General features: G+C 61.5%; 100 protein-coding genes and 2 pseudogenes (2 of these 102 running past the window's edge). 46 read left to right on the top strand and 56 right to left on the bottom strand.

Annotation, left to right across the window (positions count from 1 at the left end):
- The 10 genes and pseudogenes from apnL to K6N12_RS03155 all read left to right on the top strand — a co-directional run.
- Window positions 1–990, top strand: the 3' portion of a protein-coding gene (apnL, locus tag K6N12_RS03200; protein WP_097624241.1) for a D-apionate lactonase. Its footprint begins 855 nt before the window's first position; 990 of the gene's 1845 nt are visible here — the last part of the coding sequence; the start codon falls outside the window, past its left edge; it ends in the stop codon at window positions 988–990.
- 55 nt (window positions 991–1045) lie between these two features.
- Window positions 1046–2050, top strand: a complete 1005-nt coding sequence (locus tag K6N12_RS03195) for a dihydroxyacetone kinase subunit DhaK (protein ID WP_097624242.1) — start codon at window positions 1046–1048, stop codon at window positions 2048–2050.
- Between the two features lie 2 nt (window positions 2051–2052).
- Entirely contained in the window at window positions 2053–2700 is a 648-nt protein-coding gene (gene dhaL / locus K6N12_RS03190; protein ID WP_097624243.1) for a dihydroxyacetone kinase subunit DhaL, read from the top strand.
- A 70-nt stretch (window positions 2701–2770) separates the two neighbouring features.
- Window positions 2771–4024: an ABC transporter substrate-binding protein gene (locus tag K6N12_RS03185; RefSeq protein ID WP_222148730.1), complete on the top strand. Its 1254-nt coding sequence runs from the start codon at window positions 2771–2773 to the stop codon at window positions 4022–4024.
- A gap of 90 nt (window positions 4025–4114) precedes the next feature.
- Entirely contained in the window at window positions 4115–5014 is a 900-nt protein-coding gene (locus tag K6N12_RS03180; RefSeq protein WP_088686090.1) for a carbohydrate ABC transporter permease, read from the top strand.
- Window positions 5015–5067: 53 nt separating this feature from the next.
- Window positions 5068–5895 carry a carbohydrate ABC transporter permease gene (locus K6N12_RS03175; RefSeq protein ID WP_097624492.1) on the top strand — a complete coding sequence of 276 codons (828 nt, stop codon included), beginning with the start codon at window positions 5068–5070 and terminating at the stop codon, window positions 5893–5895.
- 30 nt (window positions 5896–5925) lie between these two features.
- The gene (locus tag K6N12_RS03170) at window positions 5926–7446 is read left to right on the top strand and encodes a DUF5060 domain-containing protein (RefSeq protein ID WP_097624245.1); all 1521 of its coding nucleotides are present in this window, start codon (window positions 5926–5928) and stop codon (window positions 7444–7446) included.
- Between the two features lie 14 nt (window positions 7447–7460).
- Window positions 7461–8531 carry an ABC transporter ATP-binding protein gene (locus tag K6N12_RS03165; RefSeq protein WP_097624246.1) on the top strand — a complete coding sequence of 357 codons (1071 nt, stop codon included), beginning with the start codon at window positions 7461–7463 and terminating at the stop codon, window positions 8529–8531.
- Between the two features lie 137 nt (window positions 8532–8668).
- Complete coding sequence (locus K6N12_RS03160) at window positions 8669–9178, top strand: GNAT family N-acetyltransferase (protein WP_131710585.1); 510 nt, start codon at window positions 8669–8671, stop codon at window positions 9176–9178.
- An 83-nt stretch (window positions 9179–9261) separates the two neighbouring features.
- A pseudogene (locus K6N12_RS03155) lies at window positions 9262–9492 on the top strand (IS66 family transposase); the annotation flags it as partial.
- Window positions 9493–9533: 41 nt separating this feature from the next.
- On the opposite strand, the gene K6N12_RS03150 reads toward K6N12_RS03155, so the two are convergent.
- Complete coding sequence (locus tag K6N12_RS03150; protein WP_246645381.1) at window positions 9534–10220, bottom strand: IMP cyclohydrolase; 687 nt, start codon at window positions 10218–10220, stop codon at window positions 9534–9536.
- A gap of 327 nt (window positions 10221–10547) precedes the next feature.
- On the opposite strand from K6N12_RS03150, the gene K6N12_RS03145 reads away from it, so the two are divergent.
- A complete protein-coding gene (locus tag K6N12_RS03145) occupies window positions 10548–11441 on the top strand; it encodes a protein-L-isoaspartate O-methyltransferase family protein (protein WP_222148729.1) in 894 nt (297 codons plus the stop codon).
- A gap of 878 nt (window positions 11442–12319) precedes the next feature.
- Here the strand turns inward: K6N12_RS03145 and K6N12_RS03140 are convergent.
- Entirely contained in the window at window positions 12320–13090 is a 771-nt protein-coding gene (locus K6N12_RS03140) for a hypothetical protein (RefSeq protein ID WP_222148728.1), read from the bottom strand.
- Between the two features lie 507 nt (window positions 13091–13597).
- On the opposite strand from K6N12_RS03140, the gene K6N12_RS03135 reads away from it, so the two are divergent.
- The 3 genes from K6N12_RS03135 to K6N12_RS03125 all read left to right on the top strand — a co-directional run bounded on the left by K6N12_RS03135 (window position 13598) and on the right by K6N12_RS03125 (window position 17098).
- Window positions 13598–13948, top strand: a complete 351-nt coding sequence (locus tag K6N12_RS03135) for a hypothetical protein (RefSeq protein WP_246645379.1) — start codon at window positions 13598–13600, stop codon at window positions 13946–13948.
- A 700-nt stretch (window positions 13949–14648) separates the two neighbouring features.
- On the top strand, window positions 14649–15728 hold the full coding sequence (locus tag K6N12_RS03130) for a YihY/virulence factor BrkB family protein (RefSeq protein WP_097624250.1): 1080 nt from the start codon (window positions 14649–14651) through the stop codon (window positions 15726–15728).
- Window positions 15729–15814: 86 nt separating this feature from the next.
- A complete protein-coding gene (locus tag K6N12_RS03125) occupies window positions 15815–17098 on the top strand; it encodes a cystathionine gamma-synthase family protein (RefSeq protein WP_097624251.1) in 1284 nt (427 codons plus the stop codon).
- A 47-nt stretch (window positions 17099–17145) separates the two neighbouring features.
- Here K6N12_RS03125 and K6N12_RS03120 read toward each other — a convergent pair whose 3' ends face one another.
- From K6N12_RS03120 to K6N12_RS03100, 5 genes are all read right to left on the bottom strand, one after another.
- A complete protein-coding gene (locus K6N12_RS03120; RefSeq protein ID WP_097624252.1) occupies window positions 17146–17559 on the bottom strand; it encodes a cupin domain-containing protein in 414 nt (137 codons plus the stop codon).
- A gap of 63 nt (window positions 17560–17622) precedes the next feature.
- Window positions 17623–18387, bottom strand: a complete 765-nt coding sequence (locus K6N12_RS03115; protein ID WP_097624253.1) for an SDR family oxidoreductase — start codon at window positions 18385–18387, stop codon at window positions 17623–17625.
- A 498-nt stretch (window positions 18388–18885) separates the two neighbouring features.
- Entirely contained in the window at window positions 18886–20079 is a 1194-nt protein-coding gene (locus tag K6N12_RS03110; protein WP_097624254.1) for a thiolase family protein, read from the bottom strand.
- Window positions 20057–21580, bottom strand: coding sequence for a class I adenylate-forming enzyme family protein (locus tag K6N12_RS03105; protein WP_097624255.1), 1524 nt, complete (start codon window positions 21578–21580; stop codon window positions 20057–20059). The genes K6N12_RS03110 and K6N12_RS03105 overlap by 23 nt, the downstream gene beginning before the upstream one ends.
- A 28-nt stretch (window positions 21581–21608) precedes the next feature.
- On the bottom strand, window positions 21609–22019 hold the full coding sequence (locus K6N12_RS03100; protein ID WP_097624256.1) for an acyl-CoA thioesterase: 411 nt from the start codon (window positions 22017–22019) through the stop codon (window positions 21609–21611).
- A 53-nt stretch (window positions 22020–22072) separates the two neighbouring features.
- On the opposite strand from K6N12_RS03100, the gene K6N12_RS03095 reads away from it, so the two are divergent.
- Window positions 22073–23041, top strand: coding sequence for a zinc-dependent alcohol dehydrogenase family protein (locus K6N12_RS03095; protein ID WP_222148726.1), 969 nt, complete (start codon window positions 22073–22075; stop codon window positions 23039–23041).
- Between the two features lie 212 nt (window positions 23042–23253).
- Here K6N12_RS03095 and katG read toward each other — a convergent pair whose 3' ends face one another.
- Window positions 23254–25440: a catalase/peroxidase HPI gene (gene katG / locus K6N12_RS03090; RefSeq protein WP_222148725.1), complete on the bottom strand. Its 2187-nt coding sequence runs from the start codon at window positions 25438–25440 to the stop codon at window positions 23254–23256.
- A 139-nt stretch (window positions 25441–25579) separates the two neighbouring features.
- Between katG and K6N12_RS03085 the strand changes: the two genes are divergently transcribed.
- Window positions 25580–26494, top strand: coding sequence for a hydrogen peroxide-inducible genes activator (locus tag K6N12_RS03085; RefSeq protein ID WP_097624259.1), 915 nt, complete (start codon window positions 25580–25582; stop codon window positions 26492–26494).
- 21 nt (window positions 26495–26515) lie between these two features.
- Here K6N12_RS03085 and panB read toward each other — a convergent pair whose 3' ends face one another.
- On the bottom strand, window positions 26516–27337 hold the full coding sequence (gene panB, locus K6N12_RS03080; RefSeq protein ID WP_222148724.1) for a 3-methyl-2-oxobutanoate hydroxymethyltransferase: 822 nt from the start codon (window positions 27335–27337) through the stop codon (window positions 26516–26518).
- Window positions 27334–28236 carry a pantoate--beta-alanine ligase gene (gene panC / locus K6N12_RS03075; protein ID WP_183854218.1) on the bottom strand — a complete coding sequence of 301 codons (903 nt, stop codon included), beginning with the start codon at window positions 28234–28236 and terminating at the stop codon, window positions 27334–27336. The genes panB and panC overlap by 4 nt, the downstream gene beginning before the upstream one ends.
- A 233-nt stretch (window positions 28237–28469) precedes the next feature.
- On the opposite strand from panC, the gene K6N12_RS03070 reads away from it, so the two are divergent.
- The 3 genes from K6N12_RS03070 to K6N12_RS03060 all read left to right on the top strand — a co-directional run bounded on the left by K6N12_RS03070 (window position 28470) and on the right by K6N12_RS03060 (window position 31950).
- Window positions 28470–28949 (top strand): ProQ/FINO family protein, encoded by a 480-nt coding sequence (locus tag K6N12_RS03070; protein ID WP_131710675.1) that lies wholly within the window; start codon window positions 28470–28472, stop codon window positions 28947–28949.
- 198 nt (window positions 28950–29147) lie between these two features.
- Entirely contained in the window at window positions 29148–30134 is a 987-nt protein-coding gene (locus tag K6N12_RS03065; protein WP_097624263.1) for a cytochrome-c peroxidase, read from the top strand.
- Between the two features lie 10 nt (window positions 30135–30144).
- On the top strand, window positions 30145–31950 hold the full coding sequence (locus tag K6N12_RS03060) for a methyl-accepting chemotaxis protein (RefSeq protein ID WP_222148723.1): 1806 nt from the start codon (window positions 30145–30147) through the stop codon (window positions 31948–31950).
- Here K6N12_RS03060 and repC read toward each other — a convergent pair.
- From repC to K6N12_RS03015, 9 genes are all read right to left on the bottom strand, one after another.
- Window positions 31932–33260 (bottom strand): plasmid replication protein RepC, encoded by a 1329-nt coding sequence (gene repC / locus K6N12_RS03055; protein WP_222148722.1) that lies wholly within the window; start codon window positions 33258–33260, stop codon window positions 31932–31934. The two genes, K6N12_RS03060 and repC, sit on opposite strands and share 19 nt — an antisense overlap.
- Window positions 33261–33472: 212 nt before the next feature.
- Entirely contained in the window at window positions 33473–34447 is a 975-nt protein-coding gene (gene repB / locus K6N12_RS03050) for a plasmid partitioning protein RepB (protein ID WP_222148721.1), read from the bottom strand.
- A 69-nt stretch (window positions 34448–34516) separates the two neighbouring features.
- Entirely contained in the window at window positions 34517–35725 is a 1209-nt protein-coding gene (gene repA / locus K6N12_RS03045; RefSeq protein ID WP_222148720.1) for a plasmid partitioning protein RepA, read from the bottom strand.
- 241 nt (window positions 35726–35966) lie between these two features.
- Window positions 35967–37028, bottom strand: a complete 1062-nt coding sequence (locus tag K6N12_RS03040) for an ABC transporter ATP-binding protein (RefSeq protein ID WP_131710596.1) — start codon at window positions 37026–37028, stop codon at window positions 35967–35969.
- A 22-nt stretch (window positions 37029–37050) separates the two neighbouring features.
- On the bottom strand, window positions 37051–37905 hold the full coding sequence (locus K6N12_RS03035; protein WP_222148719.1) for a sugar phosphate isomerase/epimerase family protein: 855 nt from the start codon (window positions 37903–37905) through the stop codon (window positions 37051–37053).
- A 47-nt stretch (window positions 37906–37952) separates the two neighbouring features.
- Window positions 37953–39191, bottom strand: coding sequence for an ROK family transcriptional regulator (locus K6N12_RS03030; protein ID WP_097624493.1), 1239 nt, complete (start codon window positions 39189–39191; stop codon window positions 37953–37955).
- 41 nt (window positions 39192–39232) lie between these two features.
- Complete coding sequence (locus tag K6N12_RS03025) at window positions 39233–40075, bottom strand: carbohydrate ABC transporter permease (RefSeq protein WP_054184376.1); 843 nt, start codon at window positions 40073–40075, stop codon at window positions 39233–39235.
- Window positions 40072–41001 carry a carbohydrate ABC transporter permease gene (locus K6N12_RS03020; RefSeq protein WP_012555709.1) on the bottom strand — a complete coding sequence of 310 codons (930 nt, stop codon included), beginning with the start codon at window positions 40999–41001 and terminating at the stop codon, window positions 40072–40074. Before K6N12_RS03020 ends, K6N12_RS03025 begins: the two co-directional genes overlap by 4 nt.
- 243 nt (window positions 41002–41244) lie before the next feature.
- Window positions 41245–42543 carry a type 2 periplasmic-binding domain-containing protein gene (locus tag K6N12_RS03015; RefSeq protein ID WP_183781571.1) on the bottom strand — a complete coding sequence of 433 codons (1299 nt, stop codon included), beginning with the start codon at window positions 42541–42543 and terminating at the stop codon, window positions 41245–41247.
- A 365-nt stretch (window positions 42544–42908) separates the two neighbouring features.
- Between K6N12_RS03015 and K6N12_RS03010 the strand changes: the two genes are divergently transcribed.
- Window positions 42909–43955 carry a Gfo/Idh/MocA family protein gene (locus tag K6N12_RS03010; RefSeq protein ID WP_131710598.1) on the top strand — a complete coding sequence of 349 codons (1047 nt, stop codon included), beginning with the start codon at window positions 42909–42911 and terminating at the stop codon, window positions 43953–43955.
- Between the two features lie 3 nt (window positions 43956–43958).
- On the opposite strand, the gene K6N12_RS03005 is transcribed toward K6N12_RS03010, so the two are convergent.
- Window positions 43959–45098 (bottom strand): ROK family transcriptional regulator, encoded by a 1140-nt coding sequence (locus K6N12_RS03005; protein WP_097624272.1) that lies wholly within the window; start codon window positions 45096–45098, stop codon window positions 43959–43961.
- A gap of 240 nt (window positions 45099–45338) precedes the next feature.
- Between K6N12_RS03005 and K6N12_RS03000 the strand changes: the two genes are divergently transcribed.
- Window positions 45339–45878, top strand: a complete 540-nt coding sequence (locus tag K6N12_RS03000) for a P-loop NTPase family protein (protein WP_222148718.1) — start codon at window positions 45339–45341, stop codon at window positions 45876–45878.
- Between the two features lie 80 nt (window positions 45879–45958).
- Here K6N12_RS03000 and K6N12_RS33975 read toward each other — a convergent pair whose 3' ends face one another.
- Complete coding sequence (locus K6N12_RS33975) at window positions 45959–46144, bottom strand: hypothetical protein (RefSeq protein ID WP_097624274.1); 186 nt, start codon at window positions 46142–46144, stop codon at window positions 45959–45961.
- A gap of 329 nt (window positions 46145–46473) precedes the next feature.
- Here K6N12_RS33975 and K6N12_RS02995 point away from each other — a divergent pair, with 329 nt between their 5' ends.
- Window positions 46474–49500, top strand: coding sequence for an alpha-mannosidase (locus K6N12_RS02995; protein WP_097624275.1), 3027 nt, complete (start codon window positions 46474–46476; stop codon window positions 49498–49500).
- Between the two features lie 90 nt (window positions 49501–49590).
- Here the strand turns inward: K6N12_RS02995 and K6N12_RS02990 are convergent, their stop codons facing one another.
- On the bottom strand, window positions 49591–50532 hold the full coding sequence (locus tag K6N12_RS02990; protein WP_097624276.1) for a LysR family transcriptional regulator: 942 nt from the start codon (window positions 50530–50532) through the stop codon (window positions 49591–49593).
- Between the two features lie 123 nt (window positions 50533–50655).
- Here K6N12_RS02990 and K6N12_RS02985 point away from each other — a divergent pair, with 123 nt between their 5' ends.
- The gene (locus K6N12_RS02985) at window positions 50656–51540 is read left to right on the top strand and encodes an alpha/beta hydrolase (RefSeq protein ID WP_097624277.1); all 885 of its coding nucleotides are present in this window, start codon (window positions 50656–50658) and stop codon (window positions 51538–51540) included.
- On the opposite strand, the gene K6N12_RS02980 is transcribed toward K6N12_RS02985, so the two are convergent.
- The gene (locus tag K6N12_RS02980; RefSeq protein WP_097624278.1) at window positions 51498–52133 is read right to left on the bottom strand and encodes a TetR/AcrR family transcriptional regulator; all 636 of its coding nucleotides are present in this window, start codon (window positions 52131–52133) and stop codon (window positions 51498–51500) included. The two genes, K6N12_RS02985 and K6N12_RS02980, sit on opposite strands and share 43 nt — an antisense overlap.
- A 147-nt stretch (window positions 52134–52280) precedes the next feature.
- On the opposite strand from K6N12_RS02980, the gene K6N12_RS02975 reads away from it, so the two are divergent.
- A complete protein-coding gene (locus tag K6N12_RS02975) occupies window positions 52281–54743 on the top strand; it encodes a beta-glucosidase (RefSeq protein ID WP_131710600.1) in 2463 nt (820 codons plus the stop codon).
- 32 nt (window positions 54744–54775) lie between these two features.
- Here the strand turns inward: K6N12_RS02975 and K6N12_RS02970 are convergent, their stop codons facing one another.
- The 9 genes from K6N12_RS02970 to K6N12_RS02930 form a co-directional block, all read right to left on the bottom strand.
- Window positions 54776–55312 (bottom strand): OmpA family protein, encoded by a 537-nt coding sequence (locus K6N12_RS02970; protein ID WP_097624280.1) that lies wholly within the window; start codon window positions 55310–55312, stop codon window positions 54776–54778.
- A gap of 13 nt (window positions 55313–55325) precedes the next feature.
- The gene (locus K6N12_RS02965; RefSeq protein ID WP_222148717.1) at window positions 55326–56000 is read right to left on the bottom strand and encodes a L,D-transpeptidase; all 675 of its coding nucleotides are present in this window, start codon (window positions 55998–56000) and stop codon (window positions 55326–55328) included.
- Between the two features lie 262 nt (window positions 56001–56262).
- Window positions 56263–57267, bottom strand: a complete 1005-nt coding sequence (locus K6N12_RS02960; RefSeq protein ID WP_222148774.1) for an ABC transporter ATP-binding protein — start codon at window positions 57265–57267, stop codon at window positions 56263–56265.
- Window positions 57267–58244 carry an ABC transporter ATP-binding protein gene (locus K6N12_RS02955; RefSeq protein WP_222148716.1) on the bottom strand — a complete coding sequence of 326 codons (978 nt, stop codon included), beginning with the start codon at window positions 58242–58244 and terminating at the stop codon, window positions 57267–57269. The genes K6N12_RS02960 and K6N12_RS02955 overlap by 1 nt, the downstream gene beginning before the upstream one ends.
- A complete protein-coding gene (locus K6N12_RS02950; protein WP_222148715.1) occupies window positions 58241–59155 on the bottom strand; it encodes an ABC transporter permease in 915 nt (304 codons plus the stop codon). Before K6N12_RS02950 ends, K6N12_RS02955 begins: the two co-directional genes overlap by 4 nt.
- 4 nt (window positions 59156–59159) lie before the next feature.
- The gene (locus tag K6N12_RS02945) at window positions 59160–60134 is read right to left on the bottom strand and encodes an ABC transporter permease (protein ID WP_222148714.1); all 975 of its coding nucleotides are present in this window, start codon (window positions 60132–60134) and stop codon (window positions 59160–59162) included.
- Between the two features lie 128 nt (window positions 60135–60262).
- Window positions 60263–61873: a gamma-glutamyltransferase gene (gene ggt / locus K6N12_RS02940; RefSeq protein ID WP_222148713.1), complete on the bottom strand. Its 1611-nt coding sequence runs from the start codon at window positions 61871–61873 to the stop codon at window positions 60263–60265.
- Window positions 61870–62724: an alpha/beta hydrolase gene (locus K6N12_RS02935; protein ID WP_222148712.1), complete on the bottom strand. Its 855-nt coding sequence runs from the start codon at window positions 62722–62724 to the stop codon at window positions 61870–61872. The genes ggt and K6N12_RS02935 overlap by 4 nt, the downstream gene beginning before the upstream one ends.
- A 147-nt stretch (window positions 62725–62871) precedes the next feature.
- Window positions 62872–64446: an ABC transporter substrate-binding protein gene (locus K6N12_RS02930; protein WP_222148711.1), complete on the bottom strand. Its 1575-nt coding sequence runs from the start codon at window positions 64444–64446 to the stop codon at window positions 62872–62874.
- A gap of 193 nt (window positions 64447–64639) precedes the next feature.
- Here K6N12_RS02930 and K6N12_RS02925 point away from each other — a divergent pair, with 193 nt between their 5' ends.
- The gene (locus tag K6N12_RS02925; RefSeq protein ID WP_222148710.1) at window positions 64640–65404 is read left to right on the top strand and encodes an IclR family transcriptional regulator; all 765 of its coding nucleotides are present in this window, start codon (window positions 64640–64642) and stop codon (window positions 65402–65404) included.
- Between the two features lie 47 nt (window positions 65405–65451).
- Here the strand turns inward: K6N12_RS02925 and K6N12_RS02920 are convergent, their stop codons facing one another.
- From K6N12_RS02920 to K6N12_RS02885, 8 genes are all read right to left on the bottom strand, one after another.
- Window positions 65452–66387 (bottom strand): dihydrodipicolinate synthase family protein, encoded by a 936-nt coding sequence (locus tag K6N12_RS02920; RefSeq protein ID WP_222148709.1) that lies wholly within the window; start codon window positions 66385–66387, stop codon window positions 65452–65454.
- Between the two features lie 135 nt (window positions 66388–66522).
- Window positions 66523–67476, bottom strand: coding sequence for an ABC transporter ATP-binding protein (locus K6N12_RS02915; RefSeq protein ID WP_222148708.1), 954 nt, complete (start codon window positions 67474–67476; stop codon window positions 66523–66525).
- Entirely contained in the window at window positions 67477–68493 is a 1017-nt protein-coding gene (locus K6N12_RS02910; RefSeq protein ID WP_222148707.1) for an ABC transporter ATP-binding protein, read from the bottom strand. It abuts the gene before it with no gap.
- Between the two features lie 8 nt (window positions 68494–68501).
- A complete protein-coding gene (locus K6N12_RS02905) occupies window positions 68502–69419 on the bottom strand; it encodes a dihydrodipicolinate synthase family protein (protein ID WP_222148706.1) in 918 nt (305 codons plus the stop codon).
- 23 nt (window positions 69420–69442) lie between these two features.
- The gene (locus K6N12_RS02900) at window positions 69443–70321 is read right to left on the bottom strand and encodes an ABC transporter permease (RefSeq protein ID WP_222148705.1); all 879 of its coding nucleotides are present in this window, start codon (window positions 70319–70321) and stop codon (window positions 69443–69445) included.
- A 2-nt stretch (window positions 70322–70323) separates the two neighbouring features.
- On the bottom strand, window positions 70324–71283 hold the full coding sequence (locus K6N12_RS02895; protein ID WP_222148704.1) for an ABC transporter permease: 960 nt from the start codon (window positions 71281–71283) through the stop codon (window positions 70324–70326).
- A 72-nt stretch (window positions 71284–71355) separates the two neighbouring features.
- Window positions 71356–72954 (bottom strand): ABC transporter substrate-binding protein, encoded by a 1599-nt coding sequence (locus K6N12_RS02890; protein ID WP_222148703.1) that lies wholly within the window; start codon window positions 72952–72954, stop codon window positions 71356–71358.
- Window positions 72938–73681: a FadR/GntR family transcriptional regulator gene (locus tag K6N12_RS02885; protein WP_222148702.1), complete on the bottom strand. Its 744-nt coding sequence runs from the start codon at window positions 73679–73681 to the stop codon at window positions 72938–72940. The genes K6N12_RS02890 and K6N12_RS02885 overlap by 17 nt, the downstream gene beginning before the upstream one ends.
- Before the next feature lie 346 nt (window positions 73682–74027).
- On the opposite strand from K6N12_RS02885, the gene K6N12_RS02880 reads away from it, so the two are divergent.
- The gene (locus K6N12_RS02880) at window positions 74028–76202 is read left to right on the top strand and encodes a TonB-dependent siderophore receptor (RefSeq protein WP_222148701.1); all 2175 of its coding nucleotides are present in this window, start codon (window positions 74028–74030) and stop codon (window positions 76200–76202) included.
- Window positions 76203–76383: 181 nt separating this feature from the next.
- On the opposite strand, the gene K6N12_RS02875 is transcribed toward K6N12_RS02880, so the two are convergent.
- A complete protein-coding gene (locus tag K6N12_RS02875) occupies window positions 76384–77301 on the bottom strand; it encodes a helix-turn-helix transcriptional regulator (RefSeq protein ID WP_222148700.1) in 918 nt (305 codons plus the stop codon).
- Between the two features lie 95 nt (window positions 77302–77396).
- Between K6N12_RS02875 and K6N12_RS02870 the strand changes: the two genes are divergently transcribed.
- Complete coding sequence (locus K6N12_RS02870) at window positions 77397–78146, top strand: SDR family oxidoreductase (RefSeq protein WP_222148699.1); 750 nt, start codon at window positions 77397–77399, stop codon at window positions 78144–78146.
- Between the two features lie 66 nt (window positions 78147–78212).
- Here K6N12_RS02870 and fhuB read toward each other — a convergent pair whose 3' ends face one another.
- From fhuB to K6N12_RS02855, 3 genes are read right to left on the bottom strand one after another with little or no spacing between them, the layout of a single operon-like run.
- A complete protein-coding gene (gene fhuB, locus K6N12_RS02865; protein ID WP_222148698.1) occupies window positions 78213–80180 on the bottom strand; it encodes a Fe(3+)-hydroxamate ABC transporter permease FhuB in 1968 nt (655 codons plus the stop codon).
- Window positions 80177–81010, bottom strand: a complete 834-nt coding sequence (locus tag K6N12_RS02860; RefSeq protein WP_222148697.1) for an iron-siderophore ABC transporter substrate-binding protein — start codon at window positions 81008–81010, stop codon at window positions 80177–80179. The genes fhuB and K6N12_RS02860 overlap by 4 nt, the downstream gene beginning before the upstream one ends.
- 32 nt (window positions 81011–81042) lie before the next feature.
- Window positions 81043–81534, bottom strand: coding sequence for a GNAT family N-acetyltransferase (locus K6N12_RS02855; RefSeq protein ID WP_097624295.1), 492 nt, complete (start codon window positions 81532–81534; stop codon window positions 81043–81045).
- 161 nt (window positions 81535–81695) lie between these two features.
- Between K6N12_RS02855 and K6N12_RS02850 the strand changes: the two genes are divergently transcribed.
- On the top strand, window positions 81696–82355 hold the full coding sequence (locus K6N12_RS02850; protein ID WP_222135124.1) for a sigma-70 family RNA polymerase sigma factor: 660 nt from the start codon (window positions 81696–81698) through the stop codon (window positions 82353–82355).
- Here K6N12_RS02850 and K6N12_RS33970 read toward each other — a convergent pair.
- The 3 genes and pseudogenes from K6N12_RS33970 to K6N12_RS02840 form a co-directional block, all read right to left on the bottom strand.
- Window positions 82246–83433, bottom strand: a complete 1188-nt coding sequence (locus K6N12_RS33970) for a PLP-dependent transferase (RefSeq protein ID WP_245426755.1) — start codon at window positions 83431–83433, stop codon at window positions 82246–82248. The two genes, K6N12_RS02850 and K6N12_RS33970, sit on opposite strands and share 110 nt — an antisense overlap.
- A gap of 18 nt (window positions 83434–83451) precedes the next feature.
- A pseudogene (locus tag K6N12_RS33965) lies at window positions 83452–84861 on the bottom strand (MATE family efflux transporter); the annotation flags it as partial.
- Window positions 84858–85847 carry a GNAT family N-acetyltransferase gene (locus tag K6N12_RS02840; RefSeq protein ID WP_222148773.1) on the bottom strand — a complete coding sequence of 330 codons (990 nt, stop codon included), beginning with the start codon at window positions 85845–85847 and terminating at the stop codon, window positions 84858–84860. The gene K6N12_RS02840 and the pseudogene K6N12_RS33965, both read right to left, overlap by 4 nt.
- A 194-nt stretch (window positions 85848–86041) precedes the next feature.
- Here K6N12_RS02840 and K6N12_RS02835 point away from each other — a divergent pair, with 194 nt between their 5' ends.
- From K6N12_RS02835 to K6N12_RS02825, 3 genes are read left to right on the top strand one after another with little or no spacing between them, the layout of a single operon-like run.
- Window positions 86042–86260 carry an MbtH family protein gene (locus tag K6N12_RS02835; protein ID WP_222135122.1) on the top strand — a complete coding sequence of 73 codons (219 nt, stop codon included), beginning with the start codon at window positions 86042–86044 and terminating at the stop codon, window positions 86258–86260.
- 20 nt (window positions 86261–86280) lie between these two features.
- A complete protein-coding gene (locus tag K6N12_RS02830; protein ID WP_222148695.1) occupies window positions 86281–90270 on the top strand; it encodes a non-ribosomal peptide synthetase in 3990 nt (1329 codons plus the stop codon).
- A complete protein-coding gene (locus tag K6N12_RS02825; RefSeq protein ID WP_222148694.1) occupies window positions 90267–91625 on the top strand; it encodes a lysine N(6)-hydroxylase/L-ornithine N(5)-oxygenase family protein in 1359 nt (452 codons plus the stop codon). The genes K6N12_RS02830 and K6N12_RS02825 overlap by 4 nt, the downstream gene beginning before the upstream one ends.
- Here K6N12_RS02825 and K6N12_RS02820 read toward each other — a convergent pair.
- The gene (locus tag K6N12_RS02820; RefSeq protein WP_222148693.1) at window positions 91598–92314 is read right to left on the bottom strand and encodes a 4'-phosphopantetheinyl transferase family protein; all 717 of its coding nucleotides are present in this window, start codon (window positions 92312–92314) and stop codon (window positions 91598–91600) included. The genes K6N12_RS02825 and K6N12_RS02820 overlap by 28 nt on opposite strands.
- A 278-nt stretch (window positions 92315–92592) precedes the next feature.
- Here K6N12_RS02820 and K6N12_RS02815 point away from each other — a divergent pair, with 278 nt between their 5' ends.
- Window positions 92593–94470 (top strand): HAMP domain-containing methyl-accepting chemotaxis protein, encoded by a 1878-nt coding sequence (locus K6N12_RS02815; RefSeq protein ID WP_183854281.1) that lies wholly within the window; start codon window positions 92593–92595, stop codon window positions 94468–94470.
- Between the two features lie 139 nt (window positions 94471–94609).
- On the opposite strand, the gene K6N12_RS02810 is transcribed toward K6N12_RS02815, so the two are convergent.
- The gene (locus K6N12_RS02810; protein WP_097624304.1) at window positions 94610–95254 is read right to left on the bottom strand and encodes an NrsF family protein; all 645 of its coding nucleotides are present in this window, start codon (window positions 95252–95254) and stop codon (window positions 94610–94612) included.
- On the bottom strand, window positions 95251–95799 hold the full coding sequence (locus K6N12_RS02805; protein ID WP_222148692.1) for a sigma-70 family RNA polymerase sigma factor: 549 nt from the start codon (window positions 95797–95799) through the stop codon (window positions 95251–95253). Before K6N12_RS02805 ends, K6N12_RS02810 begins: the two co-directional genes overlap by 4 nt.
- 185 nt (window positions 95800–95984) lie before the next feature.
- Here K6N12_RS02805 and K6N12_RS02800 point away from each other — a divergent pair, with 185 nt between their 5' ends.
- The 6 genes from K6N12_RS02800 to K6N12_RS02775 all read left to right on the top strand — a co-directional run bounded on the left by K6N12_RS02800 (window position 95985) and on the right by K6N12_RS02775 (window position 99603).
- On the top strand, window positions 95985–96248 hold the full coding sequence (locus tag K6N12_RS02800) for a pentapeptide MXKDX repeat protein (protein WP_131710622.1): 264 nt from the start codon (window positions 95985–95987) through the stop codon (window positions 96246–96248).
- Window positions 96249–96385: 137 nt separating this feature from the next.
- A complete protein-coding gene (locus K6N12_RS02795) occupies window positions 96386–97225 on the top strand; it encodes a cytochrome b/b6 domain-containing protein (RefSeq protein WP_097624307.1) in 840 nt (279 codons plus the stop codon).
- Window positions 97225–98001 (top strand): molybdopterin-binding protein, encoded by a 777-nt coding sequence (locus tag K6N12_RS02790; RefSeq protein WP_183781536.1) that lies wholly within the window; start codon window positions 97225–97227, stop codon window positions 97999–98001. The genes K6N12_RS02795 and K6N12_RS02790 overlap by 1 nt, the downstream gene beginning before the upstream one ends.
- Before the next feature lie 268 nt (window positions 98002–98269).
- Complete coding sequence (locus tag K6N12_RS02785) at window positions 98270–98527, top strand: cyclic nucleotide-binding domain-containing protein (protein WP_246645377.1); 258 nt, start codon at window positions 98270–98272, stop codon at window positions 98525–98527.
- Between the two features lie 172 nt (window positions 98528–98699).
- Window positions 98700–98972 carry a hypothetical protein gene (locus K6N12_RS02780; protein WP_183781533.1) on the top strand — a complete coding sequence of 91 codons (273 nt, stop codon included), beginning with the start codon at window positions 98700–98702 and terminating at the stop codon, window positions 98970–98972.
- Between the two features lie 379 nt (window positions 98973–99351).
- Entirely contained in the window at window positions 99352–99603 is a 252-nt protein-coding gene (locus tag K6N12_RS02775) for a DUF6894 family protein (protein ID WP_239620864.1), read from the top strand.
- A gap of 83 nt (window positions 99604–99686) precedes the next feature.
- Here the strand turns inward: K6N12_RS02775 and K6N12_RS02770 are convergent, their stop codons facing one another.
- The gene (locus K6N12_RS02770) at window positions 99687–100424 is read right to left on the bottom strand and encodes a Crp/Fnr family transcriptional regulator (protein WP_097624311.1); all 738 of its coding nucleotides are present in this window, start codon (window positions 100422–100424) and stop codon (window positions 99687–99689) included.
- Between the two features lie 649 nt (window positions 100425–101073).
- Here K6N12_RS02770 and K6N12_RS02765 point away from each other — a divergent pair.
- From K6N12_RS02765 to K6N12_RS02740, 6 genes are all read left to right on the top strand, one after another.
- Window positions 101074–101811, top strand: a complete 738-nt coding sequence (locus K6N12_RS02765) for a Crp/Fnr family transcriptional regulator (protein ID WP_097624313.1) — start codon at window positions 101074–101076, stop codon at window positions 101809–101811.
- Window positions 101812–102101: 290 nt separating this feature from the next.
- Complete coding sequence (locus K6N12_RS02760) at window positions 102102–102860, top strand: FadR/GntR family transcriptional regulator (RefSeq protein ID WP_183781530.1); 759 nt, start codon at window positions 102102–102104, stop codon at window positions 102858–102860.
- 23 nt (window positions 102861–102883) lie between these two features.
- Window positions 102884–103858, top strand: a complete 975-nt coding sequence (locus K6N12_RS02755) for a sialic acid TRAP transporter substrate-binding protein SiaP (RefSeq protein WP_097624315.1) — start codon at window positions 102884–102886, stop codon at window positions 103856–103858.
- Window positions 103859–104151: 293 nt separating this feature from the next.
- Entirely contained in the window at window positions 104152–104724 is a 573-nt protein-coding gene (locus K6N12_RS02750) for a TRAP transporter small permease (protein WP_003592221.1), read from the top strand.
- Window positions 104725–104728: 4 nt separating this feature from the next.
- Window positions 104729–106135 carry a TRAP transporter large permease gene (locus K6N12_RS02745; protein WP_222148691.1) on the top strand — a complete coding sequence of 469 codons (1407 nt, stop codon included), beginning with the start codon at window positions 104729–104731 and terminating at the stop codon, window positions 106133–106135.
- A gap of 9 nt (window positions 106136–106144) precedes the next feature.
- Complete coding sequence (locus K6N12_RS02740; protein ID WP_222148772.1) at window positions 106145–107179, top strand: L-idonate 5-dehydrogenase; 1035 nt, start codon at window positions 106145–106147, stop codon at window positions 107177–107179.
- Window positions 107180–107198: 19 nt separating this feature from the next.
- Here K6N12_RS02740 and K6N12_RS02735 read toward each other — a convergent pair whose 3' ends face one another.
- From K6N12_RS02735 to K6N12_RS02725, 3 genes are all read right to left on the bottom strand, one after another.
- On the bottom strand, window positions 107199–108545 hold the full coding sequence (locus tag K6N12_RS02735; protein ID WP_222148690.1) for an NAD(P)/FAD-dependent oxidoreductase: 1347 nt from the start codon (window positions 108543–108545) through the stop codon (window positions 107199–107201).
- Window position 108546: 1 nt separating this feature from the next.
- Complete coding sequence (locus K6N12_RS02730; RefSeq protein ID WP_222148689.1) at window positions 108547–109434, bottom strand: dihydrodipicolinate synthase family protein; 888 nt, start codon at window positions 109432–109434, stop codon at window positions 108547–108549.
- Between the two features lie 72 nt (window positions 109435–109506).
- Window positions 109507–110202, bottom strand: a complete 696-nt coding sequence (locus K6N12_RS02725; protein ID WP_097624319.1) for a GntR family transcriptional regulator — start codon at window positions 110200–110202, stop codon at window positions 109507–109509.
- A gap of 212 nt (window positions 110203–110414) precedes the next feature.
- Here K6N12_RS02725 and K6N12_RS02720 point away from each other — a divergent pair, with 212 nt between their 5' ends.
- Window positions 110415–110612, top strand: a complete 198-nt coding sequence (locus tag K6N12_RS02720; protein WP_222148688.1) for a hypothetical protein — start codon at window positions 110415–110417, stop codon at window positions 110610–110612.
- A gap of 47 nt (window positions 110613–110659) precedes the next feature.
- Here the strand turns inward: K6N12_RS02720 and K6N12_RS02715 are convergent, their stop codons facing one another.
- A complete protein-coding gene (locus tag K6N12_RS02715) occupies window positions 110660–111967 on the bottom strand; it encodes a GGDEF domain-containing protein (RefSeq protein ID WP_222148687.1) in 1308 nt (435 codons plus the stop codon).
- Window positions 111968–112119: 152 nt separating this feature from the next.
- On the opposite strand from K6N12_RS02715, the gene K6N12_RS02710 reads away from it, so the two are divergent.
- Complete coding sequence (locus K6N12_RS02710) at window positions 112120–113790, top strand: sensor histidine kinase (RefSeq protein ID WP_222148686.1); 1671 nt, start codon at window positions 112120–112122, stop codon at window positions 113788–113790.
- A gap of 87 nt (window positions 113791–113877) precedes the next feature.
- Here the strand turns inward: K6N12_RS02710 and K6N12_RS02705 are convergent, their stop codons facing one another.
- Window positions 113878–114362 carry the 3' portion of a hypothetical protein gene (locus K6N12_RS02705; protein WP_003592237.1) on the bottom strand. The gene runs 34 nt beyond the window's last position, so the window shows 485 of its 519 coding nt (coding positions 35–519); its start codon lies off the right edge, out of view; its stop codon occupies window positions 113878–113880.

Genomic DNA, 114362 nt, shown 5'->3' with positions numbered 1-114362 from the left:
CCTCGCGAGCTTCTCTTCCATTTCGATCCGGACGCCGGACATGGCGCCGAAGCGCTGCAGAAATTTGCCGCGATCACCGCCGCTCATCGCGGCCGCACGACCCTGGAGATCGCGCTTGCCTGCAAGGTGTCGCCAGCAAGCGAGGCGGCCGAGATTGCCCGCCAGATGCGGAGCGCGGACTTCCGGCCGGATACAATCCTGGTCTCACCTTCCGTCGATCGGCAGTCGACGCCGCCCGGCAGCAAATGGCCGGACTGCCCTCCCCTCGAAGAGATCTATGCCGCGGCTCGCGCCGCCTTCCCGGGCATTCGCATCGGCGGCGGCATGCTGAGCTATTTCACCGAGCTCAACCGCAAACGCGTGCCGGCTGGCGAGATCGACTTCGTCAGCCATTGCACCAACCCGATCGTGCATGCGGCCGACGATCTCAGCGTCATGCAGACATTGGAAGCGCTGCCCTTCATCACGCGATCCGTCCGCGCGATCTACGGCGACAAGCCCTATCGCATTGGCCCGTCGACGATCCCCATGCGACAGAACCCTTATGGCAGCCGGACCATGGACAATCCGGCCGGCGGGCGCATTCCGATGGCCAATCGCGACCCGCGTCATAACGGGCGTTTCGCCGAGGCCTTTGCGCTCGGCTACGCGATCCGGGTGCTGGATGCCGGTCTCGAAGGCCTGACGCTTTCGGCACTGACCGGCCCGTTCGGCCTGATTGCCGGCCCTGATGAACCGACCGAACGAGGCGGGCGGCGGCCGCTCTTCAATACCGTGCAGACTTTGTCGGCACTCGCCGGCGCGTCCTGGCAGGAATGCGTTTCGTCTTCGCCCTCCCAGGTGTTGTCTTTCGTGGCGCGGGATGCTGGCGGCGCCAAGATCTACGTGGTCAATCTGACCGGCGAAGAGCGACGGGTCGACGGCGACGCATTGGGCAAAGAGGTGCGGCTCGCACCATTCGCCACTGCGGTCTTGCCACTCGCGGATTGACGTCCAGCGCGCCAGCCGCATCTATGCAGTCGGAGCTCGTTCTGGGAGGATCGGCGTGAAGACGAAAAAGCTTATCAATGCAGGCGCAGATGCCGTCGATGAAATGCTGCAAGGCGTGCTCGCGGTCCATCCCCGGCATCTCTATGCGGTGGAGGATATGCCGCGTGCGATCATTGCCAGAAACGGGCCACGCAAGGGCAAGGTCGCGCTGGTGATCGGCGGTGGATCCGGGCACGAACCGACATTTCTCGGTTATGTCGGCAAGGGGCTGGCGGATGCCGCGGCGATCGGCAATGTCTTCGCCTCGCCGCCGCCCGATCCGATTATCGCCTGCGCCAAAGCTGTCGACGGCGGCGCCGGCGTGCTCTTCATGTACGGCAATTACGCCGGCGACGTGATGAATTTCGACATGGCGGCGGAAATGCTGGCGCTCGACGAGATCGAGGTGCGCACCGTGCTGACCACCGACGATGTCGCCTCCGCCCCTGCCGATCAGAGGGAGAAGCGGCGCGGCGTTGCCGGCAACGTCTTCATCTTTAAGGCCGCCGGTGCTGCCTGCGATCTTCTCAATTCCTTCGACGAGGTCGAGCGCGTCGCGCGCCACGCGAATGCGCGCACCTATACGATGGGCGTGGCGCTTGCGCCCTGCTCGCTGCCGCAGACTTTGAAGCCGAACTTCCTGATCGGCGAGGAGGAGATGGAGATCGGCATGGGCATTCACGGCGAACCCGGTGTTGCCCGCGAGCCGTTGAAGACGGCCGACGCGGTGACCGACGAACTGATGGACAATATTTTCCGTGAGATGAAGGCCGAGCGGGGCGATCGTGTCGCCGTGCTCGTCAACTCGCTAGGATCGACGCCGATGATGGAGCTCTACATCATGATGCGGCGGGTCAAGGCGCGGCTCGATCAAGCTGGGCTTGTCATTCATACGTCGCTCGTCGGCAATTATTGCACCTCGCTCGAAATGGCCGGCGCGTCGATCACCGTCATGCATCTCGACGACGAGCTGCAGCGGCTGATCGATCATCCCTGCGATTGCGCCATGTTTGCGAGGTGACCATGGCAATTGCGACGAAAGACCTGCAGCACCTCTTTGCCTTAATCGCCGAGGACATCGGGGCGCAGCGCGATCATCTCTGCGAGCTGGATGGCGCCATCGGCGACGGAGATCATGGCCTTGCCATGGATGCCGGCTGTGAGGCCGCGACCAAGGCCGTCGGTGCACTCGACCCCGCGCAGACTGCGCCGACGGCCGTCTTCAACGCGGCGGCAAAGGCATTTTTGAATGCGGTCGGTGCGTCATCGGGCCCGCTCTATGCGACGGCTTTCATGCGGGCCGGAGCCGCCGTCAAGGACAGACCGGAGCTGAGCGACGAGGAGTTCGTGCGCGTTTTCGCGGCGATGGCGCAGGGCATTCAGGAACGCGGCAAGGCCGAGCCCGGCGAAAAGACTATGGTCGATGCCTGGAAGCCAGCGGCCGATGCGGCGCTCAAGGCCAGGGCGTCGGGAGCGGCCCTTGCTGAATGCTTCGACATAGCGGAGCGGGCAGCGCGCCAAGGCTGCGAAGCGACCCGGGATATGACGGCGGCCAGGGGGCGGGCATCACGGCTCGGGGATCGGGTGATCGGCCATATCGACCCCGGCGCGGCATCGGCCGCTATCATCATAGCCTCCATCGCAAAATTCACACAGCATCGTGATGGTTAGCTCATCATACCAGTTGACATGTAAATGATCATCTGCGACAAGGGGCCGGCTTATCAAGAGGAGGACGGTAATGCTGACCCTATCCGCGAAATTGAAGACTGCGAGCATCGTCGCGATCGCCATGGCGTCTTTCGCCGCGACGCCAGTTCTTGCCGAAGACATCACGCTCTGGACGCTCAACTTCGACAACAACGCCGCCAACGGCGCGCTGAAGAAGGTCGCGACGGATTTCGAAGCGGCGAACCCGGGAACGCATGTCGAGATCGTTCAGCGCGCCGTCGACGAGCACAAGACGGCGCTGCGCGTCGCAGCCGGCTCAGACAAGGGCCCAGACATTTATTTCAGCTGGGCGGGCCTTGGCCTCGGCGGCGAATATGTGAAGGCCGGCCTCTCCCTGCCGCTCGACAAATATTACACCGAATATAAATGGACCGACGAACTGCTGCCCTCGGCTGCGGCTTTTGCCGACCTCTATCCCGGCGGCAAGCACGGTGTTCCCTTCACCTTCAAGGGCGAGGCCGTCTATTACAACAAGAAGCTTTTCGAACAGGCCGGCATCAAGGAAGAGCCGAAGACCTATGAGGAACTTCTGGCCGCGGCCGACAAGCTGAAAGCCGCCGGCATCCCCGCCTTCACCTTCGGCGGCACGGTCAACTGGCACGTCATGCGCCTGATGGATGTCATCCTCGAGACCAAGTGCGGCGCCGAAAAGCACGACGCGTTGAAGGCGATGACGCTGGATTGGACCAAGGAGCCTTGCGCGACGGACGGTTTCGCGGAATTCGCCAAGTGGACGAAGGACTATACGCTGCAGCCCTTCATGGGCATCGACAACAAGCAGTCCTACAGCCTCTTCACCGCAGGCCGCGCGGCGATGATGCTCGAAGGCGACTGGCTGGTCAGCCAGCTCAACGGCTCGGGCGCCAATCTCGACCATTACGGCATCTTCCCCTTCCCGACCAATACCGAGCGTCTCTATGGTTTCGCCGAGTACAATTACATCAGCACCAAGAGCAAGAATCCCGACACAGCCGCGAAATTCCTCGACTATTTCCTGTCGACCAAGGTGCAGCAGGATCTGCTCGGCCAGCTGAGCTCGACCTCTGTCAATAAGAATGTCCAATACGCCAACCAGAAGCCGCTTGAGGCGGAATGGCTGGGGATCTTCCAGAAATACGGCAAGGTCTACATGAACGGCGACCAGGCCTTCCCGCTCGATGTGACGACGGAATATTTCCGCGTCATCAACGACGTCGCCTCCGGCAACACAGAGCCGGCCGAGGCGGCCAAGCAGCTGCAAACCTTCATCGCAAGCAGAACCTGATTCCTCCCAAGCGCCGGTCGATCGACCTCCGCATTGATCGGCTGGCACATTCTTTCGTGAGCTGCGCAAGCGCCCCGCCAGGAGGAAAGCATGTCACTTCGACAATCGACACATGACCCGCGTATGCAAGCCGCAATCCTGCTGGTGCCGGCGCTGGCGATCTATGCGGTCTTCGCGCTCTACCCGATGCTCAATGTCGTCATCCTGAGCTTCCAGAAGTGGAACGGGCTGGATGCCAACCGGCAGTTCGTGGGCATGGCCAATTATTCGGCGATCTTCACCCGCGATCCTGTCTTCTGGGTTGCCTTCCGCAACACGGTGATCTGGACCCTGATGAGCCTGATCTTCCCGCCGCTGGTTGGGCTGTTGCTGGCGCTCAGTCTCAACCAGAAGATCTTCGGCCGCAACGGGCTGCGGGCGATCTTCTACCTGCCCGTCATCATCGCCCCGATCGCCGTCGCCACCATGTGGAAGTGGATGTACGATCCCTTCTTCGGCCTGTTCGCCCAGCTGCTGACCTCCTGGGGCATGCAGGGCTGGATCAAGGACTGGCTGGGAAACAAGGATATCGCGCTTTACTCCGTCTTCGTCGCCTATCTCTGGCAGACGGTCGGCTTCTCCATGGTGCTGTTCCTGGCCGGCCTGCAGAATGTCTCGCAGACGCTGGTCGAGGCCGCGCGGATCGATGGCGCCGGCCGCTGGGCGGTGTTCAAACATGTAACGCTGCCGGCATTGCGCCCGACGATCACCATTGTTCTCGTTCTCTCCGTCATCTCGTCGCTGAAGGCCTTCGATATCGTCTACGGCCTGACCGGCGGCGGGCCTGCACAGTCCACCCAGATGCTGGCGCTCTGGGCCTTCACCCAGGCCATGCAGATCTTCGATTTCGGTCGGGGTGCGGCGATCTCCGTCGTGCTGCTGTTGATCACCATGGCCGTCGTCATTCCCTATTTGAGATGGACCCAGAAGCACGAGGAGGTCGAATCGTGACAGCAGTGCCGAGCGAAACCGCCGCCGTGCATCTCGACGTCCAGCCATCGTCGATGAAGCGTGATCCCATCCTGATCGGCCTCTGGATCACGCTTGTCATCGTCGCCCTCGTCTGGGTCGCGCCGTTTGTGTTCATCGTCTTCACCTCGCTGAAGACGCCGGCGGCGGTGACGAGCACCGGCGCCTTCATGCCGCCGACCGAGCTCGCCTATGACAATTACAGCGCTGCCTGGAGCCGCGGCAATTTCGCCAACTCCTTCTTCAACAGCGTCATCATCACGGTCATCAAGGTGCCGCTCGGCCTGTTTCTGTCGGCGATGGCCGCCTATGCGCTTGCCAAGATCAAGCTGAAGATCAGCAAGGCGCTGCTGCTCATCGTCGTCTTCGGCACGATGATCCCCTTCCAGGTGATGCTGGCGCCGCTCTTCACCCTGGTCAATTCCTTCGGTCTGATCGACACCTATCCCGGCGTCATCCTTCCCTATATCGCCTTCGGCGTTCCCTATCAGGTCTTCATCCTGCATGGCTTCTTCAAGGGCATTCCCAAGGAGTTGTCGGAAGCCGCGCTGATCGACGGCGCAACCCACTTCACTATCTTCCGGCGGATCTTCCTGCCGGTCTGCCTGCCCGTGCTTGCCGCGCTGCTCATCCTCGATTTCGTTTCTACCTGGAACGAATTCGCCATGGCGCTGGTGCTGCTGCAGGACCAGCACATGTGGACGCTGCCGCTCGGTCTGATGTCGTTCCAGGGGCAGTTCTCCAGCAATTACGGCCAGCTTAACGCCGCGATCGTCGTGACCGTCCTGCCGGCGACGATCGTCTATCTCATGTTCCAGCGCTACTTCGTCTCCGGCCTCACCTCCGGCGCCGTCAAGGGCTGATCGCGAAATCTTTCTACGAGGAGAGACAGAATGTCCGATGCAACAGTCGAAAAATGGGGTGTGTTCGAGGCCGCCTTCGAAGGGCCTGCGGCCGGAAATCCCTATCTCGACGTGGCATTCGATGCCGTGTTCACCCAGAAGAGCCGCGACGTGCGCGTGCCGGGCTTCTATGACGGCAACGGCACCTACCGCATCCGTTTCATGCCCGACAGCAAGGGTGAGTGGTCGTTTAAGACGCGCTCCAAGACCGCGGCGCTTGACGGCAGGACCGGCGTTTTGACCGCGGTGGCACCTTCGGCCGGCAATCACGGCCCGGTGCGCGTGCGCAACAAATTCCACTTCGCGTATGCCGACGGCACGCCGTTCCTCTCCTTCGGAACGACCTGCTACGCCTGGACGCATCAGCCGCTCGACATGCAGAAGCAGACGTTGGAGACGCTGAAGACCGCGCGTTTCAATAAGATGCGTATGGGCGTATTCCCGAAGGACTATCCCTATAATGTCAACGAGCCGCTGCATGCCTGCTTCGAAAGCGGCGCGGAAGGCAGGCAGGATTTCGACCGGCCCAACCCCGCGGCCTTCCAGCATTTCGAAAAACAGGTCTCGGCTCTCTGCGAGCTCGGCATCGAAGCCGATATCATCATCTTCCATCCCTATGACCGCTGGGGTTATGCCGACATGTCGGCGGCGCAGGATTTCCGCTATGTCGAATATCTGGCCGCCCGTCTTTCTGCCTACCGGAACGTCTGGTGGTCGCTCGCCAACGAATATGACTTCCTCATCGACACCAAGCCCATGGCGCAGTGGGATCGCTACTTCCACATTCTGGAGGAAAACGATCCCTACCAGCACCTGCGCTCCATTCATAATGGCGACGTGACCGCGAATTTCGATCATCGCAAGCCGTGGGTCACCCACACCTGCATTCAGAACCCCGACGTCAAGCGGACCCAGGAATGGCGCGATGCCTATGGCAAGCCTGTCGTCAATGACGAGCCGGAATATGAGGGCGACATCCTGCAGTCCTGGGGCAATCTTCATGCGGGAGAACTCGTGCATCGCTTCTGGATCACCATGGCGCGCGGCGGCTATGCCGGCCATGGCGAGACCTATTCCCATCCCGAAGATCTGATCTGGTGGGCCAAGGGCGGCGAACTGCGGGGCGAGGCCTGGAAGCGCATCGGCTTCCTTCGCGATCTCCTGGAAGCCGACGTCAAACATGGACTTGAGCCGCTCGGCATCATCGGCGAATGGCCTTGGTCGCGCGTGTCGGGCGCGCGTGACGGCGACGGCGATTTCCGGCTGATCTATTTCGGCGAGCATCAGCCGGTCGTCTGGTCCACCGGCCTGCCGGTAGATGGCGACGATTACGATGTCGATATCATCGACACCTGGGAGATGACGATCACGCCGGCCGAGAAGGTGGCGGCACCCGTTCCGCATCCGACCCGTCATGGCTCGGTCGTGCGCGGCGGCAAGCCGGACGCCTCCTTCGGCGTCAAAATCCCGCGCAAGCCGTTCCAGGCGCTGCGCGTGCGCAGGAAGCGATAGAGGATAGGTCCTACATGTCTGGCTTGAGCATCAGAAACGTCAAGAAATCCTTCGGCCCGGTCGATATCATCCACGGTGTCGACGTCGAGATCGCCGATGGCGAATTCACCATTCTCGTGGGCCCATCCGGTTGCGGCAAGTCGACCTTGCTGCGGATGATCGCCGGGCTCGAGGATATCACCGGCGGCCAGATCAGCATCGACGGCCGGGTGGTGAACAATCTGCAGCCGAAGGATCGCGATATCGCGATGGTCTTCCAGAACTACGCGCTGTACCCGCAGATGACCGTCTCCCAGAATATGGGCTTCGCGCTGGAACTTGCCGGCGCCAAGCGGCCGGAGATCGAGAAGAAGGTCGGCGAGGCCGCCGCCATTCTCGGCCTGCAGCCGCTTCTCCACCGCAAGCCGGCCCAGCTTTCCGGCGGGCAGCGCCAGCGCGTCGCCATGGGCCGCGCCATCGTTCGCGATCCCAAAGTCTTCCTCTTCGATGAGCCGCTTTCCAATCTCGATGCGAAACTGCGGGTGAAGATGCGCGCCGAGATCAAGGCGCTGCACCAGCGGCTGAAGACCACCATCGTCTACGTCACTCATGACCAGATCGAAGCCATGACCATGGCCGACAAGATCGTCGTGCTGCATGGCGGCCGCGTCGAGCAGATCGGCAGTCCGCTCGAACTCTACGACAGGCCGCGCAACATCTTCGTCGCCGGTTTCCTCGGCTCCCCCGCCATGAACTTTCTCGAAGGGACGATCGATGAGGCGGGAAAGCCGGCATTGGCGCTCTCCAGCGGGTCGCGCGTGGCGCTCTCGCGGGCGCCGGCCAATTCCGCCAACCGGCCGCTGACGCTCGGCATCCGCCCCGAAGACATCGCCTTCGGCGGCGAGAACGGGGTTGATGCCGTGGTCAAGGTAGTCGAACCGACGGGATCGGAAACCCATGTCGCCGTGGAAGTCGATGGCCGCGAGCTGACATGGGTGGTGCGCGAACGTGTCGAACTCGCCCCGGAACAGCCGGTGAAGCTTTCCTTCGAGACCTCCAAGGTTCATTTCTTCGACCGGCAGACGCAGCAGCGTTTGAACGCCTGAAGACAGTTTACGCGCAATCGGGGCTGCGAAAATCGCTGTCGGATGGGCTGGATGATGCGTCATTTCGGCAGACAAATGGTGACTTGTCATCTCAAAATCTCGCCGATAGGTTGTCGGGATAACGAGGTAGCCAAGACATGCACATCCGAAAAGCCGTCTCCTCCGACGCCGAGGAACTGAGCGCTCTCCTGAACGAGATCATCCGGGCCGGCGGAACGACAGCGCTCGAGACCCCGCTTTCGGCTGCCGAATTCGCCGACTGGTTCATCGATGGCGAGTTTCCGCTTGCCTGCCATGTAGCCGAGCACAATCAGTCGCTGGTCGGTTTTCAATCGCTGAGCTTATATGGCGATCCACCGAAAGGCGTCGCCGACATTGCGACCTTTGCCCGTTTGAACCCGAAGACCGCAGGCGTCGGCAGCGCGCTTTTTCCCGCGACCCTTGCGGCAGCGGAAGCGTTCGGACTCGAATTCATCAATGCGACCATCCGCGCCGACAATATCAGCGGCCTTGGCTATTACGCCAAGATGGGCTTTGAGACCTATGACAGGGTGGCCCAGGTTCCCCTTCAGGACGGGATGCCCGTCGACAGGATCAAGAAGCGGTACAGCGTAAACGCCATGGGTGGCACGACGCCGCGCGCCTGATCGTGCGAACGGCGCTCCTGGGAAGTGTCGAGACCCGGAGGTCGGGCGGGCTCAGGCTGATGCTCCCTGCTTGCAGTTCAGTGCTGCCGCGCGGCCTAAGTGCGGCAGAAGGATCTCGCGGCTTCGTCACCAGGCGAAAGATATCTGGTAGCACCATGAACAGAGACGGCCATGTTGCGCGCGACACTATGCTCGGCCTGATGAAGACCTGCCAGAAGCTCGGACTGTCCTTTTACCATTATCTCGGTGACCGGCTCGGCGTCAGTTGCCAGGCCACCCCGCAACTGGCAGGCCTTGTTGCCGCGAAAGCCTAAGCGGCTGTCGGGCTTGAAGCGAACCATCCCCTTATATGAAATCAGCGGATGGAGTTCAGCGTCGCGCTTTGATGTCCTGTTGCAGACGCGATCCAGGATGTGGCGCAAATAGGTTTCTCGAATTCAGAGAAGACTGATGCATCGGTTATATGGCGACAAATTGCAATCGGCTCAGCGGCGCCAAAGTCACTATCAATCTGTTCGACGCGGGGAAGAGGAAACGCATAAGTCGTGATATAGGCGAGCTGCCCCGGCTCAATCTCCATAGGCATAACTGATAAGCTGGTGGCGGTTACGCTACCGAGCCATAGCCTGCTCTCGGCAAGGTCAACCAAACCGCAAATTCGCGGCGTGTCATGCTGATCGAACTCACGGTCAAGGCCAACGAGAACGCTGGCAATTGCATCTCGGGGGGCATTACCTGCCTTAAGCCGCTCATAAATCGGTCTGGTATGCGTGCCGTTGCTGACAACCGCAAAATGATCGTTCCAAATTAGACATTCATAAGCAATGTAAGGACTGTCTGATGCTGCGTCGGCGCTTTCCGGTTGGGCAATAATCTGCACAGAGTTGCCCAGCTTTTCCGCGTTCCTGTTGGGAAACGATCGGCTCGAAACCCTGTAAGCAGCGACCAAATCCCCTTTTCGGGTGCGACCCACGCCAACAATTCGACCAACATACATGTCTAAAATACTCCGGGCTAACACAGCGGCAATCGTAACAACCAATTATCAACCTGCCCAGATTGTAAGGTTTGGATACACAACGGAGTTTTATGTCGCATGTCTGGCGATTGCGTCAATCGCCTCTTGATGGTTGTGATCGTGCCCCGCATCCAATTGCGTTAGTGTCGCCTTGCGGCTGCGATCGATGATAAAATCCGTACTGCCGCCAAATCTAGCCCAGTTACCCTCGGTGCCGCAAAGAGAGGGGTCCCCATCCAGGCATTAACAGTATGACATAACAACGGAGTTTTTTACAATGGAAGCAAAATAGCGCGTAACTTCCGTCACGAATGTTGTCGCTTCAGATCAAGTCATGTTTGGAGATGAGCCATGCCCATTGCGATGTTCACGGCCGACGAACTTGCGGTGGTCCGTCGGGCCTACGCCCATCAGGTGGCGGCAGCCGCCGGAACGACGAACCCGCGGATCGAGGCCGCCTTTGCCGTAGTGCCGCGCGAAAAATTCCTCGGTGCGCCGCCATGGCAGGTCGCCAATCTGGGTGGCGGATATCGCCCGCTGCTTTCCTCCGATTTGGTTCTGGCCTATCAGGACGCGTTGTTCGCCTTGCAACCCGACAAGGGCGTCAACAATGGCAGCCCGTCGCTGCATGCGCGGCTGCTGGATGAACTGGACGTCCAAATCGGCGATCGCATCGCCCATATCGGAGCCGGCACCGGTTATTACAGCGCGGTTCTTTCCGAGTTGGTCGGCGCCACTGGTCATGTCTATGCCATCGAGATGGATCGTGATCTGGCCGGCCACGCTCGGTCAGCCCTTGCCGACCGGGCCAATGTCAGCGTCATCATCGCGGACGACAATCAATGGCCGCAGCAAGAGATGGACGCGATCTACGTGAACTTTGCCGTCGGGCGTCCCGCCGAGCGCTGGATCGAAAGTCTGCGGCCGGGAGGGCGCCTGGTGTTGCCGCTCGGCGTACCGCGCCAGAGTCGCCCATCGAGTAGTGGTCGTCATGCCTGCCATGGTGCCGCACTTCGTATCGGGCGCGGCGCGCGTGGATTTGCGGCACGCTGGATCGGTACAGCCTATTTCGTCTGCGCCGATGGTGGGTTGACGGTCGATGAGAATGAGATTGAGGCGCTGACGGCCGCGTTCAAGCGCGGCGGCATCGAGTTCGTCAAGAGCCTGATTTGGAAGACGGAGCCGCGGATAGGACGCTGCTGGTATATCGGCGACGAATGGGCGCTTTGTTACGATGAGCCCTGACATAGTCTTTTCGGCAGTGGAAAGCTGGTCGGCGGCGACGGCGGCTCGCCGAGATAACGAAAGTCCGGCGCGGGAGAGGGCGCCGGGCTTCGACAGGGACCGGCAGCCTGGGAGGAGGAATGCTGCCCGTCGAACCGCCGCGGCTCGGAGGGGGGCGCTTCGGTCGATCAAGAGGTAGTGCCGCAATCCCGCAAATTCAAGCGTGGCGGTCGGGCCATCGCGGATGATGCGGTGGAGGAAGGTTAAGCGGGCGTAGCTCTGATGACGGCGGGCGGATTCTGTGTGACGTTGTCCGCGGACAACTTGCGCCGCGCCGCCGCTCTGAAATGGTTGCCTGTTGTCCGCGGACAATGCATTCGCAATTGATAGCGGATTCTCGCCGCCCGTCCTTTGCAGGGTCGATCCCCGCTCGCCTCAGCGCGGCGATGCAGAATGCCAGCGCCTGCGATTAAGGGCGCGACCCTCCAGTTCCATCCTGACGTGCGCAGGCCGATGGCTAAACTCTCGGAGGGCCGCTCCAAGCTCCTTCTCGCATTTCTTTGGCGTGAGTGCGCCCGCCTCGTCCTTCGAAGCCCCTGCGGCGCGCCTCAGGATAGGGCTTCTCACGGGGCGGAATCTTCAGTGCCCGTTGCTGAGATGCGCTTGCTCGATCGGTCCGTGGATGTGCCTCAATGCAATAGCACTGCGTGAACGAGGCTCGTCACGCGGCCTTGTATCAGCCCATTAATCGAGCGTATCCGCTTCGGATCGCGAGCCGCTGATTTCAATTCGCGTCGCTCCGACCGCGTCGAGCCATTGCAGGATCTCCCAATAGGTGTTGGGAGGAGCATGTCGAAGTCGATACTGATGCAGCCTAGATCGAAGCACTCTCAGCGCCGCTAGGAAGGGCAACAGAGACGTTTTTTCATCTTGTCATCGACATCCGTTCCCCAAGCCTCCATAACGTAATTTCGCCAGGGGCATCTATTCGATTTTAGTGCCGTCGAGGACGGGCCAATGGTTTGATGTGACAAGTGGCTCTTTCCGCTCGGCCGAAACTCATATGCACATAGCCAGGGAAGAGCGGCGTCGACTCGTCCGTCGGTCGTCGGCTCTGGCGTCACCGACAAGGTAATAGAATTCAATGAAACTCCAGGTCCAAAGAATTCCTCCAGCTCGGATGGCTTCACATCTCGGACGGTGGTCGGATCATTGACGTCAGTAAATGTGACCAGGCGAGGATATTGTTTCGGTGTCAGCCTTTTCGCCTCTGTGATGAGTTGAATTCGATCAAGGGAACTTGCGTACTCGTCTCGACCAGCTGATCGAAATGGCGGGCTGGCGAAGAGCGTGATCGCCAGTTCTGTCGCGGCATCGTCAACCAGCGCAAACAGATACTTATTCGGTGCCACCTCCAATGTAACAGCTTCTCCGGTGAGTTTGAGCGGGCCGCCGTGCCCGCCTCCCGAATCGCCAATTCTGAACCATTCAGGTGGCATATCCCAACCTGCGGCAGTCACCGAACTGCCGATTACCATCCCATTAGGCGTCTCAACCGAAACCGTAAGCTTCTGCCGCCAACTCCAGTGGCGGAAGCCAAATAGGTTTCCCTCCCAATAGTAGCTGGCCATCGCGCCGAGAATGAGCACGCCAATGATGCCAAACGGCATGAACCCCCGCACTGTGTGCTCCTCTGCAGTCACATTTGAGTTTGGCGCCAATCTACGATCGAAATCTGAATAGAACCGAAATGTAGTAGAGGATGGTATCTGCCGCGACGGCTGGTCGTCAGGTCCATAGCTGACGATGACGTAACCAGCGCGCCGATGACCCCGTGAATCTCGATTTACTCCTCTCCAATCTGCTGCAACCTCTCGGGCGACGTGGCGCGCTTCCATGAGCCGGCACCATCCAGCTGACCTTGAAAGCCATCGCTCCGTCGTCCGCGGACAACGAACTGGGGGACTATGGCAGTTGGGGTTGGCGACCTACCCTTTCAGTCGATGCATATCCTGAGGAGAAGGCATCTACAGGTTAATGTCTCAGCATCGAGGCCCACACCTTGCTGCCGGGTTGAAGGGTGCTTGGAACCTATCGACGGCCATGTTCACCAAGGTCTAAGCGTAATCGGCTGACCTCGACCAAGAACATTGGGTCGTCCTATGCTCCATCCATCGATGAGATTCTGGCCTTCGAATATCGCCGCTCCGAAGAAGGTTCTGCGCCGGCAGTATCCATACATCAAGTCATCGCACCTCGATGAGGCCATCGCCGCATCCTTTGGCTTCAACTCATATGCCGCCATGTGTCCGACGCTGCATCAGGTCAGCGCCTATGCAAGGCTGGTCGTCGTGACCGACCATCTGCTGATGCTGCTTCGGCTGGAGGAGCTCGGTTATCGGAATATCGCTCCGGAGCCGTTGCGTCGCCTCATCTGGAATATAACCTTCCCCGATGATCGGTATGACAAGGATGTCGGGCAGATCATCCGGGCGCGCAGGAGGCCCGCGGCCGCCAATGCCGGGTAGTTCATTGGCTGCAGGCTGGAATCGTTCTGCCGTGAAGATTAGCGAGGGGCCGGCGTCATTGTCTGCCGAGATCCGAATGGCGTGGCATGAGCGATATCCAGGTACATAATTCACAGGCCGAAGCATCGAGGGGCACGTTCCGGCGCGGCTCCTTGCATTCATTCGGCGTTCGCGCACCCGCCTCGTCCTTCGAGGCCCCTGCGGGGCACCTCAGGATGAGGCTCTCGTGGATGCTGGCGCGGCGTCGTCGACAGCCCAAGGGCGATGTTTGCCGTGGACAACGCCAGCGGCTTTCGCCGGTTATTTCTGGCGGCGCTATTGATGAGGGGATGCATCGTTTGTCGCGTTTGATATCCAACGTTCGAGCTGATGGCGGTGGACGGAATTCGGGTCCAAGCCGCGCTTTCCAAGATGCGTGGCGGCGAATTTCCCGTTCCAGGGGCCCCTAAATCGCGGCGACGGCGGCCGGGTGCAGATATAGTCTAAACCGCAGTGATGAAACTAAACTCCTGTTTCATTTCCGTATTGAATAACTTATTGAGTAAAATCAGTATATTATGATAATGGGTTTCTGCCCTAAACGGCCCTTGTTGCCGCGGCCTCCCCTCCCCTGCGCTTCGAATCTCCACAAGAAAGCAACGGCTTGCATCCTTTTGCGGCACGCGGCGTTATCCACGCAGCAAATCAGAGGATTAGGGTAATGGCAGATGCGCTCCCGCTCAAGAGGTTGTCCATCGCCGCTGCGATGATGGCAGCGGCGATCGGGGCGTTTGTGTTGTTGCAGGCAAAGCAGGGTGGTGCGCCGGCTCCGTCGGCGGAGCCCGGCCGCGCGGTGGACGATCATGGCCGCAGCGCCGCCACGCCCGAGGCTATTCCGCTCAGCGGTCTTCGCGATGTGTTCTGGCGGGTTTACCGTGAAGTCCTGAACGACCGGGTGACACTCATTGCCGCGGGTGTGACCTTCTATCTGCTGCTGGCGCTGTTTCCCGCCATGGCGGCTCTGGTGTCTCTTTACGGGCTGGTCGCCGATCCGGTCACCATATCGGAGCATCTACGCGAACTGGCCGGTCTGTTGCCGCCGGGGGCCTTCGACCTTCTGGCCGATCAGATCAAGGAGCTCGTCAGCAAGCGCGACAGTGCGCTCGGCATCACCTTTTTCGTCGGTCTCGGCATTGCGCTGTGGAGCACGCATAGCGGCACGCTGGCGATCTTCGATGCGATGAATGTGGCCTATGAGGAGAATGAAAAGCGCGGTCTTATCCGTCTGAACCTCGTCGGCCTCTGCTTCACCTTGAGCGCAATGCTTCTGACGGTGGTCATGGTGGTGCTTGTCGGCGTCATGCCGGTCGTGCTTTCCTATCTCTGGCTCGATCAGTTCAAGGAGCACATGGCGCTTCTCCTGCGGTGGCCGCTGCTTCTGCTTGTTGTGGCGGTGGCGGTGACCTCGGTCTACCGCTTCGGCCCCAGCCGGGAGCCTGCCAAGCTTCGGTGGATGACGTGGGGGGCGGCTCTGACGACGGTTGCCTGGGCGGCGATGTCGCTCGGCTTCTCCTTCTATCTCGATCATTTCGCCAATTATAACGCGACCTACGGCACGCTCGGTGCGCTGATCGGCTTCCTCATCTGGATCTGGCTTTCCGTCGTCATTCTCGTCATCGGCGCAGAACTCAACGCCGAACTGGAGCATCAGACCGCGAGAGACACGACGACGGGCCCGCCGCTGCCGATGGGCGCGCGCGGCGCCTATGTTGCAGACACTTTGGGCGAGGCCATCAACTGATCGTTGAGGAGCATCATCGATGACTGCGCCTCAGACGCGGTTTTGATGTAATTTGTTCTTGGGCAATCCCGACAGAGGAGACGATCATGACGGCCCCGCATCCTTCCAAAACCCATATCGGCAATCATGCACTGCATCCCGAAACGCAGATGCTGAACTACGGCTACGATCCCGAACTCTCGGAAGGGGCGGTCAAGCCGCCGGTATTCCTCACCTCCACCTTCGTCTTCAATTCGGCCGAGGATGGCCGCGACTTCTTCGATTACGTCTCGGGCCGCCGCGAGCCGCCGGCGGGCAAAGGCGCCGGTCTCGTCTATTCGCGCTTCAACCATCCCAATAGCGAGATCGTCGAGGACAGGCTTGCCGTCTACGAGCGGACGGAAAGCGGCGCGCTGTTTTCCTCCGGCATGTCGGCGATCGCCACGACCTTGTTCGCCTTCGTCCGGCCGGGCGATGCAATCCTGCATTCGCAGCCGCTTTATGGCGGCACGGAAACCCTGCTGGCAAAGACCTTCCTCAATTTCGGCGTCGCCGCGGTCGGCTTTGCCGATGGCGTCAGCGAGGGATCGGTGCAGAAGGCGGCTGAGGAGGCGATGGCCAAGGGCCGCGTTTCCGTCATCCTGATCGAAACGCCGGCCAATCCGACCAACAGCCTGGTCGATGTCGCGATGATCCGGCGCGTCGCCGACGCGATCGGCGCAAAGCAGGGGCATGTGCCGATCATCGTCTGCGACAACACCCTGCTCGGCCCGGTTTTCCAGCGGCCGATCGAACACGGCGCCGATATCTCGCTCTATTCGCTGACCAAATATGTCGGCGGCCATTCCGACCTGATCGCCGGCGCCGTTCTCGGCCGCAAGGCAGTCATCAAGCAGGTCAAGGCGTTGCGCGGCGCGATCGGCACCCAGCTCGATCCGCATTCCTGCTGGATGCTCGGCCGCTCGCTGGAAACGCTGCAGCTGCGCATGGAGCGGGCAAACAGCAATGCGCGCGCCGTCGCCGATTTTCTGCGCGATCACCCGAAGGTCGAGAAGGTTCACTACCTGCCTTACCACAATCCGGATTCACCGGCTGGCCGGACCTTCGCCGCGCAATGCACCGGCGCCGGTTCCACCTTTTCCTTCGACATTCGCGGCGGCCAGCCGGCCTCCTTCAAATTCCTGAACGCGCTGCAGGTGTTCAAGCTTGCGGTCAGTCTCGGGGGAACGGAATCGCTGGCGAGCCACCCGGCGACCATGACGCATTCCGGCGTGCCGGCCGATGTCCGCCAGCGCATCGGCGTGCTGGAATCGACCATCCGCCTGTCGATCGGCATCGAACATCCGGACGATCTGATCGCCGACCTGGAGATGGCGCTGCAATCTGCTTGACCGAGAGCAAGGAACGATGCCCGGCGGGGCCGGGCATCGAGGGCAGCTTACTTGTCGTCGGTCGTCAGTTCCGTCTCGTCCGAGTTCACCACGAAGACCGCAAGCAGTTTCGCGGGCGCGGTCTTGCTGCCGTTGGCGCTGACGCTGTGGTGATCGCCGGGGAATTCGGGAAAGCTTTCGCCGGCCTTGTAAATCTTCACCGGGCCGTCATTGACCTGGCTTTTTATCGAGCCCTCCAGAACGGTGGCATAGATGAAGGCGGATTTCGGGTGGGTGTGGCCTGGCGATGTGCCGCCGGGCCTATATTCGACGAGCACGGCCTTGATGCTCTTGCCGGGAACGTTGGGAAGCGCGTGGTCGTAGACGAGGGTTACCTTCGCCTTGTCGCCTGCGGCATGCGCGGCGGTGCCGGTGACAATGGCAACGGCGAATGCCCCTGCCGAGATCATTTTTCCTAACATGTCTGGTCTCCTTGCGTTGATGGAAACGGTTGCGGCAAGGGCCGCGAAGAGCGGCCCCGGCCGTCAGGCGCTCTTCTTCTGCTGTGGCTGCCGGCTGAGCCAATCGTCGAAGCGAATGCGGCCGAGCCGCGCCTTGGCGCCGGTTACCAGCGAATTATCCTCGAGCTCGACGCCGAAGTAACGGGCGTGAGGATCGGTAATCACCTGGCGCGGATCGTTCGTCGCTTTCAGCAGGCGCGTCACGATATCGGTGAGGCGAATTTTCTCCGGTCCGCCGATCTCGATCGTGCCGTTGACGGGCGCGCCCAGCGCCACCTCGGCCATGACGTCGGCGACATCGTCCGATGCGATCGGCTGCACATAGGCCGGCGACAGATGAACCATCTGGCCTGATGTGCCCGACTGGGCGATACCGGCCATGAATTCGTGGAATTGTGTGGAATGGACGATGGTGTAGGGGATGCCGGAAGCCTTGATCAGCTGTTCCTGGGCCATCTTGGCGCGCATATAGCCGCTGCCCTGCAGCCGCTCCATGCCGACGATGGACAGGGCGATATGATGCTTCACGCCGGCGGCGGCTGCTGCCTTCAGCAGATTGCGGCCCGATGTCTGGAAGAATTCCAGGACGGCCTTGTCCTCGAAGGAGGGCGAGTTGGCAAGATCGAGCACCACCTCGGCGCCGGCCAGCGCTTCCGCGAGCCCCTTGCCGGTGATCGTGTCGACGCCCGAATTCGGCGATGCCGCCAGCACCTCGTGCCCCTTGCTGCGCAATCTTTCCACGGTCTTCGAGCCGATAAGCCCGGTGCCGCCGATAATGACGATCTTCATGGGTAGTCTCCTTGTCCTAGCGAGGATTTCCTCTGTTGACCTGAGATGGCTGCCGAAATCGCCGCCTCGGCGAGGCAGGCGACTTCATCGGTATGGGGACGCCACGCGAAATTTCCGGCGCGGCCGGCCGCAGCCGATGGACGGGAGAATGCGCCGGATCGTCAGGCCGAACCATTCTCCCTCGGTCGCTGTCGTCCTATGCCAAGGCAGTAGGGCGGCTCGCCCTAGGATCGGGCCGTTCGGCCGGGATGGAAGGAGACCTGCGTCGTCAGGTGTTGCAAGGGACGGAGGTGGGGCGGCTGGATGGTTCCGGCGGAGTTTGGCGAGAAGCCAACCCCACTCTCCGTCATCCCAGGCCTTGCGCCGAGGACCCATGCCACGGCTGCCGGTGGATGCGGTGTGGATGCTCGGCTCAAGGCCGAGCAGGACGGAGGGTGGGGCTAACGTCGCCCATCCCTCTCTCCGTCTTTTACTGCCAGCCGATGCAGGCGGTCCTTCTCAGGAAAGCGCGACAGACTCGAACAGTGCCGTCAGTCCGATGCCGCCGCCGATGCCGATCATGGCGAGGCCGGTGGCGCCGGGAACGCCGGCGCGGACCAACTGACTGTACAGTCTCGTAACCAGGATCGCGCCGGATGCGCCGAAGGGGTGGCCCAAAGCAATGGCGCCGCCCTCCCTGTTGACCGTGTCGGCAGGGATGTCGAGCTGATCCAGCGATGCCAGAACCTGGGCGGCGAAGGCCTCGTTGAATTCGATGGCATCGATGCTGGCGAGCGAGAGCCCGGGCTGACGCCGCAGCAGCTTTTTGGTCGAGGCGACGGGGCCGATGCCGAGCAGATTGGGATCGACGCCGGCCGCAGCACTGTCGATGAGGGCGAGGCCCTTGCCGATGCCGAGGCTTTTGGCCATTCCACGGCTCATGACCAGCACCAGGCAGGCGCCGTCATTCAGCGGGCAGGCATTGCCTGCTGTCACCGAACCGTCGCGGAGAAAGACCGGCCGGAGATTTGCGAGCGCCTCAAGCGATGTGGAGGGGCGCAGGCATTCGTCGCGTTCCACCAGTCCGTGGGTGGTGGAGATGTCGACGATCTCCGGCTGAAAGAGGCCTGCCTCGGCGGCCGCGACAGCGAGCCAGTGGCTGCGGAGCGCGAATTCGTCCTGCCTCTGGCGTGCGATGGCGAATTGGCGGGCGACGTTTTCAGCGGCAATGCCCATCTCGGGGTCGCCGACCGTTTCGGGGGAAAAGCGGGCGCGGCCATAAAAGCGCGGCAGCGCCCCATTGGCTTTCGGCCGTTCGACGCGCCACGGCGCGGTGCTGACGCTCTCAACGCCGCCGGCGAGAAAACAGGCGCCGGCTTTCGCCTGGATCAGGCGGGCGGCCATGATGATCGCTTCCAGGCCCGAGCCGCATTGCCGGTCGACGGCGACACCGGGAACGGACAACGGCAGGCCGGCGGTGAGGGCGGCCAGCCGGCCGATATTGCCGCCGCCGCCGGCGGCATTGCCGACCAGCACGTCGTCTATATCGTCCGGCGCGATGCCGGTTTCGGCAACGATCCGGCGGATGATCGCCGCAAGCAGGTCTTCGGCGGCGACCGTCGCAAGCGAACCGAAGGCCCGGCCGATCGGCGTGCGGTAGGCGGCAACCACGACCGGCTGCCAATCCTCGTCAGGCTGATAGGCGTAGGACAAGGCCGTCTCCCGAAATGACCGCTGCTTCCACCTGGCCCCTGGAAATCTTGCCGCTGCTCGTCATCGGCCAGGAGGCGATATGGTAGAATTGCCTGGGGATCTTGAACCTGGCAAGCTTGCTGGCGCAATCCTCGGCCAGCATTTTCGCATCGATCGCCTCGCCGGAGACGACGGCGACGATCCGTTGGCCGTAATAGTCATCCGGCAGGCCGAAGACGACGGCTTCTTCGACGCCGGGGCAGGTTTTCAGCGCGCTCTCGACTTCGGCGGGATAGACGTTGTTGCCGCCTGAAATCATCATGCCGCCTGCCCGGCCGATCACCCGCAGCATGCCATTGGCGTCGATTTCACCGAGATCGCCGACGGTGGCGCCAACCGGTGTGACCCGGAACGCCTGACCGTCGTCGCCCCAGAGATAGCCGTCGGCGATCAGGTCGCTCCTGACGAAGATGGTGCCCGGCACATCGGTGCCGACGTCGTTTTCATCAGGGTCGCGAATGGAAATCTCGACGCCGGGATAGGCCTGGCCCACGCGGTCGATCGGAAAATCGACCGCGCCGCCGACAAGGGTGGAGACGGTCATGAAACCAATCTCGGATGCGCCGTAATATTCGCGGATGCGCGCCTTCGGGAAAAGGCGACGCATGGCTTCGACGCCGTTCACGTCCAGTTTCGCGCCGGCAGTCAGAACGTCGCGCAGGGAGGTGAGAGGCTGTTCGCCAGCCCAGGCTCTCGCAATGCCCGCTATATGGGTGGGCACGGCGACCAGCCGTTCGATCGCTTCGGCAGAGAGAATGCGCGCAACGGCAGCGGCATCCCATTTCCTCACTGAATGGAAGGTGCCGCCGGCATCCAAGGCTTCGACCATGGCGTAAAGCGCGAGGCCATGCGCCAAGGCGCCGGGGCACATTGTGGACGGCGCGCCTTCCAGTTCGAAAACCATGCGGCCACGATCGAGGCTCCGGCGCCACTGCTCGCGCGAGCGATAATAGGCTTTCGGCTCGGCGGTGGTGCCCGAAGTAAAGCCGATCAGGAAAATCCCCTCGGCCTCTCCAGGCAGCTCGCCTTCCGTCGCGGCGAGATCGAAGGGCTCGGCTCCGGCGGTGATGACTGAGATACCGAGCCTGCGGCCGATCTCGGCGCTTGGGCCGCTATCGTCGTCGACGACAAGCACGTCAGGCGCCAGCCGCTCGATGATGCGCTCGATTCTCTCAGGCGGCATCATCGGGTCGATCACCGCGCAGGTATGCGGCGAGGCGGTGGCGGCGATGAAATATTCGGCGAAGCCGATGTGGTTGCCGAGGCTGAGGGCCGCAAGTCTCTCCACGCCGGGCAGATCGAGCGTGCGACGGGGCGAGCGCGGCACTTCCTGGAGAAAGCGGTAAATCGCGTTGGCGCGTAAATGGAGTTCGCCGTAGCTCAGGGAGCGGCCGTCGATCGCCAGGGCCGGCTGATCCGGCCTTTCCGTTGCATGTCGAAGAAGCTCTGCATGGATCGGCATGGACACCCGCTGGTTTGAAGATCGGCCGTCAGCCCAAAGCTGCCCTGGTGGCGTCGGGGATCGGCGTCGGGCGGCTGTCGGAGAGGCCGACGCAGACCCAGACGAATCCGGCCGAGGCGCAATGGGCGCCATCGCGCTGGCGAAAAAGTTCGATCGCGAAAGAGAGGCTCGTGCGCCCGATTTTCTCGACCGTCACCTTGGCTTCGACGACGTCGTCGACGTCGATGGGATTGTGAAAAGTGATCTCGGCCTTCTTCACGTGATAGGCAACGCCCGAGGAGGTGTGGCGGAAGTGGCTGAGAATTTCCCGGTGCCGCAGGAACTCGACGACCGCATCCTCGCAATAATCGAGGTAAACCGAGTTATGGACATGACCATAGATGTCGATGTCTCGCATCGAGACCCGGAAGGATGCTAAAGGCCTGTCGTCAACACTCATGCGATCACCGAAAATTGGTGGGCTGTTCTAACCGCTGTTGTCCGGGGGATGCAATGCAATATCAGGCGGTCGTGCGAAAATTCGGACCGGCTCAGGATGTCGTCGGGATCGAGCGGGCCGCATTGCCGGTGCTACGCCGCGATCAGGTCCGGGTGCGGCTCTTGGCGCGGTCGATCAATCCCTCCGATATCATCACCATTTCAGGCGCCTATGCCGGACGCACGACCCTGCCCTTCATCCCCGGCTTCGAAGCCTTCGGGGTGGTCGACGCCTGCGGTGAGGACGTTTACGGGCTTGCGCCCGGCACCCGCGTGCTGCCGGTGCGCAGCGCCGGGGGATGGCAGGAATTCAAGGATACCGATCCCGACTGGTGCCTTCGTGTTCCGGATGGGCTATCCGATTTCGAAGCGGCGACGAGCTACGTCAACCCGATGACGGCCTGGCTGATGCTGCACAAGAAGATCGGGCTGAGGCCGGGCATGCGCATCGCCGTCAACGCCGCCGCCTCTTCGATCGGATCGATCCTGATCGGTCTGGCGAATGCCGTCGGCGTCGAGCCGGTGGCGATCGTCCGCAGCGAGGAATCGCGCGCGCGCCTCAGCGGCAGGCTCGAGACCGTCATCGTCGACAGCGCGGACGGCGATCTGGCCGCCGGGCTTGCCGGTCGGCATGGGCTGGACGCCGTGCTCGACTGCGTCGGCGGCGCGCGCGCCTCAATCCTCGCTGCTGCGCTCAAACCTGGCGGACACTTCGTCCATTACGGCCTGCTCTCGGGCCAAAGCATCCCGAATTCCTTCTGGGCTGCCCATCCCGATATCATCTTTTCCTTTTTCCATCTCCGGGAATTGGTTCATTCCGAAGACATGGGCGAGGTCCAGCGCGCCTATTCCGAAGTGGCGGCGCAGATCGTTGCGAAGGTGATCGCGACCGAGGTGCGGGAAGTCTTTCCTCTTGAAAAGATCGGCGATGCGCTGCAATGCGCGCTTCCCTTCCGGGCGGGCGGCAAGGTGCTGCTCGCCTGACGGGCGGGTGTCGGTCTCTTCGGCCTTTGGCCTGCGCGCTCAAGATCGGGAGCGATGGAGGATGGCGCTTTGCGCTATCTCACTGCCGAGGATGCGTTCATCGCCGGAAAGTTCCGCACGGTGGCGAGGGGACTTGGGCGCTGTTTCCATTTGAAGCTATTCAAAAAAACGCCCGGGCGCGGTCGAAACGGCGCCCGGGCGAATGCTTCCGATCAGACGAGGTCGAAGCGGTCGGCGTTCATGACCTTGTTCCAGGCGGCGACGAAGTCCTTGACGAACTTCTCCTTGGCGTCGGCCTGGCCGTAGACTTCGGCAAAGGCGCGAAGCTGCGAGTGCGAGCCGAAGATCAGGTCGACGCGGGTGCCGGTCCACCTGACGGCACCCGTCTTGCGGTCACGGCCTTCATAGACGCCTTCTTGGCCGGCGGCAGGAACCCACTGGGTACCCATGTCGAGCAGGTTGACGAAGAAGTCGTTCGTCAGCGTTTCCGGACGCGAGGTGAAGACGCCATGTTCCGGCTGGCCGACCTTCAGGACGCGCAGGCCGCCGACGAGAACGGTCATTTCGGGGCCGGTCAGCGTCAGCAGCTGGGCGCGATCGACGAGCGCTTCCTCAGGTTTCATGAACTGCAGGCGCTTGCCGTTCACATAGTTACGGAAGCCATCGATCCGCGGCTCGAGCGCTGCGAAGGAATGCGCATCGGTCTGCGCCTCGGAGGCGTCCGTGCGGCCAGGCGTAAACGGCACGCTGACGGACTGACCGCCGGCCGTTGCCGCCTTTTCGACGCCGGCTGCACCGGCAAGGACGATCAGGTCGGCGAGCGAGATCTTCTTACCGCCGGTCTGAGCGGCGTTGAAGTCCGTCCGGATGCCTTCGAGAACACCAAGCACCTTGGCGAGCTGGGCCGGCTGGTTTGCTTCCCAGTCCTTCTGCGGGGCGAGGCGGATGCGCGCGCCGTTGGCGCCGCCGCGCTTGTCGGAGCCGCGGAAGGTCGAGGCGGAAGCCCAGGCGGTGGAGACCAGTTCCTGCACGCCAAGGCCGGTTGCCAGTACTTTTGCCTTCAACTCGGCGATGTCCTTGTCGTCGACGAGCGGATGATCGACGGCCGGGATTACGTCTTGCCAGATCAGATCTTCCGCCGGAACTTCCGGGCCGAGATAGCGCACCTTCGGTCCCATGTCGCGGTGGGTCAGCTTGAACCAGGCGCGGGCGAAAGCGTCGGCGAACTCAGCCGGATTTTCGAGGAACCGGCGCGAGATCTTCTCGTAGACCGGATCGAAACGCAGCGCCAGGTCGCTGGTCAGCATGGTCGGCAGATGCTTCTTGCCGGCCTCGTAAGCATCCGGAATCGAGGCTTCGGCGTTCTTGGCCTGCCACTGCTTCGCGCCGGCCGGGCTCGTCGTCAGCTCCCACTCGAAGGCGAAGAGGTTTTCGAAGAAGTAGTTGCTCCACTTGGTCGGCGTCTGCGACCAGGTGACTTCGAGGCCAGCGGTGATGGCATCCTTGCCGACGCCGGAGCCGAACGAGCTCTTCCAGCCCAGGCCCTGATCCTCGATCGCGCCGCCTTCCGGCTCGGCGCCGATCAGGGACGGGTCGCCGGCGCCGTGCGTCTTGCCGAAGGTGTGGCCGCCGGCGATCAGCGCCACGGTCTCTTCGTCGTTCATCGCCATGCGGGCAAAGGTTTCGCGGATGTCGCGCGCCGAAGCGATCGGATCGGGATTGCCACCCGGGCCTTCCGGATTGACGTAGATGAGGCCCATCTGCACGGCCCCGAGCGGTTCTGCCAGCTGGCGTTCGCCGCTGTAGCGCTCGTCGCCGAGCCAGGTGCCCTCGGGACCCCAGTAGAGCTCTTCCGGCTCCCAGACATCGGCGCGGCCGCCGGCGAAGCCGAAGGTCTTGAAGCCCATGGATTCCAGGGCGACATTGCCGGTGAGGATCAGCAGGTCGGCCCAGGAGATGCGGTTGCCGTATTTCTGCTTGATCGGCCACAGCAGGCGGCGGGCCTTGTCGAGGTTGGCATTGTCAGGCCAGCTGTTGAGCGGCGCAAAACGCTGCTGGCCCTGACCGGCGCCGCCGCGCCCGTCGGTGATACGGTAGGTGCCGGCGCTATGCCAGGCCATGCGGATGAAGAGGCCGCCGTAGTGACCGAAGTCGGCCGGCCACCAATCCTGCGAATCGGTCATCAGCGCGTGAAGATCCTGCTTCAGCGCCTGGAGATCGAGCTTTTTGAATTCCTCGGCATAGTCGAAGGCCTGGCCGAGCGGGTCGGCGCGGCCGGAGTTGTGGTGAAGCATCTGCACGTTCAGCTGGTTCGGCCACCAGTCGCGGTTCGACCGGCCGGCTGGAGCCTTGTGATGTGCAACGGGACATTTGCCTGTGCTGTCCGTGGGGTTGTCCATGATTGTCTCCTTCATTGCTTGATCTGTCTGCCATTCAAACGTTGCCGAGTGGGCGCCCCCGCTCTCCTTGCTGTCTTCATATCGGAAGGATATGATAATTTTAAGTTGGATTTCCTGATTGCTGCGATAAGCTTAGCTTATGAAGAACCTGACCCTGAAACAGCTGCGTTATTTTGAAGCCCTGGCAAGGGATGGCCGCTTCCGGCGCGCTGCCGAGGCCTGCGCCATCTCCCAGCCGGCACTCTCAATGCAGATCAAAGAACTTGAGCAGGAGTTGGGCAGCGAGCTTTTCGAGCGCAGCGCGCGCGAAGTAAAGCTGACGGCCTTCGGCCAGACCTTCGCTCTCAAGGTCCGCGAGATCCTGCGCGGCGTGGACGAACTGGGGGAGCTGGCGCGCGCCTCTCGCCACTCCTTCCTGTCGCGGCTGCGCGTCGGCATCATACCGACCATTGCGCCTTATCTGCTGCCGATTATCATAAACGATCTGAACGAAACTTTCGCCGGAATTCAGATCGAGGTGCGCGAGACGCAGACGGCAAAGCTTGTTCACGAACTTACCCAAGGCCAGCTGGATACGGCAATCGTTGCCTTGCCCGTGTCGGAACCATCGCTGACCGAACTCGAACTCTTCAAGGAAGAGTTCGTGCTGGTGCGGCGGCCCGAAGACGAGGGCAAGCCGGTGCCCGAACGCGAGGCGCTGCGCGAAATGCGGTTGCTGCTGCTCGAGGAGGGCCATTGCTTCCGCGATCAGGCCTTGTCGTTTTGCAAGATCGGTTCGGCCCGCCCGCGCGAAGTGATGGAAGGCAGCTCGCTCTCCACCCTGGTCCAAATGGTCAGCGCCGGCATCGGCATCACCTTGATCCCGGAGATGGCCGTTCCCGTGGAAACGCGCTCGGCGCAGGTTTCGATCTCCCGCTTCCAGTCTCCGCAGCCATCGCGAACGATCGGCATGGTCTGGCGCAATTCGACCCCGATGGCCAAACAGCTGCTGCAGGTCTCCGAGGCCGTTCGCCGATCGGCCGATATCATGCGCGAACGACAGCTCGCGCGGTGATGGACCTGATGATGTCCCTGCTCAGGACCGGCGCTTGAACGTATGCTCCGCGGCCGGAAACTTTCGCGACCGGACTTCGTCGGCATAGGCGGAGACGGCCGCTGCGATCCTCTTGCCGAGTTCGTCGTAGCGTTTGACGAAACGCGGCGTGAAATCGTTGAACAGCCCCAGAATATCGTCGGATACCAGAACCTGGCCGTCGCAGGCGGAGGATGCGCCGATGCCAATGGTCGGTATGTGGATGGCTGACGAGACCTCCCGGGCGAGCGGTTCTACAGTGCCTTCGACGACGACGGCAAAGGCACCCGAGCCGCCGATGGCATGCGCGTCGCGCCGGATCTTCGAAGTCTCGTGTTCGGAATGGCCGACGGAGCGATAGCCTCCCGCGGTTTGGACCTGCTGCGGCATCAGGCCGATATGCCCCATGACCGGGATGCCCCGCTTCGTCAGAAAGGCAATGGTCTCGGCCATCTCTTCGCCGCCTTCCAGCTTGACGGCATCGCAGCCGGTTTCCTGCAGGATGCGGACGGCATTGCGGAAGGCCACTTCCTTCGATTCCTGATAACTGCCGAACGGCATGTCGACGACGACGCAAGCCTTGTTAACGCCGCGCATCACGGCCTTGCCGTGGGCAATCATCATGTCGAGCGTGACGCCGAGGGTGGTCTCCATGCCGTAGAGCACCATGCCGAGCGAATCCCCGACCAGCAGCAGGTCGCAATGCTCATCGAGCAGGCGCGCCATCGGCGTCGTATAGGCGGTGAGGCAGACGATCGGCTTGCCGCCCTTCATGGCTGAGATGCGGGTCGGCGTCAGACGCTTTTGAGATCCGATGGCGCTCATTTCGTCACTCCCTTTCCCGGCTTGCCCTTCCCGCCGATAACCCCGGCAACCCGGTTGTTGCGGACCACTCGATTGTCAAGAAGCCGCGTCGAGCCGAACCGAACGAAAAGCGCCACGACGACAGGCTCTTCGATCGTGCTGACCGGCTCAAGCGTCGAGGCGTCTCTGACGGCGACGACTTCGGGTTTTGCCAGAGGCTCGCGACCGAGAAATTTCGTGAGCTTTGCTTCCAACTCCCTGGCATCCGTGAGGCCGTCGGCAATCAGGCGCTCGGCCTCGTCGAGGGTCTGCGGGACGATTGCCGCGGCACGGCGCTCCTCAGGACTGAGATAGACATTGCGCGACGATAATGCGAGGCCGTCGGCATCCCTGACGGTCGGCACCGATATCACCCGCACCGGCACCGCCAGATCATCCACCATGCGCTTGATGATGACGACCTGCTGGTAATCCTTCTCCCCGAAATAGGCGGTTTGCGGCTGCACGATATTGAAGAGCTTGGAGACGACGGTGGCGACGCCGGCGAAATGCCCTGGCCTGACCGCGCCTTCGAGTTCCCGCCCTAGCTCGGGGACGTCGACCACGGTTTTCATCGGGCGCGCATACATGTCCGCGACGCCGGGAGCGAACAGGAAATTGACGCCGGCCTGCTTGAGCATGGCCGAATCGCGCTCCAGATCGCGTGGATATTTGCTGAGATCTTCGGCCGGACCGAACTGCAGCGGATTGACGAAGATCGAGACGACGACGAGATCGTTCTCGGCCCGTGCGCGCGATACGAGCTCCATATGACCGGCATGGAGATAGCCCATCGTCGGCACCAGACCGACGGTGCGTCCCTGGCGCTTCAGCGCATCGAGCGTGTGGCGCAGCTCGTCTATGCTCGAGAAAACCCGCATATATCCTCCCCGCGGCCGGTCACTCATCTTGGGCGCGGATAAGAAGTGTAATCGATGCTGGAGGTCAATGGATATTCCGCGATAAAAACGATTAGATGCAATGGCAGGCCGATAAGGCCGGCCTATATCCGCCCGGAATTGGCAGCTTGCAGCGGGGCTGGCAATATGCGAGCCGCAACGCTATTGCCCCAGTCCGTCAAGATACCATTACAGTCGGTCGCTATGGAGGATACATGGAACCTTGGAAGATCAGCCGCGGGCCGATTGCGGCAACCGAGCTCGACGTCGAGAAGGCAAACGCAATAAACACGCTGTTGATCCGGCCGGTCGGCGTGCTTCCGGCGAAGCCCGGAGATCCGATCCTCCCTTTTGCCGTCGGCCTCTTCAACGAATTGCGCCCGCTCCTGAAGGCCGACGCGGGCGTGACGACGCTGAGACGCGCGACCGCCGCCTATGTCCATTGCCGGCGCTACTATTTCGCCAGCGCCCAGCCCGATTCCATGCGCCATGGCGTGGACGGCGTGCCCTTCGAAGCGCTGTCTTCGGAAGACCGGCTGGTCGCGCAAAAACGCTTCCTCAGCCTCAAGCAGAATAATGGCAAGGTCGAGGCGCCGGAGCAGCCTGCACCAGTTCCCCCTCCCCTGTTGAGCAAGAACGAACAGATTCGCGCAGCCCTTCTCAATAGGAAAAGTTCGTCAGCCAGAGCGGGGTGAGGCTAAAACGCGTCGTCTTTCATCTGCAATGGAGGAATAGTAACCTGCTATTGTATTTCGCAGGGATAAATATCTGCGATACAACTTCAGCCAGCAAAACCTTCACGTAGGCCTCAAGTATATTTTGCTTTAGATACCATTAATGCAATTGCGCTAATTTTAGCATCAGTCAGAAACTTCTCCGGACTTGCTAGAACGATGCGTCTCCTGATTGCAGCTTCCCTCTTCGCATTGGCCGCAATCCAACCCGGCGCGGCTGCCGATCTTTCCGCCTATAAACGGCCGCTGACCGTGCCTTTCGAAGGGGTGACGGCCTATTCCCCTCAACTGGCGACGCTCGGCAAGATGCTGTTCTTCGATCCCAGGCTATCCGGCAATAAGAATATGACCTGCGCCAGCTGTCACAACCCGTCCTTCGGCTTCGAGACGCCTGTGAAGACGCCGATCGGCGCGGCTAATACCGCGCTCGGGCGCCAGGCGCCGACGGTTCTGAACGTTGCCTGGGTCTCGCCTTTCTTCTGGGACGGTCGCGCGCCGAACCTGGAGCAGCAGGCGGCGGGCCCGATCACCGCTGCCGCCGAAATGAATGGCAAGCTCGACGATGCCGTGAGTGAAATGCATGACATACCCGACTACAAGAAGTGGTTCGGCGAGGTCTTCCCGGACAAGGGCATCAGCAAGGAGACGCTGCTGACGGCCATCGCCACCTATGAGCGGACGGTGGTTTCCAACTGGTCGCCCTTCGACCGCTGGGTTGATGGCGACGAGAAGGCGGTCTCCGACAGCGCCAAGCGGGGCTTCGAGTTGTTCACCGGCACAGCCGGCTGTTCCGCCTGCCATTCCGGCTGGAATTTCACCGACAACAAGTTCCATGACATCGGCCTGCCGAGCGACGATATCGGCCGCTACAAGATCGATCCGAGCAGCCCCGGCAATAAATATGCCTTCAAGACGCCCGGCCTGCGCAATACGCTCTACCGTGGTCCCTATATGCATGACGGCAGCCTGAAGAGCATGGACGAGGTGATCACCCACTATGAAAGCGGCGGCGTCAGCCGTCCGTCACTCGATCCGGCGATGTCGCCCTTCCTGCTGACGGAAGAGGAGAGCAAGGATCTGGTCGCCTTTCTGGGAACTTTGACCGCGGAAAAGCAAGACATCCCCTTGCCGACGCTGCCGAACTGAGGTGCAGGCAATGAAACTCTCCATACGCATGCAGATTCTCGTGCCCATGGTGGCAACGATCGTCGTCGGCTTCGGCAGCGCATTCCTGATCGGCTACCAATCGGTCACCGGCCAGACCCGGGTCGCCGCGGTGGTGGAGGAGGCGGTGAACGCCAAGCTGGCCTCCGCCCATATCGAACAGCAGTTCAGGCAAGCGACATCGGTCGTCGACCGGGTTCTGTCGATGACCAATTTCGTCTCGGCGGCCGAGGTCAAGACGGAATTCGACGAAAGCAACGGCGCGCTGACGCAATCGCTCGACGAGCTCGGCGGTATCGATCTTGCAGCGTCCTTGACCGAGGGCGCGCGCTCGCTGCGCCAGGCGCATGATGTCTGGGAAAAAGACGTCAAGGTCAGCCTCGGCCTGCAGCCGGCGGATGAAGTGCCGACTACCGAAAAGCTGGCGCGCTCACAGCAGGCGATCCTGACCGGCATTGCCGCCGTCAACGCCATCGTCGACAAGATCGCCACCGAGAGTGTCGCCGAAGCGGGCAGTGCGCTCGAGACGAAAATCGAAATCGAACTGGCATTGGCGGGCCTCGCCGCCATTATCGGCCTCGGCATTCTGATTGCGATCGCCCGGCATGTGTCGCGCCCGATCCAGCGCATTACCCACTCCATGCAGGCGCTCGCGAGTGGCGAAACCGACAAGGCAATCCCCTATGCCGGGCGCCGTGACGAGATCGGCCTGATGGCCGGGTCGGTGGAAGTCTTCCGTCAGAATGCCATCGCCCGCACCCGGCTCGAAAGCGAGGCCGAGGAGAACCGGCGACTGGCTGAAGCAAACCGGCTGGTCGACCAGGAGCAGGCCGAACGGAGCGCGGCCGAGCGGCTGACGGTCGCCACATCGGGGCTGGCAGCCGGGCTGAAGCGGCTCGCGGCGGGCGATCTCGCCTTCAAGCTTTCGGAGCGGTTCGCGCCGGAATTCGAACCGCTGAGACATGATTTTAACGCTTCCGTCGAGCAGCTCGGCGGGACGCTGCTCTCCGTCTCCGAAAGTGTGTCGATCATCAATTCCGGCACCCGCGAGATCAGCAACGGCTCCAACGAACTCTCCGGCCGCACCGAACGGCAGGCGGCCACGCTGGAACAGACCGCTGCGGCGCTGAACGCCGTCACAGCCAAGGTCACCGAAGCCTTCGAGATTGCCAAAGAGGCCCGAGGGGTCGCCGACGACGCCAATCGCAGCGCCCTCGCATCGGGCAAAGTGGTGGCCCAGACGGTGGATGCCATGGGCCAGATCGAGGAGTCGTCCAGGCAGATCAACAATATCATCGCCGTCATCGACCAGATCGCCTTCCAGACCAACCTGCTGGCGCTCAATGCCGGCGTCGAGGCTGCCCGCGCCGGCGAGGCCGGCAAGGGTTTTGCCGTCGTCGCCCAGGAGGTGCGCGAACTGGCACAGCGTTCGGCCCAAGCCGCCAAGGAGATCAAGGAACTGATCGGTCGGGCATCCGCCAAGGTCGCCGGCGGCGTCGAGCTGGTCAACCAGACCGGCGCAGCACTTGGCGACATCGGGCGCTTCATCGTCGATATCAACCAGCGCATGGAAGCGCTGGCGGGCTCGGCGCGCGAACAGGCCACCAGCCTGTCGGAAGTCAATTCCGCCATGCATCAACTCGACCAGGTGACCCAGCAGAACGCCGCGATGGTGGAGGAAACCACCGCCGCCAGCGTCACGCTCGCTGGCGAGGCGGAGCGCCTGCGCGACCTGGTCACCCAGTTCGAACTGGGCGGGACCGAGCCCGGCGCACGAGCCTATCGCGACGCTGCCTGAACAAGATCTGTTCCTATCTCTGGCCCATGCGACGGCCCGTCTGAAAACCGCTCCTTTGCCCGCAACAGCGCCATCAACATCGGGCCGAGCGTGAACTCGCTCCGTTCGGCGCGCTGGGCGAGATCCCTGAGGTAGCCGCCGGCGGAGTTGATGTGCCCTCCCCTCTGGAGAATGCAGGCCATGACGGTGGCGGCGCTCTCCGGCCCCATCACCGAGGCTGCTTCCTCATAGGCCGAATGGCTGACGCCCAGCATCGAGCGCACGACGGCCGCCGCCATCATCAGATCCCGCCAGCTGGCGATCGTGCCGCCCGGCCCGTAGTCGATGATATCAGGGCAGGCCTGGAGGACCATGCCAAGCGGGAAGGATTTCAATTTCCCGGCATGCGTCCGGACAATGGCCCGCCATCCCTCCCCATCCTCGCCGGCCATTCCCGGTTCGCGCCTTTCCAGCCCTGGCCCCGGTTCGCAACGCCGGTTCGCCTCCTGCCCGGTTTCCAAGCCCGGTTCAGATTCAGATGGGGATTCGGGATTCGAATTCTGTATGTGGTGCTCAATCTGGGATTCATTGGTGCTCGCTATCTGAATTTTATCTTGCAATTCCAATATGTTGATGATGCCTAGGCGGATCGTCTCAAGCTCATCGAGTATTGGCCCGAGGTATTCGAGCTTTGCCGCTCTCGGAATGCGCTGCAACAGCGCCTGGAACGTCGAAGCGATGCGCTCCCAGTCGCCGGGAACCGCTTCCTCAATGGCCGCGGAAATGAGCTTGGCGATGTCGCGACGGCAGATGGTCAGCCGCTCCTTCATCCTCCGCAGCATCTGCCGGTCGGCGGCAATGCGTGCGGCGATCGTTTCGATCTCGGCGGCGCGGGCAAGGAGCGGCGCCAGGCTGAAGCCGTAGGCCTCGCCGATGCCGCCTTCCCTGTTGCGCCTGATATAGCGCTTGCCGTTCGGGCTGTCTTTGCGGGAGATGAGGCCGGCCTCGACAAGCACGGCGAGGTGCCGGCGCAACGTGGCAGCGGCCATGCCGCGTGCTCTCAGCGAAAGCTGCAAGTTCGAGGGAAAGACCACGAGCCCGCGTTCGCTGGAGAGTTCGTCCTGCGGATAAAAACTCAGCAGCGCATCGAGCACTGTCAGCGCCCGGTCGGTTACGTCGAGCCCTGCCCGGGCTTCGCAGACAGATCGGAACAGTTTCCATTTGTTGCGCGTCGTCCCGGCCGCGATCGCTTCGCCGCGCCGCTGTTTCAGCAGCATGGCAAGCGACATCGGCCGCCGCCCGAAGGGCGTCGTTACAGATTCACTCTCCATTTCCTTCACCTCTCATCAGGCAAAAGAAATCCGCTCACCGAAACGATGCGAGGATAAGAGCGCTGGAGCGTCTTTTACGCGTCTGAAAAGACACGCGCAGCGCTGCAGGACTCTTGACTGGGATTCGTGAAAATGCGATTCTCTGTCTTGCTTAAGGATAGGAGAAGGGCTTCCACGACTCAGGTCGTTTGGGGGCCTTTTTCTTTTGCGGTTTACTCTCCTTGTTTGCTCTCCTCGGCGAGGAATTGCTCATAGAGCGCATCCAGCCTGCTGGAGAGAAATTCCCCGAAGCGGCCGGCATTCCTCGCTTTCATCGAGAGCGAGAACGCCTTGCCGTCATTCTTCATTTCCGCCTGGACCGCCTTGTCTCGCGGCTGCCATTTCACCTTCCTTGCCGCTGCCGTCTTCTTCACCGGTCGCGCGCTTTTGTTGAGCGCCGCATAGAGCGTTTCGAAACGTTTGTCGGAAGGCAACTGATGAAAGCTGTCGTCCTGCAGGACCTGGGCGACGCTTGCTGCATTGGCCGATTTGCCGGCGAGCAGCGACAACTCCACCCAGCGTTCGCGGCCGATGCCGGGTGCGGGGCCGATCGCCTGGACGACCTCCGGCGAGATGCGATCCATCACCGATATCATTTTCGAGATCGACGCCGCATTGGCGGCAAGGGCTGTCGAAATGACCTCCCTGTCGTATCCCAGTTCTTCCAGCCGCCCGGCGAAGAGCGCCCGTTCGATGAAGGTAAGATCGGCGCGGGCCGAATTCTCCTGCCCCTGGGCGATGACATGGGTGCGGTCGTCGATCGCTTTGACAACGGCCCTGACATTACGGCCGAGCTCGCGGGCGGCACGCAGCCGCCGGTGGCCGAAGACCACTTGATAGTGTCCGTCGATCTTGCCGTGGGGGCGCACCAGAATAGGCGTGTCCTGCCCGCGCGCACGGATCGCTTCGACCAGCGCGCGGAATTCCTCGTCATCCTCGGACAGGCGATCCTTGACGAAGGAGACCTCGACGACATCGGGGTCGAGATCGACGACCGCCTCGCCCTCCAGGAATTTTTCCGCCTGCTTGGCGAGTTCGTCCAGCGAGCGGACGAGCGACCGGCCCGCCCCGCGCATCGGATAGTTCGGCGCGCCTGCATTCTCGTCAGGCATGTCGGCCAGCCTCTCCAGCAGATTCTTTCGTGCCATCACGTCCTCCGATTGCGGTCAATCAATTGATTCGGTTCAAGGAAACCGTGAATTTGTCAGCCGACAAATTCACCGCCCCCATGCCCGATGAATAAGCTCGGCGATCTCGACGTTGACGGCATCCATCGCCTCCAGCGCCCGGTCGTAGGTTCCCCGGTTCATCGACGACCGTTCGACCTCATACAGCGTCTGCTTGGTAATCCCGGCATCCGAGATCGCCGTCGACTTGACCATTTGCTGCTTCAGCATGAATTCGTGGAACATCGTCGACATGAAGCCGACCATCTGTGCCTGCGGCACATCGGTCGGCTCGTAGCGGGTGATGAGATAGCGGTACCAGGAGAGGTTCACTTCGGCCCCGGCCGCTCGGATCGGCTTCAGGATGCCGCCGAGCATCAGCAGGAACTGGCCCATCGACATGACGTCGAGCATCTGCGGATGGATGGTGATCAACACGCTGGTCGCCGCCGTCAGGGCGGTCAGCGTGAGGTAGCCGAGCTGCGGCGGGCAATCGATGACGACGACATCGTAGCGGTCGTCGACTTCGGCGAGCGCCCGCGAAATGCGGGTGAAGAAGGTCTTGCCGTCATTGCTCGACTTATCGGCCATCGCCAGCGGCGTGTCGTATTCGTATTCCTGCAGGTCGAGATTGGCCGGCACGATATCGAGGCCGGGAAAGTTCGTCTTATGGATGATGTCAGAGAGCGGCTTCTTCTCGCCGTCGTAGCGGATCGCTTCATAAAGGGACGAGGCCTGGTCGAACTCCGGCTGGAAACCGTGCAGCGAGGACAGCGATGCCTGCGGATCGAGATCGACGGCAAGCACGCGGTGGCCGGTCAGCGCCAGATGCTGGGCAAGATGGGCCGCCGTCGTCGTCTTGCCCGAGCCGCCCTTGAAATTGACGACCGCGATGACCTGCAGCTTCTCGTGGCCGCGGCGCTGGGGGACATACATGCGGCTCTCGGACCGGCCGTGGGCATCGAGATAGCGCCTCAGCTCAAGCATCTGCTCGGCGCTATACGAGCGCCGACCGGAAGGCGAGGTCTGCGGGCAGGGCCCTTTGCCTTCGAGATGCAGCTTCTTCAGCGTGCTTTGCGAGGCACCGACATAATTGGCGACCTCCGCCAGGGAGAAGTTGCGCAGCGTCTTCTTCGCATTCGGCGGAAAGCGCTGCACACTGAGCAGATGCAGCTTCTTTGAAATCACGTCGCCCTGTTCGAGGATCTGATCCTCGAAATGCAACGGCGCCTTGTTCAAGGCGGTCAAATTAGCGTTCATCGGCAGCAATCTTTCGGATAACGATCTTCGGGATCAAAGGCCCTTCTAACCGTTATTATCCGCGATTCTCCGATGCCGGCCAAGAATTTTAAGGTTAACGCATATTAACCTTTTCAGCGGTGGTTCAAGCACTTGGCGGATGCTGCTCGGATGTCGGAGCAGGAAGAAATTTCACGGCCGGGGCGCGGAAAACGCGCTCCCGGCCGCCGCCCGGCCGAAGGGGAGGGGGCAATCGGCCGGCTCAGTTCAGCGGGGTTTCACCAGAGGTGATCCGCTGTTCGTCCGCCCCGAACAGGTGGATGGTATCGTGGATGGGCGCGATCCTCAGCACGTCGCCGGGGGCGGCCCTGATCCGTTCCCGAAAGACGCAGGTGAGCGTCTGTGTGCCCAACCGAACGATAACAAGCGTTTCCGAACCCGTCGGCTCCACCACGACAGTCGTTACCTCGATGCCGTCGGGGTCGAGCCTGATATGCTCGGGCCGGATGCCATAGGTCACGGCATCGCTCGGGCGGCGCTCGCTCGGCAGCAGCAGGCCGTCGGCGGTTTTGAAGCCGCCTTCTCCCATGCTGCCCTGGATGAAATTCATCGCCGGCGAGCCGATGAAACCGGCGACGAAAAGATTGTTCGGCCGATCGTAGAGTTCCAGCGGCGAGCCCGACTGCTCGATCAGCCCGTCCTTCATGACGACGATCTTGTCGGCCATGGTCATGGCTTCGATCTGGTCGTGGGTGACGTAGATGGTGGTCGTCTGCAGCCGCTGATGCAGTTCTTTGATCTCCGAGCGCATCTGCACCCGAAGTTTGGCGTCGAGGTTCGACAGCGGCTCGTCGAACAGGAAGACCGCCGGGTCGCGTACGATCGCCCGGCCCATGGCGACGCGCTGCCTCTGGCCGCCGGACAATTGCTTTGGATATCTTTCGAGAAGATTTTCGAGGCCGAGTATCTTGGCGGCATTACCGACCCGCTGGTCGATCTCCGTCCTCGGCATGCGTTTCAGCCGCAGGGAAAAGCCCATATTCTTGGCGACCGTCATATGCGGATAGAGCGCGTAGTTCTGGAACACCATGGCGATGTCGCGATCCTTGGGCGCAAGCTCGTTGACGATATGCTTGCCGATCTGGATCTTGCCCGAGGTGATGCCTTCGAGGCCGGCAATCATCCGCAAAAGGGTGGATTTTCCGCAGCCGGATGGGCCGACCAGAACGACGAACTCGCCGTCGCCGATGTCGACCGATACGCCTTTGATGGCTTTGAACGCGCCGTAATCCTTGCGTGCATTGTTGACCGAAACATGGGCCATGACAGTCCTCCCGAATTCGCCGTCAAAGTCCGCTCAGGACCGTTTTGAGATAAGTGAGGCCGAGACGCTCGCCCTCCTTGCGCGCAGCAAGATCCTTGCCGGGCCAGCCATAGGCGGCGTCCTCGTGCTCGATCGACAGCGTGCCGTCAAAGCCATGCCCGCGCGTCTGGCTGAGGAAACGCGGCCAGTCGAGAAGGCCTTGACCCGGCAGCTTGTATTGCCACCAGCCCTTGCCGTGATAGCCGACAGCTTGCAGCACCTCATGATCGATCGCCGTATCCTTGGCGTGCAGGATGGCGATGCGGTCTTTCACCGCCTCCATCGCCTGATAGGGATCGACGCCGATGCGGATGAGGTGTGAGGGATCGAATTCCAGGCCGAAGCGGCGATCTTCGATCCTGCGGAAAAGCTCCTGCCATCCTCTCGGCGTTGTACCGATGAAATGGTCCTTCGGTCCCGGCCAATTCTCGATCGCGAAGGTGAGGCCGGAGGACTGCGTCTTTCCGATCAACTCGTTTGCGAAATCGGCGAAGTCGTCATAATTGGCCTCCTCGCTGGCGCTGTCGTCGCGGCCGGGGAAGATCACGAAGATCGGGACGTCGGCATCGCCGATCGCCTCGGCAAAATCGGCGGTCCTTGCCCGAAGCTCCCGGCGTTTTTCGCGGTCGGCATCGAGCTGATTGCCGAAATAGGTGATCGAAGAGACGAAGAGATTGCGGCTGCGGGCAAGCGTGACGGCTGCCTCCACCCGATCCGGCGTTTTGATATGGCCGCCGACATCGATTTCGATCGCGTCGAACCCCGCCGATGCGGCGAAATCCAACACTTCTTCAAGCGGGCGATCATTGAATGTCGAAGTGTAAAAGCCGATCTTCATCAAAATCCTCCCATCTTCACCAAATTCCCGGCGCCTTGCCAGCCGTTTCAACTGTTCAGGCGATCCATGTTTTTCAGCGGCGAACGCGCGCGTTGAGCGACATCCGCCGATGCGAGCATCAGGGCCGCCGCCATCGGCATGGCTGCCGCCCCCATTGCGGAGGCATCCTCGCCGAGCGAGGCGCGATGGAGCGAGGGCAGGCTCGTGTCCTCGGCGTCGAGATGTTCGTGCACATAGCGCAGCAACTCGTCGACGATGCGGATCGGCAGCCGGCCGCCGACGAGGACGGCGTCGGGATCGACGATCAAGCCGATATGCTTGACCGCGACGGCCAGATGCGCGCTCATTTCCTTCAGCCACTGCGAAACCAGGCGCCTGCCATGCGCATCGAGCGTCAGCAGATCGTGCGGAACACTCACCTCGACGTCGTGGCGGGCAAGAAAATCATAAAGTGAAAACAGCGAGAATATTTCGCCGAGAAGCTGGACCTTGTGGGCTTTCTCGTCCCGGCCGTCGGCAATGGGAAGCCAGCCGATTTCGCCGCTGAGGCCCATGGCGCCGCGGTGACCGTTGCCGTCGAGCACGAGGCCGCCGCCCGGGCAGGCATTGATGGCGATGTAGAAGAAGCTGCTGCTCTCGGCGCCGAGGCCGTAATCGAGCTCGGCAAGGGCTGCGGCATTGGCTTCGTTTTCGATGAAGACAGGATGCTGCGTCAGATTTTCGAGTGCTGCACGCACATCGAACGCCGTCCACTCCTGATAGGCCTCGGGCTTACCGAGCAGCGAAATCTCCCCGAGCCAATCCGGCATCGCCAGGCCGATGCCGGCGAGCCGCGCATCGTCGATCAGCCGGCTGCGTTGGAAATGCGAAATCGCATCTGACGTCAGCTGCAGGAATTCCGCCGGCAGGATGAAACGCTTCTCATGATGCACGCGGGCGCGGACATTGCCGACGGCATCGACCGCCAGGATCGTCAGATGGTCGCGGTCGATGTTGATGCCGATCGCAAAACAGGCATCCGGATTGATCTCGAGTTCGATCGCCGGCTGACCCCGCAGCCCATGCCGGCGGCGGGCTTCCATGATCAGACCCTCGTCCAACAGCCGGTCGACGATGCGGGCGATCGCCGGTTTGGTGAACCCGGTGCGCCTCGCGATTTCGGCGCGTGAAATCGGCGCCTGGCGGTGAATGCAGCGCAGGACGACCGCCCTGTTGTGCTCACCGGCATCCTCGACATTGGCGCCGGTCAGATCGGGGGACGGCCTGGCGCCGAGTGTCTGGTTCATAGAGTCGAATCCTTCATCAATCATCGAGACTGAACCGATGCTCATCCCTTCACCGCGCCGCTGGTCATCGCGCCGAGGATCAGCCTCTGGAGCGACAGGAAGGCCACGATCGCCGGAACGACCGAGATCAGGCAGGCGGCGGCAAGCAGCTGGATGGACGAGTCGGTCTGCATGCCGCGGAAGTTAAAGATTCCGACGCCGATCGGCATCAGGTCATTTTTGGTGAGCAGCAGGAAAGGCACCAGGAATTGCGACCAGCCGGCAATTACCGTGATGATGAAGACCGAGGCGATACCCGGCGCCGACAAGGGCAGGATGATGCGCCAGAACACCGAAAACCGGTTGCAGCCGTCGATCATGGCGGCTTCGTCGAGGCTGCGCGGAATGCCGTCGACCGTGCTCTTCAACAGCCAGGTCGCCAGCGGAACGCCGAGCGCGATATAGACCATGACGACGGCAAAATGGGTGTCCAGCATGCCGAGCCGGTTCATGTAGCGGTAGAGCGGCACCATGATGACAAGCGGCGAGATCATCTGGAAGAGCAGCAGTCCCATCATCGACAGGCCCTTGCCGCGGAACTGAAAGCGGGAAAAGGCGTAAGCGGCGGGCAGCGCCACGATCAGCACGCCGATCCCGCTCAAGGCCGCAAGCTTGAGGCCGTTCCAGAGATAGATTGGAAAATAGCTGTTGTTCAGCACGGTGATGAAATTGTCGATGGTTGGGTTCTGAGGAATATAGCGCGCCGCGCCGCGATAGATCTCGCGCTTGTCACGCATCGCCATCGACAGGAGATAGGTGAGGGGGCCGGCGAAGAAGACGAACATCACCAGCATGAAGAGATAGCTCAAGGCATCGCCGAGCCGCGTTCCCGTCCGCCCGCTCATTGCTCTTCCTCCTTCGGCAGGAACGAGGCATAGACGAAGGCAAGGCCGAGGCTGATGATCAGCATGAGCACGGAGAGCACGCTGCCGCCGGAGAGATCGTAGTTTCTGAAAACGATGTTGAAGACGTAGAGCGAGATCACTTCGGTCGCGCGGCCAGGGCCGCCGCCCGTCAATGTGATGATCGCGTCGAAGGTATTCACCGTCTGGATGGTGATCAGGATCATGTTGACGAGGATGGCGGCGCGCAGCTGCGGCAGGGTGACGAAGAAGAACTGCTGCGAGGCCGTTGCGCCATCGACTTCGGCGGCTTCATAGAGCGAGGGATCGATCGCCTTCAGCGCCGCATACATCACCACCATCGAAAAGGCCGTGCCGCGCCAGATGTTGGAAATCAGCGTCGACCAGGGCGCCATGGCGGGATCGGAAAGCCAGGCGACGGTTGGCATATGCATCAATCTCAGAATGCTGTTCAGCGCGCCGTAAGGCGCTTCGGAAAATAGCATCTGCCAGATGATGCCGCCGGCAATGCCCGGCACGACCCAGGCGATGAGCGCCGTCGTTCTGAGGATGGTGGTGCCGAACAGGCCGCGCTTTTCGCCGCGGATGACGGTGACGGCGACCGCAAGGCCGAGGATCTGCTGGCCGATGACACTGCCGCCGACGAAGATCAGCGTCGCCCATAAAATGTCGGGCAGCTGCGGCGAACTCAGCGCATTGACGATCGAGCCCAGCGTGTAGTCCTGAGTGTCGCCGATCAGCGTCGCATTGGTGAAGGAAAGCCGGAAAACGTCGATGACGGGGTAGAGGTAGAATATGCCGATGACGACGATCACCGGCATGATCCAGGGCAGGGGCGCCCCGGCGAAACGGCGCATGAACGTTCTGCTTTGAGGCGGGCTGTCGACCTCGATGGCAATAGGGCTCATTGGCTTCCCTGTCCGGGTTTGGCAATGTCGACGGGGCCTGCGGACAGGCGCCGTCGTTGTCTGAAGCGTTGAAGAGTGCTGCTGCCCCTCACCCTAACCCTCTCCCCGCTTGCGGGGAGAGGGGACGCGCCGGACGAGGCGCTTGTGAGGGACGGAGAGGTTGCGGCTTGTCCCCTTATCCCCATCACAACGGGGAGAAGGTGGCGGCAGCCGGATGAGGGGCTGGCCACGGACGCCACCGCATCACAGCCGCTTGTAGGCCTCTATCGCCGCGCTGAATGCGGCATCCAGGGCTTCCTCCGGCTTTTTGGTGCCCGAGAGCACGTCACCCATCATGATCTGGATCTGGTTTGATATTTCCGGATAGATCGGCACGCCGGGGCGCGCCTGTCCGTCGACCAGAGCCTTGGCGAAGGTCTTGTTGGCTTCGGTCGAGAAGACTTCATACTTGTCGAACAGCGATTTGCGGGTCGGCAGCTGCTGCTGCAGTGCGTTTGCCGGCCCCATATAGACCTCGCGTGCGAGGTTGGCGCACATCTCGACCTTGTCCTTGTCCTTGCTGAACGAGGCGATCGTCCAGCCGCCGGTGCCTGTCGAGCGCTGATCGGCCGTCGGGCCGGGGATCGGCGAGAAGGTCCAGTTTTTGAACTCGGCTTCGTCGAGCGTGGACTTCAGCTGGGCATATTGCCAATTGCCGCCGATGAAGAGGGCTGTGGTCGCCGCCGCCGCAGCAGCATTCATGTCGTCGTAGTTGGCGATCGTGCTGACGCGCTTGGGGGCCGCGCCGGAATCGACGAGATCCTTGAAATAGTTCAGCGCCTTCAGGAATTTCTCCTTGTTCTCGCCTTCGCCGAAGACCGGCTTGCCGGTATCGTCGACGAGTTTGCCGCCGAGCGCCCAATAGTTCGCCAGCCAGTCGAAGGTCGTGCCTTCCCAGCGCCCGCCGTTGAACAGGACACCTTCCATACCCTCCTTGGTGGAGGCGAGGGCGGCTGTCTTCAGATCGTCCCAGGTCGCAGGCGCCTCGGCGACGATCGATTTGTTGCGATAGAGCACGCGCAAATCCGTATCCCACCACCATGCCCGCACCGTCTGGTCTTTGTCGGTGATGCCGCTGCGGATGAAGGGGAAGAGGTCGTCCACTTCTTCCTTCGAGAAGTAAGGCGTGAAGTCAGCCAGCACATGATTGACCATGAACTGCGAGAGGACGAAGGAGTCGACGGCGGCGCAATCGGGCGCATTGCCGGCCTTGGCCTGCTCCAGCATCTTGGCCTGTTCGGTGCCGATGTCTGAGGACATGAACTGCATCTGCAGTTTCCAATCGGGATGCTTCTTGATGAAGTCGACGAAGAGCTTCTGGTAGCCTTCGGCGATGGCGGGATCGGAATTGTTCGGGCTGTCGTTGGTCAGGCGGACGACGAGGGATTTTGGCGCATCGGCAAGGCCGATCCGGTCCTTGGTTGCAAGTTCCTGGGCAAATGAAACGGATGCTGAAAATAATATTGTGCTCAGCGCAAATGCGCTGACGGTGGCGCTCTTCATGATGGGTCTCCTCCCCATTTTGAACGAATACAGCCTGGCGGTCAGTTGACCTCTCCTCATTTCCGTGCTGCATTAATTAGATTAAGTTACTTTGATTTGATGTCAAGCCACAGCTTGGGAGGCCAGAGCCGGGAGGTTGAGATGCTGGCGACAATCAACAGCAGCTAGCGCAGAATTCCGGAAAATCGAGATCGATTTTTCGAAAAGGATCTGCGCCATCGCCGTGACGGAGCGCCCTTTCGGACGCGTGGCGCAGCCACCGCAATTTTCCTGAAGAAGCATGAGGCGATCGCGGACGGCCGCGATGGCAAGTGCGGTTTTTGCCCGGCTGCGCGGTAGCCGGAAGCGAACTCATGGAGGACAAGATGCGTTTACTCATTCTCGGCACGGGCGGCATGGCCAACCAGCATGCAGCGAGATTCAAGGCGATCGAAGGCGTCAGCGTCGTGGGCGGCGTCGATGTCGTTCCGGAAAGGCTTGCCGCCTTCTGCAGCGAACATGGCATCGCCAACCATTTCACCTCGCTGGAAGAGGCCCTTGCCTGGGGCGAATTCGACGCGGTTGCCAATGTCACGCCCGACAGCATCCACCACCCGACGACGCTTCAGGCGATCGCTGCCGGCAAACACGTCTTCTGTGAAAAGCCGCTCGCCACCGATGCGGTCAAGGCGATGGAGATGACCGAGGCGATCGAACGCTCGGGCAAGGTCGGCATGGTCAATTTCACCTATCGCAATTCGCCCGCCCTGCAGAAAGGCCGGCAGATGGTGCTCGCCGGTGAAATTGGTGCGGTGCGCCATGTCGAGGCGTCGCACCTGCAGAGCTGGCTGGTCGGCCGCCACTGGGGCGACTGGAAGAGCGAAAGCAAATGGCTGTGGCGGCTGAGCAAAAAACATGGATCGAACGGCGCGCTCGGCGACATCGGCATCCACATTGTCGATTTCGCCTCCTATGGTTCCGGGCTCGACGTCGCCCATGTCTTTGCGCGGCTGAAGACCTTCGACAAGGCACCTGATCATAAGATTGGCGAATATGACCTCGATGCCAATGACAGCTTCACGATGAACGTCGATTTCACCAATGGCGCGATCGGCACCATCCAGGCGACGCGCACGGCCGCTGGCCAGATGGATCAGCTGCGCCTCAGGGTCTATGGCGAAACCGGCTCGATCGAGATGATCTACGACACTGGACAATCGACGCTGCGCGCCTGTCTTGGCGAAGACGTGCACACCGCGACCTGGCGTGACGTGTCTTTCGATCCCGTCGAAACCAACTACCAGCGTTTCGTCCAGGCCGTACGGGCCGGCAAGACGCAGGAACCGTCCTTCCGCCGCGCCGCCAATATCCAAAAGGTCCTGGACAAGGCGCTGGCTTCCGATCTCAGCCATGCCGATGAAGCGCTGACCTGAGCATCAGGCCGAAGCCGGCGGCAGCAGCAACGTGTTGAGGAAGGGCAAGAGGGCGGCACCGAGTGCCACGCCGCCGCCGCTGAAGCTCGCCGGTTTCATCGGCGAAATCCAGGGCGTCAGCAGCGGTCTCGTCGAGGTGTCGCGTCGCTCGATGGAAAGCTGATGGATCAGTGCTTCGATCATGCCTTGCGGCAGATCGCCGCCGATCATGACGACGCTCGGGGCAAGAAAGCCGGCCATGGCGATGATCGGATCGAGCAGGTGGCCGGCGGCTTCGCGTATCCATTGTGACAGCAAGGGGCAGGAGAACTCCTCGCCCTTGAGCAGGCGGGCGAAGTCCTCGTCGCCGATGCGTGAGCGCAGGGAATGGAACCCGACGACGGTGTTGAGCTGGACATTGTCTGGCCCGGTCAGCATTTCGCCGATGCTGCCCGCCCGGCCATGCACGCCGGAATAGGGAACGCCGCGAACGAGAAAACCGGCCTGCACGTCGTCGTCGATGATGATCATCGCCAGACAGCCCTCCGGCATGGCGCTGCCGATGGTGCGCTCGGCAAGCAGGCTTGCCGTGCATTCGTTCTCGACATAGGGCCTCGCGACCGTCGACATCGCGGCGATCGCGTCGCTTTCCTCCTCCGTCCAGTCTTTGGCGGCGATGCCGAGGCCGATGACCGGCAAGGCCGCGTGGCGATCGACCATATCCCTGGCGACGGCATGCACCGCGCCGACCCTGTGCGCAGGATCCACGTCGAAATAGACCCGGTCGTGCACCTGGCCGCTGAGATCGATGAGGACGATTTCGCCGCGCGTCTGGCGAAGCTTGACCCCGACCGAGAAGGCGCCCTCCGGCCGCAACGCGAATTCCGTTGCAGTTGCGCCGCCGCCAAGCCCGTTGCGGCGGTTTGATGTGACCAGTTTTTCTTCCGCCAGCCGCCGCAGAATATTGGTAATGCCGGGGCCGGTCAGCCCGCTATGTCGGCCAAGCTCGGTGCGCGTCAGCGGCCCATGCCGGCGGATCGCTTCCAGGATGACGCGAATATTCCGGTCGGCGATTTCGCCCGACCTCAAACCCACCGCTTTGGCGCGCGGAACGCCCATCTCCTGGGTGTGAAGCCGACGCGGCCCTGACCGAAGATACCGCATGACCGCCTTTCCTAGAGCAACATCTCGGTGTGTATCACGCTTGCTGCGGTTCGTAACGGTTTTCCAACAGCCGGGTCACCAACTAATTCCGTCGCTTCAGGGGATTGGGTCGGTGACGGGCGGCGGTGTCTAGGGCGCGCTGCCGGGCGACTTGCATTAGGCAGGCCTGCTCATTGTGTGTTGACAGTCACACTGACTGCAGCCAGTGGAAGCTACCTCAAAATTTCCGACCGGTGTCCCATGCTGCCTTTGCACGCCCTTGGCGAACGCATCGTCGTCCTTGGCCCTTCTAATACGGGCAAGTCAACCTTGGCGGTCGCCCTTTCGAACAAGCTCGGTTTCCAAAGCGTGCATCTCGACCAACTGCATCATTTGCCCAATACCGATTGGCAGACTCGCCCGGAAGCAGAATTTGCCAAACTTCACGACGCGGCAATTCTTGAAGAGCGGTGGATTATGGAAGGTAATTACTCGCGGCTGATGCCGCGGCGTTTGAAACGTGCGACAGGCGCTATTCTGATCACCTCAAATCATTGGCTGCGGTTTGCCCGTTATCTCAAGCGCACGCTGATCAACCGTTCCGATCGTGCCGGACATCTCGAAGGCACAAGAGACAGCATCAAATGGGAGATGGTTCGCTGGATTCTGCTGAAGACGCGACATAGCGACGTCAAATATGCGAAAGCGCTTCTGGATTCCGGCTTGCCAACCATAGAATGCCGCACGGGGGATGCGCTCAACGAACTCTACCGCGTTTGGGATTTGCCTATCCGCCGCTAGGCAACTTCAACCCGGAAGCACGACAATGTGCCAAGGCGATTCCAAGCGGAAGAGCATTGGCCCTCGAGCCGTCGTTGAACCTAATAGCTGCAAGGGCGATCGTTGCCGAAGCCGTCGCGGCAGGCGGGTCTCAGTCCGTAGTCGACGCTACTATATCCAACCGAGCCGGTTTGCACCGAGTCGGTCGAACTCGTCGTGCAGGACGACGATACGGCAACCGCGGCGACGGCTGCCATTGCAGCCAGCAATTTGCGAATTTGGAGCATCCCCCAACCTCCCATCGCTGGCCTGTGGAGCCAGCATTTTTGATGTGATTGCCAGTCAGATAGGTCGATACCGTGTTCGGTAAACTGCTGCCGCCGATCAAGATTGCGTTATTCCTTGGACGTCTTGCGGCCGGTCGGATGCTGAAATAGCGGGTTCGCTTCACAATGACCGCGTCCACACTTGACGGCAAATCAAAGTTACTTAATCTAAGGTCCAGCAGGACCCGCTGGGAGGAGGGCCGGCAATTTGCGATCTTTGTCGCATAATCTTCACCTCCCCAAAGCCATGATTCCAGATCGTTCGCCGCTGATTTCTGACAGGATAAACCATGCCTCTAACCATTGCCCAACGCCTCGACCGCCTGAAAGTCCGTATCGCCGAGCTGGCGCATTGGCGGGATCGGCAGAGTAGCCCGATCGACGGCTGGACATTCGAGGGTGAGCCGATCGGCCATCAGCAGGATTGGCCGCATCGCCAGGGTGTCGTGCATTTTGCCGTAAGCGCCGAGGCGCCGGAGAGCTGGCCGCTCGAAGATATCCGTCTGCAGCTCGATCTCGGCGGCGAGAGTCTGATCACGCTGAGCTATCCTGATGGCGAGGCGGAAACGTTCGGTCTCGACCCCTATCATCAGGAATTCCCGGTGAAAGGCCGCCGTTTCTCGATTGCGACGGAAAGCGTTGCGCGCTTTCCGTTCGGCGAGCCGAACCGGGCGCCGCGGCTGAACAAGGCCCGGTTCATCTGGCTCGACGGCCCGGCTCATCGCCTGCATCTTCTATTGAAGCAGGTTTCCGAGGCGATCGATGTGCTCGGCGAGCATGAAGTCGTGCCGCATCTGATGGATGCCGCCGAACAGGCCCTGCGCAGCCTCGACTGGCCGTCGGATACGTCGGCTTATATCTCCCGCACCGCCGATGCCGTGATGCAGCAGAAGATCTGGGAGCTGCCGGAGCTTGCGGTAAATCCGGCAGGTCTGAGCGATGAGCAGAGCGCCTCGGCAGCCTCTGCCTTCGAAGCGCTGACGGCGCGGTTGAAGGACCTGCAGAAGCGCTTTCCGCCAAATGGCGAGCTGCTGCTGACCGGTCATGCGCATATCGATCTCGCCTGGCTCTGGCCCTATCGCGAGACGCGGCGGAAGATGCGGCGCACCTTCAACACGGCACTGTCGCTGATGGAGCGTTCGGCCGATTTCCGATTCAACCAGTCGACCGCCCACTACTATGCGCAGATGGAAGAGGAAGACCCGGAGCTTCTCGAACGCATCAAGGAGAAGGTCGCGGAAGGTAAATGGGAAACAGTCGGCGGCATGTGGGTCGAGCCTGATACCAATATGCCCACCGGCGAAAGCCTTGTCCGCCAGGTGCTCTACGGCCAGCGCTATTTCGAAAAGACCTTCGGCACGCGCCATACGGTGTGCTGGCTGCCGGATTGCTTCGGTTTCTCCGGCGCGCTGCCGCAGATCCTCAGACAGGGCGGCATCGACAGCTTCTTCACCATCAAGGTCAATTGGAGCGAGACCAACCATATCCCTTCCGATCTCTTCTGGTGGAAGGGCCTCGACGGCAGCCAGGTGCTGACTCACACTTTCGACAATCCGATGCAGGGATATAACGGCTTCGTGCAGGCCGATTGCTATCTGCCGACGTGGAAGAATTTCCGCGGCAAGGCGCAGCACGATACTTCGCTTCTGGCTGTCGGCTATGGCGATGGCGGCGGCGGCGTGACGCCTGAAATGGTGGAGCGCGAAGTGCAATTGCGCGATTTCCCGGCCATCCCGCAGGCGCGCTGGGGCACCGTCAAAAGCTTCTATGAAAAGGCGCATCGCACCGCGGGCGAAAAGGACCTTCCGGTCTGGGACGGCGAAATCTATCTCGAACTGCACCGCGCGACGCTGACGAGCCAAAGCGGCGTCAAACGCAAACACCGCCAGGCAGAACGGGCGCTGATCACCGCTGAAACGCTCGCTTCACTTGCCCATATGCTGGGGGGCGAAAAGCCGAAAAGTCTCGAAGCGGATTGGCGCGTGGTGCTGAAGAACGAATTCCACGACATCCTGCCGGGATCGAGCATCCGCGAGGTTTATCAGGATGCGGAGCAGGAACTGGGTGGCGTCATCGACCACGCCAAGTCCGAGCAGGCAAAGGCCTTGCAGGCGCTCTCGGCCCATCTGCCGAAGGGCGGGCTCGGCAATGCGCTCGTCGTCGTCAATCCGTCGCTTGCGCCACGGCCGGTGAGCGCCACGCTTGCCGACGGCACGGTCATCTCGGCCGGCGATATCGTCGCTCCTCTATCCGTCGCGGTCTTCGATCGGCAGGTGCTTCGGCCGGCCGGCCGGCTGACGGCCAGCCCGGATCGCCTCGAAAACGACTATCTCGCTGTGACCATCGGCAAGGACGGGGCGGTTGCGAGCCTCATCCACAAGGCGAGCGGCCGCGAAGCGGTCGATGGTTCGGCCAACCAGCTCTGGGTCTATCCTGCCGACAAGCCGCGCAATTGGGACGCCTGGGATATCGACGCCGATTATGCCGAAAAGGCCATCCGTCTCGAGGCGCCGGAAAGCATTTCGCTTGTCGAAAGCGGCCCGCACCGCGCGGCAATCCGCGTCGTTCATCGCTACCGGAATTCCAGCGTCACCCAGACCTATGTGCTCAGTGCCAATGCGAAGCGGCTCGATATCGAAACGGCGATCGACTGGCATGACCGCCGCACCCTGCTGCGCACCCTGAACCCGGTCGATGTCCGGTCGCGGAAGGCAACGTTCGAATGCGCCTTCGGCGTCGTCGAGCGCGCGACGCACACCAACACCTCCTGGGAACAGGCAATGTTCGAGGCGGTCGCCCATCGCTTCGTCGATATCAGCGAGCCGGGTTTCGGTGTCGCCCTGCTTAACAATGCCAAATACGGCCATAGCGCACGCGGCAATGTGATCGGCATGAGCCTGGTGCGCGGGCCGATCTATCCGGATCCACTGGCCGATGAAGGCGAGCAGAGCTTCACCTATGCGCTGATGCCGCACGAAGGCACCTGGCATGACGGTGGTGTGCTCGACGAGGCGATCGATCTCAACCAACCGCTTGTCGCAGCTGAAGCCAGCGGCCTCTCCGCCGGCACTTTTGCGCCGCTAGCGGTCACCGGAATCCCCGTCGCGTTCTCAGGCCTGAAGCCGGCAGAAGAGGGCGACGGTCTCATCCTGCGCCTCTACGAACCGGCCGGCCGGCGCGGCACGCTCGCCCTCGACCCGCCTTCAGGATGGACGGCATCGCAGCCGCTGAACATTCTCGAAGAGCCGATGGAGCGGAAGGGAGCTGCCGACATCATGCCGTTCGAAATCCGGACCTGGAAGCTGCAAAATGGCTGACGCCTGACCGCCATGCGTGCCGGGAATTAAATGGCCGATGGCAAACGCACCATGATTTGAAGAACTGGCGGGCGCTCCTGAAAGCAGCTGCTATCCCCTAGAATTGGATGAGACGCCAGCCGCATCCGGCGGTCGAAAAGCGTCGGGTCGGGCGGCAAAGTTCGTAACTACAAAATCCACGAAAGCGCGGACTTTTGGTGAAAGCTGACGATTGGACGGCCAGACGAGCGAGAGCGAACCGTACGGCACCATGAAGGAAGTCAGGACGGGGACCAAACTTCCGGCCCGCATATGGGACTCTGCGACGTAGACGGGCAGATGCGCAAGGCCCAAGCCGTCCCGTGCTGCCCGCAGACCTGCATCCGTGTTGTTGAACGTAAGGTTCCTTGGGAAAATTACCCGATCGTATGGTGAGCGGAATGCCCACGGCGCAAGCCGGCCACTGGATGGGTATTTGAAGTGAATGCAGGCATGTTGGGAGAGGTCATCCGGCGTCTGCGGTCGTCCATGGCGCTTGAAATAATCGGGACTTCCGCAAACGACGAAATGCTGGTCGCCGAGATGGCGGGCAATCAATCGTGCATCGGCAAGCTCACCGCTGCGCACGACGACATCCAGGCCCTCTGCGACCAGGTCGATGACCTTGTCTTCGAAATCGATGTCCAGTTCGATCTCCGGAAACTGCTCGGCAAAAAAGGGCAGGATCGGCATGAGAAGGTGATGCCCGACGATATGCGGCACGCTGACGCGCAGGCGCCCCCTTGGACGTTCCCGGCTTCGTGAGATCGTGGCCTCCGCGTCATGCATGTCGTCGATGATGCGTTTGTAGCGCTCGTAGAGCAGGGTTCCTTGCTCGGTCAGGCTGATGCTGCGCGTGGTGCGGTTGAAGAGCCGCACGCCCAATCGGCTTTCGAGCCGCGCGACCGCTTTTCCAATCGCGGAGGGTGAAACGCCGGCGACGCGCGCGGCTCCGACATAGCTCTGCTGTTCAGCAGCATAGACAAGGGCGAAAACGCTCGCGAGGCTTTCCATTTGGCACCCGATTAGAGAGATTTTGTCCTTTATGTACGCCCGTGAGCTGCCATTGATCAATATTGCGCAGGAAATATCCTTTGTCGCCAAGCGTTATCAGCCCCGCACCAGAGGAGTGGAAGCATGCAGGACTATGCAAAAGAATTGCCTGAGCACGTCAGCAAATACATTGGAGAGAACGAGCTGTTTCTGGAGATATTTCGGGGGAACAACAGTTCGTCGCAGCGCGCACGACCGCCTTTGCTTTTCGTTCACGGCGCCTTCACCGGCAGCTGGATGTGGAGCAAGCACCTTCCTCACTTCATATCGGCCGGATGGAATTCTTACTGCATCAATTTGCGCGGCCACTACAAAAGCAGATCGGTCGATTTGACCAAGGTCGAATTTGAGGACTACCTGGACGACATCCGCCAGGCGATCTCCGAAATCGCTGAGGAATGCGCAGCTCCACCTGTTGTGATCGGCTTCAGCATGGGAGGGATACTGAGCCAGAAACTGGCGGAAAGCGTCGGGATTGCCGGGCTGGTGCTGATCGATTCCAGCATTTGCAGGCAAGTGCATGACGAGGTGCCCTATCGTCATCTTGCACCCAGAATGCCGGGTCTGGTTGTGCCGGCGCCGGCGCGCGACGAGCAAAGCAGCGCCGATGAAACGCTCGACGATATCACGTTCCAGCGGAAGTACCTGTCGATGGAATCGGCGAAGGCATTCGCCGCATTTTCCTTTCATTTCGGGGCGGAGGGGATTTCCGTCGATGGCGGGAAAATCACCTGTCCCAGCCTGGTCATCTCAGCCGTCAAGGATGAAGAGGATGATCGCCGAGGCCGGGCGACGGCGCGGCATATTGGCGGCGAGTATCTGGGGCTTCAGGGGACGACACATACGGGTCTGCTGGTCGGGCAAAGATACTATGAGGCCGTAAGCTGCATGATGGTTTGGCTGGCGCGCTTTGCAGATAGCTCCAGTCAGCCTTCCAAGCTGAGGCTTGTCAGCAGCCGGCCGACATAGGCTTCCAAGCCGCCGACCATGTCGAAGCGGTCGGGATCGCGCAGCCAGAGCATCTGCAGGCCGTCCATCACCGCGATCAGTTCGGCGGCCATTGCCCTGCTGTCGATCCTGGCGTCAATCGCGCCGTCGGCAATCGCCCGTTCGAAGGTCGCGGCGATGTCGTTCTGCATCTGGGTGGCGCGCGCGAGAAACCATGCCTTGGCGGGGTGGTCCTTCATAAGGCTCTCGGCATTCAGGATGGCGAAGGCCCTGACGACCTCGATCATGTCGGCGTTGCGGCGGAAGATGGCGACCATGCCCTTGAGCAGGCCGCTGAGATCGGAGCGATAATGCTCGATGAAATCAGCACTTTCGAGATCGCGTTGTGCGAGGATTGCCAGCAGCAGATCGACCTTTGTGGGAAAGTGGTGCAGCAAGCCGGGCAGCGACAGGCCGACATCCCGGGCTATATCGCCGATCGCGGCATTCTGATAGCCGTCCTCGGCAAAGCGCCGCATCGCCGCCGTCAGGATTTCCGCGCGGCGTGTCTCTCCCTTGCGGGATCGGCGCCGTCGTTTTTCCTCTCCGGTCTGCTGTTCCGACAATTCTGCCATTGTCTCTTGTCTGCCTCTTGGAGCGGCGATCAGCCGGTCCTCGGCCGATTTCTCCCATGCTCTCCATCCTTACATCAGGCTTGCGCGATTGACATCTTAAAAATACCGAGTAATCGGTAGGTTTAAGAATTTCCTTGGGAGGTTTGCATGATCGATTCCATTCTCGACCAGATGACGCTCGAGGAGCAGGTCTCCCTGTTATCCGGCGCCGATTTTTGGACGACCGTTCCGGTCGAGCGCCTCGGCGTGCCGAAGATCAAGGTGACGGACGGGCCGAACGGCGCGCGCGGCGCCGGCTCGCTGGTCGCAGGCGTCAAGGCGACGTGCTTTCCCGTCGGCATCGCGCTTGGCGCCAGCTGGAATCCCGAACTCGTCTCGCAGATGGGCGCAGCCCTTGCGCGCCAGGCAAAGAGCAAGGGTGCCGCGGTGTTGCTCGCGCCCACGGTGAATATCCATCGTTCCGGCCTCAACGGCCGCAATTTCGAATGTTATGCCGAAGATCCGATGCTGACCGCCGAATTGGCCGTCGCCTATATCGCCGGCGTGCAGGGCGAGGGGATCGCGGCGACGATCAAGCATTTCGCCGGCAACGAATCCGAGATCGAGCGGCAGACCATGTCTTCCGATATCGATGAGCGGTCGCTGCGCGAAATTTACCTGCCGCCCTTCGAACAGGCCGTGCGCCGCGCCGGCGTGATGGCGGTCATGTCCTCCTATAACCGCCTCAACGGCACCTATACGAGCGAGCATCACTGGCTGCTGACGAAGGTGCTGCGCCAGGAGTGGGGTTTCCAAGGTATCGTCATGTCCGACTGGTTCGGCTCGCATTCGACCGCCGAGACGATCATTGCCGGTCTCGATCTCGAAATGCCGGGTCCGGCGCGCGACCGCGGCGAGAAATTGGTTGCCGCCGTGCGCGAGGGCAAGGTCGAAGCCGAAAACGTGCGGGCGGCGGCGCGGCGCGTGCTGCTTCTGCTCGAGCGGGTCGGCGCTTTCAAGAGCAAGCCAGATCTGACGGAGCGAGCAATCGACCTGCCCGAGGATCGGGCGCTCATCCGGCGCCTCGGCGCCGAGGGCGCAGTTCTCCTCAAGAACGACGGCATCCTGCCGCTTGCCAAGACCTCGCTCGACCGCATCGCCGTGATCGGCCCCAATGCGGCAAGCGCACGCGTCATGGGCGGCGGCAGCGCACAGATCGCGGCGCATTATACGGTCAGCCCGCTCGAAGGTATTCGCGCCGCCCTTTCCAATGCCAACAGCATCAGCCACGCGGTCGGCTGCCGCCACAATCGCCTGATAGACGTGTTCAAGGGCAAGATCACCGTCGAATATTTCAAGGGCCGCGGCTGCAAGGGCGAGCCGCTGCATGTCGAGATCGTCGACAAGGGCGAATTCTTCTGGTTCGAGCTGCCGTCGGGCGAACTCGACCCTGCCGATTTCTCGACCCGGATGACCATGCAATTCGTGCCGGAGGAAAGTGGCGATCATGTCTTCGGCATGACCAATGCCGGCCTGGCGCGGCTCTTCGTCGATGGTGCACTGATGGTCGACGGCCATGAGGGCTGGACGCGCGGCGAAAACTATTTCGGCACAGCCAATGACGAGCAGCGCGGCAGCGTGGCGCTCGAAGCCGGCCGGGCCTATGCTGTCACCGTCGAATATGAGCCGTCCATCGCGAGCGGGGAGGGCATCAATCTTATCGCCGTCCGTTTCGGTGTGGAAAAACCGCTCGGCGAGGCCGATATCGAGGCAGCCGTCGAGACGGCCCGCAATGCCGATTTGGCGCTTCTCTTCGTCGGCCGCGACGGCGAATGGGATACGGAAGGTCTTGATCTGCCCGATATGCGGCTTCCGGGCCGGCAGGAGGAACTGATCGAGCGGGTGGCCGCCGCCAATGCCAACACCGTCGTCGTGCTGCAGACCGGCGGCCCGGTGGAAATGCCCTGGCTCGGCAAGGTCCGCGCCGTGCTGCAGATCTGGTATCCGGGGCAGGAGTTGGGCAATGCCGTCGCCGACGTGTTGTTCGGCGATGTCGAGCCCGGCGGGCGCCTGCCGCAGACCTTCCCGAAGGCGCTAATCGACAATTCCGCCATTACAGGCGATCCCGCCGTCTATCCCGGCAAGGATGGGCATGTGCGTTATGCCGAAGGCGTTTTCGTCGGCTACCGCCATCACGATACACATGCCGTCGAGCCGCTCTTCCCCTTCGGTTTCGGCCTTGGCTATACCCGCTTCAGCTGGGGTGCACCGCGGCTGTCGGCCGCCGAAATGGGCGCCGATGGCGTGACTGTCAGTCTCGACCTGATCAATACCGGCGACCGGGCGGGATCCGAACTGGTGCAGCTCTATGTGCGTTCGCCGAAGACCAAGGTGAAGCGGCCGGACAAGGAGCTGCGCGCCTTCGCAAAACTTTCGCTGCAGCCTGGCGAGACCGGCACCGCCACCATGAAGATCCTGCCGCGCGATCTCGCCTATTTCGACGTCGAGGCTGGCGCCTTCCGCGCCGAACCCGGTGACTATCAGCTGATCGTGGCGGCGAATGCCGCGGATATCAGGTTCGTCGTCGAGCTGTCGTCCCCATCCAGCTACGTACTGCTGCCGTCTCACTGACGGCGGGCGACGAGGCCGCTGCTGACCTGCAATCAGACCGCGTCGGGCTGGCTGCGGAGATTGGTGACAACGCGTCGGTTCTGTACCTTGCAGGAGCGCTCCGTGCAGTCGCGGACTTCGCGATCGTTGCCGTAGCCCTTGGCCCACATGCGCTTCGGATCGACGCCCTTCGAGGCAAGATAGGCCATCGCCGCGTCGGCGCGCTTCTGCGACAGCGTCTCCATCTTCGAAGCGGAACCGGAATCGTCGGCAAATCCCTGCAGCTTGAGCAGCCAGGTCGGGTTCCTGTTTAGCCAGGCGGCCTGGTTGTCCAAGGTTGCCATAGCGACGGAATCGAGCACGGCCGAGTCCTGCTTGAAGTAGATCCGCCGGCCGACAGTGAGGATAAAATCCTCTTCGCTGCCGGCTGCGACGTTTTCGAAACCGGGCGCCGGATCGTTGGTCTGGCCGGTCATCGGCGCTGCAGTGGGTTCTTCCAGGGAGGCGATCTTCGTGGTGGAGCAGGCGGCAAGTGCGAGGAACATGGCCGCGGCGAGAAGGCGGCTCGTATATCCGGTCGTAGCAGACATCAGGTGATATTCCTTATTCGACCGGGGTTGGTTGGCTGACCTGCGTGGTGCTTTCGGCCTGGTCGGCAATATGCGGCAGAACCTGGACGGCCGTGCCGATCGGGCAACGCTGGTAAAGGTCGATGGCGTCTTCGTTGAACATGCGGATACAGCCGCTGGAGGCATCCTTGCCGATGCTCCAGGGCTCGAGCGTGCCATGGAAGCGATAGCCGGTGTCGACGCCGTCGCGATGCAGATACATGGCGCGGGGGCCGAGCGGGTTCTTCGGTGAACCGCCTGCGACGAATTCGGGCAGTTCGGGATGGCGCTTGCGCATCTCCGGCGGCGGCGTCCAGCGCGGCCAAAGCGACTTGGCGTCGATCGTGGCGCGGCCGAACCATTTAAAACCCTCGCGGCCGACGCCGACTCCGTAGCGAATGGCGGTTTTGTTCTCCATGATCACGTAGAGAAAATGGTGCCTTGTATCGACGACGACGGTGCCGATCGGCTCGCTGCTGAAATATTTGACGACCTGGCGGTGCCATTTCCTGTCGATCTTGGCGAAGTTGGTCCCTCGGAACGTCACGCCATTGTCGACGATGGTGCCATCAAAATAGGACGAGGCCGCGGCGAATGCCGGTCTGCCGACCGCACCGGCGCCAAGTAACGCCAAACCACCGAGCAAAATTTCCCTGCGGGTCCCCAGCATCGGCAATATCCCCCTTAAAGCCAAGCAGCGGAGTATCAGTAAATCAGATTTTTCATTTGCGACAACAGAAAATTGTTCTCCATCTTAAAGACCCGGATCGAGTTGCGGTCTTCTGGATATATTTGCTTCAACGGTTACTTGGGAGGAGAACGTTACACCCTGCAAACTCGCGACCACTCGAACGGATGGATCCTTGTCAGCAGTCCTGATGCCATGCGGTCGACCGCGCGCGGCTCCAGGAGCGAGTCCCGTTGGTTAGGGGTTATGCATCGTTGAGATGGCAAGCCGACAGGTGCCCCGGTGCAATTTCCTTTTTCACCGGCACTTCCAGACGGCAGCGATCCATCGCAAACGGGCATCTCGGATGGAAGTGACAGCCTTCCGGCGGGTTTATCGGGCTGGGGAGTTCGCCATCGACGGGCTTGAACTGTCGCTTGCCGGGTTCGATGCGCGGCACCTCGGCCAAGAGCGCTTTCGTGTAAGGATGATTGGGCCGCCTGAAAACCTCCTCGACGGGCGCTTCTTCGACAATGCGGCCGAGATACATGATCGCAACGCGATCGGAAATATGTTCCACGACGCCGAGATCATGGCTGACGAACAAATAGGTCAGGTCGAGCTTGTCACGAAGTTCCATGAACAGGTTGATGACCTGAGCCTGGATGGAAACGTCGAGCGCCGCGACGCTTTCATCACAGACGAGGAATTTCGGCTGCACGGCGAGCGCGCGGGCAATATTGACGCGCTGCCGCTGGCCACCGGAAAACTGATGCGGGTATCGCTGTTTCATGGCCGGGTCGAAACCGGCCAGCATCAAATATCTGTCGACATAGGCGTCGCGTTCCGCCGCGCGGGCAAGCCCATGCGTTCGGGGCGCCTCCCAGATAAGCTGCTCGACGGTCATGCGCGGATTGAGAGCCGCCATCGGATTCTGGAAAATCATCTGGCTGGCGAGACCGAACTGATGCTGCTCGCCTTTCGACATGGCGCTTCGATCCATCCCCTTCCAGAGAATCTGGCCCTGGCTCGGCGAAGTGATCCCTGCGATGGCGCGGCCGAGCGTCGACTTCCCGCAGCCGCTTTCACCGACAAGGCCGACAACCTCTCCGGGCCGGATGCTGAGGCTGACATTATCAAGCGCGTGAACGACAGGCGCCGGTTTGGCCAGCTTGAGCTTTAGCGCGATCTTGGCGGCGAGGTCGGGCTTGGCTCCGAAGCGCTGCGACACGTTCCTCGCTTCGATCAGGGGCGTGGCGATCGCCGTCATCATGCTATCTCTTTCGTAACGGGATGAATGCAGCGGAAAGAGCGGTCGCCTTCCGGCATGAGCGCCGGCATGACCAGACAGCCGTCGGTTGCCCGATCGCAGCGCGTACGAAAACTGCATCCCTGTGGGAGCCGGTTGATCGCCGGCGTCATGCCGCGGATCTGGTGAAGGGGTTCTCCACGTCTGTTTTGTGAAGGAACGGACGCGATCAGACCGGCCGTGTAGGGATGGTGAGGATCGGTCAGAACCTTGCCCACCGGTCCGGTCTCGACGAGGCGGCCGGCATACATGACGGCGATCTCGTCGGCCAATCTTGAGACGATCGCCAGATCGTGGGTGATCCAGATCACCGCGGTATTTCCCTGTTCGGTGAGTTTCTGGAATTCGGAAATGATCTGGCTCTGGATCGTCACATCAAGCGCCGTTGTCGGTTCATCGGCGATGATAAGGTCCGGCTTGTGAAGAAGCGCGATGGCAATCGCCACGCGCTGGCGCATTCCGCCGGAAAACTGATGCGGATAGGCGGCAAGCCTTTCTTCAGGGCTTGGTATTCCGACCAGCGCCAAAGCATCCCGCGCCCGCTGCCGGGCGGTATCCTTCGGGACTCGCTCGTGTGCCTGGACGGCTTCCACCATCTGCGTTCCGACCGTCAGGACCGGATTGAGCGTCATCATCGGATCCTGGAATACCATGGCGATCCGCTTGCCGCGCAGCTGCCGCATCTCTTCGTCCGAATATTTCGCGATGTCGGCGCCGTCGAAGATGACCCTGCCGCCAACAACCCGGCCGGGTTTTTCGAGGAGCCGCATGATCGAGAAGCCGGTCACCGACTTTCCGGATCCGGATTCCCCGACAAGACCAAGGACCTTGCCGCGCTCCACCGTGAACGACACATCGTTGACGGCGCAAAGGCTGGGGCGTCCCCTGCCGCCGCCGAATTCGGTGACAAGATTGCTCACTTGCAGCAATGGAGTCATGACATGTTCCTCGGGTTGAGCACGTCGCGCAGCCGGTCACCGACGAGATTGATCGCCGCGATCGTGACCAGAAGGGCAATGCCGGGAAAGAAGCTGATCCAGTAGAGGCCTGTCAGAAGATACTGGTAGCCCGTCGAGATCAGCATGCCGAGCGAGGGTTCGGTCACAGATGCACCGAGACCGAGGAAGGATAAGGTTGCTTCGAGACCGATTGCCCGGGCGATCTGCATCGTGGCGATGACGATGACCGGCGCAAGACAGTTCGGCAGCAGGTGCCTGAAGAGGATGCGCCATCCGGGCAGTCGCAGCATCCGGGCCGCCTCGATATATTCCTTCTCGCGCTCGACCAGGGCGGTGCCGCGGACGGTTCGGGCATAGGTCGCCCACTCGGCAATGATGAGTGCGATCACGACATTCGGCACGCCCTTGCCAAGCACGGCAAGCATCATGAGCGCCATCAATATTGTGGGAAACGACAGCTGCAGGTCGACGAGCCGCATCATCGCGGTTTCCATGCGCCCTCCCATGTAAGCAGCGAACAGGCCGGCTGAGGTTCCGATGATGGCAGCGGCGAAAGCCGACAGAACGCCCACCAGCAAAGAGGTGCGCAGCCCATAGAGGATGCCGGACAGGATATCGCGGCCCTGGCTGTCGGTACCGAGGTGATAGACGAGCCCGGTCATGGATTCGGACCCCGGCGGCAGTCGTCCATCCATGATGTCGAGCTGCATCAAATCATAGGGATTTTGCGGAGAGATCCATGGCGCAAACAGCGCCAGGCAACAGATGATCAGCAGCGTGAGGAAGGCGATCGCGGCTGCCGGAGAGCTGAAGAAATCCGCGATCCCTTTCGACAGACGACTGGGTTCGGGCGTTGGAGCGCTTGTGTCTTGCGTGCGTGGTTCGGCCATGGGGTCAAGCCTTTCCTTCCAGCCGGACCCGCGGATCCAGAAGGGTATAACTGATGTCGATGATGAAGTTGAGGACGACGAAGAGCAGCACCATCATCATCAGGTAGGCGACGATGACGGGGCGATCGAGAAGGTTGATCGAGTCGATGATCAGCTTGCCCATGCCCGGCCACGCAAAGATGCTTTCGGTGACGACCGAAAAGGCGATGAGTGAGCCGAACTCGAGACCGATAATCGTCACCACCGGGATCATCAGGTTCTTGAGAACGTGCACGGAAATGATCCGCCGCTCTCGCAATCCCTTGGCGCGGGCAAACTTCACATAGTCCTGGGGAAGGACCTCCTGTACGCCGGCACGGGTCAGCCGAAGAATGAGCGACGTCTTGAACAGAGCCAGGTTGAAGGCCGGCAATAAAAGGTGTCGGATGCCGTCTGCCGTCAGAAACGACCATTGTGCGCCGAGCAGTTCCTGCGTCGGGCCGCGGCCATTCGTCGGCAACCAGCCGAGCTCGACGGAAAACACCATGATCAGCATCAGACCGACCCAGAAGGTCGGAAGCGAGAAGCCCAGAATCGAGCCGCTCATGATCAGCTTGGAGGAGATCCGATTAGGGTAGAGCCCTGCATACAGCCCAAGCGGCAAGCCGAACAGCAGTGCAATGACAAGAGCCGTGATCGCCAGTTCGAGCGTCGCCGGGAGACGTTCGAGGATCAGACCCAGCGCCGGCCGCCCATAAACGAAGCTGTTGCCGAAGTCCCCGTGCAGAAGCCCTTGGAGAAACAGCAGATACTGTTTCCACAGCGGCTGATCCAGACCGTAATGCGCGATGACGAGTGCCCGCTCCGCCTGATTGGCGTCCGGGTTGATGAGGATGTCGACCGGGTTGCCGATCACATTGACGCCGATGAAGACAATGATCGTCATCGCGACAATGACGAACAGCGCCTGTATCAACCGCCTGATAATGGATGTGACCATTGAACCTCTCCCTACAGCGCCGCGCGTCTTTTCGAGAGCAGCAAAGGACGCTGTAACACTTTGAATCGACGTCTTTGTTTTACGCACGTCGTTGTCGCAATACCGCTGCGCACTTTTGCGCGACATGCTTAGCCGACGGAGATCGCCATCCCATCGCGTTGCGGATCGGCCGCACCTTTCGAGATGCCGCCGTCGATCTTGATCGCGTGGACTGCGGCGAACGCATATGTCTGCGGCGACCGCGCCACCTGGTAGCCCTGCGCCCGCAGATCGTCTTCGACAGAGTGTCGAATGCGATTGCAGATGTCGATCGTGTTTGACACCCCTACGATCCTCGGCGCCGAGACGGCTTCGAGCACGGACATGTCGAAATCGATCATGTTCATCAGGCATTGCGCAACGGCGGGCGCGATATAGCTGCCGCCTGGCGCTCCGATGACGATGCTGGGCTCGTCGCCCTTGAAGACGATCGTCGGTGCCGCCGAGCTGGGACGCCGCTTGCCGGGCGCGATGGAGCCGGGCTTGCCCGGAAGCGGATTAAAGCGGCTCATCGTGCCATTGTACATGAAGCCGAGGCCGTCAGTGATCGCGCCCGAAGGACTGCCGAGGGTGTGGGTCATCGCGACGGCATTGCCGTCCTTGTCGATCACCGAGATGTGGGTGGTGTCGCGCTGCGACCTATCAAGACGCGAAACACTGGCGATCTCGCGGGCCTTGATCGCGCCGGCATGCGCCTTTGCATGCTCTTTCGACAGCAGCTTCTCATAGGGCACGTCTACATAGACTGGATCGCCCATATGCGCGTCCTTGTCGATCGTCATCCGCTTCATGGCTTCGAACAGGATGCGGACATGATCGGCGCTGCCATGCTGCAGCGAGCCGACGTCGAACTGCTCCATGATATGCAGGAGTTCCAGCATCGGGAAGCCTGAGCCTGGCGGAGGTGAGGTGGCGATGCGGTTGTCGCGGTAGTCGCCCCAAACCGGCTCTACCTTCGACAATTCGTAACGCGCCAGATCCTCCCGATCGATCAAGCCGCCATTTGCCTTGAAATCGTTGGCGATCTGCTCGGCCAGTTCGCCATGATAGAAGATGTCCGAGCCGCCGCTTCGCGCGATGCGTTCGAGGGTCTCTGCCATGTCCTTGTTGACGAGCAGGTCGCCGACATTCTTGAGCGTGCCGTCGTCGTGGAAATAGACTTTCCGGCCCGCTTCAGAAAAGCGCAGCTTGTCGAGCGTGTTGGCAAAACCGTCGTTCGACTGGTCCTTGGCCCAATACCAGTGCATGTGGTTTCGGATCATGAAACCGTCACGGGCAAGGCGGATAGCCGGCTTGATGAGATCGGCCCAATCGAAGCTGCCATAGTCGCGCAGCGCGGTCTCATAGCCCTTGAGCGAGCCGGGGGTGCAGACGGCAAGATAGCCGATATCGGAAATATTGCCTTCAAGCACATAGCCGAAACCGTCGCGGCTCTGGTGCTTGATCTTGTCGAGCCACATGTCCGGCGCGGCCTTCAACGGCGCGCGCGCATAAAATTCGAGGACCTCGTGCACGCCCTTTTTCGGCATGTAGACATGCATGGAGCCGAAGCCGCCGATGCCAGCCATCTGCGGGTCGACCACACCTTGGACGAAGGCACAGGCGAGTGCTGCGTCGATGGCATTGCCGCCGCGTTCGAGAACTTCCGCACCGGCTTCGACTGCCTCCGGCTGAGGCGCTACGATCGTTGCATTTCTCATTTCGCGCGACGCTCCTCGAGCACCTTTGCCAGGAAGGCTTTGACGTGGCCCAGAACTTTCATCCGGTCGTGAGAGACGCCTGGAACACGATCGAACGTCACATCGACACCCGCTTCGCGGAATGAACTCGCCAGGGCGGCGAGGCGCTCCGGCCGCGTCTTGCCGGCGTCGTTTGCGCCATCCATGTAGTATCTGCCGCCCGGCTTGTGGGTGATTTCCCAGGTCTCCAGATCGGCATCGCCGACGATCATATGCACCGGAACCTTGGCGAGATCTTCGAGCCGGAAGGACTTGCAGAAGCGCGCCTCCAGATCCCGAATGCCGACCCACCAGTCACGCGTCGGATCCAGAAGGGTGACGGAACCAGGTGCGCCGATGGATGCCGCCCAGAGCTTTTCCGGATGCAGGATTGCGAAACGGTGCACGAAATGCCCGCCGCCGGAGAAGCCGAACATGGCGAATTTTGACCAGTCCTGGCGGTATTTGTCGGCCATCTCCTCAACCATGGCGAGGACGACCTGATCGTAGCGGATGTCGCCTTCCTCAAGGAACTTGTAGCCGGAACGCGCACCGTCACCGAGAACGCCTACCGGGAATATCGGGCAAAGGATGGCACAGTCGTTGTAGAGCCCGAATTCGGCAAAACCGTCGCGGAAGTCGATGGCCGACGTGCGCGCGGTGCCGTGGACCGCGACCAGGAGGTCGAGCTTGCGGCCGTCTGCCGCCGTCGGTGGCACATAAAGCACCATATGGAGGCGGGGATCGGCCTGAGAGGCGAAGATGGCCGTCTGGCCATAGTCATAGATGGCCTTCGCCCGGGCGACGGCTTCGCCCGTTCCAAGTTCCTGCATGAATGTCTCCTGGGAGATGAAGAAAGGGACGGCCTTGGTGCGGCCCCATGCTGCTGTTTTAAACCGCGTCGCATCGAATGGATCGACGCGACGCACTTCAAATCTTTATTTGTCCCAAAACTGCGGCACGCTTTTGGACGGCATGCATTAGTCCGCCGGCTTCACGTCGTAAGCAAGCGTATATTTGTCGCCGCGCGGGGTGTAGGACACGGTCTTCTTTGCGCCCAGCACGACGTTTTCGTAGTGCATCGGCAGGAGCCAGAGGTTGTTGAAGGTCTCGGTCGACAGTTCCTCGAGAAGGGGCGCGCGTTGGGCTTCATCGAGCGTCGAACTGGCCTTGGCCAGCACCTCGTCGATCTTCGGATCGGACACGCCGCCGCCATTATATCTGCCGGTCCCTTTTTTCTCGTCGCGCGTGGCGACCAGCGCAACAGTCGGATTGGTGGTTTCGCCGGTGTTCACACCCCAGGAGCCGAAATAGGTGCTGTAGGTGCCTTTTGAATAGGCTTCCGAATACATCGACCAGGGCAGCACCTCGACTTTCGATTTGATGCCGATGCGCGTGAACATCTGGCCGACCGCCTGCAGAACTTCGGCGTCCTTGACGTAACGGCCAGAGGGGCCATGCAGGGTCAGGCTGAAGCCATCGGGATAACCGGCCTCGGCCAGAAGCGCCTTGGCGGCGGCGGGATCATAACCCACCTTCTCGACTTTTTCGGAATAGCCCGCATAGCCTTGGGCGACGAACTGGTCGGCCACCGTGCCGTTCTTCTGCATGACGCGGTCGACGATTGCCGGCCGGTTGATCGACATCAGCATTGCGCGACGCACCCGTTCATCCTTGAGCGGGTTCTTGTCGAGATCGGAGCCATCCGCAGCCTTCACGAAAGGCGAAACATCGCGGCTGACATCGAGGCCAAGATAAACGAAGCGGGAAGACAGGCCGTTGATGACTTGCAGATTATCGCTCGCTTCCACGCGTGCCATTCCATCGGCAGGAAGGGTTTCGACAATGTCGATCTCGTCGGAAAGAAGCGATGCCAGACGGGCGCCGTCATCGGGCAGGAAGCGCAGCGTGACGTTCGACCAGTGCGAGGGGCCAGCGAAATAGCTGTCATTGCGCTTCAAGGTCAGGTTGCTGCCTGGCGAATAGGAGACGAAGGAATAGGCCCCGGTTCCGATTGCACACTTGCCGTTGTCGAAATCCTGGACTGGCGCCTCCTTGCAATCGGCGCTGATAATGCGAATTCGGCTGACGGAATTCAGCAGGATCGGATCCGGAACCTTCGTCTCGACGACGATGGTATAGGGATCGGTGGCCGTGACATTGACAATATTGCGGGTGTAGGAAGCAAAGCTCTGGCTGGGCTTGTCGCGGGCACGCAGAAGCGAAGCAATGACGTCATCGGCGTTGAACTCGCTGCCGTCATGGAATTTCACGCCCTTCCGCAGCTTGAATTCCCAGTGGGTAGGGTCGACGACCTTCCATTCGGTGGCGAGTTCCGGCGCATTTGCCGACGTTCCCGTGAGGTTTATGAGGCTGTCCCAGATATGGCGGGAGGTCGCATTGTTTGGCGCCGAACTGTCTTCATGGGGATCCAGCGTCGTCGGCGTCGTCGACATCCCGATCGTCAGCGGGGCTTCCTGTGCGACGACCATTGCAGGAATAGCAATCGTTCCAAGCAGCCCGATCGCTGCCCGCGTCAACGTTTTTGCGGCCATTTCTTCCATCCCGGTTTAGCGTTTTTGGGCCGACCTTGCTTGGTCGGTGCGAGCAGGTTCCCGTCCACTCTTGACACAAATTGGTAAGGGGGCCTCAAGGGGGCTGTCAAACGGAAAACAAGCTTGTTACGATAGACGTAACCTGAAATTATGCCATTCCTTCAGCCTTGGTCGCGGAGAAAATTCTACTCCCATGGACAAAAGACAACCATCAAAAAGCGATATCGTGCAATCCGTTGATGTCTGTATCGAGGTATTGCTGAATGTCGCCAAAAACCCGGATATCAGACTGACCGAGGTGGCGCAGAACCTCGGGGAAACCAAACCGAGAATTTTGCGCATGTTACGCACACTGGAACGGCGCGGCCTGGTGCGGAAGAGCGAGACAGGCACTTACCGGCTGGGGACGACTGCGATCATTCTCGGGACCGCTGCATCGACACAGGTTGATCTGGTGCGAATAGCCAATCCTATCCTTGAAGAAGTCGGCCAGAAGGCGAACGAAACGACCCAGCTCAGGATCATCGACAATGGGGAATCCCTGTGCATCGCAAAGTTCGAACCGATGCGCGACTTGCGGGTGCAGGCGATGATCGGTCGAAGACGGCCGCTCACGGCGGGCTCGTACAAGGTGCTTCTCGCCTATCTTCAGCCCCAGGTGCAGTTGCAAATGATCCCCGAGACTTTACCGCGGCTGACCAAGCGCACGATCACGGATCGTGGCAAGCTGGTTGCTGAATTGGATAAAATCCGCCGCCAGGGATTTTGTGTGAGTTATGGTGAAGTCAGCGAGCAACTCGTCTCCGTCTCGGTGCCGGTTCTGGCATTCGATGGATCCGTGATCGCCGCGGTGAATGTCGGCGCCCCGGCCTTTCGCACGCAAAGAAGCGATGTCGACCGCTTCATCGTTCTGCTGAAGGAGGCCTCCAGCAAGATATCGGCCCGCCTGGGATGGTAGAGCTTTTCGTTCCGCGCCATATCGGAAAGCCCCTTCTTTAAGCAAACTCAGAGGAAAAGGTCGGGAAGTTCGGAGCGGGCGATGTGTCGCAACCTGACCGCTTCTTCCGTGTCTATCGAACGGTAAGGAAAACGCAGACGGGTGCCTACGGGTCCCCAATTGCCGATGCAGCTCAAAAGCTTGTCAAGAGCGGCGTTCGAATAGCCGAATTGCTGGCGAAAGGGGACGATATGGGCGTCCATGAACATGCAGATGCGTCGTTCCAGATCGAGGGCGGCGTCGAGTTCGTTTCGCATCGACACCGTCCAGGCCTGAGCACCGTGAGGACTAAGGCAGGCCACATTGGAAAAGGAGCCGGCAGCGATCCCTTCCTTGATGCCGGTGGCGAGATGATGGCCGGGGACGAAGAGCGAAATCTCGGATAGATGCCGGCGTGCTTCGGCATACCAGGAAGCGTCTCCATCGGCGAGCTTGATGCCGATAAGCTCAGGCACTGCCGCGCAGAGCATGCTCAGCTCTTTTGGCGCCAGCACCCGTTTTGCATGCGGCGGATTGTAGAGGATGAGCGCAATTCCGCCGGCCGCCTCGGCGGCTCGTTTCAGGAAGTCGACCGCCTCGGCATCGGTGAGCGGCCACCAGTCAGGCAATATGACCTGAATGGCGCGGGGATCGAGTACCGCGGCGCGACGGAGGCGATCGAGCATGATCCGTGGGTCGGGCTGGCAGGCGCCGATCACGAATGGCGTGGAGGAAGCCTTGCAGCGTTCGGCCAGCATCGCCTGGATCCTGTCGAATTCCTCCTCCGCCTGATTGTGGAATTCGCCGGCGGTGCCGTTCGAATAGATGCCGTCGACGCCGGCATCGATGAGTATGTCGATCTCTTCGCCGAGCTTATCGAATTCGATGCTGTCGTCGGCTGCGATCGGCAGAAGCAGGCTCGCCCAGTTTCCGCCGATGGCCGGATGCGGCGTCTTCGCATTCATCTGTTTTCCCCCAGAACAGGATGGTTTTAGGCCCGGTTGGTCTAACATCTGAATCCTGTTCTAAATTAGAGAGTTAGAGCATGATTTCGCCCGAAAACCGCTCACACTTTTCGGCATCATGCTCTGGATGACGGATCAGTTGAGGTCGTCGCGGATGCAGGCCTTGAAATGGCCGGGCGCGATTTCCCGCAATGGCGGAACGGCGGCGGCACAGGCATCGAGCGCACTCGGACAGCGCGTGCGAAAGACGCATCCGCTCGGCGGATCGGCCGGGCTTGGAATATCGCCTTTCAGGATCTGCCTGTCACGGCGGGCATCCGGATCGGGTGAAGGGATCGCCGAGAGAAGCGCGCGCGTATAGGGATGCTGCGGTCTCGCATAGAGATCGGCACTTGCGGCGATCTCCATGATGCGACCGAGATAGAGCACGATCACCCGGTCGCAAATATATTCGACGACGGCGAGGTCATGCGAGATGAACAGCATGGTAAGCCCAAGCCGCTGCTGCAGCTCGCGCAAGAGGTTGATCACCTGCGCCTGGATCGAGACGTCGAGGGCCGAGACCGGTTCGTCGGCGACGATGAATTCCGGCGACAAGGTCAATGCCCGGGCGATGCCGATGCGCTGGCGCTGGCCGCCGGAAAATTCATGCGCGTAGCGATGGATCGCATCGGCAGGCAGATCGACCTGGGCCAACGCGGCTTGCGCTCGTTCAAGCCTGTCGCGTGTCGATCCGATCCCCTGGATCTTCAGGCCCTCCGTCAGGATCTCGCCGATCGTCATGCGCGGCGACAAACTGGCGAAAGGGTCCTGGAAAATATACTGCATGCGCGGCCGTTGCCGCCTCAACGCCGAGGCGGAAAGTCCGGTGAGTTCCTGCCCGTCGAAGCGGACACTGCCTGAGGAAGGTTCGACCAGCCGAAGGACGGAACGCCCGATCGTGGTCTTTCCGCTGCCGGATTCGCCGACAAGCCCGACGACCTCCCCCTTGCCGATGTCGAAGGAGATGCCCTCAAGAATGTTCAGCCGCGTGCCGCGGGACGTATAATGTTTCGAGAGGTCGCGGACGGAGAGCAGCGGTGCGCTCATCTAGATCTCCTGCCATCTGATGCAGCGGCTGCGGTGTCGCGGATTGATCTGTTCGAGTGCCGGAATCGCGGCGCGGCATGCATCGATGGCGAATTTGCAGCGCGGGGAAAAGGCGCAGCCGCTCGGCATGTTCATCAGGCTCGGGACCATGCCGGGAATGGCAGAGAGTTTTTCGCCCGCCTGTTTCATCCGCGATGCGTCGCCGAGGCGCGGCATGGAGGCAAGAAGGCCCATCGTGTAGGGGTGCTTCGGATTGCGGAAAACCTCGCCGACCGGCCCTTCTTCGACAATCCTTCCGGCATACATCACCGCGACGCGATGGGCGATTTCGGCGACCACGCCGAGATTGTGGGTGACGAAGAGCATGGCCATGCCGCGCTCGCGCTGCAGCTTGAGCAGCAGATCGAGGATTTGCGCCTGGATCGTCACGTCGAGCGCCGTGGTCGGCTCATCGGCGATCAGCAGCGCCGGATCGCAGGCGAGCGCCATGGCGATGGTGGCGCGCTGGCGCATGCCGCCCGACAATTCGTGCGGGTATTGGCCGGCACGGCGCCGGGCATCCGGTATGCCGACGCTTTCCAGCAAGGCGACGGCTGCGTTCATTGCCGTCTTCCGGTTCGCGCCGCGATGGATGCGGATCGGCTCGGCGATCTGGTCGCCGATCGTGAAAACGGGATTGAGGCTCGACATCGGCTCCTGGAACACCATGCCGATCTCGTCGCCCCTGATCCTGCGCATGCTCTCTTCATCAAGCGAAACAAGATCCCGGACCGTGCCGCTTCTCGTCGTCAGGCGGATGCTGCCGGCGGCGATCACACCGATGTTGCGCGTCAGCAGCCGCATGACCGACAGGCTGGTGACGGACTTGCCGGAGCCGGATTCGCCGACGAGCGCCAGCGTCTCGCCGGCGGCGACGGTCAGGTCTATATCATTGACCGCCGCGATCTCGCCGCCGCGGATGCGGAAGATCGTTCGCAATCCTCTGATGTCGAGCAACGGTTCGGTCGCCTGTTCCATCGGCCGGCTCAGTTCAACAGGCCGGTTGCGCGCAGTATCTCGTCGATCCTTGCGGTTTCCGCATCGTTGAGGGAGGCGCGCGGTCGCGGCATGACGGCGCTGTCGATGATGCCGAGGCTTTGCATGGCGGTCTTGAACGCGCCGATGCCCGCTGCGCCGCCGCTGACGCGGCCCTGGGCGACCCAGACGATTTCGAACAGGCGGCAGAGCCGCTCCTGCTCTTTCCTGGCTGCGGCCCAGTCGCCGCGCTGCGCGGCTTCCCAGAGCCTGACATAGCCGTGCGGATCGACATTGGCGATGCCGGGAACGACGCCGTGGGCGCCCATCAGCAGGGCGGTGTCGACGACGATCTCGGAGCCGGTCATCAGGAAGACGTCCTTGTGCTCGGCGAGATCGAGGAGCGCATAACGAAAGTTGCCGTCGTCGCCGCTGGAATCCTTGAGGCCGATGATGGCGCCTTCCCTGGCGAGCGTGACCACGGTCTGGCGCTGCAGCTTGACGTGAACGCAGACCGGAATGTCGTAGGCGATCAGCGGAACGTCCACCGCATCTCTGACATAACGGAAATGATCGAGGATCTCGGACTGGCTGGTGACCGTATAGAACGGGGCGGTCACGACCACAGCGTCGGCGCCGGCGGCCTTTGCGACCTTCGAATGGGCGATGACCCGATCGGTGGTCGGATCGATGACGCCGACGATCAGCGGCACGCGGCCATTCACCACCTTGGCGGAATGCTCGATGATTTCGCGGCGGGTCTTTTCGTCATGGAAGATGACTTCGCTGGTCGAGCCGAGCACGAATACGCCGTGGCAGCGGGCATCGATCAGATGTTCGAGTACCCTGGTATAGGAGAGGTAGTCGACGGTGAGATCCGGATTGAGCGGCGTTACGACGGGGGGGACGACACCCTTGAATTTTGTCATTTTCGCTTCTTTCGATTGTCAGTTCAGTTCAATTCGGTACGCGGGTCGAAGGCATCTCTGAGGCCATCGCCGATGAAGTTGATCGCAAGCACGGCAAGGATCAGCGCGCCGCCGGGGAAGAGCCATTGCCACGGATATTGTTCGAGCACGGCGGTCGAGCGGGCCGCGTTCAGCATGTTGCCCCAGCTAGCCGCCGGCGGCGCGATGCCGAGACCGAGGAAGGAGAGGCCCGCCTCGAGCAGGATGGCATTGGCGATTTGCAGCGTCGCGTAGACCACGAGGATATCGATCGAGTTCGGCAGGCCGTGGCGGAAGAGCAGATGTCCGATGCCGGCGCCCATGCCGCGAGCGGCCAGGACGAAGTCGCGCTCGCGCAATTCCAGCAGCCGGGAGCGGATCATCCGGGCCAGCAGCGGCCAGGAGAGCAGTGAGATGACCAGCACCGTCGGCCAGATTCCGGTGCCGGCGATCGAAGCGAGCACGAGCAGGAAGATGACGGGCGGCAGGGTCATCACCAGATCGATGAAGCGCATCGAGACGGCGTCCGCCCACCGGCCCGCAAGTGCCGAGATCGCTCCAAACAGAAAACCGATGACCGCCGAAAGCGCGGTCGATGCGATGGCGACCAGCAGCGAGATCCGGCCGCCTTCGAGCACGCGCGCGAAGACATCGCGGCCGACGCCGTCGGTTCCGAACCAGTGCGTTGTGCTCGGGCCGCTGTTCATCGCCAGAAGATCGATGTCATTCGGCTGGAAAGTCCACCAGAGCGGATAGGAAAGGATCAGCAGCAGCATCGGAACGGCCATGCAGATGCCGGCAACCGCTGCGCGGTTGATCAGGAAACGGCTGGAGGCGCGGGCAAGCGGCCCCGGGCTGCGGCGTTGGGGGGCGCGTGCCAGCATGATCAGCCCACCTTGATGCGCGGGTCGACGACCGCATAGGTGATGTCGGTCAGAAGGTTGACTGTGATAACGCAGGCGCCGATGATCAGCGTCGCGCCCATGATGACGGGGTAGTCGCGCGTCTGTACGGCATCGACGAGCAAAAGACCCATGCCGGGCCAATTGAAAACGCTCTCGATGAAGATGGCGCCGCCGATCGCAAGCCCGATGGTGGAGCCGATCAGGGTGACGATGGGAAGAAGCGCATTGCGCAAGGCATGCTTGGTGATGACCCAGAACTCGCGAACGCCCTTGGCGCGGGCTGTGCGCACGTAATCCTGGTTCAGGACTTCGAGCAGCGAAGCGCGCATGTAACGCATGATCAATGCGGCTTGCGCGACAGACAGAAGTGCCGCCGGCAGGATCAGATGGTGGAGGAGATCGCCCACCGAGAACTCCTCGCCCGGCGTCAGCATGCCGCCTGACGGCATCCAGTGCAGACGGACGGAGAAGATATAGAGGCCGATCAGCGCGCTGAGGAATGCAGGGCTCGAAATGCCGGCAAGCGCTGTCACCGACAAGGAGAGATCGGCAAGCGAATTGCGGCGGACGGCGCCGATCACCCCGCAGGCGATGCCGGCTATGATGGCGAAGGCAAGTGCGGTGCCCATCAACAGCACCGTCGGCCCGATCCGCGACAGTACCAGACCAAGAACTGGCTGGTCGAGACGCTTGATCGAATAACCGAGATTGCCCGCCAGTGCCTGCTGCAGCCAGCCCAGATACTGGACGGGCAAGGGCTGGTCGAGCCCGAGGCGTCGGCGCAGATCGGCAAGATCCGACGGCGACATCGGCAGGTTCGGATCGATATAGGCATCGATCGGATCGCCGGGTGTCAGGCGCAGCAGCAGGAAGATCAGCATGCTCAGGGCGACGAGCATGCCTATTCCTATGATCAGGCGTCTGAGACTGTATTGGAGCATCGGCAATCCGTCTTGTCAGGCCGTCTTGTCAGGGTGGCCGAAGCCACCCTCAAAGGTTTTCCCGGAAAACGCCTATTCGGCGATCGACCATTTCTGCGGGTTGGCCTGGTAGGGGCCGCCGCCCGGCGCCGGCGTCCAGACGAAATCCTTCACCTTGGTCGAGACGATGCCGTAGCGGTTTGCCACCCAGAGCGTCGCCCAGGGCAGGTTCGTGTTCATCACCTTGCAGACGTCCTGGTAGGCGGCATCCCGCTTTGTGCTATCAGGCTCGGCCAACGCACTATCGAGTGCCTTGGTGAGGTCGGGCATGCGAACCCTGGCGACATTCGGTCCGGCCGGAGGGATCTGCTTCTCGTTGAGGCCGACATTGATGCTTCCGGCATCCGGCCCGTTCTGCAGCCCGGCATAAACCATCTGGAACTGGGCAATATCCGGCGTCGCATTGAGCACGATGCTATTATAGGTCGGCGCATCGACGGCGCGCGGCACGATGTTGATACCGACCTGGGCAAGCATCGCCTGGACTGCGGCAAGGACGTTGGTGGCAAGCGGCGTGGTGTAATAGGTCAGAAGCGTGATCGGCTTGCCGCCGTTGATCTGATCCCAGCCGGCTTCCTTAAGCAGTTGCTTGGCCTTCTCGGGATCGTAGGCGTAGCTGTCGATGCCTTGGGGTATCAGCTGTTCGGCGACATAAGCGCAGTTGGCCGGTTTGGCCGCGCCGCCATAGAGGCTCTGGATGATGGCATCGCGATTGATCGCATACATCACCGCCTGGCGGATGCGCAGATCCTTCCAGATCGGGGAATCGTGGTTGAAGCCCAGATAGTTGACCACGAAAGAGTTGCCTTCGATGACCTTGAAGTCCTTGTTGTCCTTGAAGGTCGGCACGTCGTTGGAATCGACATAGGTGAACTGGATTTCGCCGGATCTCAGCGCCGCGATCGCTGCGGCCGGGTTGGCGAAATAGCGATTGATGACGCGCTCCAGTGCCGGTTTGCCACCGCGATAATCGGTGTTTGCGGCAAGATCGACATACTGATCCGAGACGTATTTGGTGAATTTGAAGGGACCGGTGCCGATCGGCGCGGTGGACCACCAGGTGTTCTTTGCCAACTGGTCGGCCGGTATGGCGGCGAGCGCATGCTCGGGCAGCATCATCACCTTGGTCATCGTGTCGAGAAAACTGCTGCTGGGTGCGCTAAGCTTGATGACGACGGTGTGATCGTCCGGCGTCTCGACGGACGATATGCCCTTCAGCCGGGCCGCGAGCACCGAGCCGGTTTTCGCATCCGTCGCAAGGCCCAGGGTGAATTTCGCATCCTTGGCGGTAAAGGGCTTGCCATCATGCCATTTGGCGTCGGCGAGCTTGAACGTGTAGGTCAGCTGGTCCGGGCTGACCTCGTAGGCGTTCGCCAGCGCGCCGACGACTTTCTGCAACTTCTCGTCATAGGTGATCAGCGGTTCGTAATAGATGCTGAGCCAGGTGAAGCCGGCGGTCGCCGCCAGCGGATTGAAGTTGCCCTGGAAGCCTCCCGGACCGACATCGAAGCCGCCGGACAGGGTGGCGGCCTCAGCCTGAATCGCGGCGCCCGAAACGACAAGAGCCGGAATGGCTGTTGTCGACAGCAGGGCGCCAAGCGCGACAGCGGATAATCTAGACAGTCTTTTCATGCGTTCCTCCCATGTTTGCACTTGTCTTGTTATTGGCGATCACCCGGGCAATTCCCTCGTAATGGCGATCCAGGCGCCGGCGCGCCTCCTCCAGATCCTTTGCCTCGATCGCATCGACGATCGCGGCGTGATCGCGCCACGTCGCCATCGGATCGGTATTTTCGAGGTTGACGAAATCCGACGCCTTGTAGAAGGCGAGCCAGAACACATCGATCAGCCGTACGAGCGTCTCGTTGTCCTGGCAGCGAAACAGCAGCCGGTGGAACAGCTGGTCGTCTGCCGCAAAGGTTTCGCCGCGCTCGGCATGGGCGCGCATTCGATCGACGGTGGCGCGCAGTTCGGCGATGTCCTCCTCGCCGATCACATCGATCGTCTTGCCGATCAGTCCCACCTCCAGCGTGCGCCGGATTTCGAGCACCTCCTCGATCTGCCGCAGGGCGCCGCCGAGGCCGTAGGCGAGGTTGTCGAGAAGCGGCTCGAAGGAAAACGCCTTCACGAAAATGCCGACGCCCCGCCGTGTCTCCAGCACGCCGAGCGATTCCAGCGCCTTGATGCCCTCCCTCAGCGAATTGCGGCTGACGCCGAGCTGGGTGGCAAGCTCGCCTTCCGCCGGAAGCAGGGTTCCGGGCGCCAGCCCATTGTCGTCGATATAGGCGCGCAGACTTTCCTGCACCGAGACATGCAGCAGGGGTGCGCGCGTCAGCGGCTTCATCGATTTCAATGTCATGCCGGGTCGCTTTCTCGCATCGCCGATAAGATGCGCACTACATATATACTTGTAGGATATCTGTCAATTGGTCAGGCTGATCAAGGTGAGTCGGGCGCCAGCGTTGCAGCGGGCGAGGCTTGTGAAAACATTATCCCGGGAAAGTAACTTCCGCTTCGATGTCTCGATTGGGCGGTTGAAACACAAGCCTGGGCGCGGTCTGCGCCCGGTGATGCGCACAACCTCTTCGGGAATATCGAAAGCCGTAATTTCGTCGATTAAAAGGTGATGAAAAAAATCATCTTATGTTGACAAGAGGCCCCCCGCTCCATAGGTTCCGCCCGCATCCGTGAGGTAGGGACCAAGAATGGCGCGTGTTTTTTTGAACGTTTCTAATATTGTATCGCAAGTTTACAGAAATAGCCTGTTTGCCACGACAGCTTTGATTGCGATCGGTATTGCAGCCTCGCCGGCTGCCGCCCAGAGCGCGGCGACAGGTGGCGCCGCGACGGCATTGGAGCCGATCGTCATTCAAGGTGCAGCCTCTGATAGCAAGACGGACCGGACGTCGGTTACGGCCAAGAACAGCTCGGGCGCGACCAAGATCAGCGCGCCGCTCGTCGAGACGCCGCGTTCCATCTCGGTCACCACCGAGAAGGAAATCGAGCAGCGCGGCGCCCAAAGCATCATCGAGGCTGTGCGCTATACGGCCGGCGTGACGACCGGGCCGAACGGCTTCGATCCGCGCTTCGATCAGATCTACATTCGCGGCTTCAACATCACGACAGTCGGGGACTTTCGTGACAGCCTGCGCCAGCCCTATATCAATTATGGCATGTTCCGCACCGATCCCTATCAGCTCCAGCGCGTCGAGGTGATCAAGGGACCGGTTTCCGTTCTCTACGGTGCGGGATCGCCGGGCGGCCTCGTCAACAAGATATCGAAGCTCCCGACCGAGGAGCCGATCCGCGAAGTTGGCATTACCTACGGCACCAAGGATCGGGTGCAGGGGATGTTCGATTTCGGCGGGCCGATCAGCGAAGGCAACGACGATTTCCTCTATCGCATCGTCGGCCTCGCCCGTCGTGGCGATACCAATTTCGACATTGCCGACGACCGCTATTTCCTGGCGCCGTCGTTTACCTGGAAGCCTGACGAGGGCACGACTTTCACGGTGTACGGCCTGGCGCAATCGGACGAGACCGACTCCAACGTCGGTGCGATCACGACCTTGGACGGCAAGATCCACGAGCTCAGGGCGAGCGATCCCGACTACGACTACCAGAAGGTCAAGCAGCAGCAGATCGGCTATCAGTTCGAACACGAATTCGACAATGGCCTGACCTTCCGGCAGAACCTGCGTTATTCGCATCTCGACCTGGAGGCCCGCTATCTTGGCGTGACCAGCTGGACCGGGACTGTCGCGCATCGCGGCACGAATGCGATCCGCGACGAAATGAACGTTTTCCAGGTCGACAACCAGCTTGAAGCGAAGTTCGACACGGGCCCGTTGGCTCATATGATGCTGTTCGGGCTCGACTACACCAATCTCCAGTCGAGCTTTGGCTACGGGGCCGGTGCTGCTGATCCGGCGTTCGACTTCGATATCGCCAATCCGACCTATGGTGTCTCGGGCGCCACGCCGGACTATAGCATCTTGGCTTCCGATGCCGACCTGCGGCAGCTCGGCATTTACGCCATGGATCAGATCGAGGTCGGGAATTGGCGCTTCAACCTCGGTGGCCGGCAGACCTGGGTGAACCAGACGCGGGATGCGACCTTGCCCGCGGTCAGCTCGGAGGAGGTCGACAAGAACGCCTTCTCCTGGCAAGCCGGTGCCCTCTACCTCTTCGATAACGGCATTGCTCCCTTCGTCTCCTACGCCACATCGTTCGATCCGGTGACCAACCGTTCGACCTCAGGCAAGATCCTGGCGCCGACAGAGGGTGAACAGTACGAGCTCGGCGTGAAATACCAGCCGCCGGGCTCCGACATCCTCCTGTCGGCCGTTGCCTATCACATCGTCGAAAAGAACAAGCCGGTGCTGGTCGATCCGCTGTTGTTTGCCTATGGATCGATCGGTGAAGTGACCGGGAAGGGCATCGAACTCGAAGCCCGCGCGGCGGTAGCCGATGGCTGGGATCTTATTGCGGCCTACACTTATAACCAGTCAGAAGTGACGGGAGGCGGTGAAAACGAGGGCAATACGCCAGCCTTGACACCCTCGCACGTCGCGAGCCTCTGGGCCAATTATACGTTCCAGGAAACCAACCCGTTCCATGGCCTGTCTGTCGGCGCGGGCGTTCGTTATGTCAGCGAGAACTGGACGGACACAGCCAATACGTCGAAGAACCCCTCGAGCTTCTACATCGACGCATCCACCTCATATGATTTCGGCGCGGTCGACAAGAAATACGAAGGCCTGACGGCGGCCTTCAATATCCGCAACATCGCCGACGAACGGGACACCGTCTGCAACGAGGGCTTCTGCTATCTTGGCCAGGGCCGCAACATGACGGGGACCCTTAAGTATCGGTGGTAAGGTAGGGCTGCAGAGCCGAATAGGGCGTCTCGGCGCGCCTTCGATTGTCGATCATCTTGTCGCCCACCAGGCCGTCGACCTTGACGGCCTGGTGGGTGATCAGGCTCTCAAAAGAGTCAAGCAGCGATTTTGAGCGGCCGGAGCACTGCAAAAATCGACAAACAATCGGCGGTCAACCGAGCTATACGGCGGCGTTCGCGAGGGTCCGTGCCTGCTCGGCATATCTCGAGGGCGGCAATCCGACGAAGCGGGTAAAGGCCGTGCTGAACGCACTTGCGGAGCCATAGCCGATGCGCAGCGCTATCTCCTGAATTCCGATCTGGTCCTGCCTCAGCAGATTTTTGGCGAGCGCCATGCGCCACGATATGAGATATTCCATTGGCGCCAGGCCCATAGCGTGCCGAAAGCGAGTGAAAAACGCCGACCGCGACAGGGCCGCCTCATCGGCAAGCTGTTCCACCGTCCATTCCCTGGCTGGGTCTTCATGCAGTCGACGGATGGCCAGGGCCAGACGTGCATCCTTGAGGCCTCGCAGAATTCCGCGAGGCGTCTCCTCCCCGACATCCGACCGCAACGCCTCGACAAGCAGGACTTCCAACAGCCGGGCAAGGATCATGTTCTTTCCCGGCCGCTCAGCACGGGCTTCGTCGGTAACGAGATGAACGATCGCCGACAGCCTGTTATCGCCGCTGATATGGATGATTTGCGGCAGCAGGGAGACCAGCAACGCCGCATCAGGCGAGCCGAAAGAGAAATGGCCGACGAGCAATCGTGCATTCGCTGCACCCTCGGGGTCACCGTGGCGGGTTTCGTCCGGGAGCATTGTCACGGTGAGGGGATCGATCCCGGGCGACAACTCAGCGCCCAGACTCGACATCGTGAAGCAATGAGCCGCCGGGATCAGTACGAAGTCGCCTTCCCGCAGAATAATCCGATCGTCCTCTGCGCTGAGCTGTGAGGCACCCTCCAGGACCACGCAGTAGAATGGCTGGCCAGTCTCCTGGCGATCCACGCGCCACATCCCTGCGCCGCTGACCACCTTTGAATACCGCGCAGCTGGCTGCAGCAGCGTGACGATGTCCGCCAAAGGGTCGCTCATCGATACTCCGGATAATGTAATATGGACGATGCATGATATACAGTATCGATACCGCCGTCTACATCTACGGCCGTCAGCATAGACAGGAGACACATATGAAGACCGTTCTCATCACCGGCTGCTCATCAGGTTTCGGGCTGGAAATTGCCAGCTTCTTTCTCGCGCAGGGCTGGAAAGTGGTTGCCACCATGCGAACGCCGCACCAAGACCTTCTGCCGCCGTCGCAAAATCTCAAGATCCTCGCGCTGGATGTTACGAGCCCTGAAAGCATACATGCTGCGCTTGACGCCGCCGGTCCTGTGGGCGTGCTGGTAAACAACGCCGGCATCGGCTGGCTCAACGCGGTTGAAGGGACGTCGATGGAGACTGCCCGCGATCTTTTCGAGACGAATACGCTCGGAACCATTGCGATGACGCAGGCGGTTTTGCCGCAGATGCGGGAGCGGCAGGAAGGGGTCATCGTCAACGTCACCTCAAGCGTAACCCTTAAGCCGCTTCCGCTCCTCTCGGTCTATACGGCCAGCAAAGCCGCGGTGAACGCTTTTACCGAGTCCGCCGCGCTCGAGCTTGAGGCCTTCAACGTGCGTGTGAGGATCATCCTTCCCGGACGCGCGCCGCAGACGCGGTTCGGCGATACGGCGCGCTCGCGGCTTCAGAAACAGGGCGGTTTCCCCGAAGCCTATTCATCGGTCGTTGCCGGCGTATTCGCGTCGTGGGAGAAGCAGTCTGAATCGGCCCTGACACAACCCGGCGACGTTGCCGAGGCGGTATGGCGCGCTGCGACCGATCCTTCCTCTCCATTGCGCATTCCCGCAGGCGCCGATGCCGAGGCATTGGCGAGCTAATACCGTCAGGCCATCCTGCTGGAGCCTTATCGGTGCAGGCTGGTGCTGCGGACGGCGGTCAGTTTCTCACGACCGCCGGCGCAGAACGATCAGCAGCATCGGGGCTCCCACAAGGGCCGAGATCAATCCGGCGGGGATCTGATAGGGAAAAGCGATCATGCGCCCCGTCCAGTCGGCGAGGACGAGAAGGGCCGCCCCAATGAGGGCGGCGGCCAGGAGCTGGGCGGCGGGCCGGCGAAGGCCGAGCCCGTGGGCAAGGTGCGGCGCCATCAGGCCGACGAAACTCAATGGGCCGACGACGAGCGTCGCCGCCGCAGTCATGATCCCCGAGAGACCGAATAGCACCGCACGTGCGGGAACGATCCTGAGGCCGAGTTCGCTTGCCGTCTCGGTTCCAAGCTGCAGCAGGGCGAGCCAGCGGCTGGTGAGAAAGGCTACGGCCAGGCAGCCGAGCGCAATGAGAAGGGCGCTTGCCGCCACCGCATTGTCGACGAAATAGGTCGAGCCCGCCATCCAGCGGATGAGCGCCAGGCCGCGCGGATCGCCGCTTGCGGCAAGGACGCCGATCCCGGCATCGAGTATCGCGCCGAGGGCGATTCCCGCCAGCAGCACACGGTTCGGGCCGAAGCCGGAATGCGCACTCAGGAGGAAGATCAGGGTCAGCACAACAAGGGCGCCGCCGCCGGCAAAGGCTAGCTGGATCGTTAGGCCAGGTGCCGCAAAGGCGAACATGGCCGCCGCAACGCCGAGCGTCGCCCCCGCCGATACGCCGAGCACCTCGGGGCTTGCCATTTCGTTTCCGGTCAGCCGCTGCAGAATGAGGCCCGTCACGCCGAGCACGGTTCCGGCGCCGAACGCGGCGGCGACCCGCGGCAGCCGAAGGGGAAGGATTCCGTCCCACGCGGCGGTTGGCAGCCATGTCCAGGCGCCGTCGGGTGCGCGGCCGAAGAAGATCGCGGCAGTCGCCAATGCGATGACCAGGACGAGCAGAGCAGCGAAGGATGCCGTTTGGTTGTTGATTGCATGTTGTGGTGACGCCACGCCGGGCAGCGCGCGTGAGGCTGTGGCAAGGCGTGGGAGAAGAGCGATCAGGATCGGGCCGCCAAGCAATGCCGTCACCGCCCCCGTCGGCACGAAGTCGCCTGGAGCAACAAGCTTGATCGCCTGATCCGTCAGGAGCAGAAGGCCGGCGCCTGTAATGGGAGACCAGATCAGCTGGCTGAGGATGCGCCTGGCGCCGGCAAGCCGCACGATCTGCGGAGCGACCAGCCCGATGAAGCCGATGACGCCAACGGCGCTGGTGACGAGGGCGCTGAGCGCAATGGCAATCGCCAGCATGAAACCGCGGGCCCATTTGATCGGCAGACCGAGGCTCGTTGCGCCGGCATCGCCGATCTGGCTCAGCGTCAACGGTCTTGTGGCCAGAAGGGCAAGCGCGGTGAGCAGCGCCACCTTCGGCAGCAACGATGTCGGAATCACCCAGCTTTGCTGCGACAGCGATCCGGCGCCCCAGATGAAGATCCCGGAAAGATACTGATCGTTCATCAGCACCAGGATGGCCGCCGCCGCCCCGCACCAGAGGCCGACGATCATACCGGACAGGATGAGGGAAAAGGGCGAGAAGCCATGCCGGGCGCTGATCGAAAAGATGGCGAAGGCGGCTGCGGCACTTCCGGCAAGCGCGACCGCGTCCCGGCCCCATCCCGCCAGTGAGGGAACTGCGAGCATGACGGACACCAACGCCAGATTGGCGCCGGTGGAAATACCGAGCGTCGTCGGCGAGGCCAGCGGATTGCGCAGCACCTGTTGCAGGATCGCGCCGGAGAGTGCGAGTGCTGCGCCGGCGATCAGGGCTGTCGCCATGCGCGGCAGTGTCGAATAGAGGAGAAGAAGACGCTCGGCATCATAGCCGTCGGTCGCCGCCTTGAGATGAGGCAGCGCCGTCCAAACCTCCAGCACGGCAAGGGCCAACCCGGAAAAGAGCAGGAGGCCCGCAAGTGCGGGCGCCCCGAAGGGAGAAAATCTGGCCTTCATCTGGCTGAGATCTCCAGCGTATCGACGACCAGGGTCGAAAACCGCAGCGCCTCCTGCACCATTCCGAACATCAGAACGCCTGGAATGACCGAGATCCGCTGCCGCCTGACGAAGGGAAGGCTGGTCCAGAGCGGGCTGTCGGAAAGCTGCATCAGGGCGTCGGGTGGAAGCAGCGGCGAAACGATCATGAGATGCGCTTCCCGGTCGAGTTCGGCGAGCTGTTCCAGGCCGATCGTTTGAAATCCCCAGTAACTGGCCTCGCCTTTCCAGGCATTCTCAAGGCCGATGCGCTTCATGGCGCCACTGAAAAGCCCGGGGCCGCCGTAGATGCGCGCATGCCTGTTGTCGATGAAATTGATGACGGCAACGGGGGGCGCAGACAGGTTTTTCGTCTGGTCGCGTAACCGATCGAAGGTGGCATCGGCATGGGATAGAAATGCCTTTGCTTCCTGTGTCCGTCCGATCATCGTGCCGAGCCGTAGCGTTTCGGCGTAGGAACAGTCGAGTGCCTCGTTGTGCTCGGCATAAATGGTGAACCTCTCCACCGGCGCGATCCGCGACAGTTTATCGTCCAGTGCCGCAAGGAAAGGGGTGCTCAGAATGAGCGACGGCCGGATGCTGGTGAGGACTTCGAGATTGATCTCCGACGTGGTGCCGAGATCGACGACGCCGGCCGGCATCGTCGGCGTGACCACCCATTCCCCCCAGTTTCTCAAGGAAACGACGGCACGCGGCGCCTCGCCGAGCGCAAGCATTGTCGATGCCAGCCCGTAGTCGAGCGAAACGACGCCGCCGCCTCCGGCACGCACGGTTGCGGGTGCGCCGGTCATTGCCAGCGCACCAAGCAGAAAGTCTCGTCGTCTCAAAGCGTCGTCTCACCTGCCTGGACGCCGGCAAGCGGCTTGACCATGAACAGGCACGGGTGATCCTCGTGCCATAGCTTTGCAAAGACCTCCGCCCTGATAAAGCCGTTGCGGTCGTAGAAGCGCCGCGTCGCCTCGAATTGCGGTTCCTCGCGGTCGCGCGGGGCGAGCGTCTTGACCGTCAGCAACCGGGCACCCGCTTCATGGCTGAAACGTTCGGCTTCGTCGATGAGATGACGTCCGGCGCCGCGGCCGTGATGTTCGGGGCGTGTCGCGATCAGTGCGATTTCGACGGCATCAGGCAGGTGCGGCTTCAGGGCGATCAGCGCGGTGACGACATCCGCTTCGATATAGCCGAAGACCGGCAGCTCCTCGATCGCCTGGGCGCTCGCTTCGATGACTTCGGGTTCCGAAAACCAGTCGGGCAAAGCCCTCATGATCGATCGGCAGAGCTCCGCCTTGCCCGTCAGGATCTCAACTGTCCTTCCCATTTTTCTCGCTTTCACTCCGTCGATTTAAACTTGACTCCTGTTATCACCTTAAAATAAACACTGCAATCAAATCGTGTACTTTCCTGCAAAAAAGAGCGCCACGACTACGTCGACCAGTAACGACAAAGCCTGTTTTCCATTTGTAAAAAGGGTACGGGACAATGCAAGCATTGCATCGCGATGTGAATGGAAATGCCGTTGTCAACGCTATGATCGAAAACAAGGATAAGCTCCTTAAGACGATTGAAAGCGTTGTTAAATCAAGGTCATATTCTGAGGATATCTTTCAGGATGGTGTTATTAAAGCTTACGGGGTCAAAACCGATGGTATTCGTTGCCCGATCGGTTACGCCTTTCGGATGGTTTATAATCTCGCACTCGACGAAAGCCGCCGCCGCCGTCAGCAGATGAACAACTATAGGTCGATAGATCAGGTTCAGGAGATCACGGCTCCCATCCCAACTGTGCTCGACCAGCTTGTCGCCGCCGAGACGCTGCGCGATGTGCTTGCCTCGCTCGAGGCCTTGCCGAAGCGCACCAACGATGCCTTCATACGGCACCGCCTCAACGGCGTGCCGCAGAAGGATATTGCCGCCGAACTCGGCGTCTCAAGGACCCTCGTCAACTTCATGATCAAGGCGGCGGAGGAGCATTGCCATCTCGCGATGGCCGAACCCCTCCTGCGCCCCGATCATGCGCACCGGCAAGTTGTTAACGTCTCGCAGCGTGCAGCGCCTGCTGCAAATCGTTCCACAGCAGTTCCGGCTCTTCCAGGCCAACGGCGAAACGAACCGTCTGCTCGCTCACGCCGAACCGGATGAAGGAAGTCATCCGGTCGGGGATCTGCAGCGCCACCTTGGCGGGGACCACCAGTGTTTCGGGTCCCCCCCAGCTAACGCCGAGGCGGATGTCGCGGAGACTATTCACAAAACGGGCGACGTCGATATCGGGATTGAGGTCGAAGGCGAACAGCCCGGCATAACCCGACAGCGTCGCCCGACCGGGATGATCCTGAAAGGCCGGGTGACGGACGCGCGCGATCGCCGAATGCTGTTTCAGCCGATCGGCCAGCAGAAGCCCGCTGCGCTCATGTTCCTTCAGCCGGACACGCAGGGTCCGCATGCCGCGCAGCAGCAGCCAGGCCTCGAACGGCGAGAGCTTGGCGCCGACATAGGGATAGGAGGTCGCGTTGATCCGCGCGATCGCCTCCTTCGAGCCGACGACGACGCCGGCGACCGTATCGCTGTGGCCGCCGAGATATTTCGAGGCGGCGTGGATGACGATATCGACGCCGTGCTGGATCGGCTTCTGAAACAGCGGCGTTGCCCAGGAATTGTCGATGATGGTGGTAACGCCCGCCTCCTTCGCCATGGCCGACAGCGCCGCAATATCCTGCAGCTCGAAGACGAAGGATGTCGGGTTTTCGAGATAGAGCAGCTTGGCGCCGGAGAGCGCCTTGCGGACCTCGTCGTGGTCGGCGGGATCGACGAAATCGACGGCGACGCCGAGCCGGTCGAGCAGTTTAACCAGAAGACGGTAGACATCATTATAGAGGTGGCGGACGGCGACGACCCGGTCGCCGGCCTGCACCAGGCTCAGAATTGTCGAGGTGATGGCGGCCGTTCCGCTCGAAAAGGCGCGCCCATCCTCGGCGCCCTCGAGGCGGGCGACCAGGAGTTCGAATTCGCGGACGGTCGGATTGTCGCCGCGCGAATAGATGTAGTTGCGGGTGCGGCCGGCGAAAACATCCTCCATCGCCTCGTAACTGTCATAGGTGAAAAGCGAGGTCTGGAAGATCGGCGGCGACACGGCGTTGAATGCCGCCGGATCGACGGGCGTGAAGAGATCGTCGGCGACTGCATGGGCGCCAAGGTCGTGCGGATTGATCGATTGGTTCATGGTCATCCTCTCATGGACAAAAGCTGGATAGGGACGGATGGAGGTCAGACGGCTGGTGGAGCGCTGCCGGAGTGCGCTGAGCGATCTCACCAGGCAGACCGCGGACAGCAGGCCGGTCAGGGCCGAGGCCAGGAACATCGCGGCCAGCAGGCCTGAAAAGCCGAAGAAGGGCGGCAGGAACGCAAGCAGCGGAAAAAGCAGATAGCCGTTCTGCGCCAGGCCGATGGCAACCGCCGCCTTGGGTCTGCCCTGCGCCTGGAAAAGGATCAGCACCGTTTGCCGCAGGCCGAACAGCAGAAGCGGAAGATGGGTTGCGACGATCGCCTGCCCGGCTATCCCGATCGCTGTCACATCGTTGGTGAAGAAGGAGGCAAGCTCTTTGGAGAAGGCAAGCGCGGTCAGCCCACAGGTGCCACTCACCGCACTCGTGACCGCTGTCAGGATGCGGGTTGCCGACAGCACCCTGGCCATATCGCCTCGACCCCAGGCAAAGCTTAGGATGGACTGGGCCCCAAGCGAGATGCCGATAACGGGAAGTGTTCCGACCGCAAGCAGCCGCAAGGCAATCCCAATGCCGGCAATGCCGGCTTCTCCGTGATAGGTGGCGGCGAGCGACACCATGATCGCAATCGCGCCTGCCGTCGTAAGGCTGGTCAGCGTCGTCGGCGCCCCGACTGCAAGGACGGGCCTGAGAGTGCGGATGTCGGCCAACCGCCAGTCGAGGCTCAGCCGGACCGCCCCAAGCCGCCTGATGTGGTAGGCGCCATAGATGGAAAGCGCGACGAGCTGGGACAGGATGGTGGCGATGGCAACGCCTTCTAGGCCGAGGCCGAATCCGAAAATCATGATCGGGTCGAGGATCATGTTCAAGGCAAAGCAGGCGACCAGCGTCCACATGCTGAAGCGGGCGTTACCCTCGGCGATCGCCAGGAAATCGAGAATGATCTGCGCCATCGTCAGCGGGACCGAGATCGCGATGATCATCAGGTAATGTTGCGCAAGCGGCTCGATCGCGGGCGTGGCGCCGAACAGCAGCAGATCCGGAAAGGCGACGAGTGTGAGCGCACTTGCCGCGCCGAAGGCGACGCCGGCAGCAAGGCTGATCGACGCAATGGCGCCGGCCCGCGAGCGGTTGCCGGCGCCGAGCATCCGCCCGACCTCGGTTGCGACGCCGACGCCGATGCCTTCGCCGAAGGCGGCGATCAGCATCAGGATCGGCAGGACGATCATGATCGCGGCGATCTGGTCTTCGCCGATCATGCCCACGAAGACCATGTTGATCGTGTGATGCGCGGCATTGATCGACAGGCCGAACATGGCCGGCAGTCCTAGCCGCAGCAGCAGCCTGAGAAGTTGAGGATTGGCAAGATCTTCCGGGGCGAGGCGCCGTTTGCGAAGACTGCCGCTCATCTCGCTCATATCGTTCATGATGCGGGCACCCAGAGATGGTCGCCGAAAAAACGCTCGCGGGTCAGCATGACGAACAGCGCCCGCTTGTGCGGAAAATTGAAATGCTTGACCTTGGCGAAACCCGAGCGATCGAGGTTGCGGATCTGCTGCTCGTGACTGGCGCGCGGCTCGCCGACGATGCGCTTCGTGCGCGGATCGTCTAGGAAGATGAAATGCATCAGCGAGGGAAGCCAGGCGCTGATCCATTTCTTGCCGCGATAATCGGGTTCGCCGATCGCGACATGCCAGCCGCGGTCATAGTCGTCGGCATCGTAGAAGGGGCCGAGCCGGTTTTCCTTGGCCCAGTAGACCTCGAAATAACCGAAGGGGATGTCCGCGAAACTGCCGATCAGCGGCAGGACATGCGGATCGGCGATCCGCTCCTCCAGGATCTCCCGGTGCCTGTCGAGCGAGCCCGCATCCTCCCAGATCGTATTGACCTGCTCGTCGTTCATCCAGCGATGGAAGGCGGCAAGATCGGTCTCGGGATCGGCCACCCGGAAGCTGATGTCGCGTTCCAGCCAGGGAATGAATCGCCGGTAGACCGTGCCCTTCGGCTTTGCCGGCCGGCGCGGATGATAACGGCCGGCGGTCATTTCCTGCACCGGCGGCAGCGGGTAGCTGAGCTGCGGCAGCCAGAGCGACGGCCATTGCCAGAGGATCTCCGAATCCAGCGTGCCGCCGGCGCCGGAAATATGCGGCGGGAGGCTCGCCTGATGCCCGTCGAAGACGACTGATCTGATCGAGCGATCTTCCGCCGTCACGGCTTCGGCGGCCGCCATCAGAAGCTCGGCCGATCGCACGGGATCGCCGTGGTAGAAGGTCAGCGTCGCGGTGTCGGCCTCGACCTCGAATGCGGCCTCGTGGTGACCGTGCGCGGTCTTCAGATGGATAAGATTGGGTGCGAGGCTGATGTAGCTGCGCGACTGCAGAACGCGCCTTTGTTTGGCGGCGTCGAAATCCATGATGTTCTCCTTGACCGACCGGGCTTTTGATGTGGCGAGCATGAAGCCCGCTCTTCTGCCGATTTGGTAGAATGACGATCCATCTCTGGGCGAATTTAGGGGTGAACGAAGAAAAAAATTCTCAGCAATTTTCTAAACCGCAGCCATCGGAATTCGTCATTTGCGCATGACATCAATCACCGCAGGAGCTTTCGATGGACAGTTTTGAGCCTCGCGACGATCTCTGGATCGCCGTCATCGACACCGAGCACCACTACTCGGTCTGGCCGCAGGACAAGCGGATTCCCACGGGCTGGGAGCCGGCCGGCTTTGCCGGTTCACGTCAGAAATGCCTGGCCCATATCCGCGACGTCTGGACGGACCCGCGTCCCCTCTCGCTGCGCTCGGCAATATCAGGCGATGCGCGTCTCTGAATAACGTCCGGATCCCCAAGATGAACAAGCAAATCACAAATTTCGCCGATGCTTCCCCGACCGATGCTGCAATGGATGCGGTCTTCGAGAGCTTTCCGCTGACGATCGCGCAGAAGCGCATCTGGTCACTGGAGCAGATCGGCAATTACACCGTCTTTCCCGACCAGATCATCGGGCTGCGTTTGAGCCCGCCAACCGACCTCGAGATGATTGTCGGCGCCTGCCGGGCGCTCATGGCGCAAAATGCGTCGCTTGCTAGCCGCTTCCGCCGGCTGGCGGGCGGCCGGATCGAGCAATATCGCGGCGCATCGAGCGCGGTGCCGATCGAGATCCTCGGCAGAGACGGCGCGGCCCTTTCCGAGCCGGATGCGTCGGCGGCAAGGAAAGCCTTCCGCGACAAGCGCTTCGATCTGCTAGAGGAGCCCGGTGCACGCATCCAGATCATCCGGCTTGCCCAGGGGCAGTCGCTGCTGACGATCGTGCTGCATCCGATTGTCTGCGACGACCACGAAAAATCCGTTCTTGCCAGGTCGCTGGCGCGAATTCTCGATGGCGAGCCCATTGGCGACATGCATCCGCTGGAAATCTCGGCCGGGACGCGGGAGGCCGATTGGCTGGAGACGGACGAAGCGCGGGAAGCGCTTGCCTATTGGCGCGACACCATCGGTCTCGACTATGCGGCCTCGACTTTTCCCACCCGCTTCAACAGCGGCGGGCTGGCAGGCGTGGCGCGCGCGCAGCACCGATTTTCGATCGAGGCCGACCTCTGGAGCAAACTCGAACGGGATGCGGCGGGGAAGGGCGTTCCGGTCGAGCGCGTGCTTCACGCCGCCTTCTGCGCCCTGCTGGCCCGCTACAGCGGCAACTACGCTTTGCTGACCGGCCTTCTCGTTGCGCGGCCACATAAGGAGCATTTTGCCAGCCGCGGCCGTGCCGAGCAGGTGCTCCCGATCATCCTGTCGCTGACCTCGAGACATTCTCTCGACGATATCATAGCGGCGATCTCGTCGGCGAGCGAAGAGGGGCAACGCCGGCTCCTGCCGCTGGAACGCATCACCCAGGAACTGGTCGTCGACGAAGCCGCCGCCCAGGAAGCCGTGGTCAAGGCGCTGTTCGAATTCCGCGGACGCTATGCGGTGCCCAGCCACGCCACAAATCTGGAGCCGCCGGGCGCCCGCGCCGACAGCGAGCTTTCCCTGGTGGTCGAGGCGCATTCGGGCGGCGCATCCGCGCTGATCGACTACGCGCAGGATCTTTATGACGGCGCCCTGGTTGCCCGCATCGCCAGGCATTTCGGCCTCCTACTCGAACAGATGGTCGCCCAGCCGAATGTGAGGATCAAGGATATCGAACTGGTGGGGAGCGAAGAGCTGGACTGGCTGTCGGCGCCTTACGAGGATGATGCCGTCAACGACGACAGGCCGGTGCATGAGCTGATCGCAGCCCATTCGCGCCGCACGCCTGAGAAGACCGCGATCGTCTACGGTGACGAGGAATGGAGCCATGGCTGGCTGGAAGCAAACACCAACCGCCTCGGGCATCGGCTGCGGCAGCTCGGCGTTCGCGCCGAGGTGACGGTCGCCATCTTCATCAAGCGCTCGCCGGAGGCGATCGTCGGCATTCTCGCAACGCTGAAGGCCGGCGGCGCCTATATTCCCGTCGAGCCCGACCACCCGCCGGTACGCAACCACCACATCCTGCGCGACGGGGGCGTCAAGATCGTCCTAACCCATAGCTGGCTGCGCCATCGGCTGCCGGAAGAACTCGACGCCATTATTCTCGAACTCGACAAGATCGACCTCGACGGCGAGCCGGATACGCCGCTCTATAGTCCCACGCACAAGGATCAGCTCGCCTATGTCATGTACACGTCGGGCTCGACCGGATTGCCGAAGGGCGTCGCCGTCGAACACGGGCCGCTGACGCACCATCTGCAAAACACCTCGCGAGTCTACGGCATGAGCTCGGAATCTCGTGAGCTGCCGTTCCTGCCCTTCAGCTCGGATGGCGGCCATGAGCGGTGGATGAACCCGTTGATGGAGGGCGGCAGCATCATCCTTCCCGATCAGCCGCTCTGGACGCCGGAAGAGACATTGACGGCGATGCGCAAGCATGGCGCCAACAATGCCAGCATTCCCACAACCTATCTGCAGCAGCTGGCGGAGTGGGCTGACATCACCGACGGGGCGCCGCCGATGCGGCTTTACTCGTTCGGCGGCGAGGGGCTTGCACAACCGACCTTCGATCTTCTGTCGCGGGCACTGAAGGCGGAATGGCTGATCAACGGTTACGGTCCCACAGAAACCATCATGACGCCGATGGTCTGGAAGGTGAGGGCCGGTACGAAGTTCCAGGGCGTCTATGCGCCGCTCGGCCGCGCCGTCGGGCTGCGGCGCGTCTATGTGCTCGATCCCGATCTCAATCTTTGCCCGATCGGCGTCACCGGCGAACTCTACATCGGCGGCGAGGGCATTGCGCGCGGTTATCTCGGCAAGCCGGATACGACGGCCGATCGCTTCATTCCCGACCCATTCTCCAAGGAGGGCGGCCGGCTCTATCGCTCCGGCGACCTGACGCGTTGGCGTGAGGACGGAACCGTCGAATTCGTCGGCCGCGTCGACCATCAGGTGAAACTGCGGGGATACCGCATCGAGCTCGGCGAGATCGAAGCGGCCCTCCTCCAGCAGCCCGGCGTCGGTGAAGCGCTGGTCGTGCTGCGCGATGACGATGCCGGCGAGAAGGCGCTGGTCGCCTATGTCGTTCCGAAGAAGGACGAGACGTTGAACGTCGAGACCGTCCGCGCCGGCCTCGAACGCAGCCTGCCTTCCTACATGGTGCCGGCGGCGGTGGTCGAACTGGAAAAGATGCCGACCAATCCGAACAGCAAACTCGACCGCTTCGCGCTGCCCGCACCCCAGCCGGTCCGGCGCGAAATCGTCGAGCCGGCGACCACACTCGAAGAGGAGGTACTGGATGTCTGGCGCCAGGTTCTGAAGCTGGAAGCGATCAGTGTCGAGGATAATTTCTTCACGATCGGCGGCAATTCGCTGGGCGCGATCCGCATTCTTTCGCAGCTCAGGCAGCGCCGGCCGAAAACGCCGCTCACCGTCGCCGATATCTTCAATAATCCGACCATCCGCGCCTTTGCCGGCGTGATGGAGCAGGGGACCGAACGCGATCTGTCGCAGGTGATCGTGCTGCGCGCTTCCGGCGCCAAGCCGCGGCTCTATTGCTTCCCGGGGCTTCTCGTCAGCACCCGCGAATATGTGAAGCTGGTCGATTATCTCGGCGCCGACCAGCCGGCGACCGGCTTCATTTGCCATTCGCTGTCCGAAAAGAAGGAAGTCGGCGCGCCGATCGAAGAGATCATCGAGAGCTATGTCGATCATATCAGGACCCACAGCAAAGGCGCGCCTTGCACCTTCCTCGGCTGGTCCTGGGGCGGGCTTCTGGCCTACGAGGCGGCCCGGACGCTCGGCAACGAGGTCGACGTCAGGATGATGGCGATGGTCGATGTTTGCGACCTCGGCTCTGAATTCGCGATCGGCGGCAAGCCGAGGTTCCGGCCGGGCGAGCGCGACGCGCTGCATCGGGACGTGCAGGCATGGCTGCAGAAAACGGCGATGCGCCCCGAATGGGACCGGCTGTTGTCGACGATGGACGCGGATACCTACGATCAGTTCCTGCGTTTCGTCGGCGACGAGAAGGATCCGCTTCCGACCGACGGGCCTGACATCAGCAGCCGCGAGCATACGTTCTGGGTGCTGATCGACAATGCCCTGATCTTCCGCAAGCATCGGCTCGTCCCTCACGATGTGCCGATCTATCCCTGGGCAGCCGACGACAGCCTCAATCGCGGCCTTAACCTGATTGACTGGCGCCGCCTGTCGCCGCGGGCGCATGCGGCCGAAATCATCACCGGCACCAACCATCTGCACATGATCGGGTCTCCCGCCTTCCATTCAAGGCTTGCCCTTCGTCTCAAGGAAACAGAGAAGGATTTCGCATGACCGTCGCTTTTACCCGCAGGGATGCCGTCAACGAGCCGCTCGATCTTGCCGGCATCGGCATCGGACCCTCCAATCTGAGCCTTGCCTGCCTGCTGGAATCGGTGCCCGAAGTTCGCAGCCGCTTCTTCGAGCGGCGGGACGCATTCGACTGGCATCCCGGCATGATGATGCCCGGCGTCGAGTTGCAATCGTCCTTCCTGAAGGACCTCGTCACGCCGGTCCTGCCGACCAGCCGCTGGTCGTTCGTTTCCTATCTGGTGGCGCATAAGAGGCTCTATGCCTTCCTCAACGCCAATTATGACGCCGTTCCGCGGCAGGAATTCGCACGTTATCTCGCCTGGGTCGCCAAGGGCGTGGAGGGTTTGCGTTTTGGGACTGACATTCGCGATGTCGAGCACCGCGACGACCGTTTCGTCCTGCGTTTCGACAACGGCCAGGAGGAAGCGAAGAACCTGGTGATCGGCACGGGATCTTCGCCCTTCGTGCCCGACTGGGCAAAACCCTTCCTGGGTGCCGATTGCTTCCATAACAGCGAGGCGAAATCGCGTATCACCGATCTGCGTGCTGGCCGCATCGTCGTCGTTGGCGGCGGCCAGAGCGGCGGCGAGGTCGTCGAAGCCTTGCTTGCGGACCCGAGTTCGATGAAAGAGCTTACATGGATCAGCCGACGACACAATTTCGAGCCGATCAACGACACGCCGTTTTCAAACCAGGTCTTTTCGCCTGAATATGTGCAGGCCTATCTGAAGCTCGGCGGCGAACAGAAGCAGGCAGCCTTGAAGAATTCGATCCTGACCAGCGACGGCCTGTCGATTTCGACGATTCATTCGATCTACCGCCGTCTCTACGCGCTGCGTTATCTCGAGCCGAGCACGCTGAACGCATCTCTGTCGCCGAGCCGCGACGTGATCCAGATGGAACGGAACGGCAATGCCTATCGGCTCATCGTCAGAAATCAATTCGACGGCGGGATCGAGGTGATGCATGCGGATGCGGTGGTGCTGGCAACCGGCTACCGGTTCCGATTGCCGGATGCGCTCGCGTCGCTGGGTGAACGGATAACGCTCGACAGAAACGGCTATCCCATGCTCAACGACGATTACACGATGCAATGGACAGGCCCGCGGGCAAACCGGCTGCTGGCGCAGAATGCAGGTCGATACTCGCACGGTATCGCCGACTCTCAGCTCAGCCTGATGGCTTGGCGCAGCGCGACGATCGTCAATACGCTGCTCGGCCGGCAGCATTTCGACGCGGAACCGGACAATGCGCAATTGGCCTGGGCAACGGAGACGGCGTCCGCAATGCCGCACCAGCTCAGAGCCGGCTATTCGGACGGGATGCTGTCGTCCTGAAATATCCGTGTCGAAATGCCGGGGAGCCCGGATTGAGAGCAGGCAGCCAGCGCCACGACGTGCCGGCTGCCGCTTTCGATGAGACGGTGGTGCCATCGCCGATCGCGATCGCCGCCGACCATGACGGGGACGCCATCCTTCCAGGCAAAAGCGATATTGCGAGGATCCTCGCGCAGCCCGACGCCCAGCGCCTTCAGATGGCTCTCCTTGAGCGTCCAGAGCGCGACAGCCGCTTGCGCGCGTTCGCGGGCAGACAATTCCGCGAGCCAGCGTCGTTCGTCCCCGCTGCAATAGCTAGCCACCGCCGCCTCTTCGATCTCGACGTCGATGCGTTCGCAGTCTATTCCGACGTGATCACATCCTGAAGCGACAGCGACCGTCACCAGCCCGTCAGCATTGGCGAGGCTGAATTGCGGCGCATCACGACCATCGAGCCTCAGCTTGCCGTCCTTGTCCGCAGACAAGACCAGCTCGCCTGGCGCTGTCCCGATAGATAAGCTCAACAGCCGTCGCAGGAGGTAGCGGCCGGCCATGAACGAGGCGCGATCTCCTTCGAACCGGTAGGTCGCCGCCCGATCCCGTTCCTCCTGTGAAAGCGACTCCATCCAGCAATTCCAGTGGCGTTCGTTGTTGGAATATTGCCAGAGCGCGATTTCAATTCCGGCAGGGTGATTGTCCGATTGCTGCATAGGTCCATTATCTCTGCTCAACACCGCGTCGCAAGCACCCGATCGTATCGAGAGGATTCAGCATGGGTTATTTTTGCTCGCGATGGCTGTTTTTCTGCGGGATTCCAGTAACTTGAGGTCGTGACGTCGTGAATTGAACGCGGAAGTAACTGTCCGCGCAAAAGATTTCCGCAAACCGAACAGGGCCCATTGTTTAGTTAATACTAAATTATTGAATCTGGTGCGAGATTTTGCATCAACCGGCAAGCCAGTCGTCCCAGCTCTTCGAGGAGACCCGCATGAAGCGCCCGAGCATCAAGCAAGCCCTGATCGTGAAGCTGTCGATCATCAGCCTTTTCATGGTTTGTCTGTCCTACATCTCACTGAGCACGATTTCTACGCTTCGTGCCAATACCGAGCAGATCGGGACCTTCTGGATGCACCGGCTTGTGACCGCGCGCGAGATCAAGGATAACTTCCTCGATCTGAAACTGGTCTACGCTCAGTATCTCCTGGAAGATACGGCGGAGGAACTGAAGGCCGGACAACAGAAAATCGATACCGCTCGGGCCGCGGTTGAGAAAGTTGTTGCGGAATACGAAAAGGGTGTCCGCACCGAGCGCGGGCGCGAACTGATCAATCAGATCAAGCCTGAACTGGACAAGTATAGCGGGCTGGCAGAGCAGATGATTGCGCTGCAAAATAGTGACAAGGCATCCGACGCGGCTCGCTTCTTCAAGGAGAATATGGAACCGCAATCCGTGCTAGTGGATAAGGGCGTCAGCGATCTGGTTGCTTTCATTCTCGGCCAGGCCGAAGGCTTCGTTGCCGCGAGCGACGGTTCCGCGACGTCCGCTTTCATGTTGACGGCCGCAATCGCAGCGCTGGCAGTGCTCATCGCCATGGCTGGTATCGCCTTTGCAGTATTCGGCATCGCCAACCCGATCCGAAGCATCGCATCGGCCATGAGGCGTTTGTCGAACGGTGACCTTGATAGCGCCATACCCGGTGCCGGCCGCGCCGACGAAGTTGGGGAAATGGCCGGTGCTGTCGAAGTCTTCCGCCAGAATGCTCTCAATGTCGTCAGGCTTGAGAAGGAAGCTGCTCTCTCCCGCAGCGAAAGTGAGGCAGTGCGCGCGGCAGCCCAGCAACGCGCCGAACGCGAGGCCGAACAATTGCGCTTCGCAACCACGACCTTGGGTGGAGGCCTTCGACGGCTTGCGGCAGGCGACATATCCTTCCAGCTTTCGGATCAATTTGCCGCCGAATACGAGACCTTGCGCGAAGACTTCAACGCGTCGCTCCGGCAATTGGGCACGACGATCGGGGCGGTGCTCCAGACGGTACACAGCATAGATAGCGGTAGCGGCGAGATCGCATCCGCTGCGCAGGACCTTTCCAAACGTACCGAACAGCAAGCAGCCTCTCTCGAGGAGACGGCCGCAGCCCTGGACGAAATCACCTCGAATGTGACGATGGCGTCCAAACGCACCGACGAGGCACGCAATGTGGCCCTGGAGGCCGATATCAGCGCTCAGCGGTCGGCAACTGTCGTAGCAGAGGCGGAACAGGCCATGCGACGCATCGAGGATAGTTCGGAGCAGATATCGAACATTATTGGTGCGATCGATGAGATTGCCTTCCAGACCAACCTCCTGGCGCTCAACGCCGGCGTTGAAGCTGCCCGTGCGGGTGAGGCGGGCAAAGGTTTTGCCGTGGTCGCACAAGAAGTCCGTGAGCTTGCTCAACGCGCTGCTCAAGCAGCCAAGGAGATCAAAGGCTTCATTCAGAAGTCCTCGACGGACGTCAAAAATGGCGTCAAACTGGTTCTCGAAACCGGTACGTCGCTGAAAGCGATTGGTGAGCACGTCATACAGATAAACCAGCTCATGGATGCGATTGCCACCTCGGCGCGCGAGCAATCGACCGGACTTGCCGAGATCAACACCGCCGTCAATCATATGGACCAGGCGACCCAGCAAAATGCGGCAATGGTCGAGCAGTCGACGGCCGCCGCCGCCTCTCTGTCCTCCGAGGCGGGCCGCCTGCGGCATCTGGTCAATCAATTTCAGTTGGACGGCGACAGAAGCACGGTGGGCGTGGAGAACGGCAGCCGGGGCTCCGACAGCGACATGCCGATCCGGCTGGTCGCTCAGCGGCGCGCCATGCAAAGATGAAGCGTGATGTCGGTACGCCGGACGATCTATTGGCCGCTGGCGGCGCAATGACGCGCTAACGCGCGACAACAATGCCCCCGATCGACGCAAGAGGACCCGTTCTATGCAAGGCTTTTCAGGCCCGGCGGCACCGAAGGATCTACCAGCGGAGGAGGCGAGGGCCGGTGACGGCGCCGAGCGCGCCAGTGAGCAGGATGCCCAGCGAATACCAGATCAACACGAAGGGCATGCCGTTCTCGGTGCAGAACCACGAATAGACCCAGGCGCCCGCGGCCCCCGCGGCAATGCCGGCGACGAAGCCCGTCAGCCGCAGATCGGTTGGCGCCGCCTGGCGCAGCGCCCAGACGGCGCCGGCATAGACGGGTAGGGCAAAGCCGAGGATCAGCAGCGGGCAATGGAGCGCCGAAGAGCCGAAGATCAGCACCGGATAAGCCTCGGTTGGAGCCATCATCAGTTGGATGGCAGCGACTGCCGCCATGGCGGCGAAGATTAAGGCAAGCAAATCGAAAAAACGGCCCTCGGAACCGTCAGGGCGGGAAAGCCGATAGACGGCGAGGAGCGCCACGACTGCAATCAGCGCATTATAGGCCGATTTGATCCAGAAGACCGGCAGCATCAGCACGTCTGATATATCGACCCGCGGACCGAGAATGGTCAGCATCAGCAGCAGGGAGAGCCCGAGCGCCGGCACGATGCCGAGCGCGAAGCGGCGGCGCAGCGCATCGCTCGGCACCGGCTTCAAGTCACCTGCCAGGCGTTCGATGAGGTCGTCCGTTTTTGTCACGATGTGCCTCGCATTCTCTCTGCCAGCGCCTTCAGCGCCCGGTGGATGCCGACCTTCACCGCCGATTCGGACTGGCCCGTGCGGCTTGCGGTGTCGGCGACCGACTGGCCCTCCAATTTCACCTGCCGGATCAGCTCACGTTGTCTCGGTGACAGCCCGTGGAGCAACCGCTCGACATCCATGCTGGCCGTCAGCGCATCCTCGCTGAAGTCGCTTTCGATCTCCTCGCCAAGCTCGGTCTCGGCGAGCCTGCGTCCGCCGCGGCCGCGATGATGGTCGATCAGCTTGTAGCGGGCGATCGAGAAGAACCAGGCCGTGAATGGCCTTTCCCGGTCATAGGTGGATCGGCGCGAATGCAGCGCCAGCAATGTCTCCTGAACCAGGTCTTCCATATCCGCTTTCGCCGCCGCCGCCATTCTGCGGCTGTAATAACCGACAAGCAGCAGGCGCAAAGCCGCCAGCAAACGCCGACAGGCCGCCTCGTCCCCGTCAAGGGACAGAAGCATTAATGCTTTCAGGGCTTCTTCCGAATGGGCGGTTGTCATGCTGTCAGAGACTTCATTCGATGGAAGCTGCCGATCGGTTACAGGGAAGATGAAAACAATGTTGGTATCACAGCTCTATCACAAGCGCGTGAGGCTGTAACGCATCCCGACGCTCCCCCGAATAGCCAAATGTGAGCCATCGGCAGGCCGCCGGCGGACACGAAAATCCATTTCGGGAGAGTTCCATGACCAAGCTTTTTTCCAGCCTTGCAGCCTGCACCTTCATCGTCGGTCTTTCGCTCGCCGGCGCCGCTTCGGCTGAAGACGCCATGAAGTCCGATACGATGAAAAAGGACACGATGAAGAAGGACACGATGCAGAGCAGCGCCATGTCGAAGGATGCCATGAAGATGTCGGGCACCAAGACGGACTGCATGCACAAGGCCGGCATGGAAAAGGATGCGATGAAAAAGACCGATATGATGAAGGCCTGCGACGCGATGAAGTAGCGTTCGCGTCTGCGCGGCCGCTGAAACTTTTCTACAGCGCCGCGCGTCTTTTTAGACGCGCAAAGGACGCTGTAGCACTTTTGATTGCTGCGGCCGCGTCCCCTCTTTTCGAAACGTCTGACTTTCGGAGAACCATCATGGCGACGATCGATGCCGGCACGAAAACCGGCCGCACGCTTATCTACCGCCACAGCCTTGCCGTGCGCCTGTCGCATTGGGTGAATGTGTTCTGCCTCACCGTGCTGCTGTTCAGCGGTCTGCAGATATTCAATGCGCATCCGGCGCTCTATTGGGGCCAGTACGGTGCCGACAACGACCCGTCCTTCATCGCCATGGAAGCCGTCGAGGGCGGCGACCAGGCGAAGGGGCTGACGCATGTCGGTTCGCTCACCTTCGATACGACAGGCGTGCTCGGTCTTTCGGATGTCGATGGCGAGGCGACAGCAAGAGGTTTTCCAAGCTGGCTCACGCTTCCAAGCTACCAGGATCTATCGGCTGGCCGGCGCTGGCATTTCTTCTTCGCCTGGCTCTTCGTTCTCAACGGCTCCGTCTATCTTCTCTATGGGCTGATCAGCCGGCATTTCCGCCGGGATCTCGCCCCTGAAGGCAAGGAACTGACGCTCGCCCATCTTGGGCATGAGGTCGCCAGCCATGCCCGGCTGCGTTTTCCGAAAGGAGCCGAGGCACGCCACTACAACACTTTGCAGAAGCTGACCTATCTTGCGGTGATCTTTTTGCTGTTGCCGCTGATGGTTGCGACGGGTCTCACCATGTCGCCGGGCTTCAACGCGGTGGCGCCCTGGCTGCTCGATGTCTTCGGCGGCCGGCAATCGGCCCGCACCCTGCATTTCCTCACCGCCTTCTCGCTCGTCGCCTTCGTTGTGGTGCATGTCGCCATGGTGATCCTGTCGGGTGTCTTCAACAATCTGCGCTCGATGATCACCGGCTATTACGCTATCGAACAGGGAGACGAATGATGAGCCGCCTGATCACCCGCCGCCGCTTCCTGATCGGCTCGACCCTCACCGCCTCCGCATTGGGATTGAGCGGCTGCGACGCAGTGGTCGAGAGCGAGCGGACGAAGTCGGTGTTGAAGATCGCCGAAGGCTTCAGCGTGAAGACGCAGCGCTTGCTGCTTGGCGACAACGCGCTGGCCCGCGAATTCAGCGAGACGGACCTCTCCCCGGTCTTTCGCTCCAACGGCACCAGCATGCCCGATAACCCGCAATATCTCGACTGGATGAGCCGGCAGTTCTCGACCTGGAGACTGGATGTCGGCGGTCTCGTCGAAAAGCCGTCGCAGTTCTCGCTGGCGCAGCTGAAGGCGATGCCGTCGCGTACCCAGATCACCCGCCACGACTGCGTCGAAGGCTGGAGCGCTATCGGCAAATGGATCGGCCTGCCGCTCGGCGCCTTGCTGCAATCGGTCGGGCTGAAGCCCGAGGCGCGCTATATCGTGTTTCATTGCGCCGACGAATACGAAAAGACGCTGGATGGCAGCGGCTGGTATTATGAGAGCATCGATCTGGTCGATGCGCTTCATCCGCAGACGATCCTTGCCTATTCGATGAATGGCCGCGACCTGGAAGTGGCGCATGGAGCGCCGCTGAGGCTCAGGGTCGAGCGGCAGCTCGGCTACAAGCAGGCGAAATATCTGACGCGCATTGAGGCGGTGGCCGATCTCGGTCGGCTTTATGGCGGCAATGGCGGCTTCTGGGAAGATCGCGGCTACGAATGGTATGCCGGCATATGAGTTGCGGGCAGGCTCCGATCTGCCTGTTCGCAAAGCTCATCAACTGAGTTTGCCGGCGTCTACGGAAATTCTTGGCGGGCAGAAGCCGCCAAGTACCTCTGTACGCTCAATGATTCTAGATGGTTAGGTTCGCCCACAACGACATCGATGCGCGGACTGACATGGACGACGAGCAATTGAATTTCCGGAATGAACTCTTATGCGCGATGGGGCCGCAAGAGCGCGAGCTTCTGTTGCTTCACCTGGAGCCTGTCGCTCTGGACGTCCTTTGGTCCTGGAAACGGAGAATACCCCGGTTAGCGACGTTTACCTGCTTGAGGCAGGTCTTGCCTCGATCGTGGCAAGATTTCCGGGCGGCCGCGACATTGAAGTGGGGATCGTCGGTCGCGAGGGCATGACCGGCGACGCCGTTGTGCTCGGCGGTTTCCAATCGGCGAACCGGCGGCAGATCGCCATTCTCAACCGGAGGGGACTGATCGAAGAGGCGCACGGATCCGGTCTGCCGAGGAGGAATACCGGCGTCTGATCGGCAGGCATCTGGCGCGTTAAGCGGTTCGCCGGCCCTGATCCGGCCGCGTCGGTTCCACCATCTCGGCGGAAGGATCGAACGGAAGCCGGCATTGGTACGCTTCCGTACTCGTAGTTGAAATCGAAAATCCGAAGATTAGGATCTCCTTACATACTGGGGAGGAATGCGGATGACCCAGCATTCGGGAATTACGAAGCCGGCGCTGCAGCCTGAAGACATAACCATGTTGAGTGCAGTGCTGAGGCAGTGGTGCCGGGAAAAATCATGCGGGATCGGCAGTCCGGCAGCGCAACATGTTGCGCGGGAACTTGTCTCCTGGTTCGAATGCGGCATTCGCAATCCGCATAAACTCGCTGGCCTGATGCGCCACATGCACGTGGATGGGCCAACGGTCTCGCGCCCAGCCGCGAAAGCGGGCCAGTCAGAGCGTCAGGATGGATAGAATTCTCCGAGCCTCCCTCTCGGTCTGTTCCTCCGGTCTGAGCTTTCCGGAACGGCAGATCGCTCTCAGACAGATCGTCGATGAACTTCAGGAAACTCTGCGACGGCGCCCCCGATCCGCGCCCGATCCTCCTTCGTCTGCTTCATACGATCCGCGCTTCGATGACATCGATCGCCGGAGCCGATGACGACTGTTGGGAAGATATTATCCGGGAACCCTTCCAACTGCGGGCGACGATGGTGCGTCTGCGAGCCGAAACGGTTATTGCCATTGATCGGTTTCCCGGATGGGAAGGACGCTGATAGTGTTGCTGTCCGAGTAACAGGCGGGCTCTTTTCTGAGGAAGCGCGCCACGCGTTATGGCATTGATTCTGCGACGGTGAGGCAGCGCATCCCGAGGTTTTATTTCAACGTCGTGTCGGACGCCCCGGTGGTAGTCGATTTGGAAGGTTCGGAACTGGCGACGCTCGCCGATGCCAGACGAGAAGCCGTGCAGGATGCAAGGGCGCTGATGAGCCAGGCGGTGCTTGCAGGAAAAGACATCTCGGCGCGACGGATCCATATCTGCGATGAACTGGGAGGCGTCCTTCTGATCGTGCACTTTGTGGAGACGGTCCGGCGCTCGGATTAGAGCAATACGCCACGCGGTCTTGAGACGACTTGCGCTATTTCATTGTTTGGGATGCGGATGTTCGCAGGCCGGTTAATTTCACATCATCCGGATTTGGCCGGCCGGCGGATCGGTAGGCCGATCAGACGTTCATATTCGCGTTCCGGCACACCATAGCTTCCGGCGGCAATCTCCTCCAGCCGTTCCCGGTCGAGAATCCTGACATTGGCACGGGTCGACTTGATGGCTCTCAGGCCTTCGATGACATGCAGCTCGTTGGTTACGCCGGAGCGTCGAACGCCGAGCATGAGCGCCAGAAATTCATGGGTGAGCGGCAGGTCGCTTCCGGCCAGCCGGTCATGACACATCAGCAGCCAGCGGGCGAGCCGCTCATGCATGTTGTAGCGGCCGTTGGCGAGGGCCGACTGGGCCAGCTGGATGTCGCAGCAATGCACATAGTTGAGGAACAGGGCGTTGATTTCGGGAAAGGCTTTCAGCACCTGTTCGAAGTCCTCGACAGAGACCTGCAGCCCGGTTCCGGCGACCTGCATGAAGGTCCGGTTGGGCGTCGTATCTGTCTTCAGGAGGATATGCGCCCCCGCCATGCCCTCGTAGCCGATATGCCCGACCTCGACCGCCTCGTCTTCGGCATTCGAAGCGACCATCGATGCGAGACCGTCCTCGATGAAGCACACATGGTCGATCGGCTGATCGGCCTCGACCAGCACATGTTTCACCGGCAGCTGGATTGCCTGCGCAGCGGCGAGCAGCATGTCGAAGGCATCGGCAGGCAAGGCCTTCAACAGCAGATTGTGATTGTTGCGCTGATCCGCTGCGGCCATGGACGGTCTCCTGCGGGGAGGAGCCCGTGCTCATACCAGCAGCCTTCATGATCGCGGTATTGAACAGCTTATGCGTCAAAACAGCCGGCATAGCCATATTGATGGGCGGTTCTGTGCGGTTTTGACAATACCGGTGGAGAGGGAAGAATAAGATTATTCGTTAAAAATCATAGCATTAAGAGTAAATTGCAACAGAGCAATGTGTCAGGCGGGTACTTATGCATCTCTCGGCAATCGATGACAAAACCCCTGCCCGGTCGACGACTTTCGATCTGAAGCTCCGCCCTCCAGCTGCTGCACAAGCGCGCGCACCACCTTCATCCCCAGGCTTTTTCCGGCGTTCTCGTCTGATGAAAATTCCGGCGGCAGGCCCCTGCCACTGTCCGATACGCGAGGGGATGTCACCGCAGTCGTTGCGCGCGATGACGGAGACAGCGCCGCCGATATCGGAATAGCCGTGCTTGAAGGCATTCGTCACCAGTTCGTTGACCAGAAGCCGGACGGACACGGTCCGGCCGTCGACGCGAGGCCGGGTCATACGCCTTGCAATCAGGCGGCCCGGGGTCCATAATTCCCATCATCGTTGGCAGACTTCACGGCGCTGGCGGCTGGGAGACGGTGTGCTCTTGCCAAACCAAAGGGCAGGGCCATGCGACGTCTCCACACCCAGAATCTCATCCTAGCGCATCTGTCGGCTCCGGAGCTTCTGGCTCTGGAGACGGTTCTCGAACCGCTCATCCTCCCGCGCGATCTCGATCTCGTCCATACCGGCATGCTGGTCAGTCACTATTACTTTCTGGAAAGCGGTATCGCCTCGATGGTGGCGACGAGTCCGGAGGGCAGAAGGGCGGAGGTCGGCCTGGTCGGCAGGGACGGGGTGTCGCCGCCGACCCTGCTCATGGAGGGGAAACGATCGCCGTTCCAGGTGACGATGCAGGTCGCCGGTCATGGACGCCGTGTCGAAGCCGCTGCCTTGGCGGGGTTCCTGCGCGAGCAACCCGCAGTCCTGTCGCTGCTTTCGCACTTCGTCCATATCTTCTTCACGCAGGTCGCCCACACTGCGCTCTCCAATGCCGTTCACAAGATCGACGTGCGATTGGCGAAGTGGATTCTGATGTGCCACGATCGCCTGGACGGCGAAGAGATCGCGATCACCCACGAATATCTGGCGATCATGCTCGGCGTGAGACGATCGAGCGTCACCGATGCCTTACATATTCTGGAAGGCGAGCGCCTCATTCATTCCAGCCGCGGCCTGGTGATCGTTCGCAATCGCATAGCCCTCGAAAGCTTCGCGGCCGACGCCTACAATCTTCCGGGCATATCCGGGCCCGACCTTCCCGGTATCCGCTATCAATCATCTCGCGCACCGATCGCCGCGCATTGAAGCCTGTCGTCGATACGAAAGCGCGTCGCGGTTAACTTGATTCATGCGGCGCGCTTAGCTTTTTGTTTTTATGCATCTCGTTATCCGGGAACCGCTGCACACTTTCCGGCGACATGCATTAGACGCCGCTGCAATGGCCGAACCCCAGAACTCTTCTCAGTCTGTGGACGCTCGTGTTTTGCGTTTATGCGGCGGATTGACGCGCAACCCCTACGGTGATACCTATGTCTCAATTGGTCAGGCCAGTTGACCAGATGCGCGCTTGAGGAGGCACCGCCGGGGAGGCCAAAATGTTTTCACCTGTGGAATCGCGCCGCCTCTATCGGCAGGTGGCGGACCAGATTCGTTTGATGATATCACGCGGCGAACTTGCCGTCGGCCAGCGGCTGCCGGCCGAGCGCGACCTGGCCGAGCAACTGTCGGTGTCGCGCCCAACAGTGCGCGAGGCGCTGATCGTCCTGGAGGTCGAGGGCCTCGTCAATATCCGCATGGGATCCGGCATCTACGTGGTGCGCCAGCATGCCGCGACTGCGACGGGAAACGAGCGCGAGCCGGTGGAAGGGCCCTTCGAGCTGCTGCAGGCGCGCGCCATCATCGAGTGCGCCATTGCCGAAGAAGCGGCAGGCTGCGCCGGGCCGGAAGGCATCGCACTGCTCGATGAAGCGCTGACGCGCATGAGCGGCGGCGTCAACGATGCGAGCACGGTGCTTGCCGCCGATCGCGCCTTTCACACCGGCATTGCCGCCATCGTCGGCAATGCGACACTGATCCGTGTGACCGGCGAGATGTTCGACATGCGCATGACCCCTTATTTTGCCAAGCTCGCCAGCCACTTCGAGGGGCCGGGAACATGGCGCAGCGCCGTCGACGAACATCGGGTCATTCGCGATGCGATCGCCGCCGGCGATGGGGCAGGCGCCAAGGCGGCCATGCGCGCCCATCTCACCTTATCGCAGAAGAGGTTTTCCGAGAGCTTCGGGGAGGAGTTTTCGGGAGAGGAGGCGCGTGGCCGCAAGAAGGCGCCCGCGAAAGGAACCGACAAGATTTAACCCAAGCTCGGGAGGAGAGAGCGATGAAGAGCAGACTAGCAACGATACTTTGCACCGCAGCCGCGATCATGGCGACGACGGCGGTCGCACATGCCCAAACGGTACTGAAATGGGCGCATGTCTATGAAACCTCCGAGCCCTTCCACACGGATTCCGTTTGGGCTGCAGAAGAGATCGCCAAGCGCACCGACGGGCGTTACAAGATCGAGGTCTATCCGGCCTCGCAGCTCGGCAAGGAAGCCGACATCAATCAGGGTCTCAAGCTCGGCACGGTCGACATCATCATCTCGGGATCGAGCTTTGCCGCACGCGACTACAAGCCGATCGGCGTGACTTACTTCCCCTATATTTTCCGCGGCCCCGATCACCTGATCGCCTACACCAAGAGCGATGTCTTCAAGCGCCTCGCCAAAGGCTATGAAGACAAGACCGGCAATCACATCGCTGCCGTCAGCTATTACGGCACGCGTCATACGACATCGAACAAGCCGATTGCCAAATGCGCCGACATGCAGGGCCTGAAGATCCGCGTGCCCGACGTTCCGGCCTATCTCGCCATGCCGCGCGCCTGCGGCGCCAACACGACGCCGATCGCCTTTGCCGAAGTCTATCTCGCTCTGCAGAACGGCACGGTCGAAGCGCAGGAAAATCCGCTGACGACGATCGAGGCGAAGAAGTTCTACGAAGTCCAGAAGAACATCATCCTGACCGGCCATATCGTCGATCACCTCAACACCGTGATCTCGAAACAGCTGTGGGCGAAGCTTTCCGACGAGGACAAGAAGATCTTCGGCGAGGTGATGCAGGAGGCCGCCGAGCGTACGACCAAGACGATTGCCGGCAAGGAAAACAGCCTCGTCGCGACCTTCAAGGAAAAGGGTCTCAACGTTGCCGAGGTCGACAAATCAGACTTCGAAAAGAACGTGATGGAAAAGGTGAAGTTCGAGGACTTCGGCTACGAGAAGGCCGATTGGGAAGCCATCCGCGCGATCCAGTAAGGGTTTGGTCCGTTCGCGCCTGCGGCCGCCCCTCACCCTAACCCTCTCCCCGTTTTGACGGGGAGAGGGGACGTGCCCTGCGAGACGTTGGCGAGGGACGGAGACGTTGCCGCATACCCCCTTCGCCCCGTTTACGGGGGTCCGAAGGACGGGTCGAGACCCGTGGCTCGACCCCGGTCGGTGCCGGCAGGCGGATGAAGGGCCACGCCTCCGCAAGGAACAAGGCTTATCGACAAACCGAAGGTCGCGCCTACACGCCGCGCCCATCCTCCGCAACCGGAACAAGGCCGATCATGTCGCAAGAAATTCATACGCCAATCACGGCCGAGGAGATCGGTCACGAGTTCGAGGGCCACGCGCCGACAGCGAACATGTCGGACTACGCCATTGAAGACTGGATCACGCTGATCGTCTTCTGGCTGATGGCGGGCTGCGTCTTCCTCCAGTTCTTCACGCGCTATGTGCTGAACGACAGCTATGCATGGACCGAGGAGATCGCGATCAACTGCCTGATCGGGGTCGTCTTCTTAGGCGCCGTCATGTGCGTGCGCACCTCGCGGCATATCCAGGTGGACGTGTTCTATCACTATATGCCGGCAGGGCTGGCGCGCGTGCTCGCCACTTTCGTCGACATCGTCCGCATCGGCTTCTTCGCCTATGGCTGCCACCTGATGTGGCGCTATGTCGATATCGTCGCCGACGAGCAGATGGTTACCGTCGAGCTGCCGCGCAACATCGTCTTCTACTCCGTGCTCGTCGCCTTCGTGCTGATGCTGATCCGCGCGGTCATCGTCTTCATCGCCAATATGCGCCGCGGCTACTCCGTTCTGGAGCGCCCCGAAGAATTCCAGACTGTCGAGGGTTGATCCGATGCTGCTGCTGCTTGGTTCATTTCTGGTGCTGATGCTGATCGGCGTGCCGGTCGCCATTTCGATGGCCGTCGCATCCGTGCTGTATATCGTCCTTTACGGCGTGGCGCCCGACATTATCGTCGCCCAGCGCATGATCGCCGGCGTCGAAAGCTTCCCGCTGCTCGCCGTTCCCTTCTTCATCCTGGCGGGCAATCTGATGAACTCGGCGGGTGTGACTGGCCGCATCTATTCCTTCGCGGTCGCCCTCGTCGGCTGGATGAAGGGCGGGCTGGCGCAGGTCAATATCATTGGCTCCGTCATCTTCTCCGGCATGTCCGGCACCGCACTTGCCGATGCGGCCGGCATCGGCACGATCGAGATCAAGGCGATGAAGGATCACGGCTATCCCGTCGAGGCTGCCGTCGGCGTGACGGCGGCCTCTGCCACGCTCGGGCCGATCTTCCCGCCGTCGCTGCCCTTCGTCATCTATGGCATGATGGCGAACGTCTCGATCGGCGCGCTTTTCATGGCCGGTATCCTGCCCGGCGTCGTCATGACGCTGTTGATGATGATCACCGTTGCCGCCTTCGCCTACAAGAAGCGCTGGGGCTCCGACGCGCCCTTCGATATCAGGCAGCTGCTGTCGGCTGGCATCGAAATCGTCGTTGTCCTGATGGTGCCTGTGGCGATCTATCTGATGATGCGGGCCGGCCTATCGATGAATGCCGCGGCCGGCATCGCCCTTCTCTTGCTTCTGGCGCTCGACTGGTATTTCGGCTTTTCCGCCGTCATGGCGCTGATGACTCCGGTCATCCTGATCGGCGGCATGACGATGGGCTGGTTCACGCCGACGGAGGCCGCGGTTGCCGCCGTGCTCTGGTCGCTGTTCCTCGGCCTGGTACGCTACCGCACCATGACGTTTTCGACGCTCGCCAAGGCAAGCTTCGATACGATCGAGACGACGGCATCGGTTCTCTTCATCGTCACCGCCGCCTCGGTCTTCGCATGGCTGCTGACGGTCAGCCAGGCCGCCCAGCTGCTGTCGGATGCGATCCTGTCGATCACCGACAATAAATGGGTATTCCTGATCCTCGTGAACTTGCTGATGCTCTTCGTCGGCTGCTTCCTGGATACGATCGCAGCGATCACCATCCTCGTGCCGATCCTGCTGCCGATCGTCGCCAAATTCGGCATCGATCCGGTTCAGTTCGGCCTGATCATGACCCTGAACCTGATGATCGGGCTGTTGCATCCACCGCTCGGCATGGTGCTTTTCGTGCTGTCCAGGGTCGCGAAACTGTCGGTCGAACGCACCACCATGGCGATCCTGCCCTGGCTGGTGCCGCTCTTCCTGGCGCTGATTATGATTACCTTCATCCCCGCCGTGTCGCTCTGGCTGCCGCAGCAGCTCGGGCTGCTGCGATAGGAGCATATGATGCAGACACGTCTGGCACGGCTTTACCAGAAGGGCGATCTCAGGATCGAGACCGACACCGTTTCGGCCCCCGGTCCAGGCGAGGTGCTGCTCAAAATGGCAGCCGCAGGCATCTGCGGCTCCGACCTGCATTATTACCAGGACGGTGGTTTTGGGCCGGTCAGGGTGCGTGAGCCGATCATCCCAGGCCACGAGGCCTCGGGAACGGTAAGCCAGGCGGGGGAGGGCGTCGACCTTAAAGCCGGCGTGCTGGTGGCGGTCAATCCCAGCCAGCCCTGCAGACATTGCGAATATTGTGAGAAGGGCTTGCCGATCCACTGCCTTGAGATGCGCTTCATGGGCAGCGCCATGCGCCTGCCGCATGAGCAGGGCATGTTCCGGGAATGGCTGGTCGTGCCGGCCAAACAATGCTTCGAAGTGGGTGCCGCGACGACGGCCGCGGAAGCCGCGTGCAGCGAGCCCTTGTCCGTCTGCCTGCACGCTGCATCACGCGCCGGCGATATCATGGGCAAACGCGTCCTCATCACTGGTGCCGGCCCGATCGGCGCGCTGATGGTTGCCGCCGCTCGCTATCACGGTGCCGCCGAGATCGTGGTGACCGATCTTGCGGACGCGGCGCTGGAGAGGGCGAAGGCGATGGGCGCCAGCCGCGCGATCAATGTTTCCCGGGATGCGGCAGCACTTGCCGAATTCGAGACGGGCAAGGGCTATTTCGACCTCGTCTTCGAATGCTCGGCCGCCGCTCCGGCCATCCGCAGTGCGATCGCGGCCATCCGGCCGCGCGGCACGATCGTGCAGGTCGGGGTCACGGGAGAGATCCCGATCCCGCTCAACGCCATCGTCGGCAAGGAGTTGCATATCCACGGCACGCAGCGCTTCCACGAGGAGTTCGCCACCGCTGTCGGGCTGATCTCAACCCGCAAGATCGATGTGCGGCCGATCATCAGCCACAGCCTGCCGCTGGAAGAGGCCACCGCAGCCTTCGCGCTTGCCGGCGATCGCACGGCCGCCTGTAAGGTGCAGCTTACGTTTTAGCGTAGGGCTCGGCTCCGCCTCACTCCGTCCCGGCCTGCCATTCGCGATAGGCGAGATGGATCTTCGCGCCGATTGTCGTCAGCGGCTGTGGCGGCAGTAAAACCGGTGCCGCCAGGCGGCTGTAGACACGGCCGAGTTCGGAATCGTGCCCGAGCACGCGTTCGGCCGCGGCCATGCCGGCGGCGGTGGAGTTCGATGCGCCGAGGCCGTTGCAGCCGCAGGCGGCGAAAACGCCGCGTTCGATTTCTCCGAAGGCCGGCACATGGTTGCGCGTCAGCGCCATCGCGCCTCCCCAGCGATACTGCATGCCGACACCGGCGAGACCAGGAAAACGACCGGCGAATTTGCCGTCATGCAGACGGCCGGCGCTGCGAATGGCGGCATCGCTGATCTCGATGCCCGGATTGTAGCTGTAGCGCGATCGCACCAGGATCCGGTCGCCGCCGCCGGTGTTGATGCGCCGCACCGTCGTTCCCATCGGCAGCGCCGGGGTCGCCGCCCACTTCCTTTCGCCGCCGAGCCTTGCCGGATCGAACTCCTCCGTCAGGGAGGCATAGGTAAAGACATGCAGAAGACGCCCGCGAAAGAAACCGAAGCTTTCCGCATGGCCGTTATTGGCGAGGATGATCTTGTCCGCCAGCACCGATCCCTTCGGCGTCTTCACCAGCCAGCTATCGCCGGAGCGCTCGAAGGACAGGGCCGGCGTCTGCTCGAACAGCCGCACCGGTTCCTTCAGACAGTCGGCCACCCCTCTGACATAGGCGGCCGGCTGGATGATGATGGTGCCCGGCGAGAACAGAGCGGAGGTGAAGACCCCCGATCCGGTCACTGCCTCGATCTCTTGCCCCTTGAGCAGGCGATGCGCTTCCCCCATTTTCCCAAGCTGCAGCGAATAGGCTTCGAGATGCTTGTCGCCTTCCGTGCTCATCGCGATGCTGTAGCGGCCGCATGGGTCGAACAGTTCCTTCCCCCAGCCGTTTTCGGCAGCGAGTTCGGTCGCGAGCGCAATGGCCGAACGCTGCAGGAGCACGGAGTCGCGGAACTTGCCTTCCGACTCGCCGCTGAAATCGTCGGAGGAAACCTCGTGGGGCAGGTCGATGATGAAGCCGGAATTGGCGCCGGCCGGACCTTCACTGATAATGCCCGCTTCGAGAACAGCGACCCGGACGGTCGGGTCGAGACGCGAAAGGCGGTGGGCCGCCGACAGGCCGGCAAAGCCGCCGCCGATGATCGCGACATCGACGCTGACCGCTTCGGAAAGTGCCGGGCGCGGCGCGCGCGGCGCAAGCGTCGCCACCCATCCCGACAGGCCCGCCCGTTTGGGAAGCCTCGATGCGACGAAGACGTTCTTTGCGGCCTCTCTCACGTCAGATCGCTTCCCGCTCCATAAGCGTTTCGAGGGAGTGCCGGAGAGCGGGAAGCTTTTCCGGGGCAAGGGCGCGCAGCGGCTTTCTCGGGGCGCCCGCGCCATAGCCGATCAGCTCGGCGGCTGCGTAGACGGACTGCACGTAATCGCCATCCCAGATCAGGCCCATGGCCGGCTCCAGGATTTTCCAGAGCGCGCGGACCTCGTCCCATTTGCGCTGAGCGGCCGCCGCAACGAGCGCAACGCAGGTTTTCGGCGCGAAGTTCGCGCCGCCCCAGATCAGGCCGTCGCATCCGGCATAGAGCGCATAGGGGACGAGTGGGTCGGCGCCGTTCATGACGAAGCGGCCGGTGCGTATGAGGGCTGCCTGTTTTCCCAGATCCCCGCTGCTGTCCTTGACGGCTGAAAAGCCTGGAATGTCGTTCAGCTTATCCAAGAGCTCCGGCGTGATGGCGACGCCGACCGCCTGGGGCACGTTATAGCCGATGACCGGAAGGCCAGCCTTGGCGACCTCGGCGTAGAAATCGAGAATGCCCTGGTCGTCGGTCGGCCCTTCGAAGAAGGGCGGAAGCACCATGACGCCTTCGGCGCCGGCGTCGCGGGCGCGGGCGGTCCGCTCGACGACATCTTCCACCAGCAGCGCCGAGGCCTGGGCGATCACCTTGGCGCGGCCATTGACGATCTTCGCGCCGCGACGGACCAGTTCCTCGGATTCTTGTTTGGAGAGATAGACATGCATGCCGGTTCCCGAGCTGAACAGGAAGCTGTCGATGCCTGCGGCGAGATAGTGTTCGACATTGACTTCGAGCCGTCCATAATCGATGCGGCCGGCATCGTCGAACGGGGTGGTGATTGCGAGATTGAGTCCTGGAAAGGGAAAGGCGGTCATTGATGGAAATCCCGTTGCGTTAGGCCGAAGGTCGATCTGGATTGTCTTGAGCTGCGTGTCTGATTGCCTGACCTAGAGGGTCGGCGCCTGCAGTCCCTCAGGGGCGGCGTACATCGCCATGTTCCGCCTGGAGAGTTCGATATGGAGCCGCGCTAGCTCGCCGGAGGCCTCGGCGTCACGCCGCTCGATGACCTCGATCATCTCGTCGTGCTGAGCCGACGCCAACTCCAGTTCTTCCTGCATGCGCGGCGTGTTCGGGTGCTGGTAGAAGATCTTGCCGATCCTTGCGTGGTCGATCTGCAGGCGGCGCAGGCTCGGAACGACGTAGACATTGTGAGCCATCTCGCCGATCTGGCGGTGGAACTGATCATTGTAGAATACCCGGCCCTCGACATCGCAATCATCGACCGCCTTCCGGAAGGCGCGCTGGATCTCTCTGAGAACCTCCAGTTCCGCAGTCGTCCGGTTCTCGGCCGCGAGCTTGTTGGCGGTAATGTAGATCATCGGCGCGAGCAGGAAAAAGTCGCGCAGCGAGTTGTAGCTCATGGAGCTGACACGGGCGGCGCGGTTCGCCTCAAGCTCGATATAGCCCTCGCCAGCCATCTGCCGCATCAGCTCGCGCACCGGCGGACGTGAAAGCCCGAATTCCTCGCTCAAGGCCACTTCATCAAGCACCGCACCCGGAGGCAGCTGCATCGTCAGGATACGCCTGCGCAGTGCGAGTTCGAGGCTGGACTTGCGGTCCGGAATGGCGACTTCGGCATTCATATCTCAGCTTGCCTCATAATTTCTTTAGAAGACATTATGTAGACATACGGTTGCCGTCAAGTCTTGATTGCTCTGGGGGGTGTCGGAGCCTGCAAATCGCGGGTTGCTCACGTGAAAGTGCGACACGCACGGAAACAAAAGCGGACCCGGCCTGTTACCGCTGAACCCGCGCAGGCATTCCTGGCCGGGCGTGCACCGCATGGGAGCAGGATATGGATATAGCAACGCAGTGGGCTCTTCTTCTCGGCGCTCTGACGCTGGCGAGCTGGATCGCGGGCGGGCTGACGGCCGTCTTCGGAAATGTGGAACCCGGTCATCGGCAAAAGGCAGTGGGATATCTGATCTTCGGGCTCAACGCTGCCAGCCTCGTCTCGGCGGCTGCCATGGTTGCGATCCTGGTCATCCGATGAATGTCGATCAGCCGGGTGGCAGGTCGGAATTCGGGCCACACCCTGTTCTAGCGTCGGGCGGCGATCTGCTCGGTGGCGGAAGGTGCAGCCTGGTGCGGCCGGCGAAAGACGCAGACCTGGTTCCGGCCGGCTTCCTTGGCGCGGTAGAGAGCCATGTCGGCCTCGTGCTGGAGAGCGGCCAGCGAAATGTCGGTGTCGAGCGCCGATTTCAAGGCGATTCCGACGCTCAACGTGACCGAGGGGCCAACACCGGAGGACGGATTCGGAAGGGCAGCGGCTTCCACGCTCTCGCGTATTCGCGTGGCCACCGCGATGGCTTCGTCTTCGTCGACATCCGGAAGCACGATCAGGAATTCCTCGCCGCCATGGCGCGAGACCAGGTCGCGATCGGCGCGCACGCAGCTCTGGATGATGCCGGCAACCTTGACGAGGCAGCGGTCGCCCTCGCCATGGCCGAGCTTATCGTTCAGCGCCTTGAAGTGATCGATATCGCACATGAGCATGGCTGCGACGACGCCGGCTTCACCGTCGTTGCGCCACAGGCCCTCAAGCGTTTCCATCATCCAGCGGCGGTTGGCGATCCCCGTCAGCGGATCGGTTCTGGCCAGCCGCTCCAGTCGGGCGTTTGCATCGGCCAGTTCTGCAACCCGGCGCTGGTCCCTGCAGTCTAGCAGAAATGTCTTCTGCGCCAGGATGTTCATCGTGCGCCGGGCAACCACGGTGGCGATGATCCCGCAGGAAAAGAACAGGGTCGCGGCGGCGACGCTGCCGGCGTCCAGGATCGGGTTGTGCCATTGAAGGATGAAATAGAGACAAAGGGCATAACAGGCGATGGCAACCGTCCACGCCAGCGGCACGCTGAAGATGGTGATTGCGCTCGTCGCGACGAACAGCATGATGCTCAAATGCCGCTCGTAAAATTCACCGCCGGCAAAGACGCCGACAAGTGCCACCGATAGAAGAATAAGGCACATTCCCACAAGCAGCGATGCGCGCTGTACCACCGCCGCGCGCGGCTTGCTCCAGACGAGCGCTGTCAAAATCGCCGCCGGCGGCAAAAGGCAGGCGGGAGCGACCATCGACAGCACGACCTGTGGGGGAAGCAGAATAGCGTTCAGCGCCAGCGTCAGGATATCGACGAATGCCACCCATATCATCCAGGACCGGATGACCTTCGCGGTCTGCCGCCATGACTTTTCGTCATATCGGCGGCGCAGATCTCCCGTCAGGCGGATATCGCGGGTTCTGCCCGATAAAAGACGTTCGACCTCATCGGCCATCGCACCATTCAGTGGCCGCAACGAGAAGGACCCGGCGGCAGAACCTTCGGAGGACGTGCTTTTGGCATCATTCATCCTTGGATTATGTAGCCGCGATCGGAGGCTCGGCAAGGCGCACGCCCGGATGTCCTGATTCGTATGTTGATATTTTGTAAACAAGATTCCCTGGGTGATCTGGGCCAGATCGTCCCGATCATGCTACGAACCCTCGTCCGAGAGGGAACAGGATGAGACTCAAGCTGGTTGCAGTTGCGGTCGCGGCGCTGGCGCCCGTGGTCGCGATGCTCGCATACAACGAAGTCGCGCTCCGCCATCAGCGCAACGAAGAGGTGCGCGCGTCCGCAGCACAGGCTGCAAGGCAGGCGTCGTCGGAAGTCGAACGGATCGTGGAGGGCCTGCATGCCCTTCTGGTGTCGGTGTCCGCCATGCCTTCCGTCCGGCATCTCGACATCCAGGCGTGCAACGAGGCTCTCAAATCGGTTGCCGAAAGCATTCCGAACATCCGGACCATCTTCGTCGTCGGGCTCGACGGGCGGCCGGTCTGCGGGAGCATGGCTTTTCCGGACGGCGTGGTGTTCTCCGATCGCGATTACTTCAAGCAGACGCTCGAGACCAAAGACTTTTCCGTCGGCACCTATACGCAGAGCCGCCTTTCCGACCGCCCCGTCCTGCCGCTCGCAATGCCTTTGATGGAAGGCGAGAGCGTCAAGGCCCTCATCGTCAGCGGTATCAGGCTGGACTGGCTGCAAAACCGCATCACCGAGCGCGGCGTCGCTCCCGGTAACGCGGTGACGATCGCCGACGGCAAGGGAACCATCGTCGCGCGCGTTCCCCTTCCGGAACAGTTCGTCGGCACGGTCATACCCGACGAATACCAGCACCTGATCCACGCTGAACAGCCCGATGTGATCGAGGTGACGAGCCAGGACGGAACCGTGCGCATCCTCGGCTATCGCCCGATAGCGCTGCCGTCCAGCCCCCTCTATGTCAGCGCCGGCTTCTCGAAACCGGAAGCTTTCGCGCCGATCAACCGGGCGACGCTGATGAATACGCTCGCCATCATCGGCGGGGCACTTTTCGCCTTTCTGGCCGCGATCTTCATCGGCAACCGCTTCATTCTCGCGCCGATCTCCAGGATCGCGGAGGTGATGGAGAAGTGGCGCAACGGCCAGACGACGGCGCGCACCGGCATGACGGGGCCGGACGAACTGGACATCGTCGGCGCGACCTTCGACCGGTTGCTCGACGAACTCGATGAGCGGAGACGCCGGAACGAACAGGAGGAGGAGGAGCGAACCCTGCTCGTCCGCGAGATGGCGCACCGGGTCAAGAATGGCTTCGCTCTCGTTCAGGCGATCGCCCGGCAGACCTTTTCGCGCTCCAATCCGGAAAGCTACAACGCCTTTGCAGAAAGGCTCGCCGCACTTGCCGGCACATATGATCTCATCCTGTCACGGGAGGGGTCGGCCGCCCCCATCCGGGAAATCATCTCCGCCGCCTTGCGGGCGCACATCGCCTCGCAGGAACGCATTCGTCTCGATGGCCCCGACGTGATTCTTCCGGCCGATATCGCCCTGCCGCTTTCCCTCGTGCTCCACGAGTTGGCGACCAATGCAACGAAGTACGGAAGCCTTGGAAGCGAGCAGGGAACCGTCGCCATCGAATGGAAGCACGATGACGGCCGCGTCCTCCTTGTATGGACGGAAGCCGGCGGGCCGCCGGTTTTGACGCCGACAAAAAGAGGCTTCGGCTCCGTCCTCATAGAGCGGGCCTTTTCCTCCAAGGCGCAGGCGCAATCCAGATCGGATTACAGGTCCGAAGGGCTCGTCTTCGAAGTTGTCTTCTTAACCGGGGAACCCGCAGCGAAGACGGAAGTCGAAGTCCCGATAGGGACATAGTGCCTTCGAGCAGATATGCCGGAAGCATGGCCGGTTTGAAACCAGCCAGGATGCCCATGCGCCCGCCGACACTCCGGCTGGACATTCCTATCTTCCCGCTGCAGGGGGGCGTTGCAAATCGATGCGGCTCGTCACCACGGATTTGCCCGACGTCGGGTCCTGATCGACCGTTTGAAGCCGAAGCCTGTCCTGTCCGACTTTCTCGATCATCAACGTCGCGTTTCGGTCGCCATTGACCACGCGAGCCCAGGTCACTCGAAGATTGAGCGCGTCGCCCTGCCTGCTGCCGACCAGTTTGGAAGGCTGTCCCGATGGCCCGATGTAGTTGCCGGTGTATCGTTGTCCCAATGCCTTGACGTTGGCCGAGAACGCTCTTGTGAAAACCGCAAGGCCGCGGCATTTCCCGTTCATCGAGACTGCGGATTCACTCGCGTCTGATTTGAGCGTGCAGGAAACATTGAAGTTCGTGCCGCCGATCTTGGTGAGAACCATACCGGTCCCGCGCCAATCGCCCGCCAGGGATCGCAAGAATCCCGACTCCGACGCCTTTGCTGTGTGAGGCAGGCAGGACA

The organism is Rhizobium redzepovicii, assembly GCF_019793435.1.
Lineage (GTDB): Bacteria > Pseudomonadota > Alphaproteobacteria > Rhizobiales > Rhizobiaceae > Rhizobium > Rhizobium redzepovicii.
Note: the sequence above shows the minus strand (reverse complement) of the source record. Positions and strands in the feature narration are given on the sequence as shown.

Coding starts and splice junctions, on each gene's coding strand:
- dhaL (WP_097624243.1), top strand. CDS start 2,053: ATGGCAATTGCGACGAAAGACCTGCAGCACCTCTTTGCCTTAATCGCC.
- K6N12_RS03185 (WP_222148730.1), top strand. CDS start 2,771: ATGCTGACCCTATCCGCGAAATTGAAGACTGCGAGCATCGTCGCGATC.
- K6N12_RS03180 (WP_088686090.1), top strand. CDS start 4,115: ATGTCACTTCGACAATCGACACATGACCCGCGTATGCAAGCCGCAATC.
- K6N12_RS03175 (WP_097624492.1), top strand. CDS start 5,068: ATGAAGCGTGATCCCATCCTGATCGGCCTCTGGATCACGCTTGTCATC.
- K6N12_RS03170 (WP_097624245.1), top strand. CDS start 5,926: ATGTCCGATGCAACAGTCGAAAAATGGGGTGTGTTCGAGGCCGCCTTC.
- K6N12_RS03165 (WP_097624246.1), top strand. CDS start 7,461: ATGTCTGGCTTGAGCATCAGAAACGTCAAGAAATCCTTCGGCCCGGTC.
- K6N12_RS03160 (WP_131710585.1), top strand. CDS start 8,669: ATGCACATCCGAAAAGCCGTCTCCTCCGACGCCGAGGAACTGAGCGCT.
- K6N12_RS03145 (WP_222148729.1), top strand. CDS start 10,548: ATGCCCATTGCGATGTTCACGGCCGACGAACTTGCGGTGGTCCGTCGG.
- K6N12_RS03140 (WP_222148728.1), bottom strand. CDS start 13,090: ATGCCGTTTGGCATCATTGGCGTGCTCATTCTCGGCGCGATGGCCAGC.
- K6N12_RS03135 (WP_246645379.1), top strand. CDS start 13,598: ATGAGATTCTGGCCTTCGAATATCGCCGCTCCGAAGAAGGTTCTGCGC.
- K6N12_RS03130 (WP_097624250.1), top strand. CDS start 14,649: ATGGCAGATGCGCTCCCGCTCAAGAGGTTGTCCATCGCCGCTGCGATG.
- K6N12_RS03125 (WP_097624251.1), top strand. CDS start 15,815: ATGACGGCCCCGCATCCTTCCAAAACCCATATCGGCAATCATGCACTG.
- K6N12_RS03120 (WP_097624252.1), bottom strand. CDS start 17,559: ATGTTAGGAAAAATGATCTCGGCAGGGGCATTCGCCGTTGCCATTGTC.
- K6N12_RS03115 (WP_097624253.1), bottom strand. CDS start 18,387: ATGAAGATCGTCATTATCGGCGGCACCGGGCTTATCGGCTCGAAGACC.
- K6N12_RS03105 (WP_097624255.1), bottom strand. CDS start 21,580: ATGCCGATCCATGCAGAGCTTCTTCGACATGCAACGGAAAGGCCGGAT.
- K6N12_RS03100 (WP_097624256.1), bottom strand. CDS start 22,019: ATGAGTGTTGACGACAGGCCTTTAGCATCCTTCCGGGTCTCGATGCGA.
- K6N12_RS03095 (WP_222148726.1), top strand. CDS start 22,073: ATGCAATATCAGGCGGTCGTGCGAAAATTCGGACCGGCTCAGGATGTC.
- katG (WP_222148725.1), bottom strand. CDS start 25,440: ATGGACAACCCCACGGACAGCACAGGCAAATGTCCCGTTGCACATCAC.
- K6N12_RS03085 (WP_097624259.1), top strand. CDS start 25,580: ATGAAGAACCTGACCCTGAAACAGCTGCGTTATTTTGAAGCCCTGGCA.
- panB (WP_222148724.1), bottom strand. CDS start 27,337: ATGAGCGCCATCGGATCTCAAAAGCGTCTGACGCCGACCCGCATCTCA.
- panC (WP_183854218.1), bottom strand. CDS start 28,236: ATGCGGGTTTTCTCGAGCATAGACGAGCTGCGCCACACGCTCGATGCG.
- K6N12_RS03070 (WP_131710675.1), top strand. CDS start 28,470: ATGGAACCTTGGAAGATCAGCCGCGGGCCGATTGCGGCAACCGAGCTC.
- K6N12_RS03065 (WP_097624263.1), top strand. CDS start 29,148: ATGCGTCTCCTGATTGCAGCTTCCCTCTTCGCATTGGCCGCAATCCAA.
- K6N12_RS03060 (WP_222148723.1), top strand. CDS start 30,145: ATGAAACTCTCCATACGCATGCAGATTCTCGTGCCCATGGTGGCAACG.
- repC (WP_222148722.1), bottom strand. CDS start 33,260: ATGGAGAGTGAATCTGTAACGACGCCCTTCGGGCGGCGGCCGATGTCG.
- repB (WP_222148721.1), bottom strand. CDS start 34,447: ATGGCACGAAAGAATCTGCTGGAGAGGCTGGCCGACATGCCTGACGAG.
- repA (WP_222148720.1), bottom strand. CDS start 35,725: ATGAACGCTAATTTGACCGCCTTGAACAAGGCGCCGTTGCATTTCGAG.
- K6N12_RS03040 (WP_131710596.1), bottom strand. CDS start 37,028: ATGGCCCATGTTTCGGTCAACAATGCACGCAAGGATTACGGCGCGTTC.
- K6N12_RS03035 (WP_222148719.1), bottom strand. CDS start 37,905: ATGAAGATCGGCTTTTACACTTCGACATTCAATGATCGCCCGCTTGAA.
- K6N12_RS03030 (WP_097624493.1), bottom strand. CDS start 39,191: ATGAACCAGACACTCGGCGCCAGGCCGTCCCCCGATCTGACCGGCGCC.
- K6N12_RS03025 (WP_054184376.1), bottom strand. CDS start 40,075: ATGAGCGGGCGGACGGGAACGCGGCTCGGCGATGCCTTGAGCTATCTC.
- K6N12_RS03020 (WP_012555709.1), bottom strand. CDS start 41,001: ATGAGCCCTATTGCCATCGAGGTCGACAGCCCGCCTCAAAGCAGAACG.
- K6N12_RS03015 (WP_183781571.1), bottom strand. CDS start 42,543: ATGAAGAGCGCCACCGTCAGCGCATTTGCGCTGAGCACAATATTATTT.
- K6N12_RS03010 (WP_131710598.1), top strand. CDS start 42,909: ATGCGTTTACTCATTCTCGGCACGGGCGGCATGGCCAACCAGCATGCA.
- K6N12_RS03005 (WP_097624272.1), bottom strand. CDS start 45,098: ATGCGGTATCTTCGGTCAGGGCCGCGTCGGCTTCACACCCAGGAGATG.
- K6N12_RS03000 (WP_222148718.1), top strand. CDS start 45,339: ATGCTGCCTTTGCACGCCCTTGGCGAACGCATCGTCGTCCTTGGCCCT.
- K6N12_RS33975 (WP_097624274.1), bottom strand. CDS start 46,144: ATGCTCCAAATTCGCAAATTGCTGGCTGCAATGGCAGCCGTCGCCGCG.
- K6N12_RS02995 (WP_097624275.1), top strand. CDS start 46,474: ATGCCTCTAACCATTGCCCAACGCCTCGACCGCCTGAAAGTCCGTATC.
- K6N12_RS02990 (WP_097624276.1), bottom strand. CDS start 50,532: ATGGAAAGCCTCGCGAGCGTTTTCGCCCTTGTCTATGCTGCTGAACAG.
- K6N12_RS02985 (WP_097624277.1), top strand. CDS start 50,656: ATGCAGGACTATGCAAAAGAATTGCCTGAGCACGTCAGCAAATACATT.
- K6N12_RS02980 (WP_097624278.1), bottom strand. CDS start 52,133: ATGGCAGAATTGTCGGAACAGCAGACCGGAGAGGAAAAACGACGGCGC.
- K6N12_RS02975 (WP_131710600.1), top strand. CDS start 52,281: ATGATCGATTCCATTCTCGACCAGATGACGCTCGAGGAGCAGGTCTCC.
- K6N12_RS02970 (WP_097624280.1), bottom strand. CDS start 55,312: ATGTCTGCTACGACCGGATATACGAGCCGCCTTCTCGCCGCGGCCATG.
- K6N12_RS02965 (WP_222148717.1), bottom strand. CDS start 56,000: ATGCTGGGGACCCGCAGGGAAATTTTGCTCGGTGGTTTGGCGTTACTT.
- K6N12_RS02960 (WP_222148774.1), bottom strand. CDS start 57,267: ATGACGGCGATCGCCACGCCCCTGATCGAAGCGAGGAACGTGTCGCAG.
- K6N12_RS02955 (WP_222148716.1), bottom strand. CDS start 58,244: ATGACTCCATTGCTGCAAGTGAGCAATCTTGTCACCGAATTCGGCGGC.
- K6N12_RS02950 (WP_222148715.1), bottom strand. CDS start 59,155: ATGGCCGAACCACGCACGCAAGACACAAGCGCTCCAACGCCCGAACCC.
- K6N12_RS02945 (WP_222148714.1), bottom strand. CDS start 60,134: ATGGTCACATCCATTATCAGGCGGTTGATACAGGCGCTGTTCGTCATT.
- ggt (WP_222148713.1), bottom strand. CDS start 61,873: ATGAGAAATGCAACGATCGTAGCGCCTCAGCCGGAGGCAGTCGAAGCC.
- K6N12_RS02935 (WP_222148712.1), bottom strand. CDS start 62,724: ATGCAGGAACTTGGAACGGGCGAAGCCGTCGCCCGGGCGAAGGCCATC.
- K6N12_RS02930 (WP_222148711.1), bottom strand. CDS start 64,446: ATGGCCGCAAAAACGTTGACGCGGGCAGCGATCGGGCTGCTTGGAACG.
- K6N12_RS02925 (WP_222148710.1), top strand. CDS start 64,640: ATGGACAAAAGACAACCATCAAAAAGCGATATCGTGCAATCCGTTGAT.
- K6N12_RS02920 (WP_222148709.1), bottom strand. CDS start 66,387: ATGAATGCGAAGACGCCGCATCCGGCCATCGGCGGAAACTGGGCGAGC.
- K6N12_RS02915 (WP_222148708.1), bottom strand. CDS start 67,476: ATGAGCGCACCGCTGCTCTCCGTCCGCGACCTCTCGAAACATTATACG.
- K6N12_RS02910 (WP_222148707.1), bottom strand. CDS start 68,493: ATGGAACAGGCGACCGAACCGTTGCTCGACATCAGAGGATTGCGAACG.
- K6N12_RS02905 (WP_222148706.1), bottom strand. CDS start 69,419: ATGACAAAATTCAAGGGTGTCGTCCCCCCCGTCGTAACGCCGCTCAAT.
- K6N12_RS02900 (WP_222148705.1), bottom strand. CDS start 70,321: ATGCTGGCACGCGCCCCCCAACGCCGCAGCCCGGGGCCGCTTGCCCGC.
- K6N12_RS02895 (WP_222148704.1), bottom strand. CDS start 71,283: ATGCTCCAATACAGTCTCAGACGCCTGATCATAGGAATAGGCATGCTC.
- K6N12_RS02890 (WP_222148703.1), bottom strand. CDS start 72,954: ATGAAAAGACTGTCTAGATTATCCGCTGTCGCGCTTGGCGCCCTGCTG.
- K6N12_RS02885 (WP_222148702.1), bottom strand. CDS start 73,681: ATGACATTGAAATCGATGAAGCCGCTGACGCGCGCACCCCTGCTGCAT.
- K6N12_RS02880 (WP_222148701.1), top strand. CDS start 74,028: ATGGCGCGTGTTTTTTTGAACGTTTCTAATATTGTATCGCAAGTTTAC.
- K6N12_RS02875 (WP_222148700.1), bottom strand. CDS start 77,301: ATGAGCGACCCTTTGGCGGACATCGTCACGCTGCTGCAGCCAGCTGCG.
- K6N12_RS02870 (WP_222148699.1), top strand. CDS start 77,397: ATGAAGACCGTTCTCATCACCGGCTGCTCATCAGGTTTCGGGCTGGAA.
- fhuB (WP_222148698.1), bottom strand. CDS start 80,180: ATGAAGGCCAGATTTTCTCCCTTCGGGGCGCCCGCACTTGCGGGCCTC.
- K6N12_RS02860 (WP_222148697.1), bottom strand. CDS start 81,010: ATGACCGGCGCACCCGCAACCGTGCGTGCCGGAGGCGGCGGCGTCGTT.
- K6N12_RS02855 (WP_097624295.1), bottom strand. CDS start 81,534: ATGGGAAGGACAGTTGAGATCCTGACGGGCAAGGCGGAGCTCTGCCGA.
- K6N12_RS02850 (WP_222135124.1), top strand. CDS start 81,696: ATGCAAGCATTGCATCGCGATGTGAATGGAAATGCCGTTGTCAACGCT.
- K6N12_RS33970 (WP_245426755.1), bottom strand. CDS start 83,433: ATGAACCAATCGATCAATCCGCACGACCTTGGCGCCCATGCAGTCGCC.
- K6N12_RS02840 (WP_222148773.1), bottom strand. CDS start 85,847: ATGGATTTCGACGCCGCCAAACAAAGGCGCGTTCTGCAGTCGCGCAGC.
- K6N12_RS02835 (WP_222135122.1), top strand. CDS start 86,042: ATGGACAGTTTTGAGCCTCGCGACGATCTCTGGATCGCCGTCATCGAC.
- K6N12_RS02830 (WP_222148695.1), top strand. CDS start 86,281: ATGAACAAGCAAATCACAAATTTCGCCGATGCTTCCCCGACCGATGCT.
- K6N12_RS02825 (WP_222148694.1), top strand. CDS start 90,267: ATGACCGTCGCTTTTACCCGCAGGGATGCCGTCAACGAGCCGCTCGAT.
- K6N12_RS02820 (WP_222148693.1), bottom strand. CDS start 92,314: ATGCAGCAATCGGACAATCACCCTGCCGGAATTGAAATCGCGCTCTGG.
- K6N12_RS02815 (WP_183854281.1), top strand. CDS start 92,593: ATGAAGCGCCCGAGCATCAAGCAAGCCCTGATCGTGAAGCTGTCGATC.
- K6N12_RS02805 (WP_222148692.1), bottom strand. CDS start 95,799: ATGACAACCGCCCATTCGGAAGAAGCCCTGAAAGCATTAATGCTTCTG.
- K6N12_RS02800 (WP_131710622.1), top strand. CDS start 95,985: ATGACCAAGCTTTTTTCCAGCCTTGCAGCCTGCACCTTCATCGTCGGT.
- K6N12_RS02795 (WP_097624307.1), top strand. CDS start 96,386: ATGGCGACGATCGATGCCGGCACGAAAACCGGCCGCACGCTTATCTAC.
- K6N12_RS02790 (WP_183781536.1), top strand. CDS start 97,225: ATGAGCCGCCTGATCACCCGCCGCCGCTTCCTGATCGGCTCGACCCTC.
- K6N12_RS02780 (WP_183781533.1), top strand. CDS start 98,700: ATGACCCAGCATTCGGGAATTACGAAGCCGGCGCTGCAGCCTGAAGAC.
- K6N12_RS02770 (WP_097624311.1), bottom strand. CDS start 100,424: ATGGCCGCAGCGGATCAGCGCAACAATCACAATCTGCTGTTGAAGGCC.
- K6N12_RS02765 (WP_097624313.1), top strand. CDS start 101,074: ATGCGACGTCTCCACACCCAGAATCTCATCCTAGCGCATCTGTCGGCT.
- K6N12_RS02760 (WP_183781530.1), top strand. CDS start 102,102: ATGTTTTCACCTGTGGAATCGCGCCGCCTCTATCGGCAGGTGGCGGAC.
- K6N12_RS02755 (WP_097624315.1), top strand. CDS start 102,884: ATGAAGAGCAGACTAGCAACGATACTTTGCACCGCAGCCGCGATCATG.
- K6N12_RS02750 (WP_003592221.1), top strand. CDS start 104,152: ATGTCGCAAGAAATTCATACGCCAATCACGGCCGAGGAGATCGGTCAC.
- K6N12_RS02745 (WP_222148691.1), top strand. CDS start 104,729: ATGCTGCTGCTGCTTGGTTCATTTCTGGTGCTGATGCTGATCGGCGTG.
- K6N12_RS02740 (WP_222148772.1), top strand. CDS start 106,145: ATGCAGACACGTCTGGCACGGCTTTACCAGAAGGGCGATCTCAGGATC.
- K6N12_RS02730 (WP_222148689.1), bottom strand. CDS start 109,434: ATGACCGCCTTTCCCTTTCCAGGACTCAATCTCGCAATCACCACCCCG.
- K6N12_RS02725 (WP_097624319.1), bottom strand. CDS start 110,202: ATGAATGCCGAAGTCGCCATTCCGGACCGCAAGTCCAGCCTCGAACTC.
- K6N12_RS02720 (WP_222148688.1), top strand. CDS start 110,415: ATGGATATAGCAACGCAGTGGGCTCTTCTTCTCGGCGCTCTGACGCTG.
- K6N12_RS02715 (WP_222148687.1), bottom strand. CDS start 111,967: ATGAATGATGCCAAAAGCACGTCCTCCGAAGGTTCTGCCGCCGGGTCC.
- K6N12_RS02710 (WP_222148686.1), top strand. CDS start 112,120: ATGAGACTCAAGCTGGTTGCAGTTGCGGTCGCGGCGCTGGCGCCCGTG.